This window comes from Amycolatopsis sp. TRM77291 (assembly GCF_054166285.1).
Window position 1 is genome coordinate 6,068,306 of sequence record NZ_JBSZHF010000001.1, and the last position, 109,922, is coordinate 6,178,227.

The window sequence follows — 109,922 nt, forward strand, 5'->3', positions numbered from 1 at the left end:
GCCTCCTGGCCTGCCGCGCAACTGGGCCGGAAGTCGCACCATGAGCAACGACGGCCAGGGCGCGCCGGGAACAACACGTCCTCGTCGCCACCGGCGTCCAGGGTATCCGCCGCCAGCCGCAGGTCCCCGGCGGTCTCGTCGGCGCGTTGGAGATGCCGCTTCAGGCTCTCTTCGGTGTGCTCGGCGGCCGCGATGGTTCCGGTGGGCACGTGGTGCAGCTCGACCTGGTAGCACGGCGTCCGCAGCGTCCTGGCGGCCGCGACCGCGTACAGCGCCAAGGCCTGCGACGAGCGCGCCTCGTACTCGTCCGGCGCGCGGCGGCCGGTCTTGTAGTCGATGATCACCAATTCCCGGCCGCGCTGATCGATCCGGTCCGCGCGGCCTTCGATGATGAGGCTGGGGCCGCTGCCCGGCTCGAGCGTGACCGGCGCCGAAACCCAGCGCTCCAGCCCGACGGGATCGACGCTGACGTCGTTGTGCTCGACGTACTCCGCGACCCAGGCCTTGGCCCTGGCGCGATACCGGGCGGCCTGGTCGGCGTCTTCGAACCCGGCGTCCTTCCAGTGTTCGGCGACGAGCGCCATCGCCCGCTGCGGCACGCGCTTGATCACCGGCAGGTCGAACAGCGCCCGCAAAGCGTTGTGCACCACCGCACCCAGCGTGCTGTGTGCCCACGCGCCGGTGCGTACCGGAGACGGGCGGTCGAGATACGCCATGCGGTAGCGGCGCGGGCAATCTTCGAACGTCGCGAGACGCGCGGGCGAGACCTTCGTCAGCTTGCGCGGCGCTTCGACGCCGAAGTCGAAACCAATCTGCTCCATCGGATCACCCCGCGCGCAACGCTACGCACCCCCACCGACACTTTTCGAGGGGATCCCCGGGAACGGGAGCAAGGGACCTTTGCTACCACTTCGGGCCTCAGGCTGCGCGGCGATCCGTGAAGGCCTCCTTCACTACCTTCAGGGTAGGCAAGGAGTCCTTCACGACATGCTGCGGCCGCGAAAGACAGCAAGGGACCTTTGCTACCACCTGTTCGCGGTCCGGCGAGCCCGAGAAGGGTTGATGTCCCCCAAGGTGCCCTTCGAGACGCTGAACGTCTCCAAGGGCACCTTCGGGACACCGAACGAACCGGGAGCAAGGGACCTTTGCTACCACCCGCCGCCGGTCACGTGCCCGAGATGAAGCCCTTCACCGAGTTCGCCACCAGCTCGACCGCGATGGCGGCCAGCAGCAGACCGGCGATCTTCGCCAGCAGCGTGATCCCGCTTTCCTTGATCAGCCGGATGACCACGCCCGAGTACCGCATGCACAGGTACAGCACGAAGTGCACCGTCACGATGGAAAGCGCGAGAGCCACGTACGCGCCGACGTGCCCATCGGCCTGCCGCACGAAGACGATGGTCGCGGCGATCGCGCCCGGACCGGCGAGCAGCGGTGTCCCGAGCGGCACGAGGGCGACGTTGACGTCGTCACCGGCCGCCTCGGCCTCACCGCCGGTCTTGCCGGTCAGCAGTTGCAGCGCGATGAGCAGCAGCAACAGCCCGCCCGCGCCCTGGAGCGCCGGGATCCCGATGCCGAGGTACGACAGGATCGCTTGTCCCGCAACGGCGAACAGCGAGATCACCAGCAGGGAGACCAGCACCGCCTGCCGCGCGGCCTTGGCGCGGAACGCCACCGGTTTGCGGCCGGTCAGGCTCAGGAACACCGGCACCGTGCCGGGCGGGTCCATGATGACGATCAGTGTGATCGTCGCGCTCATGAACAGGCGCGCGTCGAAGAAGTCCGTGATCGTCACCGCGTCACGACCTGGTAGCCGGTCGAGCGCGCGACGAGTTCTTCGAGCGCGAGCGGGTCGGTGGTCTCGTCGCCGAGATCGATGGTCTTGTTCGTGCCGTGGTAGTCGCTCGAACCGGTGCGCACGAGCCCGAGCTCCCCCGCCAGCCCGTGCAGCTGGACGCGGGTCTCCTCGTCGTGGTTCGGGTGGTCGACCTCGACGCCGGTGAGGCCGTGCTCGGCCAGCCCGGCGAGCACGTCGACGGTGATGGTCGCGCCGCGCGTGTAGGCGAAGGGGTGCGCGATGACGGTGACGCCGCCCGCCTCCGCGATCATGTCGATCGCGTCCTCCACGAGCGTGTCCTGCCGCGCCACGAAGTAGCCGCTGCCGTTGCCGAGATAACTCCCGAAGGCCTCGTTCACCGACGAGACGACGCCCGCCCGCACCAGTGCCTGCGCGAGATGCGGCCGCCCGGCCGAACCGTCCTCCGGCAACAGCGACATGACCTCGTCGGGATCGACCGGCAGGCCGTCGGCGGCCATCCGCTCGGCCATCACGCGCAGCCGCCATCGCCGCTCCGACCGCAGCCGGGCCTGCTCGGCCACGACCGACGGCGACGCCGGGTCGAAGAGGTACGCGAGCAGGTGGACGCTGATATGCCGCCCGGTCACCGGATCGACGGAGATCGTGGACAGCTCGGCGCCGGGGACCAGCGTGAGCCCCGGCGGAAGTGCCTCGGCGGCCGGGGCCCAACCGGCCGTGGTGTCGTGATCGGTGATCGCGACTACGTCGAGGCCCGCCTTCGCGGCGGCGGCGACCAGCCCGGCAGGGCTGTCGGTGCCGTCGGAGGCGGTGGAGTGGGCGTGCAGGTCGATGCGCATCGCCGCTCAGTATCGACGATGCTCCAGGTCACAGCGACCCCGGGACCTGCGCTAACCGACCTTCTTCTTGCCGCGCGCCGCACGCTGGGCCTTGATCATCGAAAAGCGCTCGGCCTGCTTTTGCTTGTCGCCGAAGACGAGCTCGGAAATCGTGTCGTAGAACTCTTCCGGCTTCGGCAGGTAGTCGATGCGGTTCAGCGCCTGGATCTGACCGGCGGACTCGACCACCATGGTCCCGTACCCCATCATCCGGCCCCACGCCGAACGCTCGTAGGTGAGGTCGGTGACCTTGGTGATCGGCATCATCAGCACTTTCGTGGTGAAGACACCGGTGGTCATGACGAACCGTTTGTCCGTGACCACCAGGCGCTCGACCCACCACTCCATCACCACGTACGCGAAACGCAGGATGATGAGCAACGCGGCATACCAGAGGATGTTCTGGATGACCCACGCGGCGGGCGGCAACAGGTAGGAGACCAGGACGCAGACGGCCAGCAACGCGGCCGTCTCGAAGGTTTCCCACAACAGCACAGCCCAGTGCCGGCGGATCCGGATGACCCGCCGCTCGGTGTCGAGGAGATACTCGTCTGGATCGCGTGGGGCGAACATACCGATAGAGTATCCGCTCCCCCGCTAGCTGAAGACGTTGCTGACGAAGGTGATCACCGATTCGGCCGAGTCACGCAGGAAGCCGATGATGTTTCCCACGAGGCCCGCGGCCTGACCTGGCTGCGCGATCACGAAGAACAGCACCAACGCGATTCCTGCGAAAGTGAGGAGCTTTTTCGCGTTCACAGCGATCAATCCTGTCTCTTACGGTGACTGACTGCGGATACTGACCATTCATTTTGTACCGCACCTTCCACCGGCGCGGGAGGGAAGTCCCGCGCTTGGGTCAGCCGGCGAGGGGAAGTGTACCGTATGGCTACTCTCCGTGTACAGGACAGCCATTGTCAGGAAGCCCGCGTCTACCATTCGGGAATGAACACCGTTTCGGACAGCACCGTCCGCTGCGTAGGCGGCATCGTCCACGACGAGCTGGGGCGGATTCTGCTGATCCGGCGCGCGAATGAACCCGGACGTGGACTCTGGTCGGTTCCCGGCGGGCGTGTCGAACCGGGCGAAACGGACGAAGCGGCCGTTATTCGCGAGATGCGCGAAGAGACCGGGCTGGACGTGACGCCGGGCACATTCGTCGGCAACGTCCGTCGCGGCCCGTATGACATCCATGACTACGCCTGCGCGGTCGCCGGCGGCACTCTCCGCGCCGGGGACGACGCCACCGACGCCCGGTGGATCGACGCCGAAACCTTGATCGAACTCGACGAACACGGCCACTTGGCCGAACTCCTGTTCGTCACTCTCCGCGATTGGGGAGTGCTGCCGACCGGCGAGTTCCCGCCGTCCTGACACCCGCTGTACACGATTCGGCAAAAGACGCGGGGATAAAGCAGCGAGAGAGGCGAAAATTAGCCTTCCCGACGCATTGCCGACATCTCGACGGGCCGAATGGGGTAAACCTGGCAGCCGGGACTCAAACCGGCAGCCAGGTCATCCGCTGCCCGTGCGGGGCCGTCCGGGCCAGTGCCCGCACGTCCGGGACACCCGAGTCCCAGCGCACGAGCCCGAGCACGGCCTGGTCCACCGGTTCGGCCAGATCGGTCCTGCCGGGCACCAGGGATTCCAGCGCGGCGGCGTAGAACTCCTCGCTGACCCACCACACCGGCCGGTCCGCGGCGAGTTTCCGGAGCGCCTCGATGAAGTCCGCCCGCCGGTCCCCCAGGTACGCCAGCACGTGACTGGTCAAGACCACGAGCGGAGCGTCGGCGGGCAGGGTGGCCGCCGCGGCGGCGAGATCGTCGACGGCGTCGCCCGCGATCAGCTCCGGCCGCTGCTTGCCCTGTGCCGCCGCGGCCGTGCGCAGGAGCCGGATCCGGTCCGGCTGGTCGGCCCAGACGCAGGCTTCGAGCCAGGCCAATTCATCCTCGTCGGCCAGGTCCACCGGCGCGCGGTCGAGGCCGGCGCGGGCGGTGATCGTCAGCTTCTTCGGCACCTTCGGCGTGACGGCGCCGGGCGCGAGGTCCAGCGCGCAGTGCAGCCCGACGGCGGTCTTCGCGGGCCCCGCGGTGAGCTGCTCGCCGCCGTCGCATTGGTAGCGGTAGGCGTATTTGTCCATGCCGAGGAGCAGCCCCGCGCTGCAGCCGACCTCGAGCAGCGCGATCTTGCCGCCCGCCTCCTTCGCGGCCGTCGTCATCGCGGGATAGAGCAGCGCGGCACGGCGGACCTCGTTGGTCTGCGTGTACCGCGAGGAGATGATCGCCCGCGCCTTGTCCGCCCGTTCCAGCAGGAACGAGCGGAACAGCGGCCACGTCTCCGAGTCCACGCCGTCGAAACCGCCGACGGACGGGTAGTACCGCGAGAGCGGGTGGATGGGGTCGGCCTGGATGAGCCGGTGCGCCGTCGCCATGAGCAGGGTTCCGCGCGCTTCACCGCCACGCGCGTCGGTCAGGAGGCCGGCGACGTCGTCGTCCTCGGCCGCCTTCGCCGCCAAGTGCTCGTACAGCGGCGAAACACCGGCCGCCTCGACCGTCGCGAACTTCCGCAGACGGCTTTTGATCTCATCCAGCCCGATGGGCATCGACGCGCTCCCTCTTCCCGTTCGTGGCACCTATTATTCGTGCGGGACCGGGCGGCCGGGCTGCTCACCGCCCCTGCTGTCACCGTAAGACCGCTTCGGCACCATCACCTTGCGACGGAAGACACACACGATCGTGCCGTCCTGCTTGTAGCCGCGGGTCTCGACGTAGACGACACCGCGGTCGTCCTTCGACTTCGACGGCGTCTTGTCCAGGACCTCGGTCTCGCCGTAGATCGTGTCGCCGTGGAAGGTCGGCTTCACGTGCTTCAGCGATTCGACCTCGAGGTTCGCGATCGCCTTGCCGGACACGTCCGGCACCGACATCCCCAGCAGCAGCGAGTAGATGTAGTTGCCGACCACGACGTTCTTGCCGAAGTCGGTGGTCTCCTCGGCGTAGTGCGCGTCGAGGTGCAACGGATGGTGGTTCATGGTGATGAGACAGAACAGGTGGTCGTCGTACTCGGTGACCGTTTTGCCCGGCCAGTGCTTGTAGACCGCGCCGACCTCGAACTCTTCGTAATAGCGACCGAACTGCACCCATTCCTCCTGCACGAGTAACGCGGCGTGAGCCTGGAACGACAGGCCTTCGTGTTGAGGAGTACCCTCGACCATTGGTGTCGGGTCGTCAACGCGACCCACACCACTGCGTAACCGTCCGCCGAGCCAAGGAGGTGAGGAACCCGATGTCCAGTGGCGATAGTCCGCTTCCTAGTAGTCGCAGCGTTTCCGCCTTCACATCTCGCCGGATCCCCACCTGGCAGGGCTGACGAAACCGGGAACGCTGGCCTAGCCGAGCGGCCCCCCGACCGCTTGGCCCGTCGTCTTCGCGCATCAACGCACGACGTCTGCCCAGGAGATCCCATGCCTGCCATTCCCTCGCTCGGCGGCCTTCGCGGCCGGAGCAACGGCCGCGCCAAGAGCGTCCCCGAACGCCCGCTGCCCGTCCCCCTTTCGGCGTACGTCGTCGATTGCGCGGTGTACGTGGAGGGCAAGCGCCTGCCCGGCCGCTGGACGCACGCCGAGGCCATCAAAGAGGTGCGCAAGCGGCACGCCGGGTTCGTCTGGATCGGCCTCCACGAGCCCGACGCGGTCCAGATCCAGGGCATCGCGGACACTTTCGGCCTGCACGAGCTGGCCGTCGAGGACGCGCTCGAAGCACACCAGCGGCCCAAGCTGGAGCGCTACGACGACACGCTGTTCATGGTGCTGAAGACCGTCCGATACGTCGAGCACGAGTCGCCCGCGACGGCGAACGAGATCGTCGAGACCGGCGAGCTGATGGCCTTCCTCGGCCGCGACTTCGTGATCACCGTGCGGCACGGGAACCACTCGGGGCTCGCCAGGCTGCGCCGCGAACTCGACCAGGACCCCGAGCGGCTCGATCTCGGGCCGTCCGCGGTGCTGCACGCGATCGCGGACCACGTCGTCGACCACTACCTCGACGTCACCACGGCGATCGAGTCGGACATCGACGAAATGGAGACCCACGTCTTCGCCCCGCGCTCCAAGGTGAGCGCCGAGCAGATCTACTTCATGAAGCGCGAGGTGCTGGAGCTGCGCCGCGCGGTCATGCCGCTGGGGACGCCGCTGCAGCGCCTCGCCGAGGGGTACACACGGCTGATCCCGGACGAGGTCCGCTCCTACTTCCGTGACGTCTCCGACCACTTGACCACCGTGGCGGAGCGGGTCGCGAACTTCGACGAACTGCTGACCACCCTGGTGGACGCGACACTGGCGAAGATCACGCTCCAGCAGAACACCGACATGCGCAAGATCACCGCCTGGGCGGCGATCATCGCGGTCCCCACGGCGCTGGCCGGCATCTACGGGATGAACTTCGACTACATGCCGGAGCTGCATTGGCGGTTCGGCTACCCGGTGGCGATGACGGTCATCTTCGGCGTCTGCATCCTGCTCTACCGAATATTCAGGAAGAACCGCTGGCTCTGACCTCTTCCCGCTTTCGGTAGTACCTGGAGTTCCCCATGCCAAGGATCCTGACCAACCTCAAGTTCTGGGCGCTGGCGTTCTGCGTCGTCTGGCTCGGCATCGTCGTCGCGATCATCGCCAAGGACCCCGCGTTCGCGCACGGCCCGAAGTAGCGCGTCCGGCATTACGCTGGAGCGTATGAAAGCGCTGGTCGTCGCGGACGAGGTCGAAGAGCGGTTGTGGACGTCCGCCGTCCGCAACCACCCCGCCGACCTCGTGATCGGCGCCGGTGACCTGCCGTACGACTACCTCGAGTTCCTGGCGGGCGCGCTCGACGTGCCGTGCGTCTTCGTCCCCGGCAACCACGACCCCGACCTGTCCGGCTACACGCGCTACGGCGGACTGTCCATGAAGGACGGTTTCCCCGCCGTGTGGCCCGGGCCGGCGGGCGGGGTGAACGCGGACGGCCGGATCGTCGACGTCGGCGGGCTCCGGTTCGCCGGGCTCGGCGGCTCGGTGCGGTACAACGACGGCCCGAACCAGTGGACGCAACGCCAGCAGGCACGGCGTGCCCGGCGGCTGGTGCACCGGGCCCGGCTCCGCCGCTGGCGGGACGGGCGGGACGTCGACGTCCTGCTCACGCACGCGCCGCCGCGGCACTGCGGCGACCGCGAGGATCCGCCGCACCGCGGCTTCGACTGTCTCCATCGCACGATCGAGTTGTTGCGCCCGAAGTGGTTGCTGCACGGGCATATCCACCCGCACGGTGAACCCGTGCCGGACCGGGTGGTCGGCGGGACCACGGTCCGCAACGTGGTCGGGCACCGGATCATGGAGTTCTCATGAAGGACACGGGCTTTCCCCGCGCGGACGCGGAGCACGACTTCCTCCGCGCGCGACGGCGTCAGGTGCTGTCCCGGCTGGCGAACTGGCTGCGCCGCGAACCCGACGACGTCAACATCATGCTGCCGTTCCACGAGGTGGTCGACGCGCTCGGCTATCTCGGCGAACGGAAGATCGGGGCGCGGGTGATCCGGCTCGATTCGATCGTCGGCAGCGTCGACCGCGGACGCGACTTCGACCGGCGCTTCCGTCCGACGTCCGGGCGGGTTCGCGAACGCTGGGAACGGCTGGCGCTGGCCACCCGGCGCGGCGAGTCGATTCCGCCGATCGAGGTGTACCGCGTCGGCGAACTGCATTTCATCATCGACGGGCACCACCGCGTTTCGGTGGCGCACGCGATGCGACTGTCCACAATAGAGGCGATGGTCACCGAGGTGCGGACCAAACTGGACCCGAGCGGGATCCGGTACCGCGGCGACCTGATCGTGAAGGACTACCGGCGGCTGTTCCTGGAACGCGTCCCGCTGTCGGGGCAGGCGCGGGCTTCGGTGGTGTTCACGGACCCGTGGGACTACGCGCGGCTCGGTGAGCACGTCGAGGCGTGGGGTTTCCGGCTGATGCAGGACGAAGGCGCGTACTCGGACCGCGCGACGCTGGCGCAGCGGTGGTTCGACGAGGAGTTCGTGCCGGTGGTGGCGATGCTGCGGCAGGCGGATCTGATCGGCTCGCGCACGGACGCCGAGGCGTATCTGTGGGTGGCTTGCGAGCGGTACCGGCTGATCCGGACGCACCGGTGGGACGACGAGGTCTTCGAGGCGGTGCGGTCACAGTCCCGCTGACGCCCCCTCGCGTGCTAGGAAAGGACCGTTCCTTGCAAATTTTGCAAGGAACGGTCCTTTCCTAGCAGTTGAGGGACCTACATGTGCACGGCGACCGGAGCACCCTCCGAAGCGCCCTCCGGCGCCTTCGCCGGGGCACCCGATCGCAGCAGCAGCCCGCAGATCACCGCACCGATGACGAAGATCCACCCACCCCACACGAAAGCGGTCGTGTAACTGTGCACCGCCGCCTCGGCCGCCAGCTGCGGCGTAGGCGCCTTCCCCACCAGGAACGACGTCGCGGCGTTACCGGCGAGAGTGCTCAGCAGCGCGGTCCCGATCGAGCCACCGACCTGCTGCGCGGTGTTGACCGCCGCCGACGCGACACCGGCGTCGTGCGTGTCGACGCCGAAGGTCGCGACGCTCATGGCGGGCGCCATGGCGAGGCCGATGCCGACACCCATGATCATCAGCGGGAACAGCACCCCGCCGGCGTACGTGCTGGTGGTGTCGATGGCCGAGAGCCAGAACAGTCCGGCGCCCGCGATCAGCATTCCCAGTGACACCAACGGTTTCGCACCGAACTTGGGCAGCAGCACGGCCGTGGCCGAGGTCGCGCTGGCCATCAGGGTGGCCACCATCGGCAGGAACGCGACCCCGCTCTGCACTGGCGTGAACTGGAGGTTCAGCTGGATGTAGAAGGTGAGGAACAGGAAGATCGAGAACATCCCGATGGCGAGCAGGAACATCGCGAGGTACGAGCCACCGCGGTCGCGGTCGAGCAGCACCCGCAGCGGCAGCAGCGGATGCGAAACCCGCTGCTGGATCACGACGAACGCGGCCAGCAGGACGACACCGGCGGCGAGGAAACCCCACACCGAGACCGAGGACCACGAGTCGCGCTCGGCGTTCGCGAAGCCGTAGACGAGCGCGAAGAGACCGGCCGACGCGGTGATCGTGCCCGGGATGTCGAGCTTCGGGCGCGGGCCGTCGGTCTCGGAGTTCTTCAGCAGCACGGCCGAACCGGCGAACGCGATCACCGCGAAGATGATGTTGACGTACATCGACCAGCGCCAGTCGAGGTACTCGGTCAGCACGCCGCCGAGCAGCAGGCCGATCGCCGCGCCGCCACCGCCGATCGCGCCGAAGACGCCGAACGCCTTGCCGCGTTCCTTCGGGTCGGTGAACGTCGTGGTCAGCAGCGAAAGGGCGGCCGGGGCGAGAAGCGCGCCGAAGACACCCTGCGCGGCACGGGCGACGAGCAGCATTTCGATGCTGGTGGCGGCGCCGCCGATCGCGGACACGATGGCGAAGCCCGCGAGCCCGACGAGGAAGGCGCGTTTGCGGCCGAAGAGGTCCGCGAGCCGCCCGCCCAGCAGGAGCAGGCTCCCGAACGCGAGCGCGTAGGCGGTGACGACCCACTGGCGGGCGTCGTTCGAGAAGTCGAGGTCCTGCTGCGCCGACGGGAGCGCGATGTTCACGACGGTGGCGTCGAGAACGACCATCAGCTGGGCGAGACCGATCATCACCAGGATCAGCCATCTCCTGGCGTGGTGCGGGTTGGTGTGCTGCGCGGCCGCGTCCCCCGGCGGCGTGACGACAGCGGTGGATGAATCAGGCATACGGGCGGTTTCCTCACCGATAGTGACGAAGAAGCTATGTGGAGTAGGTATCTCCCCTTTCCGCGCCCAAGGTACACAAGAAGTGGAGAAGTGTCCTCTACTTCGTTTGTTAAGCTGGACGGATGGCTCGGGAACTCGCTCCCGCCGCACCGGCGCGGCCGCTGCGGCGCGACGCTGAACTCAATCGGCAGCGCATCATCGCGGCGGCGCACACCGTCTTCGGCGAGCGCGGGCTCGAAGCGACCCTCGACGACGTCGCGCATCACGCCGGCGTCGGCGTGGGCACGGTCTATCGCCGCTTCCCGAGCAAGGAACACCTGGTCGAGGCCATGTTCGTCGACCAGTTCGAAACGATCCGCGAGTTCGCCGAAGAAGCGCTTCGCGCCGAAGATCCCTGGGAGGGATTCGCGGGCTTCACGTGGCGCGCGGCCGAACTGCACGCCGGTGACCGCGGGTTACGTGAAGTCATGCTGTCGAACGTCTTCGGTCAGGAGCGCGTCGCCGAGGCGAAATCGCGCATGGTGCCGTTGATCACAGAGCTCGTCGAGCGGGCTCAGACGGCTGGTGTCCTCCGCGCCGATTTCATGCCGACGGACATACCGCTGCTGCACCAGATGCTCGGCTCGGTCATCGAGTTCACGCACGGTATCCAGCCGGATCTGTGGCGCCGGTGCCTCGCGATGCTGCTGGACGGCCTGCGTGCCGAACCCGGCCGCGCCACCCCGCTGCCGCATCCGCCCCTCGACTTCGAGGCGCTGGACGAGGCGATGTGCTCCTTCCGCCTGCCCCGTCTGCGCTAGCCCCGCGTTTAGTCCTCTGAATGCGGCGCCTTCACGTGCCCGGAGGCGTAACTCACGTGCTTGGGGACGTAACTCGCGTGCTTGAAGGCGTAACTCGCGTGATTGGAGGCGTAACACACGTGTCCAGAGGGCGAACTCGCGTGTCCAGACGGACGACACGCGCCGAACCCTCCATCAGGCGTGTCATCGTCCGATCACGTGAGTTACGCCTTCAAGCACGTGAGTTGCGCCTTCAAGCACGTGAGTTACGCCTTCGTGCACGCGACCCGGAGCCGAGGGCCCCGCAATTAGTCCTCTGGATGCGGTAGTTGCGCGGGCAAGGACCGCATCCAGAGGACTAAATGCGTCAGGGGAGCTTCGGGAAGACCGCGGCGGCGACCTCTCGCGCCGCCGCGCAGGTGGCGTCCTCCGACGCCCCGTCGACGCCCACCACCGAGAGCATCGCCTGCTCGACCCGGTCCGGGGTGCCCGGGATCGGGCGGTGCGTGGTCACCTGGCAGAACGCGCCGGACGTGGTGACCTGGACCTGCCGCCCGCCCAGCGCCTCCGTCGCGCCCGGTGTGGTGTCCGCGCCCACCGACAGCGAGAAGCTCACCTTGCCGCGGATGCAGCTGTGCCCGGACAGCGCCGGCGCCGGTTTGGTCTCCGGTCCGGCGGCGGCGTCGAGCTCGTGCTGGTCGAGCTGCGCGCACGGCGCGACGCGGCCCCACGAACGCTGGTCCAGGTTCAGCCGCCCGGCCTTGCGCGCGCCGATCACCCCGGCCGCGCCATCCACCGTCGCGTCGGCGATCCGGCAGCGGTCGGCCTGATCGGCGGGCGCCGTGTCGTCGGAGGTCACCGCGATGGACAGCCTGATCCCGTCGGCGAAGGTGAGCAGCCGGGTGCAGGCGGTGTCCTCGTTGAACGTCGACCGCTGGACGCTGACGCCTTCCGGCAACGGCCCGGCGTATTCGTACGGCTGATTGTTCGGATCCTGCCCGGAAGTGATCGGGCCGGTGGTCACGGTGTAGCGATTGGCGCCCTCGACGAATTCGAGACGGCAGAACTCGAAAGAGGTCAACGGCGGTTTGACCGCGTTTCCGCCGCCGATCACTTTCCGCTGGTCGACGAGGCTGCAGTAATCGAGCGACGAGTATTCGCCGAGCGCCTCGGAGGCGGTCAGGGCCTCCTCACCCGCCGTGGTCGGAGGTGTCACCGCCGGTTCCGGCGTGGAACAGGCCGCGACGAGGAACAAACCGCAGATCACCGCGCTGAGTCTCTTCGAGGGCACCGGAGCAGTATCGTCAAAAGATCGCGGAACACCAGCCCCTACGGGCGAAGAACACAGGGTCCGCCACGTTTTCCCAGGTGACCGCCTTACCGCGATTTCACGCCCTTAAGGGTGCGTTTCGTTCCGCGGTGGGATGCGGCAGGGCCCTCACGAGACGACAATGGGTTTCACACATCGTGACGACCGAGAGGGAAATACCGTGACGAACCCCGTAGCCGCCCGCCTGACCCGACCGCGCCAGGGCCGCATGATCGGCGGCGTCTGCGCCGGTCTCGCCAAACGCTTCGGCACCACGCCGGGCAAGGTCCGCCTCCTCGCCGTGCTGTCCTGCCTGCTGCCCGGCCCGCAGTTCATCGTCTACCTCGTGCTGTGGCTCGCCCTCCCCGAGAGCGAGTACTGATCCGCCTCAGGCGTTGGGATCGAAGGGGATGCCCGCCGGTTTGGCCTTCCCCAGGTTGTGTTCGAAGGAGCCGTCCTTGATCGCCAGGCTCGCGCTGCCGAAATCGGCGCGGACGAGCGTGTCACGGACACCGGGCGGGAACCCGTCCCAGCTGACGAGGTCCGGGTACTGCCAGGCGTTGTAGTGGTTCTCCGGCGGTTCGGTCGCGCTCGCGATGCGGAAGCAGTGGGTGCTCGCGCCGTCCTTGTGATAGACGATCTTCGGGTGGGTCCCCTCCCAGGCGACCTTGGAGCGGTCGTAGGTGGAGTAGTTGCCGTGCGCCGACGTCGAGACGTACCGGGCTTGGCCCTCGTTGACCCAGACGACGACGTGTTCGATGTCGTGCCGGTGCCCGCAGCAGTCGATGCCCGGGACGGCCTGGTCCTTCTCGAAGTACAGGTCGTAGAGGTGGGCGCACCAGCCGTTGTTGCACTTCGACCGCGCGTAGGAGTTGGTGTTGTCGAGGTCCGACTGGTCGCGGCACTGACCGTTGAGGGCTCCGGAGTTCTTGAGTCCGGTGGCCACCGCGCCGGTCGGCGAGATCGCGGGCGTCGGGTAGCAGCCGTCGGTGTCGTAGTCGAACGCGGGCTGCCATTTGCGGTCGGCCTCGGTCGCGTTCGACGGCAAGGCCTGCGGGGGTTCGGCCCAGGCGACGGCCGGGGCGAGCGTGGTGATGAGGACCGCTCCGACGAGGCCCTGCAGGAGACGGCGTATCGGCTTCTTCGGCAAGGCAGGCGCCCTTCTCTAGGTACCGATGCGCGGCTGAGGATCCACGATCGCCCCGTGAGGCGTAAACCGCCGAAGGTGGGGAATTCACGATGTCCGAAGTGGACAAGCGGTGCGTGTGAAGGCGTAACTCGCGTGAAGGCCCCCTTCCCTTGGCTGAGCCGAGGGAAGGGGCCTTCACGCGCTTATAGGCGGGTCAGTCGGTGTAGGTCAGGTTCTTGCCGCTGGCCCCGTCGAACAACTTGATCTTGTCCGCGTCGAACCACAGCTCGACGTCCTGGTTCTCCGCCGCCGACGAGGCCGCCGAGAGGCGGGCCACGATCTGCGACTCGGCGCCGGGAACGTCCGAGGAACCGCTGTCGGCGGCGAGATCCGCGAGGTCGGACGACGACGCGGCCTCACCCTCGACCGAGAAGTGCGCGAACTTCTCGGACCCCATCGACTCGAGGACGTCGACGTGGGCGGTGAACGTCGCGCCCTGGCGGGCGGCGGCGTCCACCAGCGCGGCGTCCTCGAAGTGCTCCGGCCGGATACCGACGATGACCTCGCGCGGCGCGTCGGCGGCTTCGACCAGCCGCCGCACCCGGTCGGTGAGCGGGATGTCGCCCAGCGCGCTGCGGGCCGCCCCGTTCTCCAGCGTCGCGGGCACGAAGTTCATCGACGGGCTGCCGATGAACCCGGCCACGAACAGGTTCGCCGGGTTGTCGTAGAGGAACTGCGGCGACCCGATCTGCTGCACGTAACCAGCCCGGAGCACGACGACCCGGTCGCCGAGGGTCATCGCCTCGGTCTGGTCGTGCGTGACGTAGAGCGTCGTGGTGCCGAGCTGTTTCTGGATCTTCGACACCGACGTCCGCATCTGGCCGCGGAGTTTCGCGTCCAGATTGGACAGTGGCTCGTCCATCAGGAACGCCTTGGGGTTGCGGACGATCGCGCGTCCCATCGCGACGCGCTGCCGCTGACCACCGGAGAGGTTCGCCGGTTTGCGGTCCAGATGCCCGGTCAGATCGAGGATCTTCGCGGCTTCTTCGACCTTCGCCCGCACGGTCTTGTCGTCGACCTTGGCCAGCCGCAGCGGGAACGCCATGTTCTCCCGCACGCTCATGTGCGGGTACAGCGCGTAGGACTGGAACACCATCGCGATGTCGCGGTCCTTCGGCGCCTTCTCGTTGACGCGCTGGCCGTCGATGCGCAGTTCGCCGGAGGAGATGTCCTCCAGCCCGGCGACCATGTTCAGCGTCGTGGACTTCCCGCAGCCGGACGGGCCGACCAGGATGATGAACTCACCGTCGGCGATCGTGATGTCCACTTCGGACACCGCGAGGGCGCCGTCGGGGTACTTCTTGGACACTTTTTCGAGAACGATTTCAGCCATGGGTCAGCCCTTCACCGCACCGGACGTCAGCCCCGCCACGATGCGACGCTGGAAGAACAACACGAACAGGATGATCGGGACGGTGATCACCACGGCGGCCGCGGAGATCGTCCCGGTCGGGTCTTCGAACTGCGACGACCCGGTGAAGAACGACAGCGCCGCCGGGACCGTGCGCGAGGCCTCGGTCGAGGTCAGCGAGATCGCGAACAGGAAGTCGTTCCAGCAGAAGATGAACACCAGGATCGCGGTGGTGAACACCCCCGGTGCCGCCAGTGGCGCGATCACCTTCCGGAACGCCTGCGCCGGGGTCGCGCCGTCCATCTTCGCCGCCTTTTCCAGCTCCCACGGGATCTCCCGGAAGAACGCGGACAGCGTGTAGATCGACAGCGGCAGCGCGAACGTGATGTAGGGCAGGATCAGCCCCGGCCAGGTGTCGAACAGGCCGAGCTCACGTTCGATGTTGAACAGCGGCGTCACCAGCGACACCTGCGGGAACATCGCGATCAGCAGCGACATCCCGACCAGCACCTGCTTGCCGGGGAAGTCCAGCCGCGCGATCGCGTACGCCGCCATCGTGCCGAGGACGACCGCGATCACCGTCGCGATGATCGCGATCCCGATCGAGTTCACCAGTGCCCTGATGAACTCCGTGGTCTCGAAGATGTCCGCGTAGTTCTGCCACGTCCATTCCGACGGGATGAAGTTCCCGTCGTCCAGCGTCTCCTTGGTCTTGAACGAAAGCGAGACCACCCAGAGCACCGGGAACAGCGCGAACACCAGCACGAGGATGTCGACGAGGCCCCATTTGAACTTGCGGCCGGGAGTGACCGCTCCACCGATCGCCATCAGCGCTTACCCCCATTGTCACTGCCGGGTGCGGCCGTGCCGAACACCTTGATGAAGATGAACGCGATGATCGCCACCGTGATGAAGATCAGCACCGCCATCGTCGACCCGATCCCGAGGTTCAGCCCCTTGACCAGGTTGTTGTAGGTCTGCATCGACACCGACGACGTGTCCTGCGCGCCGTTGGTGAGCACGAAGATGTTGTCGAAGATGCGGAACGCGTCCAGCGTGCGGAACAGCAGCGCCACCAGGATCGCCGGCTTCATCACCGGCAGCATCACCTTCGTGAACCGCTGCCACGCCGTCGCGCCGTCCATCGCCGCGGCCTTCAGCAGGTCGTCCGGCACCAGCGCGAGGCCCGCCATCAGCAGCAGCGCCATGAACGGCGTCGTCTTCCACACCTCGGCCAGCACGATGATCGCCAGCGAAGGCCGGTATTGGGTCAGCGGCGCGCTGTCCGGGAAGAACAGGTTGGCCAGATAACCCGTGTCCGGCGTCCAGGCGTAGTACCAGGAGAACGCCGCGACCACCGTCACGATGCCGTACGGGATCAGGGCGACCGTCCGCACGAGGCCCCGTCCGACCAGCGTCCGGTGCATGATCAGCGCCAGCCCCATGCCGAGGACGAACTCGATCACCACCGAAACGATGGTCAGCCCCATCGTCGTCCCGAACGCCGTCCACCAGTAACCGTTGGACAGCACCGCGATGTAGTTGTCGAGGCCGACGAACTCCTGCTGCGCCGGGAACCTGAGGTCGTAGCGCTGCAGGGAGAGCCAGATCGAGTAGATGATCGGGTACCCGGTGACCGCGATCATCACGATCGCGGCCGGGGCGCACAGCCACAGCCCGAGTCTGCGCTCGGCCTTCTTTCCTTCACTGAGAACGGGTTTCGCCTTCTTGCCCGGTTCGGCCGCGGTCGCCGAGCCGGCGGTTTCCTGCACGGTCACGGGATCACCCCCTTCGACTGGAGCGCGTCGGCGAGTTCTTCTTTGAGCTTCTCCGCCGTCTTCTGGGGGTCGATGGCGGAAGGCGGGGAAAGCACCTTCGACAACACCGTCGAGGCGTTCTGGTAGGCCGGGGTCAGCGGACGCACGGCGGCGTCCTTGAGGGCCTCCAGGATCGTTTCCCGCATCGGGTACTTCGTTTCCATACTCGGGTTGTCGTCACTCTGCGGCGCCGTCGCGTCGAGTGGCAGCGTGTCCGTGTAGAGCGATTCGATCGTCGGCGGGACACCGTCCTTCAGCGCGGAGAACTTCTGGTTCTTCGCGCTGCGCAGGCACAGCGCGACCTCGTAGGCCTCGGCCTTGTGCTTCGAGGTCGAGCTGACCGCCAGGTTGTAGCCACCGATCGTGGTCTTGGCGGGTTTGCCCGCTTCGAACTCCGGATAGGTGGTCCACTTGAAGTGCCGCAGCTCGTCCTTCTTCTCCTTGGCGTAGGACGCGTAGACGAACGGCCAGTTCAGCTCGAAGGCGGCGTTCCCGCGCTGGAAGGCCTGGCGGACCTCGTCCTCCTTGGAGTTGGTCAGCGACGGGTCGGTGATCCCGGACGTGGTGACCTTCTTGAGCATCTCCAGTGCCTTGACCGCGCCCTCGTCCATCACGACCGACTTGCCGTCGTCGGACAGGATCTTGCCGCCCGCCGATTCGACGAGCGTGTTGTAGATGACGACCAGGCCTTCGTACTGCGCGCCGGTGAACACGACGTTCGCCGGCTTGCCCTGCGCCTTGAGCGCCTGTGCCTGCTGGATCATCTCGTCCCAGGTCTTCGGCGGCGTCGGGGTCAGGCGGTCGTCGTACCAGAGCAGCTGGACGTTGGTGTTCTTGGTCGCCGCGTAGAGCTTTCCGTTCCACGTGGCGGTTTCGAGCGGACCGGGCAGGACACCCGCGGTCGCCTCCGCCTTGGCTTCACCCGTCCATTCGTCGACCCAGCCCGCCTCGGCGAACTCCGAGACCCAGGTGACGTCCAGCCCGAGTACGTCGAGCGAATCGTCCCCGGCGGCCAGGCGCCGGACCATCTGTTCCCGCTGGCCGTCGGCCGGGCGCGGGAGCTTGTTGTACACGACCTCGTACCGCCCGCCCGAGGCCCTGGTGCAATCGTCCACAACGGACTGGAAATTGTCTTCGGGCGCGTAGTAGACGTTGATCTTCAGCCCGGCGTCCGAACCGCAACCCGCCAGCAAGCCGGCCGTCAGCGCCACCGCGCCGAGTAGCGAGCCGGTGCGGCCTGGCGAGCGGCCCCTCCGGCTCGCGCTCATCCTCTTCCCCATGAGGCCTCCTCACCCGCGCACGCCTGGGGAACGGCGGCACTAGGACGCGTTGAAGAAGCCCGCGCGCCAGCACCCCGACGTGCTAGTGCTCGGGCGGACACGCTGGAGTACGCGACCGCCCGACTGGTGTTGTGCAACCTATTCCGGGCGATCACCGCCCGCAAGCAGTATCGGTAACGATTCAGCGGACCGCACGACGAACAGGTGAACCAGTACCGCCGAATGTCAGTGGTCCGGCCCCCGCGTCACCCGGTGGGACGGCCGCCCAACGCCAGCTGGGCGAGGAGCTCACGCCCCTGTTCGGCCGAACGCGGCTGGCAGAGGACGTCATACCGGCCGGCGACCAGCTGGCTCGCGGAGGAGAAGTCGCGGCGGGACATGCTGTAGCTGATCGCCGCGAAGACCGTCCACGCCAGGATGCCGAGCACGAGCCCGCCGATCATGGGCTGCCAGGCGAAACCCTGGTTGTTGAACATGCCGAGCAGCAACCCGATGATCAGGCCGAACCACGCGCCGGACACCGCGCCGGTGCCCAGCACCCGGCCCCAGCTCAGCCGTCCGACGACGCGCTCGACGAGCATCAGGTCGACGCCGACGATGGTCACGTCGGAGACGCCGAACTCCTTCTCCGCGAGGAAACCGACGGCTTGCTGGGCTTCGCCGTACGTCGCGTAGGAACCGATCGGCCAGCCGGTAGGCGGTGTCGGCAGCCTGGGCAGCCCGCCCGCGGCCCGGCCGCTTCCGCCAAAGGGAGCACTCACGTAATCACCTCTCGCCCGTCCTGGTCCATCTTCTCAAGGACGGGCGAAAGGCGCGAACGTTCAGGAGCGGGACTTGTACTCGCGTAGCAGGCCGCGGCTGATGATGGTCTTCTGGATCTCGCTGGTGCCTTCGCCGATGAGCAGGAACGGCGCCTCGCGCATGAGGCGCTCGATCTCGTATTCCTTGGAGTAGCCGTAGCCGCCGTGGATGCGGAAGGAGTCCTGGGTGACTTCGGCGCAGTATTCGCTGGCGATCAGCTTGGCCATGCCGGCTTCGACGTCGTTGCGTTCGCCGGAGTCCTTGAGGCGGGCGGCGTTGACCATCATCAGGTGCGCGGCCTCGACCTTGGTGGCCATCTCGGCGAGTTTGAACGCGACCGCCTGGTGCTCGGCGATGGCCTTGCCGAAGGTCTTGCGCTGCTGGGCGTACTCGACGGCGAGCTCGAAGGCGCGGATCGCGATGCCGCAGGCGCGGGCGGCGACGTTGACGCGGCCGACCTCGACACCGTCCATCATGTACGCGAAGCCCTTGCCCGGCGCTTCCCCGAGGACCTTTTCCGCGCCGATCTTGAAGCCGTCGAACACGGCTTCGGTGGTGTCGACGCCCTTGTAGCCCATTTTGTCGATCTTGCCGGGGATGGTGAGTCCGGGCGCGACCTCGCCGAAGCCCTCGGGCTTCTCGACCAGGAACGTGGTGAGGTTCTGGTGGGCCTTCTCGGCGCCTTCGTCGGTCTTGACCAGCAGCGCGATCAGGTTGGAGCTGCCGCCGTTGGTCAGCCACATCTTCGACCCGTCGATGACGTAACCGTCGTCGGTCCTGCGGGCGCGGGTCTTGATCGCGGCGACATCGGAGCCGAGGTCGGGCTCGGACATCGAGAACGAACCGCGGACCTCACCGGTCGCCATCCGCGGCAGGAAGTGCTGCTTCTGCTCCGGCGTCCCGTGTTGCTTGATCATGTGCGCGACGATGAAGTGCGTGTTGATGACACCGGAGACGCTCATCCAGCCGCGCGCGATCTCCTCGACCACGAGCGCGTAGGTCAGCAGCGATTCGCCGAGGCCGCCGTACTCCTCCGGGATGGTGAGCCCGAACAGGCCCATCTCCTTCATCCCCTCGACGATGTCGGCGGGATAGGTGTCGGAATGCTCCAGCTCCTGCGCGCGCGGGATGACCTCCTTGTCCACGAACTGGCGGACCGTGGCCAGGATTTCGGACTGCACGTCGGTCAAGCCGGCGGTCTGGGCGAGGCGAGCCATCGCTGCTCCTAAATTCGCGCGCACCGGGCTCCCGGCGCTGGGTTACCGGTGAGTATGACGGCTGACGTGGGACCTCGCTATGAGCGCAGTCACGCGTACGCCATCCGTGAGCATGTCACTACAGTGACAGGCCGATCACAGTCCGAGGGGGACGAAACGTGGCTCAGCAGCCCTTTGGCGGATTCCCACCACAACAGCAGTACACCTTTCCGAACCAGGGCCCGGTGCGGAGCAAGGACTCCGGCCTGGCGATGGCCGCCTTGATCTTTTCACTCTTCGGGTTGATCGGGCTGGTGTCCGTGATCCCGGGATCGTCATGGGCCACGTCGCCTTCGCGAAGGCCCGGCGCGGTGAAGTGGGCGGCAAGGGCATGGCGCTCGCCGCTTTCGTCGTCGGCTACCTGATGATCGTCCTGTACGCCATCGCGATCCCCGTCGCGCTGAACATCGCCGCGAAACACGGGGCTTTCCGGTAGCGATACGGTCCTCGCCTACGAGGGGACCACCATGACGAATCCGCACGACCCGTACGGGCAGCAGCCGTCCGGGCAGTTCCAGCAGCCCTACGGACTTCAGCCCTACCAGCCGCCGCCTCAGCAGTACTACGTCCAGCAGCCGTACGTGCGGCCGCCGGACCAGGGCATGGCGGTGGCGTCGCTGGTGTGCTCGCTGATCGGGCTGATCATGTGTTTCCCGGCGATCCTGGGGATCATCTTCGGGCACATCGCGCTGTCGAAGGCCAAACGCGGCGAAGCGGGCGGCCAGGGCATGGCGCAGGCGGGGATGATCATCGGATACGTCGTCACCGCGCTCTGGCTGATCCCGGTCATCCTGTGGTTCGTTTTCGTGGTGCTCGCGATCGGAGCCGCGGGCGTCTCGTGACCCGTTCGGACGATACGGTGGTGTCCCGCACGAACCAGGGGGCAACCGGATGAGCAGTTCCGACTCGCAGGACACACCGTCGACGTCGTCCTACACCGACTCGAACACCTTCTCGGACCCGACTGTGGTGTCTTCGGCGCCCGAAACCGTGTCGGGCCCGCAGCCCTTTCAGCCGCCGGAGCCCTTCAGCCCGCCCCCGCCGTTCGAGCCGCCCGCTCCGTTCGAGCCGCCTTCGGCTTCCGCCCCGGATCCCGCTCCCGAGCCGGCTTCCGTTCCGGTTCCGGTCGAGACGTACGGGCAGGCCATCGACCCGCTGACCGCCGAGCCCGTGCCGCCGCCCTACGCGGCTCCGGAGCCGCCGGTCCCGTCGGTGTACACGCCCATGCCGTTGCCCGCGGCGTACCCGCCGCCGCAGCCGTACAACCCGTACGCGACGGTCGCTCCCCCGCGGTCGCAGGACAACGGGATGGCGATCGCCGGGCTGGTGTGCTCGCTCGTCGGGATCTGCTCCTGCGTGACGGTGATCGTCGGGCTGATCCTGGGGCACATCGGGCTGGCGCGGGCGAACCGCGGCGAGGCAGGCGGGCGCGGCATGGCGCTCGCGGCGGTGATCATCGCCTACGTCGTGATCGCGCTGTACGTCGGTTTCGGCGGGACGATGATCATTCTCGGGGTGAACGGGGAGCTCGAGTAGCGGCGCCGGCCGGGCTGCCTAGAGGTCGGCCGTCGTCACCGCGTTCTCCAAGGAGTGCAGGGAGACATATCGCTGCCGCTGCACGAAAGCCGAGCCTCGTCCGGCGCCGAGATGCGGCAGTGCCTGCCGTAGCTGCCGGTGGCCGGGATGTCCTGGAGCGGTCAGCAGGAAGACCTGATAGCGGCCATCCGTCCAGGTATCGTCCGACGTCTCGATGACCTTCGCGATCTTGCGGTCGAAGCGATCCTCCGAAGCACCGAGCCGCGCTGCCTCTTCCGGAGACCACTCGACGTTGTCCCGGCGGTGAAGCACGGCGGGTACATCGAGCTTGACCTCACGGTCCGCGTAGAACGCCACACGCTCGATCGGCCGAAACGCCCGCGCGGATTGGCACACGTAAGCCGAGCAGGTCTCATACAACGGCCAAACGTGCTTCGCCGAAACGACGACGGTGTCGTCGACCGTGACCGGCCGCTGCGCGTAGACGGTCATCAGTCCGCTGCACCGCTTCAGCCAGCGCGCGGCATCCTTGTCGATGTACGCGGCCAGGTCGAAGATCTGGCGAAGCTCGAAGGGTATGTCGACGTTGATCGTCGAGTCGTGGTGCGCGAGCCGGTTCCGGAACTTGCGGACCCGGCTCGACCGCGACGGCGACCTCCTTTCGCTTTCCCGACGAGTGCGGGAAGGCGCGATGAAGACAATCGCGCCAGAGCTCCTCGTACTTGGGTCCGAGCAGACCTGACCAGAACCCGGAGCTCAATCCGGCGATGATCTGGTGCCGGGTTTCCTTCGCTGGGGGCGCAGCCGCTCCCGCACGGTGGCCACGGCCTCCGTCACATTGACCCCGCCGGGAGTCGGCAGCAAGAACCACGGGATGCCGCACTTGTCCTCTCGGAAATGCTCGCGAAGACACCGATCCAGAGCGTTACGAAGGAGCACCTCGAGATGGCCGACGACCTCGAAAGCGGCGGAGGATGTTCGCGCGCTCCATTCGTACAGCCGCAGGGCCGCGACCTTGTCCCCCGACGCTGCCTCGAGGTAGGGAGCCATCCGGGGTTCGGACAGCAGATTCCAGACCACGGGCTCTTCGGTCTCGACGGACGGCATCCGAAGATGCTACCGTCAGTGACGAACGCCCCAGTGTCGCCTCTGATGCAAGCGCCTGGGGCTTCTTTATGCGCTCAGCTGCCTTCGCGCGGCGCCGGCGCCACCTGACCGTTGCCCTCTGAAACCTCCGGCTCCCGCTTCGGCGTGTTCGCGTCGAGGAAGCGCAAAAGCTCCACCGGGAACGGCAAGACCAGCGTCGAGTTCTTCTCCGCCGAGACCTGCACGACGGTCTCCAGCAGCCGCAGCTGCAACGCCGCCGGGGTGTCGGCCATGGTCGCGGCCGCCTGCGAAAGCTTGTGCGACGCCTGCAGTTCGCCGTCGGCCGAGATGACCCGCGCCCGCCGTTCGCGTTCGGCTTCGGCCTGGCGCGACATCGAGCGTTTCATCGACTCCGGCAGCGCGACGTCCTTGATCTCGACGCGGTCGATGTGGATGCCCCAGTCCAAGGCCGGGCTGTCGATCATCAGCTCCAGGCCCTCGTTCAGCCGTTCGCGGTTCGACAGCAGGTCGTCGAGGTCGCTCTTGCCGATGATGGACCGCAGCGAGGTCTGCGCGACCTGGCCGACGGCCGAGCGGTAGTCCTGCACGTTGACCGCGGCCAGCACCGGGTCGATCACCTTGAAGTACACGACCGCGTCCACCCGCACGGTGACGTTGTCGCGGGTGATGCCGTCCTGCGCGGGGATCGGCATCGTGACGATCTGCATGTTGACCTTCTGCAGCCTGTCCGCGATCGGCACCAGCAGCGCGAGCCCCGGCTCCCGGATGGCGGGGCGCACCCGCCCGAACCGGAACACGAGACCGCGTTCGTACTGTTTCACCACGCGAAGGCTGGTCGCGAGCCAAGCACCGCCCGCGACGGCGATCGCACTGAGAATCTCCACCACCATGGCTGCTCCCGGGGTTGTTCTCGCTGTTCACGGTACGCCCGGCGGGTCACGAGGGAAACACGGTGGACAGGCCTGCCAAGGTGGGTTCGTGACCGGTTTCAAGATCCCGCCCAAGTTCCTCGACCGCGCCGCCGGCCTCGGACCGGGAGCCGCCGAGTGGCTCGATTCCCTCCCGTTCCTCGCCGAGAAGTACACCGCCAAATGGCAGCTGGAATACGACGGTGAGGCCATGCACGGCTTCGTCGGCGTCGCACAGCCCGTGCGCCGCCCGGACGGCTCCCCCGCGATCCTCAAACTCGGCTGGCCGCACGAGGAATCCGACGACGAACCGCTCGCACTGTCCACTTGGGCCGGTCAGGGCGCGGTCCTGATGTACGACAACGTGCCCGAGGACGGCGTCCTGCTCCTGGAGCGGCTCGACGCGAGCCGGTCGCTCGAAACCGAGCCGATCCAGGAGGCCGTCGAGACCGTCGGCGCACTGGCGCGACGGCTGGCCGTCCCCGCTCCCGCCACGCTGCGGCGTTCCCTTCGCGAGGAAGCCGCGGAACTGGTCGAGGAACTGCCGGAGACCTGGAGCGAGCTGGGGGAACCGTTCGATCGCAAGTACATCGACGCCGCCGTGGAAATCTGCGCGCGGCTCGGGCCGGAGGCCGGTGAGCTGATGGTCAACGAGGACCTCCATTTCGAGAACGTCCTCGCCGGGGACCGCGAACCGTGGCTGGTGATCGACCCGAAGCCGCTTTCGGGCGACCTCGAGTTCGGCGCGATCTCGATCCTCTGGAACCGGGCAGAAGAGTCCACAATGGACGAAAAGCTCGCGTGGTTCGCCGCGGCCGCCGGGGTGGACGCCGGACGCGCGCGGGCGTGGACGCTGGTCCGCGCGGTGCAGAACTGGACCTGGCTGTACGAAGACCTCGCCGAGGGCGCCTCGCCCGAAAGTCTCGCCGAAGACCCGGCCTACGCCGCCGTTCCCGGAATCGCCGCCTGGGCATTGCGGTGATCACACGAATCGTCTCCGGCCCCGGGAGCGGATAACCTTCGGGCATGGCAGCCGTGAACAGGGTATTCGCAGCTCAGCTGGCCGGTTTGCCGGTTTTCGGCCCCGATGGTGAATCCATCGGCAAGGTGCGGGACCTGGTGGCGGGCCTGCGCCTTGACCAGCAACCGCCGCGGATCCTGGGCATCGTGGTCGAGCTGACGACGAGGCGCCGCGTGTTCGTGCCGATGTTGCGCGTGACCTCGATCGAACCCAGCGCGATCACGCTCGCCACCGGATCGGTGAACATGCGGCGGTTCCATCAGCGGCCCAACGAGGTGCTGGTGGTCGGGCAGCTGTTCGACGCGCACGCCACCCTCGCCGGCTCGGACACGCGGGTCACCGTCGTCGACGCCGGTATGGAACCGACGCGCACGCGGGACTGGGTGCTCGCGAAGCTCGCGATCCGGGAACGGTCGAGCAGGCTCGGCCTCGGCAGACGGCGTTCGGCGATGCAGGTGCTGCCGTGGGCGGAGGTGTCCGGGCTCGGGCTCACCGACCTGACCGGCCAGACCCAGGGCGCGGCGCAGCTGCTGATGCTCTTCGACACCATGCGCGCGGCCGACGTCGCCGCCACGGTCCGCGACCTGCCGCTCAAACGACGGCACGAGGTCGCCGACGCGATGGACGACGAGCACCTCGCCGACGTCATCGAGGAGCTTCCCGAAGACGACCAGAAGGAACTTCTGTCCTACCTCGCCGAGGAACGCGCCGCCGACATCCTCGAAGCGATGGACCCCGACGACGCCGCCGACCTGCTGGCCGAACTGGCGCCCGCCGAGCAGAACCGGTTCCTGGAGCTGATGGAACCCGAGGAGTCGGCACCGGTGAAGCGGCTGCTGGAGTACTCCTCCGACACCGCGGGCGGGTTGATGACCCCCGAGCCGGTGGTGCTGACGCCGGACGCCACGGTCGCCGAGGCGCTCGCGCACATCCGGAACGCGGACCTCCCGGTGGCGCTGGCGAGCATGGTGTTCGTCTGCCGTCCGCCGACCGAGACGCCGACCGGGCGCTTCGTCGGCGTCGTCCACTTCCAGCGGCTGCTGCGCGAACCACCGGCGGAGATGGTGGCGAGCGCCATCGACTCCCAGCTGCCCGCGCTGAAGCCGAACGCCACCTTGTCCGAGGTCACGCGGTACTTCGCCGCCTACAACCTCACCTGCGGGCCGGTGGTGGACGCCGAAGACCACCTGCTCGGCGCGGTCACCGTCGACGACGTCCTCGACCACCTGCTCCCGGAGGACTGGCGCGAGACCGGGCTGCACGACATCACCGGCGAGATCACCGAGGAGACCGAACGTGCCTGAACTTTTGCCCGGGCGGCGGCTGGACCAGCCCCGCGGCCAGAGCCGGTTCAGGCTGAACATCGACCCCGATTCGTTCGGCCGGTTCACCGAACGGATCGCGCGGTTCCTCGGCACCGGCAAGTACCTGTTCTGGCAGACGCTGATCGTCATCATCTGGATCGTGCTGAACCTGGTCGCGGTCTCGCTGCGATGGGACCCGTACCCGTTCATCCTGCTGAACCTGGCGTTCTCGACGCAGGCCGCGTACGCCGCGCCGCTGATCCTGCTGGCGCAGAACCGGCAGGACGACCGCGACCGCGTCTCGCTGGAGGAGGACCGGAACCGCGCCGCGCAGACCAAGGCCGACACCGAATACCTCGCGCGGGAGCTGGCGTCGCTGCGGATCGCGCTCGGCGAGGTCGCCACGCGGGACTTCCTGCGGGGCGAACTCGACCGGCTCCGGGAGGATCTCGACGCCAAGCCGCGCAAGGCCAAACCCGACCGCACGCCTACCGGTACTTGATCTTCGGTAACCAGGGCGACAAGCAGTCACTTCTTACCCTCTGGACGCCCTGCCGCCGTGATCCCGGGGCCCTCGGCCAGGCGGGTTCGACCAGCTTCGCCTACCGGTACGTAACATGGACCTGTGACCAGTACGCAGCAACTCCCCAGCGTCGACGATGTCCGCACCGCGCTGAAGGCCGTGTACGACCCGGAGATCAAGAAACCGATCACCGAACTCGGCATGGTCAAGGACGTGGAGGTCGGCTCGGACGGTGTGGTCACCGTCGGGATCTACCTGACGGTCGCCGGCTGCCCGCTGAAGGCGACCCTGACCAACGACACCACCGAAGCCGTCAAGAAGCTCCCCGGCGTCAGCGACGTCCGGGTCGAGCTCGACGTGATGAGCGACGAGCAACGCACGGAGCTGCGGAAATCGCTGCGCGGTGACGCCGCGGAGCCGGTGATCCCGTTCGCGCAGCCGGGCTCGCTGACGCGGGTCTACTGCGTCGCGTCCGGCAAGGGCGGCGTCGGCAAGTCCTCGGTGACGGTGAACCTCGCGGCCGCGATGGCCGAACGCGGGCTTTCCGTCGGCGTGGTCGACGCGGACATCTACGGGCACTCGGTGCCGCGGATGCTCGGCGCGCGGGAGAAGCCGACCAAGGTCGACACCATGATCATGCCGCCGCAGGCGCACGGCGTGAAGGTCATCTCGATCGGCATGTTCACCCCGGGCAACCAGCCCGTCGTGTGGCGCGGGCCGATGCTGCACCGCGCGCTGCAGCAGTTCCTCGCCGACGTTTTCTGGGGCGACCTCGACATCCTGCTGCTGGACCTGCCGCCGGGCACCGGCGACATCGCTATCTCGGTGGCGCAGCTCATCCCGAACGCGGAGATCCTGGTCGTCACCACCCCGCAGCAGGCGGCCGCCGAGGTGGCCGAGCGCGCGGGCGCGATCGCGCTCCAGACGCGGCAGCGGGTGGCCGGAGTCATCGAGAACATGTCGTGGCTGGAGACGCCCGACGGGCAGCGGATGGAGATCTTCGGCGCCGGTGGCGGGCAGTCCGTGGCCGACTCGCTGTCGAAGTCGGTCGGGTCGACCGTGCCGCTGCTCGGGCAGGTCCCGATGGACCCGCGGGTGGTCTCCAACGGCGACGCCGGGACGCCGATCGTGCTGGCCGAGCCGGACGCGCCGGCGTCGCTCGTGCTCAAGGAGGCGGCGAAGAAGCTGACCGTCCGGGCGCGCGGGCTGGCCGGGATGATGCTGAACGTCACCCCCGCGGGCCGCTGAGCACCCCCTTCTTACGCATTTAGTCCTCTGGATGCGGTACTTGCACACGCAAGGACCGCATCCAGAGGACTGAATGCATGAGGGTCAGGTGGCGTCCGGGTCGACCGGCGGGCGCTCTCCCGGCTTCAGCGGCTCCGGCTGCGAAGCGGTCGCCGGGTAGCCGTTGGGCTTGGCAGCGCCGTTGGTCCCGTTGGTCCCGTTGGCGCCATTGGTGCCGTTGATGTTGTTGATCCCCAGCGGATCCGGGTCACCGTCGAACAGGTGCTGGGTGACGACCCGCTTCGGGTCGAAGTTCCGCAGGCCCCTCAGGTCCTCCAGCGGCTTGCGCAGCTGATCGAACTCCGGGCCCATCTCCTCGCGCAGCTGCGTCTTGGCACCGGTCGCGAAGTCGCGGACCTTGCGGACGCTCTTCGCCACCCAGGACGCCGCTTCGGGCAGCCGTTCCGGACCGAGGATGAAAAGACCCGCGACGACGATGATGAGGATCTCTCCCCAGCCGACACTCTCGAACACCCGTGTGAACCTCCGCCTCGGCGTCTTCCCCGTTCAGGGTACCCGCCCGAACCCGCTAGTCCGAGGCCAGTTTCACGTCGACGACAAGAGAAGACCCATCGCGGACAAGGCGGACAGGGACGACTTCGCCGACCTCGCGGGCGCGGACCGCGACGAGCAGTTCCGCCGAGTCGCGCACGAGCCGTCCGCCGACCTCCGTGATGACGTCGCCTTCTTTGATCCCGGCGGCGGCCGCGGGGCCGCCAGGGGCGACGTTGCGGACCTGTGCGCCCATGGTGCTGGAGCCCGCAACGGTCGACGAAGCGTTGATGCCGATGTCGGGGTGGACGACCTTGCCGTCCTTGATCAGTGTTTTCGCGATCTTCACCGCGTAGTCACTGGGGATGGCGAACCCGATGCCGATGCTGCCGCCTTCGGCGCTGGACGAGCGGATCGCGGAGTTGATCCCGACCAGCGCGCCGGTCGCGTCGACGAGCGCGCCGCCCGAGTTGCCGTGGTTGATCGCGGCGTCGGTCTGGATGGCCTCGTAGATCACCGGCGCGCTGCCGCCGTCACCACCGGCGGTCACCGGGCGGTTGAGCGCGCTCACGATGCCCGCGGTGACCGAGTTCTGCAGCGCCAGCGGCGAACCGACGGCGATCACGGAGTCGCCGACGGCGAGGTCGGACGACTTCCCGACCTGCAGCGCGGTCAGGTTCTTGACGTCGACCTTGACCACGGCGAGGTCGGTCTTGGGGTCGGCGCCGACGACCTTCGCCTCGACGCGCTTGCCGTCGAAGAACACGGCGGTGACCTTCGTGGCCGCGTCGGCCGTCGCGGCGGAGATCACGTGTTCGTTCGTGAGCACGTAGCCCTGGGTGTCGATGACGACGCCGGAGCCCTGCTGACCGGCTTCGGCGCCGGGTTTGAACACTTCGAGCGAGACCACGGTGGGCGCCACCCGGTGGGCGATGTCCGCGATCGAGCCCGCCGGACGTTCCTTGGCCGCGTCGGCTTCGGAGATGCTGGCCTGTCCGGTCAGTTCGGTACCGGTGTCGGCGAACCACCAGCCGATCAGCCCGCCGGCGGCACCGATGACGAGCGCGACCGCGGCGAGCATCGCCAGCGCCTTCGTCTGCACACGCCGCCCGAAAAGGACCTCCGGAAGGCTCAGCAGCGCGCCTTGCGGGCGCTTGGCGTCCTTCTCCTCATCCGAGTCCTGGTGCACGGCGGGCCCGGCCAGCACCGCGCCGGACGACGGGTCGCGCCAGGGATCCGAGGTCGTGGTCCAGAGCGGGCCTTCGGCGCCGTTGGCGGACGGTTCGGAGCCGTTGGTCCCGTGCGGCCGCTCCAGCACGACACCTTCGGCGCCCGGCGGGCGGCGGAAGGCCTCGGCGAGCGATTCCGGCGTCGGGGGCGCGAGGTTCAGGCCCGGAGTGGACTGCCCGTTGGTGCCAGGCTGGTACAGCTTGTCGAAGGCACCGTCGACACCGCGCGGCCTGCCGAACGTGGCCGCCTGCGCCGGATCGACGGCGGGCCGGGCCAGCGGGCGCGGCGCCAGCCGATCCCCAGGCTGCTGCGGATTCGCGTTCGGCTGCTCGGTCATCATTCCCCGGGGCTGAGATCAGGTTGGCCGGACGCGAGAGTACGCCAAGCCTCACCCGGGATTCTGCCGTGACCACGGTGAAGTGCGCGTTGATTCCCCGAACCCGGCGAGAAATGTGACACGTGAGGCAACCATGTCTCATCACTGGCCGTCTAACGGTCATGTCGGAGTACCCGGGGGCCGGTTTCCCGCCCCAGAACGCCCCTCACCAGCAATGGCCGCAGCAGCAGTGGCCGCAGCACCAGGGCTGGCCGCAGCAGCCGCCCAAGAAGAAGGGGCTGTCCACCAAGGTGAAAGTGCTGCTGCTCGTCGCCGCGCTCGTCGTGGTCGGCGGCGGGATCGCCTTCATCTTCGTGATGAAGGCGGCCGTCGGACCGGAGAAGCAGGCCAAAGCGCTCACCGAGGGCGATTGCGTGGTGCTGACCGGCTCCGGCAAGGAGGCCGACGCCGTCAAGACACCGTGCGATTCGCCGCAAGCGCCCTACGCGGTGAGCCTCACCGGGGTCGACAAGGGCACGTGGGACTGCAAGGACGGTTTCTACAAGTACGCCGTCCCGAGGGGGGCGCGCGGGGACGGCGTCGCCCTGTGCCTGGCGATCAACGCCAAGGTCGGGCTGTGTTTCGACGATATCGAGACCAAGACACCGCCACCGCTCAAGGACTGCGGGTCGGCGAGGCTGAAGATCAGCGAGGTCTTCCCGCAGATGAGCGTGGTGACCAGTCCGTGCGCCGAAGGCACGAAGGAAGTCATCTCGTACGCCAGCTATGGGACTTCGAAGTTCAAGAGCGCGACGATCTGCTTCGTCACGCCCTGACCGAGCCGATCAGCGGGCGGACACCGGCATGGGCACGCTGGACGTGCTGGGGCTCGGCGTGGTGCTGCGCGGCGGCTCCGGCTGGGCGCCGCCCAGCTGCGCGGGCAGCAGCCCGGCGTTGACGCCTTGCGGCGGGGTCAAGCCGGTGTTCGGCTGCTCTTCGGTGCCGTCACCCGAGGTCGCGACGAGGGCGAGCGCGCTCAGCACCAGACCCGAAACGACGACTCCGGCGCCCTGCGCGTACTTCCGCCGGGCGAGGCCGAACCGCCCGCCGCCGAGCACGTTCGGCGACTGGCCCAGCGGCGCCGTTGATCCCAACGGCGCGGTACCGCCCAGAACCCCGGTGTCGCGAAGGCCGGCGACCCGGTCGGGCCGCTGGATGGCCACCAGCTGACCGTCGGCGGTCATCGCCAGGTTGTCCGGCGTGCCGGGCAGTTCGGTGTTCTGCGGGATGGAGCAAAGGCTGGCCAGGAAACCCGCCGACATCGACGGGGCTCCCGCCTGCTTCACGGCCGCGACGGCCTGGCGCTGGGCGGTCACTTCGGCGGCGCAGGACTGGCAACGGGCGATATGCGCCGAAGCCCTGTCCTGGGCGCCGAGGGACAGCTCGCCGTCCACGAAGGCGACGATGGCGTCCGGAAGCAGATGCGACTCGGGGAGTCCCCAACCTCGCGGTGCGGTCATACCCCCACCTTCGCAGACTCCTGCGCCGCGGCGCGACGACGCTCCAAGGAAGCGCGAAGCGCCTGGCGGCCGCGGTGGATCCGGCTGCGCACGGTGCCGAGCTTGACACCGAGGGTGGCGCCGATCTCCTCGTACGAGAGGCCTTCGACGTCGCACAGCACGACCGCGGCACGGAACTCGGGCGGCAACTCGTCGAGCGCGGCCTGCAGGTCCGGATCGAGGTGCGTGTCCGAGTAGACCTGCTCGGGGCTCGGGTCGTCACCGACGATGCGGTCGGTGTCCTCGGGGAGGCCTTCCATCCGCACACGCGAGCGGCGGCGGGCCATGTCGAGGAAGAGGTTCGTGGTGATGCGGTGCAGCCAGCCTTCGAACGTGCCGGGCTTGTAGGACGCGAGGGAGCGGAAGACCCGGATGAAGGTCTCCTGCGTCAGGTCCTCGGCGTCGTGGGCGTTACCGGTCAGGCGGTACGCCAGCCGGTACACGCGGTCGGCGTGTTCGCGCACGACCTCGTCCCACGAGGGCGGCGTCCATGCGGCCTCGTCCACCGTCACCGGCGTGACCTGGTCCGCGTGCTGGTCCTGCATCGTTTCCTGCATCGGGGAAGTAGGCACCTCCATCAGCGTCTTCTCCCAACTACTCCACCCAACGCGGGCGATGAGCACGGTGTTCCCGTTGTCGAGGACCAGTCTGTCCGGCCTGCTTATGTTTCTAGTGAGACTGGACTGAGAGGAGGCTGAGAAGTCGGTACCAGGGAGTCTTCGCTCTTTTGACGATAGGCAGCGCTAACCTCCGCGTGTGAATTCCGGGACGCATGCGGGCTCGCCTGCCGAGGCCGCCGACGCCGATCTCGTCGACGGCTACGTCCCCGACGACGAGGTACTGGCCGCCGCGCGGGCGCGGTCGGCCGATCTGGGATGCGGCCCGCTGAGCGCGGGCGCGGGTGCGACCCTGCGTTTTCTCGCCACGACGCTGCGGGCGAAGGCCGTCGTCGAGGTCGGGACCGGGGCCGGGGTGAGCGGGTTGTGCCTGCTCGGCGGCATGGTCGACGACGGGATCCTCACCTCGATCGACATCGAGCCGGAATACCACCGGGCGGCGCGGGCGGCGTTCCGCGAGGCCGGCTACGCGCCGGGGCGGACCCGCCTGATCATGGGGCGCGCGCTCGACGTCCTCCCCCGGCTCACCCCCGGCGGCTACGACCTGGTGTTCGTCGATTCGGCGCCGGTCGAGTACCCGAGTTGCTACGAGAAGGCCGTCTCGCTGCTGCGGCCCGGCGGGATACTGGCGTTCCACAACGTCTCGGGGAGCAGGGTGACCGATCCCTCACGGCGGGATCCGGACACCCTCGCGCTGCGGGAGGTCGCGCGGGCGTTCCGCGAGGACGAGCGGCTGGTCCCGGCGCTGCTGCCGGTGGGCGGCGGGCTGCTGGTCGCCGCGATCGCGTAGCAAGGGACCTTTGCTACCGCTTCTCAGACGCGTTCCGTGCCCTGCTTCGAGGGCCTGGTGTCCCCGATGGCGCATTAGAGACACTGAGCGTCTCGAACGCGCCATTGGGGACACCAGACCGGCTCGCGATGTGCTCGAACTACCTCGCCTTCGCGTGGGCCCTGACCTTCAGGGGAGGCAAGGAGGCCTTCACGGACTTGGGGACCACCGCGACCACGGCCACCGCGGCGACGGCGAGCCAGGCGGCGGTGAGCACGATCAGCCAGGTCCAGCCCGCGTGCCCGTAGACGGTCGCGCCGACGGCGCCGCCGACGCTGCTGCCGAGGTAGTACGAAAGCGTGTAGAGCCCGCCGACCTGGCCTCGGGCGTTCTCGGGCGCCTCCGCGGCGGCCCAGCCGTTGGCGACGGCGTGCGCGGCGAAGAACGCGCCGGTCAGCACCACGAACCCGGCGACGACCATGGGCAGCGAGTCGGACAGCGTCAGCGCGGCGCCCGCGATCGTGAGCAGCAGGGCGCCGACGAGCGCCCGGCGGCGGCCGAACCGGCCGACGAGCTTGCCCGCCGTCGCCGACGAGACCGAGCCCATCGCGTACGCGAGGAAGACGAGCGACGCGATCGCGGGCGAGAGGTTCAGCGGCTCGCCGGTCAGCCGGAATCCGGCGGCGTTGTACAGCGCGACGAACGAGCCCATCGCCAGCAGCGCGACCGCGTACTGGGCCAGCAGGACCGGCTTCCGCACCGCCGCGCCGAGCCCGGCCAGTACCGCCCTGCCCTGCTCTCGTAACCGCTCTGACCTGCGACGATCCGCGAAAGTGGTAGCAAAGGTCCCTTGCTCCCCCGGCGGCAGGGCCAGCACTGTGACCACCGTGCAGACCAGCCCGATCCCCGCGACCACGAGCAGCGCGCCGTGGTAGCCGAACGGTCCGGCGGTGAACCCGGCCGCGAGCCGTCCGATCATGCCGCCGATGGTGTTCCCGGCGATCATCGCGCCCACCGCCGCCGCGAGCCCGGCCTTGCCGAGCCGTTCCGCGAGGTAGGCGGCGGCCACTCCGGGGAACCCCGCGATCGCGACCCCTTGCAGCGCCCGGAGCACGAGCAGCGCCGGATAGCTGGGCGCCAGCGGCAGCAGGAAACCGAACACGACCGACGCGACCACCGAAGCGATGATCACCGGACGCCGTCCCACGACCTCCGACAGCGCCGCGATGGGCAGCACGGCGATCGCGAGCGCACCGGTCGCGACACTCACCGCGAGCGAAGCGCCACCGGGGTCGAGGTGGTACTGCTCGGCCAGCTGCGGCAGCACCGGCTGCGGCGCGTAGAGCAGCGCGAACGAGGAGATCCCGGCCGCGGCGACGGCGATCGTCACGCGGCGGGTGGTTCCGATGGCAGGCACGGATCCGAAGCTAAGCCTGGCTAAACGATACGTCTAATACGATCATCTGCCACAATCGATACCGTGCTGAATGAAAGGATGACCGCCCAGCTAGCCCCGCAGCTCGCTCTGCTCACCGCACTCCGCCGCACGACGAACGTCACACGCGCGGCCGAACTGCTCGGCGTCCCGCAGCCCACGGCAAGCCGCCGGATCTCGGCGCTCGGCGACGCCCTCGGCGCCCCGCTCACGGTCCCCGACGGCCGCGGCATCCGGCTCACCCGGGCCGCCGAACTGCTGGCCGATGCCGCCGAACGCGCGCTGGCCGCCGTCGACGCCGGAGTCCGCCAGGCCCGCGAAGAAGTCGACCCCGAAGCCGGGCACGTCGTCCTCGGCTTCCTGCACCTGCTCGGCAGATCTCTGGTCCCCACGCTGCTCCGCGGCTATCGCGCCGACCATCCGGGCGTCCGGTTCACCCTGGTCCAGGGGTCACGTCAGGACATGGTCGACAGGCTCACCAGCGGCGAACTCGACCTCGCGCTGCTCGCACCCGCCCCCGCCGACGACCCGCTGCTCGACACGGCCGTCCTCACCGAGCAGGAGATCTTCCTGTCCGTTCCGACGTCGCACCGCCTCGCGGACCGGCCCAGCGCCGCCATCGAGGACCTCGAGGACGAGGAGTTCGTGCTCCTCGAAACCGGCTACGGCCTCCGCACCATCACCGACGAACTGTGCGCCGCGGCCGGCTTCGAACCGAAGATCGCGTTCGAGGGCCAGGAGTCCGACACCGTCCGCGGACTGGTCGCGGCCGGGCTCGGCGTCGCGTTGCTCCCCCGTTTCGAGCCGGGCAGCCCGGCGGGAGTCGTCGAAGTCCCGCTTGTGCCGCCGGTCGGGCGGACCATCGGCTTGGCCTGGCGACGCGACGTGGTCCTGCCGCCCGCCGTGCTGCGGTTCCGGGAGCGGGTCCGCGTGCAGCCCTGGTGACGATCGCCAGGGTCGATCCCTGACGTTCGTCCACCCCGCGGGCGCGTCGTTTTCGCTAACTTCGGGTGAATGTACGACGACATCGTGGAGTTGGCGGGTGAGAGCCCGAACTGGCTTCAGGCGACCGGGATCCTGTTCACGGAAGCAGGACTGCTCGCCTTCGTGGCGCTCTTCGCCTGGATGTTGTGGCGGGCGCGCACTTCGCCCGTCCGGATCGCCGTGGCGCTGCTGCCGCCCGGCGCGACCGCGATCGCGTACGTGATCAGCGAGGGCTTGAAGAGCGTGATCCAGGAGGACCGGCCGTGCCGGAACCTCGTCACGCTCATCGACTGTCCGCAGATCGGCGACTGGTCCTTCCCGAGCAACCACTCCACGATCGCGGGGGCGGCCGCCGTCGGTTTGGCACTCGCCTGGCGGCGGCTCGCGCCGTGGGTGCTCCCGGGTGCCCTGCTGATGGGCTTCTCACGAGTCTTCGTCGGCGCGCACTACCCGCACGACGTGCTCGCCGGGCTCGTCCTCGGCTCGGTCACGGCGTGGCTCGTGTTCCGGTACCTGACCGGCCCCGCGACCGGGATCGCCCGACGGCTCACCGCCCATGCCGGGGACGCGCCGACCCAGCCCATGCCCAGGGTCGACCTGCGGAGCGGTAGCAAAGGTCCCTTGCTCCCGCCCCGCAGGTAACCGCAGGTCAGGCGTAAGAGGCGACCAGTTCGACCAGCGTCCGCGCCGCGAAACCGGTGGCCCCGGGCACCACGTCGGCGTAGGTCTTGTCGGCCCGCGCGGGACCGGCGATGTCGAGATGCGCCCACGGCACGTCGCCGACGAACTCCCGCAGGAACAGCGCCGCGACGATGCCGCCGGGGCCACCCGGCGCCTGCCGGACGTCACCGAGCGAACCCTGCACGGTCTCGGCCAGGTCTTCCAGCAGCGGCATCCGCCACCACGCCTCGCCGACCCGCTCGCCCGCCTTCGTGATCCGTTCCGCGAGCGCGTCTTCGGTGGCGAAGACACCGCCGGTGCGGACGCCGAGCGAGACCTTCATGGCTCCGGTCAGGGTCGCCGCGTCGATCACGGCGTCCGGCTTGTGCTTCTTGATGCCGTAGACGAGCGCGTCGGCCAGGACCATGCGACCCTCGGCGTCGGTGTTGCCCACCTCGGTGGTCTTGCCGCCGTAGTGCCGCACGATGTCGCCGGGCCGGTACGACGAACCGGACACGTGGTTCTCGGCGGCGGGCACCAGCCCGGTCACCTTCACCGGCAGGCGCAACGCCGCGATCGCGCGGACCGCGGCGATGATCGCCGCGCCGCCCGCCATGTCGGTGCGCATGAGGTGCATGCCGTCGGCCGGTTTGATCGAAAGACCGCCGGTGTCGAAGGTGATGCCCTTGCCGACGAGCAGCAGATGCGTCGTCGCCCCGCGCGGCCGGTATTCCAGCTCGATGAGCCGCGGCGGCGCGGCCGACCCGCCGCCGACGGCGAGCACGCCGCCGAAGCCCTGCTCGGCCAGCCACTTCTCGTCCCGCGCCGTCACGGTCAGGTTCGGGATGCCACCGGCGACCCGGGCGGCCGTGTCGGCGAGCCAGGCGGGGGTCTTGACGTTCGACGGCGTGTTCGCCAGATCGCGCGCGAACGCGGCGGCCGCGGCGAGTTCGCGAACTCGCTCCAAATCGACTTCGTGGCGTGTGATCAAGCGCACGGTCCGCAAAGTCGCCTTCGGCTCCTCGGCCGTCACCGTGAACCGGTAACCGCCGAGCAGCAGCCCGAACGCGAGTTCCTCGATGTGCTCGGCGCCCGCGTCTTCGGGCAGTTCGACGGCGAAGGCGCGGAACGCCTTCTCCCCCGCCTTGACGTCTTCTTCCAGCGCCGACGAAACGGCGCGGACCAGTGCGGCACCGGCCTTGCGGTACTGCTTCGGCTCACCGTCGCCGACACCCGCCAGCCAGCGGACGGCGCCCGCCGGCACGGTCTGCACGTCACCGGCCTTGCCGGTGGGCCGCACGCCGCCGATCTCCGCGAGTCCGGCGTCACCGTCCTCTTCGGACGGCGCGGCGATCAGTGTGGCCAGCGGCGTACCGCGCCGTAGGTCGTCCGAGACCTCGAGTTCGAGCAGCTTCCCCGGAACGGGGGGTAGCGGGTTACGCACAGTGAGCGACCTCCGGGCGCAGATGAACCGCGACCCCGGCCTCCGAAGGGAGACCGGGGTGCGGGTGGTTGAACGTTGGTGCGGTCCGGCTCAGCCGGTGACCTCCTGCAAGGCCGCGCCGAGATCCTTCGCTTCTTCCGCGGAGAGTTCGACGACGAGGCGCCCACCACCTTCGAGTGGTACGCGCATCACGAGGCCCCGCCCCTCCTTAGTCACTTCGAGGGGACCATCTCCGGTCCGGGGCTTCATGGCCGCCATAGCGTGCTCCCTCCGTCTCAACCGGCGCGCCCGGGTCGCGCTCGTCAAAGCCAGCCGGGTCTACTGTCCATTGTCCCTCATCAGCGGCCGAGCGCGAACGCGGACCGATCTTTTGCCGCCGTATCGGTGCTGGTATGCGGCTCGCGAGGCTGAAAGACTCCTCTCAGACCGCAGTTTCGCCGACTAGGAGATCCCGTGACCACATCCGACGTTCTGCTGATCGCCGACGCCGATGGCGTGCGCACCTTCACGCTGAACCGGCCGCAGGCGTACAACTCGCTGACCGTCGAACTCAAGGAACTGCTGCTGGCGGGCCTGACCGAGGCCGCGGCCGACGACAGTGTCCGCGCGGTCGTGCTGACCGGTTCGGGCAAGGCGTTCTGCGCCGGGCAGGACCTGAAGGAGCACGTCGGGCTGCTGCAGGCGGGTGACCCCGCGCCGCTACACACGGTCAAGGAGCACTACAACCCGATCGTCAAGACGATCGTCGGGATGCCGAAGCCGGTCATCGCCGCGGTGAACGGCCCGGCGGCCGGCGCGGGCGCGGCCTTCGCCTACGCGAGCGACCTCCGGATCGCCTCGACGTCGGCGAACTTCCTGATGGCGTTCGCGAACGTCGGCCTCGGCCCGGACTCGGGCGCGTCGTGGACGCTGCAGCGGCTGATCGGTCTCGGCCGCGCGGCCGAACTGATGCTGCTGGCGCGCACGGTCGACGCCGCCGAAGCGCTGACGCTGGGCCTCGTCAGCGAGGTCGTGCCGGACGAGGAACTGGCCGCCCGCGCACAGAAGGTCGCCGCGAAGCTCGCGGCCGGCCCGACGGTCGCGTACGCGAAGATCAAGAACGTCCTGTCGGTCGCCGCCGAGTCGTCCCTCGAAACCGCGCTGGCGGCCGAGGACGAGGCCCAGACCGCGCTCGGCGCGACCGCCGACCACACCGAGGCCGTCGAGGCCTTCGTGGGCAAGCGCAAGCCGAACTTCCAGGGCAAGTGACCCTCGTGAGCCGCTAGGACGGCTCTATTGAGGGGTAAGGCAAACGTGGCGCAGGGGGGCACCGCGCTCTGCCGGTCCGTGAAGGCCTCCTTGCCTACTCTGAGGGTAGGCAAGGGGCCCTTCGCGGGCGTCCGCCTGCCGAACGGCGTCGCGAAAGCCACTTTCGGGACATCAGGCGTCGCGAAAGTGGCTTTCGCGACACGGCCACCCGCTCAGTCGTCGTCCCGCTTCGAGAGGTCCCGGATCAGCGAAACGATCTCCCGGCTCACCGGCCGCAGTACCCGCAGCCGCGAAANGGTTTCCGCGACACGGGCGCCGGCGGCCACGACACCGTTGCTTTACCCCTCGACAACCGTCCCAGCCACTCACGAGCCGGCCCGGAAGCAGTCCTTCACGTGGTCGTCGACCATCCCCGTCGCCTGCATCAGCGCGTAACAGGTCGTCGGGCCGAGGAATACGAAGCCGCGCTTCTTGAGTTCCTTCGCCATCGCCTTCGACTCGTCGGTGATCGCCGGGACGTCGGCCATCCGCCGCGGCCGGGTGTGCGAGGAAGGCGCGAACGACCACAGCAGGTCGTCCAGCGAACCGTCGAGTTCCTCGATCGCCCGCGCGTTGTTGATCGCCGCCAGGATCTTCGCCCGGTTCCGCACGATCGAAGCGTCCTCCATGAGACGAGCGACGTCGTCGTCGGTGAAGGCAGCGACCTTTTTGGGCTTGAACTTCTTGAACGCCTTCCGGAACGACTCCCGTTTCCGCAGGATCGTGATCCACGAAAGCCCGGACTGGAACGACTCCAGGCACAGGCGTTCGTACAGTTCTTCGTCGCCGTGGAGCGGGAAACCCCATTCGGTGTCGTGGTACTCGGCGTAGTCCGGGGCCGAGTTGCCCCACGAACACCGCTTGATCCCGTCCGCGCCCAGCAGACCCGCCTCAGCCAACCCGGTACCCCTCCGCGTACTTCACGAATCTCTGCAGGCACAGCCGCAGTCCCAGTTCGAAGCCCGGCTTCGCGACCGGCCAGCCGAGCCGCCCGACGACGCCGAACGGCGGCCGCAGATGCTCCGCCCAGACGAACGTCGACGCGTGCGGCCCCTTCTCGATCACCTGGAACACCCCGGTGCCCCGCACGATCTTGCCGGTATGCCGCACGACGCAGCGCAGCGGCGGTTCCCAGCCGGTGATCTCCATGGTGTCGGTGAATCCGATCCCGGCGACGCCGGTGAACGCCGACAGTTTCGAGCCCACGCTGCGTCCGTTGCCCTCGACGACCTCGACCTCGGTGCCGAGCATCCATTCGCCCTGGCGTTCCCAATCGGTCAGGGCGAGCCAAGCCGTCCCGGCCGGTACCGCGACGTCGACGGAGACGACGACATCGGTCACCTGGCGCCCTCGCGTTCGGCCTCCAGCTCGGCCACCTTGGCGCGCAGTTCCTCGATCTCGACGCCGAGCCGCCGCATCACCCAGTCCACTTCGGACATCTTGTAGCCGCGCAGCACCATCTGGTAGCGGACGGCGTGGACGTCCTCGGCGGTGATGTCCTCGGCGGGCAGCCTGGTCGGCGAGCTGCCCGGCGGCAGCGGGGCCAGCTCCTCGCCGCGGCCGAACACCACGGCGGCCAGCAGGAACACCACCGCGGCCACCAGCAGCATGACTACGAGATAGATCAGGGCGGTCGTCACGCGACGATCGTGGCACACGAACGCCACGATCGTCGCGCCAGCAAGGCGAGTCGCACGCTGACCACGACCCAGAGGATCATCAACAGCCCGCACGGCACCGACAGGAACAGCCTCGACGCGTCGATGACGCCGGTGGCGATCACCAGCAGCGCCACCGAAAGCAGGTTCAGGCCGACGGCCTCGCCGATCAGCACGCCGGCGGTCTTGACCAGCCGGGCACCGTCCATCCGCCGGGAAAGCCAGCGCATGGAGACGAGGGCGATCACGCCCAGCACCGGCACGATGAAGACCGAACCGTGGGTGAACTGGGCGATGTACTTGTACCAACCCGGCGTCGGCGCGAGCTGCGACCACTCGCCGAAGGTCCATTTCCGGGCGAACTCCCAGGCGAGCTGCATCAGCGGCACGCCGAGGATCAGTTTCCAGAGGGTGCGGGTGCCGCTGTGCATCCCCAGTTCGGCCTGGTAGTCCCTCGCGATCAGGTGCACCGGCCCGAAATCGGCGACGGCGCGCCGCTGCGCCTCTTGTTCGCTCCAGCCACCGTCGCGGTACGCGTCCGCGGCGTCGTCGAGCCCGTCCCGCGCTTCACGCAGCAGATCCCGCTTCGCCGCCGCTGGACCGTCCAGCCGGGCGCGCAACTCCCCGAGATAGGCCTCGATCACCGTCATGCCGTGGTTCTCCAACTCCGCGCGGCGACCGTGAGCCGCATGCTGAACAGGATCCAGGTTCCGGACAGGACCGCGCACGGCACGCTGACGAGCATGCGCGCGGGCTCCAGCAGCCCGGTCGCGCCGCCGTAGGTCGCGACCGCGACGAGGTTCAACCCCGCGGCCGCGGCCAGCGTCCAGGAGACGGCGCGCGCGACCCGCGGACCGGCCGTCCGCCGCGAGAGCAGCCGTGCCGCAAGCAGCCCGGCGATCGCGACGGCCGGGGACGACGCCGCCAGCATGTCGGCCGCGCCGATCGCGCGGTGGTACCAGGAAGGCGCGGCGCCGAGCGCCGACCAGTCGGCGAAGCCCCGCGCCAGATCCCAGGCGAGGATCAGCAGCGGGACACCGGCGATCAGCTCCCACGGCACGCGGATGTCGCGCCGCAGCCCCAGTTCCGCCTGGTAGTCGCGGGCGATCAGATCGGCGGGGCCGAAATCGGCGACGGCACGGCGTTCGGCTTCCGACTCGTCGAGACCGCCCGCGCGGTAGGCGTCGGCCGCGTCGACCAGACCGTCCCTCGCTTCGGTGAGCAGATCGGCTTTCGCCGACCGCGGCCCGGACAGCTGGGCGTCGAGTTCGCCGATGTAGGCCTCGATCGCGTTCATGCGGCGAGCGCGGGCCGTGGCCGGAAAGCCGGTGAGAGCAGCCAGAAACTGAAGGCGACCCAGCCGAGCGCCACCAGGTTGCACACGAGGCTCACGTTCATCCTCGACGGATCGAGGACCGCGGTGCTCACGGTGAGCAGCAGCAGCGCCAGCAGGTTCGTGCCCGCCGCGGCACCCACCGTCCACCGCGTCACCTTCCCCAGGCTCACGCTGTCGAGCCTGCGCCCCAGCCGCCGGGCCCCGAACAGCGACACCGCGCCGATCACGGCCGGAACGAGGACCAGGACGCCGAAGATCTCGATGACGGCCGTGAACCACTCCGGATTCGGCTTCCCCGAACGGCTCCAGTCGCCATAGGTCCAGATCCGCGCCAGCTCCCAGGTCACCTGGATCAGCGGCACACCGACGATGACCTTCCACAACGTGCCGATGTCGCCGCGCAACGCCAGCTCGGCCTGGTACTCACGGGCGATCACCGCGGCCGGGCCGAAGTCGGCGACGGCACGGCGTTCGGCTTCCGCCTCGCCGGCACCGCCTTCGCGGTACGCCTCGGCCGCGTCGACCAGACCGTCCCTGGCCTCGGTGAGCAGATCGGTCTTCGCCCTCGCCGACCCGTTCAGCCGCCTGTCCAGGTCGCCGATGTAGGCCTCGATCGTGCTCATGCCGTGCTCCCCCCGAGGACACCACCGATCACGGTGGTGAACTCCTGCCACTCCGCCCGTTCCGCGGCCAGCGCCTTCTGCCCTGAGCGCGTGAGCTTGTACGTACGACGTTTGCGGCCGGACACGACGTCCCATTCGCTGGCGAGGAATCCGGCGCGCTCCAAGCGGCGAAGCGCCGGGTAGACGGTGCCCGTCGGCAGGTCGAGCGCACCGTCACTGCGGAGCTGGAGCGCCTCGATGATGGCGTACCCGTGCAGCTTCCGGCCGTCGAGGACGGCGAGGAGCAGCGCGTCGAGGTGCCCGCGCAGGCTGTCGGCCTTCATAGATAGACAGTCTACACATCGCCGCACACCAGGGTAGCCGGGACTTTCCCGGACCGGCCTCAGGGAATGTCCCCGAGATCACCCCGATTTCATAGATTTAGTGGCTACATGTAGCCAGCCTACGTATACAGTGCCTCGACATGGACGCACTCCCGATCGCGAGACTCCAGTTCGCGACGACGACCTCGTTCCACTTCCTGTTCGTGCTGCTCACACTGGGGCTCGTGACACTCGTCGCGGTGATGCAGACACGCTCCGCGTTCGGCGCCAAGCCGGAACTCACGCGGATGACTCGCTTCTGGGGCAAGCTTTACGTGATCAATTACGCGCTGGGAATCGTCACCGGAATCGTGATGGAATTCCAGTTCGGGCTCACCTGGACCGGCCTGTCCGCGGTCGCGGGCGACGTCTTCGGCGCGCCGCTGGCCATCGAGACGCTGGTGGCCTTCTTCGCCGAATCGACCTTCCTGGGGCTCTGGATCTTCGGCTGGGGGCGGCTGAACAAATGGCTCCACCTGACGCTGATCTGGCTGGTCACGCTGACCGCGTACGCCTCGGCGCTGTTCATCATGGTGGCCAACTCGTTCCTGCAGAACCCGGTCGGCACGCACGCCGAGAACGGCGTGCTGGAACTCGACGACTTCGGCGCGCTGTTCACCAACCCGGCGCTGACGGCCTCGCTGCCGCACGTGCTGAGCGCGGCGCTGATGACAGGTGGTTTCTTCGTGGTCGGCGTCAGCGCGTACCACTTCATCAAGCGTACGAAGGAGATCGAGTTCTTCCGGCGCTCGATGCGGATCGGCGTGCTCGCCTCGCTGGCCGGCAGCACGATGGTGATCGGCTTCGGCTTCGCCCAGTTCGGCCCGCTCGGGGAATACCACCCCGGCAAGCTGGAAGGAGCGGATCCCATCGTCGGTGTCTCACTGGGCTTCATGATCCAGATCGGGTTCATCGCCTTCCTCGCCTCGATCCTCGGCACGCTGCTGCTGTTCCGGAACTGGATCACCAAGGTCCGGCCGCTGCTGTACGTGATGGTGCTGGCCATCCCGTTGCCGTTCGTCGCGGCGATCCTCGGCTGGCTGGTGCGGGAGATCGGCCGTCAGCCGTGGCTGATCCGCGGGCAGCTGACCACCGCCGACGCCGTCGCGGCGATCCCGGCGGGGCAGATCCTGTTCTCCTTCATCGCTTTCACGCTGTTGTTCCTGGTGCTCGCGATCGCCGACTGGGTGCTGATGTCGCGGGTCGCGAAACGCGGCCCGGAGCCCGCCGAAGAGGCAGCCGCGCCCCGTACCGAACTTCCCGTCCTGAGCGGAGTCTGACCGATGGTGATCCTCTGGTGGTGCGTGCTCGGTTTCCTGACCGCGGGCTATTTCGCGCTGGCCGGTTACGACTACGGCGTCGGCATGCTGCTCGGCAGGCTGGGCCGTGACGAGGCAGGCCGGCGGCGCGTGCTCGGCGCCTTCGGCCCGTTCTTCCTGGCCAACGAGGTGTGGCTGGTGGCCGCGGTCGGTGTCCTGTTCGGCGCCTTCCCGCATCTGGAAGGAAAAGTGTTCGCCGGGGCCTACATCCCGGTGGTGACCTTGCTGCTCGGCCTGGTCACGTTCACCGCGGCGGTGCAGCTGCGCAGCAGGCGCCCGGACGCGCGCCGCGGCGCCTGGACGCTGGCGATCACCGTCGGCGCGTGGGTGACGGCGGTGTCCTGGGGCGTGTTCCTCGGCAATCTCGTCCTCGGACTCCCGCTCGACGCGGCCGGTAAGCCGACCGGCGACGTCCTCGCGGTGTTCAGCCCGTACGCGCTGCTCTGGGGCGCGGGGTTCGTCGCCCTGTTCGCTTTGCAGGGCGCGGCTTTCCTCGCCGTGCGGGCACCGGCGGAATTCACCGCCCGCACGAACCGGATCGCCAAGGCGCTGCTCGCGCCGGCGCTCGCGTTCCTGGTCGTGGCGGTCGTCTGGGGTGCCGTCGAGACCACCGCGTCGTGGTCCGTGCTGCCCGCGATCGTGCTGGCGTTCGGCGCGTTGGGTGTCGCGGCCGCGGCTCTGCGCACCGGGCGGCACAAGACGGCGCTGGTCGCCACGATGACTCTGTCGGCGTCGCCGGTGCTCGCCGTCGGGACCGCGCGCCTGCCCGACGCACTGGTGTCCTCTGTGGACGGAGGCTTCTCGTTGAGCCTGACGGAAGCGGCCACCAGTACCGAGATGCTCGGCCTGCTCACCTTCGTCCTGCCCCCGGCGCTCGTGGCGATCGCCGCCGTGCAGTGGGTGACGTGGCGCAGGCACGACACCCGCGTCGACCAGCGCTCGCTGCTGCACTTCTAGGAGCCCGGCATGCCTCCCCTTCCCGGACTGCGCCGTCATTTCGGCGTGCTGGCCGTCCTCGGAACGCTGACCGCGGCGGCGATCCTCGTCCAGGCCGACGGCCTCGCGACGCTGCTCACCGGCGGCGGCGTCACCTGGACGCTCGTGGCCGCCATCGCGGTACGGGCCTTGCTCGCGGGTGTCCAGGGTTCCGTCGGCGGCCGGTTCGCGGCGAAGGTCAAGGCCGGGCTGCGCAAACGGCTTCTCGGCGCGGAGGCGGAGAACCCCGGCGCGGTCGCGACCCTGGTGACCAAGGGGATCGACGCGAGCGACGCCTACCTGACCGGTTATCTGCCGACGGTGGCGCTGTCGGCGATCGTGCCGGTCGCGGTGCTCGTCCGGCTGTTCGCCGCGGATCTGTCGTCGGCGCTGATCATCCTCGCGACACTGCCGCTGATCCCGGTGTTCGCGATCCTGGTCGGACAGCACACGAAGGCGAAGACCGCCAAGCAGTGGTCACTGCTTTCCAAGCTGGGCGGGCATTTCCTCGACGTCGTGCGCGGGCTCGGCACGCTCAAGGTGTTCGGCCGCGCCGAAGCGCAGGCGAAGACCGTGCGGGCGATGGCGGACGCGCACACCGACGCGACGATGCGCACGCTGAGGGTCGCGTTCCTGTCCGCGCTGGTACTGGAACTGGTGGCGACGCTTTCGGTGGCGCTGGTCGCGGTGCCGATCGGCTTCCGGCTGCTGGAAGGCGGCATGGTCGTGCACACGGCGGTGCTGGTGCTGCTGCTCGCTCCCGAGGCGTACCTGCCGCTGCGGGCGGCCGGGGCGAAGTTCCACGCCAGCGCCGAAGGGCTCGCCACGCTGCGCGAGGCGCTGGCCGTGCGCTCGGAGGACGTCGTCCGGGGTTCGCGGGTGGCCCGCCGCGGTGCGCCGCGGATCGTGCTGGAGAAGGTGAGCGTCGCGTACGGCGGCGAGACCGTACTGTCCGAAGTGGACATGACCATCGAGGCGGGCGAACACGTCGCGCTGGTCGGCCCCAGCGGCTCCGGGAAGAGCACGCTGCTGGCGGTCCTGCTGGGCTTCGTGACGCCGACGTCCGGCCGGGTCCTCGTCGACGGTGTCGATCTGGGCGAGCTGGATCCGGCCGCGTGGCGGGCGGGGACGGCGTGGGTGCCGCAACGGCCGACGTTGTTCACCGGGACCGTCGAGGAGAACATCGCCATGTGCCAGGTGCCGGACGTCCAGGCGGCGGCACGCGCGGCGGCGTTCGACGAGGTCGTGCGCGGACTGCCCGACGGCTACCGCACCAGGATCGGCGAACTGGGCGCGCCACTTTCGGCCGGTCAGCGGCAACGGCTCGGCCTCGCCAGGGCGCTGGCCCGTACCGAGGCGGGTCTCGCGCTGCTCGACGAGCCGACCGCCAGGCTCGACGCGGGCACCGAAGCGGCCGTGCTCGGCGCGACCCGTGAACTGCTCACCGGCCGGACCGCGGTGCTCGTGGCACACCGGCCCGCGATGGCCGCGCTGGCCACCCGCGTCCTCGAAGTCCACGAGGGCGCCGTAAGAGCAGTAGGCGGAGCTGAAGATGCACCTCGGGCGGTGACCCCGCTATCGCGGTGGCGGGACGCCACCGCCGCATCGGCGAGGTGAATGGCCGACCAGCGTCCTGCCGACGTCGATCGCGGACGCGGGTTCCCCGACGAACACTGAGAGAACGGGAACTGGTGTGAACGTCTGGGGCGTGTCCACAAAGGACGCCGTGCGGCTGATCCGGGCCGGGTTGATCGGGGCCGGGGCTGAGATCGCCGGGCTGGCGTTGATGGCCACCGCCGCGTGGCTGCTGCTGAAGGCGGCCGAACAGCCGCCACTGGCGTCGCTCACGGTGGCGATCGTCGCCGTCCGGACGCTGGCGTTGCTGCGCGGCGGCTTGCGTTACGCGGAACGGCTCGCCGGGCACGAGGTCGTCCTGCGGTATCTCGGTGCCTTGCGGACCCGCGTGTACACGTCGCTGCTGCCGCATCGGGTCTCCCGGCATTCCGGCGGCGACCTCGTCACGCGGCTGGTGTCCGATGTGGACGCCGTGCAGGACGCGATCCTGCGCTGCCTGCTGCCCGCCGGTGTCGCGGCCTTCGTCGGCACGGTGTCGACGACGGTCGCGCTGATCGCCAGCCCGGCCGCCGGGCTCGTGCTGGCGCTCGGACTCGCCATCGCGGGGATCGGGCTGCCGTGGCTGTGCGTGCGGATCACCCGCGCGGCGGCGGAGAAGAGCGCTCCGGCCCGCGCCGACCTCGCCGAACGGTCGGTCGAGCTGATCACCGGGCGGCGCGAGCTGATCGCCTACGGCGTCCACAAGTCCACTGTGGACGCCGCACACAACGCTGTCGACGCACTCGCTTCGCGGGATCGGGCGACGGCGAACCGCACCAGCCTGCTGACCGCGGCAGGCATCCTCGTCCAGCTGCTGACCTGCGTCGCGATCGCCCTGACCGCCGGGGTTTCGCCGCCACTGACGGCGGCACTGGCTTTGGGCGCGCTGGCCGTGTTCGAGCTGGTCCTCCCGCTGACCGCGGCCGCCCAGCGCTGGGTCGAGGTCCGCGCGTCGGCCGAGCGGGTGCGCGCGCTGCTGACGGAACCGCCGCCCGCGCGCGGCACCGTGGCGCCCGAGCCCGGGCATCTGCTACTCGAAGGGGTCGGCGTTCGGTTCGAGGGCAGGGCCCCGGCGCTGGACGGCGTCGACCTCGACCTTCCGCCGGGCAAACGCGTCGGGATCGTGGGGCCGAGCGGGGCCGGGAAGACGACGTTGCTGAACGTGCTCCTGGGTTCCGTGGTGCCGACGTCCGGGCGCGCTCTGCTGAATGGGAAACCGCTGGAGACCTACGATCCGACGCTGCTTCCTTCGGTGATTTCGGGCGTGCTCGCGGACGCGCACGTCTTCCACACGACGGTCCGGGAGAACCTGCTGCTCGCGAAGCCCGGCTCTTCGGATGAGGAGCTGCTCGCCGCCTGTGAGACGGCCGGTTTCGACCTGCCGCTGGATCGCGAAGTCGGCTCCGACGGCGACACGCTGTCCGGCGGGCAACGCCAGCGGCTCATCCTGGCGAGAGCAGTGCTCTCGGCACCGCCGATCCTCGTGCTGGACGAGCCGGTCGAGGGTCTGGATCCGGAGCACGGCGACGCCGTCCTGGCCGAGGTGCTCGCCGCCGCGCGCGGCACCGTCGTCCTCGTGACGCATCGCGAGTCGCAGGTGGCCGGGTTCGACGAGGCCCTACGGCTGTAGGCCGCGCACTTCGCGCATCGGCGGCCGGTCGCTCACCGACACCTCGGCCACCTCCGGCTGCCATTCGTCACCTACTTGCGCGAATTGGGTGAGCTGGGCGGGGTCGTCGGATTTGATGCCGCAACGCGCGAGCGCCGTCCCGAGGATCTGGCGCGCCATCACCCCCAGCTGGAGCAGCGAGCGGTTGCGATGCTTGCGTACGCCGAGGTTGACCTGGGCGAGCCCTTCGAGGCCGTAGCGCGCTTCGGCGTCGAGGATGAGCCCGATCTCGACGCCGTACCCGGCCGCGAAGGGCACTGACTCCAGGAACTCGCGCGTCGCGGCGTACTCGCCGCCCAGGGGCTGGATGAGCCCGGAGAGCGACGGGCGCAGCGCCGAGAGGACCGGTCGCGCCAGCAACTCGGTGACCCGGCCGCCGCCGCTGCTCTCCAGCCGGAGCGGCCGCCGGTAGAACCCCTTGACCAGGTGGACGCCGCTCTCGCAGAGCAGGGGACCGAGCAGGGTCGGCACGAACGCCGGATCCGGGTCGACGAGGTCGGAGTCGAGGAACACGACGACGTCACCGGTCGTCGCGGCCAGCGACCGCCACAGCACCTCGCCCTTGCCCGGCACCGGCGGCAGGTCGGAGAGCACGTCCTCGCGGTGCACCACGCGCGCGCCGGCGCGGGCCGCGAGCTCGGCGGTGGCGTCGGTGGACCCGGAGTCCATCACGACCAGCTCGTCGACGACCGTGCCCAGCAGCGGCCGGACCGTCCCGACGACCTCGGCGACGGTGTCCTCTTCGTCGAGCGCCGGTAGCACGACCGAAACCGTCCGGTCACCCTTCGCAGCGACGATGTCTTCGACCGTCCAGCCGGGGTTCTGCCACGTACGACGCTCGAACCAACTCATGAGTAGTGATCGTGCCATGCTGGAGTCCGACACCCTGTCGATGGAGGAACCTTGCTACCGCTACTCGTCCGATTCGTGCTCGGACCGCTGGTCAGAGCGCTGTACCGCCCCGAGATCCGCGGCGTGGAGAACATCCCCGCCACCGGGCCGGTCCTGCTGGCACCCAATCATCGGGCGGCGCTGGACACCGGCGTGATCACTTTCACGGCGATGCGGCAGGTCAAGTTCCTCGGCAAGGCGGAGTACTTCACCGGCCGCGGGCTCAAGGGCAAACTGATGGCCGGTTTCCTGGGCGGCCTCGGCTACGTCCCGGTCGAACGCGGCAACGCGCAGGCCGGTCTCGCCGCGCTGGAAGCGGCGCGGAAGGTGCTCGACGCGGGCGGCGCTTTCGCGATCTACCCCGAAGGCACCCGCTCGCTGGACGGGCGGCTGCACCGCGGCCACACCGGCGTCGCGGCACTGGCGCTGGCGACCGGCGCGAAGGTCGTGCCCGTCGCGCTGTCCGGGACCGAGAACCTGCAGCCCGCCGGGAAGCGGATCCCGCGGCGGGCGAAGATCACCGTCACCTACGGTGCGCCGCTGGACTTCTCGCGGTACGAGGGGCAGGACTCGTCGCCGGCGATCCGGCGCTCGGTGACCGACGAGATCATGTACGCGATCCTGGAGCTTTCGGGGCAGGAGTACGTCGACTCGTACCACAAACGGCCTGATCAGAGCGCTGCCTGACGGTTCTCGCGGGGCCGGGTGGTAGCAAAGGTCCCTTGCTCCCGGAGGAAGTGCCGTGAAGGCCTCCTTCCCTACCCTCAAGGTAGTGAAGGAGGCCTTCACGGACCCTGGGCCTCGAGGGGTTCCTCAAGGGGTCCTTCACGGACTTCGACAGTCACCTCACGGAGCCCAGGTGCCCCAATGCCCCCACTCGTCACGAGCAGCGCGCGCGAAGGCCCCCTTCCCTCGGCTCAGCCGAGGGAAGGGGGCCTTCACGCGCTACCCAAGCCCTACTTAGCCCACTTAGGCCGAGGCGGCGGAGCGTAGTCCGCGAAGCCGTCCAGAAGCACCGAAGCGTCCGAGTCGATCGAGAGCATGTCCCGGTACCCCGCCGACAGGAAGCCCTCCGACACCATGTGGTCGGCGAACTTCAGCAGCGGCGCGTAGTACCCGCCGACGTCGACCAGCCCGATCGGCTTCTCGTGCAGCCCGAGCTGCGCCCACGTCCACACCTCGAACAGCTCCTCCAGCGTCCCCGCGCCGCCGGGCAGCGCGAGGAAGCCGTCGGACAACGCGGCCATCTTCGCCTTCCGCTGGTGCATGTCGGCGACGACGTGCAGTTCGGTCAGTCCGGCGTGCGCGATCTCGACCGTGCCCAGTGCCTCGGGGATCACGCCGATCACCTCGCCGCCCGCGGCCAGCGCCGCGTCCGCGACGACGCCCATGGTCCCGACCGAAGCCCCGCCGTAGACCAGCCCGATGCCCCGCGACGCCAGCAACGTGCCCAGGGCACGAGCCTCCTCGGCATACCGCGGGTCGAAGCCCATCGAGGAACCGCAGAAGACGCAGATCCGGCGCGGCGCCGCCATCAGTGGGTGTCCTCCCATGCCTGGTACGACTCCTGGACGACGCGCACGGCGTCGTCGATGTCGTCGGTGACGTGCAGCAGGTCGAGGTCCTTCTCCCCGATCTTGCCCTCGGCGAGCAGCGTCTTGGCGATCCAGTCGTACAGCCCGCCCCAGTAGTCGCTGCCGAACAGCACGACCGGGAACTTCGTGACCTTCTTCGTCTGCACCAGGGTGAGCGCCTCGAACAGCTCGTCGAGCGTGCCGAAGCCGCCGGGCAGGCAGATGAACGCCTGCGAGTACTTGATGAACATGGTCTTGCGCGCGAAGAAGTACCGGAAGTTGACGCCGAGGTCGACCCACGGGTTCAGGCCCTGCTCGAACGGCAGCTCGATGCCGAGGCCGACCGAGAACCCGCCCGCCTCGTTGGCGCCGCGGTTCACCGCTTCCATCGCCCCGGGGCCGCCGCCGGTCATCACCGCGAAGCCCGCGTTCGCGAGCGCGCCGCCGATCTTGCGGCCGAGTTCGTACTCCGGGTGGTCCCGCTTGGTCCGCGCCGAACCGAACACCGTCACCGCGCGCGGCACCTCGGCGAGCGCGCCGAAGCCCTCGACGAACTCCGCCTGGATCCGCAGCACGCGCCACGGGTCGGTGTGCACCCAGTCGCTCGGGCCCCGCGAGTCCAGCAGGCGCTGGTCGGTGGTGCTGCCCTGGTCACGGCGATCCCGCCGCAGCACGACCGGGCCCTTGTGGCGCTCGATCGGACGTTCCGGGTACTGGCCGTCGGGGAACTCGCTTGTCTCACTCACCCCGCCAAGCCTACGACGTCGTCACCGTCCGGAGCGGCGGCATCGCCGCGAACAGGAGTTGTCGGATACGCGAACGCGGGGCCCGCCGTCGAGCGGGCCCCGCGATCACGCCTCAGGAACGGCCGGTCAGCGCGAACGCGAGCATGGCCGTCGAGGTGAAGTCGATGGCGGGCTCGTTGCTCGGCCACGACGCGAGGTCGTCGGCGTAGCGGGACTCGGGGGTGTCGAAGGCTTCGAAGGGCTTCCTGCAGTCCTTCGATCCGGGCGGGAGCTCCATGTGCTCGAAGTTCTCCGCCCCGTTGGGGCCGTTCACGACGGCGCCGTAGAGCAGCTTCTCCTCGCCGGCGAGGTTCGCCGCCTGGTGGTGCGGGCACCGCGGGTACGTGGTGCCGACACCGACGACCAGCGAGATTCCCCAGGCGTTCGCGCCGAGGGTGAAGTTCCGCTGCTGCGAACCGAACGCCGCGTACCGCCGGTCACCGGTCAGGTCCGCGTACAGCCGCTCGGTCGCGGCGAACCCGAAGCTCTTGCTGGCCGCGTCGAATTCCTTCACCGAGACAGCGGTCCGGAAAGGACTCTGAGCCGCGCTCGCGACACCTTCGTCCAGCTGACGCCGCAGATCGCCGATCAGTTCCTTCGGGCCGAGCGCCGCGCCCGGGACACCGTGCCGCAGGAGCTTCGCCAATTCGGCGTGCGCCAGCGCGCTGGTGTCATACAGGTTGAGCGTGCTCTTCTCTTCGACGTCGATGTAGGCCTTCGCCCAGTGCGCCGCCTGCCGCGTCCACTCGGCGGACCGCGGGTCACGCAGGGCCTTGGCCGCCAGGGCCAGCTGCGTCGCGCCGAGTTCCATGTCGTCCCGCCAGGACGATTCCGGGTAGTACGCGTGCGGGAACGCGGTGACCAGTTCGCCGACGTTCTCGGTCTTGGCCTGCGCGAAGACCGACGAGGCCTCGGCGAGGTATTCCCTTGCCAGCGCGGGGTTCCGCTTCGCCTCGACCTGGGCGCCGAGCGCGAAGGCGGCGGCGACCCGGCCGGCGAGGTTCGGGCTGAGCCCCGATCCGCCGGGGTTCGCGGGGAAGACCGGCCGGTGCTTCACGAAGTACTTGGGGTCACCGGGTTTCACGTCGAGCGGGTCGTCGTCGTGCGGGTTCCGCCAGACGTCGTGATCGCCGAGGAAGCCGAACTTGTCGCTGCCCGTGCCGATCCCGACCTGGGCGTAGAGCGTCTTGCTCTTCTCGTCCCACATCTTGTCGAGCCAGTCGAGGCCGAGCTTGACCTCCGCGGCCAGCGCCCGGTCGTAGTCCTCGCGGAGCACGTAACCCAGCTCGGCCAGCGAGTACGCCGTGTTCGACGTGAACTTGACGAAGTCGCCCGCGTCGACCCAGCCGCCCTCGACGTCGATCGGCCCGCCCGCCGGCTTCAGCGGTTCGGTGATCTCGTCGCCGAATTCGCCGCCGAACGCGGGCCATTCGTAGACCGTGGCCTGTTTGTCGGCCAGGTGCGAGGGTTTGCGGTCGAGACGGCCCGGGATGATGTCGTCGCCGTCGCGCTGCGCCTGGAAGAACTCGTTGGTGGCCCGGACGAGCGGCGTGAAGAGCCGGTCCTTGGTGTCCACCCGGAACGTCGGCGACGTCGCCTTGGTCTCGCCGGTGACCTCGATCCGGTACTTGCCCGGCAGCCAGACCCTCGACAGGTCGAGCTGGTACACCGCCGGGTACTTCGCGTTCCACGCGCCGAGCGACTGCCCGGTCCGTCCACGATGGACGGTCCGGCCGCGTTCGTCGACCACCGAGAACGAACCCGGCGCGCTGGAGAGGAGATAGGCGTGCTTGGTCTCGGTGATGCCGTAGCCGACCTGGTCGACCCGGACCTCACCCTGCACCGCCGCCGCGGCCGAAACCGCCGGAACCGTCAAACCCCCGAGGACCAGTGCCGAAACCGCGGCCACCGTCCGGGACCAGGAACTCACCATCATCGGCGCCCCGCTCACATTTAGTTAAGAAAGTTTCCTTTTTATTGCGCACGACGCTAGCTCCCCGAGCGCCACCAGTCAATATGTCCGTTTCGCCGGTCGGAAGTCACCGGATCCGGCCGTTGTTGGCGGATATCCGTCCGGCTCGGCCCGATGCCCGGCGGGAAATCGTCTACCGTGGATCGGTGCCGTCCATGGCTGAACCACTCGGCGCGCGGATCCGGCGCTTGCGCCGGGCACGCGGGCTGACTCAGCGTGAGCTCGCCGAGCCGCGCTACGACCGCGGTTTCCTCGCCAAGGTCGAGTCCGGCCGCCGCCTGCCCTCGGACGACGTGCTCTCCCACCTCGCGCGACGGCTCGGCCTCACCGCGGACGAACTCCGCTTCGACCGGCCACCCGGCGCCGCCCAAGAACTCGGCGACGCGCTCGAGGCCGCGTATCGCGAGTTACAGAAGGGCGGACTCGAAGCCGCCGAGCGCGAGTTCGCCCGGGTGGAACGCCGAGCGGCGGAGTACCGGCTGCCGGACATCCAGTGTCACGCGCGTTTCCATCTCGGCGAAGTCCACTGGCAGCGCTATGACATCCCGTTGGCGGACAAGGGATTCGCGCACGCCATGGAACTCGCCGATGCCGCGTCGCCCCGGCTGCGCGCGATGATCGTCAACCGCGTCGCCGCCTGCCGCGCGCTTTCGGGTGACCTGGGCGCGTCGGTCGCGCTCGTGGAGAACGCGCTCGCCGATCTCCGCACCACCGGCGCGAGCGATCCCGACGCCGAACTGGCGCTGGTGACCGCGTTGATCCACCCGCTGATCGAAATGGGCGCGCTCCGCCGAGCCCGCCGGGCCGCCGAGGAAGGCCGTCGCGTCCTCCCTTCCGCCCGTCACGCGGACATCGCCGCGCGTTATCACCGGCAGGCCGCGCAACTGTGGCAGGAGATCGGCCTGGCCGACCACGCGGAGAAGGACCTTTCGCGGGCGCTGCGCCTGTTCACCTCACTCGGTTACGACCGCGACGCCGCCCGATGCCGCTGGGCGCGCGGCTTCCTGTGGCGACGGCTGGGCAAACTCGACGAGGCGCACGCCGAACTGCGGCTCGCCCGCGACCTCCTGGCCAAGGCCGGTTCACGCGAGGGCGTACTCGGCGCGACCATCGAACTCGCCGATGTCCGTCGCCGCCAAGGGAAACTCGACGAGGCGGCCGAACTCGCCGAAGGGATCCGCCCGCTTCTGGATCGATCCCCCGACATCGAGGCGAGGACCGAGGTTCTCCGGTTACTGGGACTCATCGCCCGCGCGCGCGGCGACCTGCCCGAGGCCACCGCGCTCCTCGAAGAAGCCGCCACCGCCCAGGAAAAGTCCGAACTGCGCGGCGCGCTGGTCGCCACCTCACTGCATTTGGGCGACACGTTGCGCGCCCGCGGATTAATCGAAAAAGCCGCGGAGGCCTATCGCCGCGGCGTGCGCGCGGCCGCTATGTCCGATTTCGGGCCGACCGGCTGAAAACCATACGAAAGTCGCCATATATCGCACATGGCGCGAAAAACTCTTACTACACAGGCATTTCATTCCCCGCATGTGGATCTTCGCCCGCGCCGCTAGGCCATCCGGCCCATTGACGCACCTCGTGACCGGCTCCTTTACTCGGACGTGTCCATCGGGATAACTCCAGTTATCCGAATGGGCACGCTCCCCGTCCCCGCCGTGCGCCCGCCAGGTCGAATTCCCCGCCGCGCCTGAAGGCCGGACGGGTACACGGTCCTGCCCATGGAAGGTTCACATGACCGTTCAGCGAGGGCTCAGAACAGGGTTGGCGGCCGTCGCCGGCCTTGCCCTGAGCATGACGTTCCCGGTGACCCCGGCGAACGCGACCACCGCCACCGTCCAGCCCGCGAGCCCCGACGCCGTGGCCGCGAGCGCGGCCGACCGGGCCGCCGCGACTGGTGTAGACCAGCTGCGGAAGGGGGCGCAGGAAGACTTCCGCCGAGTCGGGCTGACCCCCGGTGGCGGAGGACTCTTCTACGCCGCCTACGAACGAACCTATCGTGGCCTGCCCGTCGTGGGCGGGGACGCGGTGGTGGTCGCCGACGGCGCCGGACGCGTCCGCGGCACCAGCGCCGCGGAGACCGCGGCGATCTCGGTCGACACCAAGGCCAGGATCTCCGCGGCGAAGGCGACCGAGGTCGCGCGCGGCCAGCTGTCCAAAGTAGACAGTGTGGTCGCGCCGAAGCTCGTCGTGCTGGCGGGGAACTCCCCCAAGCTCGCCTACGAGGTCGTCGTCGCCGGCACCAAGGCGGCGAACCCGAGCAACCTGCACGTGTTCGTGGACGGCGCGACCGGCGCGGTCCTCGAAACCCGTGACGACGTCAAGATGTCCAACTTCCCTGCCGCCGCACCGAAGGCGGCGGCGAACGAAGTCGGCACGCTGGGCGCCGGGAACAGCTACTACGCCGGCAACGTCACCATCGACACGACGAACTCCGGCGGCACGTACACGATGCGCGACCCGCAGCGCACCAACATCAGCTGCGCCCGCCAGAACAGCTCGCCCTTCAGCGGCCCGGACGACAACTGGGGCAACGGCTCCGGCACCGACCTGGAAACCGCCTGCGTCGACGCGCTCTTCGGCGTGCAGACCGAGTGGAAGATGCTGGGCGAATGGCTCGGCCGCAACGGCATCAACGGCAACGGCGGCGGCTTCCCCGCCTACGTCGGCCTCAACCAGGCCAACGCCTACTGGAACGGTTCCTCGACCACCTACGGCCGCTCGTCGGACAGCCAGCGCCAGGCCACCCCGATGGACGTCGTCGCGCACGAGTACGGCCACGCCATCTTCCAGACCACGCCGGGCGGCGCGGGCAGCGGCAACGAGAACGGCGGCCTCAACGAGTCCACCGGTGACATCTTCGGCGCCATCACCGAGCACTACGCCAACAACGCCAAGGACACCCCCGACTACGACGTCGGCGAGGGCGTGAACCTGGTCGGCCGCGGGCCGATCCGCTACATGAACCAGCCGAGCCGGATCTCCGGCAACCCCGACTGCTACTCGTCGTCCATCCCGAACACCGAGGTGCACGCCGCCGCCGGACCGCAGAACCACTGGTTCTACCTGCTGGCCGAGGGCACCGCGCCGGTCGGCAAGCCGGCCAGCCCGACCTGCAACAACACCTCGATCACCGGGATCGGCATCCAGAAGGCCGGGAAGATCTTCTACAACGGCCTGCTGAAGAAGACCTCCAGCTGGAACCACAAGGCGGCCCGCAAGGCCACCCTGGAAGCGGCGCTCGCGCTGTACCCGGGCTCCTGCACCGAGTTCAACACCACCAAGGCGGCGTGGGACGCCATCAGCGTCACCGCGGCGACCGGTGAGCCGACCTCGTGCACCCCGCAGGGCAACGACTTCTCCGTCGGCGTCACCCCGACGTCGGGCTCGGTCAAGCCGGGCGAGTCGGCCACGGTCACGGTGAACACCGCGACCACCAACGGCACGGCGCAGTCGGTTTCGCTGAGCGCGAGCGGCCTCCCCGCCGGGGCGACCGCGACGTTCAACCCGGCTTCGGTGCAGTCCGGCGCCTCCTCGACGCTCACCATCGCGACGTCGGCGAGCACCCCTGACGGCACCAGCACCATCACGGTGACCGGCACCGGGGCCAGCGGCGCGCGCACCGCGCAGTACAAGCTGACCGTCGGCACCGGCGGTGACGTGCGCACCTACACCAACGACACCGACTACGCGCTGAACGACTACGGCACGGTGAACAGCCCGATCACCTCGACCGCCACCGGCAACGCGGTTTCGCCGGTGAAGGTGTCGGTCACCGGGACGCACACCTGCTCCGAGGACCTCCGCATCAGCCTGAAGGCCCCCGACGGCAGCACGTACTCGGTCAAGCCCACCGGTTCCCTGCCCTGCACCGATCTGGGCACCCGGAACTACTCGGTGAACGTGACCAACGAGGTCGCGGCGGGCACGTGGACCCTCGTGGTCTACGACGCCTACGCGCAGGACACCGGCACGCTCTCCAGCTGGTCCATCACCGTCTGATCCCCGTTCCGTGAAGGCCTCCTTCCCTACTTTCAGCGTAGGGAAGGAGGCCTTCACGGACCATCACCTCAGAAAGGAAGACCCCGGCATGAAGTGGGGAAAGCGAATAGGAGCGGCCATCGTCGGCATGGCCGCCGTACTGGGTGTCGTCACGGCGCCCGCGCAGGCGGTCACGGCCGCCGCCGCACCGGACATCTCGCTCGCCAACGTCAAGGCGCATTTGAGCGCGTTGCAGACCATCGCCAACCAGAACGGCGGCAACCGCGCCGCCGGGCGGCCGGGCTACCCGGCGTCGGTGTCCTATGTGGCGCAGAAGCTGCGCGACGCGGGCTACAACGTCACTCTGCAGTCCTGCACGAGCTGCGCGGGCTCGAACCAGAACATCATCGCGGAATGGCCGCAGGGTGACGCCAGCCAGGTCATCATGCTCGGCGCGCACCTCGACAGCGTCAGCGCCGGCCCCGGTATCAACGACAACGGCTCGGGCTCGGCCTCGATCCTCGAAGTCGCGCTGACCCTCGCCCGCGAGAATCCCACGATGGCCAAGCGGGTCCGCTTCGGCTGGTGGGCCGACGAGGAGTCCGGCCTGCGCGGGTCCAGGTTCTACGTCAACAGCCTGCCACAGGCCGAGCGCACGAAGATCAAGACCTACCTGAACTTCGACATGATCGGCTCGGACAACTGGGGCTACTTCGTCTACGACGACGTCGCTTCGGTCAAGGCCGTGTTCGACGAGTACTTCCGCACGATCGGCATCCAGACCGAGGGCGACACCGAGGGCGACGGCCGTTCGGACCACGCTTCGTTCAAGAGCGCGGGCATCCCGGTCGGTGGTCTCGCGACCGGCGCCGGATACACGAAGAGCGCTGCGCAGCAACAGAAATGGGGCGGCACCGCCGGAAGGGCGTTCGACAGCTGCTACCACCGCGCCTGCGACACGCTGTCCAACATCCCGGACACCCCGCTGGAGAAGAACAGCGACGCGATCGCGTACGCGCTCTGGAAGCTCGCCGTCGGCACGTCGACGGGGCCGGACTTCTCGCTCGGTCTCTCGCCGTCCTCCGGCACCGTCCAAGCGGGACAGTCGACCACCGTCACGGTCAACACGGCGACGACTTCCGGTGCGGCGCAAGCGGTTTCGCTGAGTGCCAGCGGCCTCCCCGCCGGGGCGACCGCGACGTTCAACCCCGCTTCAGTGCAGTCCGGCGGATCCTCGACGCTCACCATCGCGACGTCGGCGAGCACCCCCAACGGCACCAGCACGATCACGGTGACCGGTGACGGGACCTCGGTGGACCGCACCGCGCAGTACACGCTCACCGTCGGCGACGTCAGCGTGCGCACGTTCACCAACGGCACCGACTTCGCGCTGAACGACTACGCGACGGTCAACAGCCCGATCACGTCCAGCGCGACGGGTGCGGCGACCTCGCCGGTGAAGGTGTCGGTCACCGGGACGCACACCTGCTCCGAGGACCTCCGCATCAGCCTGAAGGCTCCGGACGGCAGCACCTACTCGGTCAAGCCGACCGGTTCCCTGCCCTGCACGGATCTCGGCACCAGGACGTACTCGGTGCCGGTGACCAACGAGGTCGCGGCCGGCACTTGGACGCTCGTGCTCTACGACGCCTACGCGCAGGACACCGGCACGCTCGACAGCTGGACCATCACCGTCTGACCATCCGAATGGCGAAGGCCATCCCACGAGGACCCCCGGCCTCGCGGGATGGCCTTCGTGCAACTCTTCGATATCTGGTCTAGACCACCCGATCGTCGGTAGCGCCACTCATGCACGGCGACCTATGTTGAGCCGAACGGCCGCTTCCTGTTCGTTCAAACCGCTTTCGAGATGGGAGCTGGGTATGTTCGGTCGCGTCTCACGGCTGCTCGCAATCACCGGCGCGGCGGTACTCGCCGTCACCACCCTCGTCGCACTGGGCTCGGCGCAGGCGTCACCCGACGCCGAGGTCTGCGCGGTCAAATCGAAGCCCGCGGGCAAGGTCCTGCAGGGCTACTGGGAGAACTGGGACGGCGCGTCGAACGGCGTCCATCCGCCGATGGGCTGGATCCCGATCACCGACGCCCGGATCAAGGCCAACGGGTACAACGTGATCAACGCGGCCTTTCCGGTCATCCTGTCCGACGGAACGGCCAAATGGGAGGACGGGATGGACGCGACTGTGAAGGTCGCGACCCCGTCCGAAATGTGCGCCGCGAAGGACGCCGGTGCGACCATCCTGATGTCCATCGGCGGCGCCACCGCGGGGATCGACCTGAATTCGGCCACCGTGGCGGACAAATTCGTCGCGACCATCGTGCCGATCCTGAAGAAGTACAACTTCGACGGGATCGACATCGACATCGAAACCGGCCTCACCGGCAGCGGGAACATCAACACGCTTTCGGCTTCGCAGAAGAACCTCATCCGCATCATCGACGGCGTCCTCGCCGCGATGCCGCCGAACTTCGGGCTCACCATGGCGCCCGAGACCGCGTACGTCACCGGCGGCAGCGTCGTCTACGGCTCGATCTGGGGCGCGTACCTGCCGATCATCAAGAAGTACGCGGACAACGGCAGGCTGTGGTGGCTGAACATGCAGTACTACAACGGAAGCATGTACGGCTGCTCCGGCGATTCGTACCAGGCCGGGACGGTGCAGGGCTTCGTCGCACAGACCAACTGCCTCGACAAGGGCCTGGTGATCCAGGGCCAGACGATCCGCGTCCCCTACGACAAGCAGGCCCCCGGCCTGCCCGCGCAGGCAGGCGCCGGCGGCGGCTACATGTCGCCGAGCCTGGTTTCCCAGGCGTACCGCAGCATTCCGGCCCTGAAGGGCCTGATGACCTGGTCGATCAACTGGGACGGCTCGCGGAACTGGACCTTCGGCCAGAACGTGAAATCTCTACAAGGCCGCTGATCGTTCGTGCCGTCCGTCCGATCACGTGAGTTACGCCTTCAATCACGTGAGTTACGCCTTCAATCACGCGAGTCACGAGTTCGGTCACGCGGGCTCGCCGTGCGGAACCGGCGAACTCGCGTGATCAGAGGCGTAACTCGCGTGATCGGGGGCGTAACTCGCGTGATCGGGGGCGTAACTCGCGTGATCAGGGGCGTAACTCGCGTGATCGGGGGCGTAACTCACGATCCGCCGGTCGGGATCGGGTCGTCGTACTCCCCCGAAGGACCCGAGTGCTGCTTCCCGTCGGGGTAGGGCCAAGGGTTCGGGACGCAACCGTGCAGGCCGAGCGTCTGCTGCTGCATCACCGGCGCGAGCGCGCCCGGCACGGGGCATTTCTCGTGACCGCGCCCGAGCCGGTGCCCGACCTCGTGCGTGACCATGTACTGCCGATAGACCGTCAGCGGCGCGCCGTAACCGGGCACGCCGTTCGCCCAGCGCGCGACGTTGAGCACGACGTCGTCCCCGTTGCGGCACGAGGTGTAGCCGTCGGGCCTGCCGCACAGCACGTCCCGGGTCCCCGGCGTGGCGAGGTGGATCGTGAAATCGGCCGGACCGTCCGGGCCGACCCGCTGTAGCCGCCATCGCCCGCCGGCGGTCCAGCCGCGCGGATCCGCCAAAGTGAGCTCGACCGTCTTGGTGAAGCCGTCGACGCTCACGCCCGCGATATCGGCTTCGACGGCGAGGCGATACCGCAGCAGCCTTCCGGACTGCCCGGCGACCGAGCCTTCGCCGAGCGGGAACAGCCACCGTCCGGATCCCGCCCGCGGGTAGGTGATTTCGGCGGACGGCGGCGCCAGCACCGGCTTCGGCGCGGAGGACGACGTCGTCGTCGAGGGAACGACGACCGGTGTCACGACGGGAGGGGCGACCGCATGGGTTTCGCAGCCGGCCGCCACCAAGGCGCACACGGCGAGAGCCACTGCCCGGCGCGCGGTCATCGGTCCTCCCGGAGATCTGCGGTCACATCCAGGAGTACGAGCAGGCGTCTGGGGAGGTTGTGGGACCGCGCGCGCAACCTTTCGGCGCGCCCACCCGTATCGTTCTCGGTCATGGGCGAGGAGGTCGGCGGACGACTACGGCGACTCCGCGCCGAACGCGGCCTCACCCAGCGCGAACTCGCCGAACCGCACTACACCGCCGCGTACGTGTCGTCCGTCGAGACGGGCGCGCGGACACCCTCCGGTGACGCGGTACGCCACTTCGCCGCGCGGCTCGGCGTGGACACCGGCGAACTGCTCGGCGTGACGTCGCCCCGCGACGACGTCCGGCTCGATCTGGACATCGCGGCCGCCGCGGCGGACTTCCTGGCGGGGAACGGTTCGGCACCGAAGATGCGGCGGCTGGCCCGGCGGGCCGAGAAGATCGGCCGCGGCCGCCAGGCCGGACTCGCCTGGCTGTGGCTCGCGCGGTTCACCGACGGCGACTCCAGGGCGCGATCGGTGACCGCCGCCGAGGCCGCGCTCGCCGACGACATCCCGCCGTACCGCGAGCTGGCCGCCGCATTGCGGGCGAACGTCCTGATCGACCGGGGCGAGCCGCATCACGCGATGCACCTGCTCCGGACGGCGCTCGACGCGAGCCTCGACCGTCATCCGCATCCGGTGCTGCTCCTGACCCTGCACGCGTACCTCGCCGACGGGCAGCTCCGCCTCGGCGAGAACGCCCTGGCCGCGCATCACGCGGGAGAGGCACTTCGGCTCGCTCGCGGCGGCGAGGAGATCCTGGCCGAGCTCGCCGAGAACCAGCGACGGCTGGCCGAGTCCTATCTCGGCGACGGACGGCTGGCCGACGCCGTCGCCGCCGTGTCGGCACTGCACGACCTGCTCCACGAACGCGCACTGCGGCCCGTGCTGGCGCGGTGTCTGTTCGCGCGGGCGCTGCACCGGCGCGCCGACGACCTCGAAGGGGCTCTCGCCGACCTTCGCGCGTCACGCGCGGCCGCGCCCGATCACGCGGTCACGCTGGAGCTCGCCGACGTCTGCCGCGAACTCGGTCGCCTCGACGACGCCGCCGCGCTACTGTCCGAAGCGACCGAAGCCATCCCCGAGGACTCGCCGCTGTCCGCTTCACTCACGTTCCAGCAGGGCTCGCTGGCCCTGGCCCGTGGAGACCTCGAAGCAGCCGAAGCAGGCTTCGCGCATGCCATCGACGTAGCCGCCCTCCACGACACTCGCGGCGTCCTGGCCGCTTCGATCGACAAAGCGGGAGAGCTCCTTCGCGATCAGGGGCGCTTCGAAGAGGCCGCGGACCTGCTGCGGCATGGACTGCTCCTCCTCGGAGCCGAGGAGGACGTTTCCCAGTGACCGAAGTGGACTTGGAAGACATCAGTGCGCGTTTGGTGAACCGGTTCGGTGCCGACGCCGACGGATGGCTCGCCGGGGTCCCCGCCCTCGCCGCGCGGCTGGCCGCCCGATGGGACTTCGAGCTCGGCGAACTGTTCGAAAGCGGGGCTTCGTCCGTCGTCCTGCGCTGCCGATGGTCCGACGGGACACCGGCGGTGCTCAAACTCAGCCCGGACGGCGCGCTGCTGACCAGACAGCTCGAAATGCTGCGGGTGTTCGCGCCCTCGGGCCGGTTGCCCGCCGTCCTCGCCGCCGACCCGGACGCCGGCGCGATGGTGCTGGAAGAGATCCGGCCGGGCACCCCGGCCGAGGACCTGCCGTCGTCGGCCCTGCCGGGACAGTGGGGAGAACTGCTCACCGCGCTGCATTCCGTCGCCCCGCCCGCGGACTGGCCGTGGAGCCTGCGCGGCCGGTTCGAGGAGTCGTTCGACCGGATCGGCAAGCGGATCGCCGAACCGGCCATCGCCGCCAGGATCGGCCCGGGCACTTGGCAGCGGGCGATCGAGCGCTGCGACAAGCTGCTGGACACGCAGACTGGAGTCGTGTTGCTCCACGGCGATCTGCATCTCGGCAACGCCTTGGACGGCGGATCGCGCGGGCTGATCGCGATCGATCCGAAGGCGTGCGTGGGTGATCCGTGCTTCGACGCCGTCGACTACGTGGTGAGCGGCGCCGGGCACGAAGGCGTCGAGGCCCGTTGCCGTTCGGTGGCGGACGCGTGCGGGCTCGACGAGGAAAGGTTGTACGCCTGGAGCCGCGTGGTCGCGCCCATGTTCGCCATCTCGCATTTGACTTACGGCGGCCCGGAGCAGGCTCTCGTCGAATGGCTCGCCCTGGCTAGCTGAGGAATTCGCGCAGCACCGCGGCGACCTGCCGGATCTCGCCCGCGCGCACGTTTTCCTGCCGGGTGTGCGCCAGTGTCGGGTCGCCAGGCCCGAAGTTCACCGCCGGAATCCCGAGAGCCGCGAAGCGCGCGACGTCGGTCCAGCCCAGCTTCGCGACCGCCTTGCCCCCGGCCGCGGCGACCAGTTCGGCCGCGGCGGGAGCGCTCAACCCGGGCAGCGCGCCAGGCGACAAGTCGACAATCTTGACGTCGTAACCCTCGAAGACCTCGCGAAGGTGCGCCTCGGCTTGTTCGGCGCTCCTGTCGGGCGCGAACCGGTGGTTGATCGTGAGCACGGCTTCGTCCGGGACGACGTTGCCCGCGACACCGCCGCCGATCTTCGTGGCCTGCAAGCCTTCGCGGTAGGTCAGACCGTCGATTTCGACCACGCGCGGCGTGTACTCGGCCAGCCTGCGCAGCGGCTCGGCGAGACCGTGGATCGCGTTGACGCCCATCCAGCCGCGCGCGGTGTGCGCCCGGACGCCGTCGACGCGGATCTCGATCCGCATCGTGCCCTGGCAACCGCCCTCGATCCCGCCGTTCGACGGCTCACCAAGGATGGCGAGGTCGGCCCGCAGCCACTCGGGCAGCTCGCGCTCGATGCGGCCGAGACCGTTCTTCGTCGCTTCGATCTCTTCGCAGTCGTAGAACACGAAGGTGATGTCGTGCCTCGGCTCCCGGAGCGCGGCGGCGAGGTGCAGGAAGACGGCGTCGCCGCTCTTCATGTCGACGGTGCCGAGACCGTGCAGGATCTCGTCGTCACCGGTCCCCTCGCGGCGCACGGGCAGGTTCTCGTTGACCGGAACGGTGTCGAGATGCCCGGCCAGCAGAACCCGCGACGGACGACCGAGGTTCGTGCGCGCGAGGACCGCGTCACCGTTGCGGATCACCTCGAGATGCGGCGCCTGCGCCTGGAGCGCGGCCTGCACGGTGTCCGCGATCACCTTCTCCTCCTCCGAGACGCTGAAGATGTCCACCAGCGCGGCGGTGAGGTCGACGGGATCGGCGTGCAAGTCGAGCGAAGGCATGCCCGCACCGTACCGCCGGGAGCCCGGGACTACCGTGAAGGAGTGCGCATGCGAACGATCTTGGTCGCCCTCCTCCTGGTGCTCAGCGGGTGCGGATCGAGCGAAGTCCCGGTGAAGGTCCGGCCGACCCAGAGCACCGGGCCGGACGTGTTGCCGATCAAGCTCAAGGCGCTGACCACCGATCAGTGCTATGTCGGGCCGGGGACCGAATCGCCCAAGGGCTGCCAGAAGTACGTGACCGAACTCTTCAGCGCCGCGGGCACCATCCGCAAACGCCGCCCGGACCTGGCGTCGCACGCCGACGCGCTGGAGCGCCCGATCGCCGCCTTCCGCGCCGCGAACTGCCAGGACCAGGTGGCCCCCGGCGGCCCGTGCGGCCAAGCGCTCGGCGACATGGCGACGGCGCTGACCAGTGTGAAGAGCCTCGTCGACGGCTGAGGCCGGTCACTGGGTTACCGTTCAGGTCGTGAGCGAGCAGACCCCTGACCCCGAAACGACCGGCGCCACCGGCGTCGGATTGGCCACCGTCACGACCGACGGCACGGTACTGGACACCTGGTTCCCGCTGCCCAAGCTGACCGACGGCACCGACAGCGAGGCCGGCACGGTGCGGCTGACCGCCGAGGAGGCCTCCGAAGCCCTCGGCGAGGCCGCGGCAGCCCAGCTCGGCCCGGACACCGATCGCGGTGTCGAGGTCGTCGCGGTCCGCACCACCATCGCCCGGCTCGCCGACGCCCCCGGCGACACGCACGACGTCTACCTGCGGCTTCACCTGCTGTCGCACCGGCTGATCCGGCCGCACGGCGCGAGCCTCGACGGCATCTTCGGCCTGCTGGCGAACGTCGTGTGGACCAACCACGGGCCGTGCCCCGTCGAGGGCTTCGAGGCGACCCGGCTCCGGCTGCGGGCGCGCGGCAACGTCACCGTCTACGGCGTGGACAAGTTCCCGCGGATGGTGGACTACGTAGTGCCCGCCGGCGTCCGCATCGCCGACGCCGACCGCGCCCGGCTCGGAGCGCACCTGGCCACCGGCACCACGGTCATGCACGAGGGCTTCATCAACTTCAACGCCGGCACGCTCGGCGCCTCCATGGTCGAAGGCCGGATCTCGGCGGGCGTCGTGGTCGGCGACGGCTCCGACGTCGGCGGTGGCGCGTCGATCATGGGCACGCTGTCCGGTGGCGGCAAGGAGACCATCTCGATCGGCGAGCGCTGCCTGATCGGCGCGAACGGCGGCGTCGGCATCTCGCTCGGCGACGACTCGGTCGTCGAAGCGGGCCTGTACGTCACGGCCGGTACGAAGGTGACCTTCGAGGGCAAGGTCGTGAAGGCGCTGGAGCTGTCCGGCATCTCGGGCGCGGTGTTCCGGCGGAACTCCGCGACCGGCGCCGTGGAGGTCGTCGCGCGCACCGGCGTCGGCATCGAGCTGAACGCGGCCCTGCACGCCAACTGACCTGCGGAAAGAGAGCAAGGGACCTTTGCTACCGCGCGGGCAGGGGTGTGTGGAGATAGAGACGTTGACTGTCCCTATTTCCACATACCCCTCACCCTGCGTAGCGACGCTGACTGACAGTGTGGACTTGGGACGCTAGACGTCCCGGTCCGCTTCGCGCGCGGGAGCAAGGGACCTTTGCTACCGCCTGGGTCCCTCGGGTGTCGCGAAAGCCACTTTCGCGACGCCTGATGTCCCGAAAGTGGCTTTCGCGACATCCTCGGCGGCACCAAAAGTGAGCAAGGGACCTTTGCTACCACTCTCCCCCGGAGGGCGGTAGCAAAGGTCCCTTGCTTCTCTCACGGCCTGGACCACCTTGCCGGTTCACCTAGAATTCATCTTGTGACAGCCGAGACCCTGCCGCGCAAGAACGCCCCTTCGACCACTCCGGCCGCGCTCGGGCTCGGCGACCGTCCCGCGAAAGCCGGGCCGGGCGATCCGGCGGCCACCCACGTCCGGGTCAAACTCGACGTCGAGATCCGCGCGCTCCTCACGCACGAACCGGGCACCAAATCCGGCGCCGACCCCGAGGATCTGCATCAGATGCGGGTCGCGCTGCGCCGTATGCGGAGCGTCCTCAAGCTCTCGGGCCGCCTCGTCGGCCCCGACGCCGAGGCGGTGCGCGCCGAGCTCGGCTGGCTCGGCCAAAGCCTTGGCGACGTCCGCGACTACGACGTCCTGATCGGGCATCTCCGCGAGGTCGTCGCCGATTTCGAGGTGCGCGACCAGCCTGCCGCGCGCCGTCTGGTGTCGAAGTTCGTCACTGAGCGCGGCGTCGCGAAGCGGCGGCTCACCCGCGCGCTCGCCAGCCCCCGGTATGCCTCGCTGCTGCAGGACATCGGCCGCCTCGCCCGGCAGCCCGCCACCGAAGAAGACGTCGAAAGTCACCACACCTCTGCCGACCTCGTCGCCGGGCTGGCGAAGCCGCATCGAAAGCTCGCGAAGGCCGTGAAGGCCCTTCCCGCCGATCCCCCGGACGACGACCTTCACGCGCTTCGTATCTACGGCAAGAAACTCCGCTACGCCGCCGAGATGGCCAAGCCCGCCGCGAAGAAGAAGCAGGCGGAGCGGATCCAGCGGCTGATCAAGGCCACGAAGAACTTCCAGACCGTCCTCGGGGACCACCAGGACGCCTGTGTCGCCGCCGACCGGATGCGCGGCGTCGTGTCCTCCGTCGACGCGGAGGTCGCCTTCATCGCCGGCCGGATCGCGGAGAAGGAACTGCTGCGCCGCGCCGAAGCCCGTGCCGCGTGGCGCGACGTCTGGGCCGAAGTCGACCAGGCCGCTCAGGCGGTGAGCGCGCGGATGTAGCCGTCCGGGCGGATCAGCACCTGCCGCCCGTTTCCGGCTTCATACGCGGCGAAGGCGTGCCCGCCGACGTCCTCGAAATCCGCGTCGGACAGCGCGCTGCCCGCGGGCAGGATCCGCCGCGCGCCTTCGGGCGCCGGACCGTCACCGAACACCAGCACCGTCGCCTGCGGGCCGCGCAGCAGCTCGAACAGCCGGACGGACTTGCCGTTCGCGTCCTTCAGCGGCGCGTCCGGCGCCCGATCGCCGGGCCGGATCCGGCCGGTCGCCGCGGGTGCGAGCGGGCCGCCGCGATACCCGATGTCGAGCTGACGCGTGTTCTCCCCACGGTCGTGCGCGTCGTCCGCGCCTTCCTTGTACTTCTCGAGGATCTCGGTGCTGATCTTCAACACCCGGGCGGCGACCCCGCGCCGTTCGGGCTCGTAGCTGTCGAGCAGCTCCGGTGAACCGTCGGCGAGCTTCCAGCCCAGGTTGTACGCGTCCTGGACGCCGGTGTTGAGCCCCTGCCCTCCGGTCGGCGGATGGACGTGCGCGGCGTCGCCCGCGAGGAACACCCGGCCCTCCCGGAACCGCTCGGCGAGCCGGATGTTGGGCCGCCACACCGTCGACCAGGCGAGATCGTGCAGCCGGACCCCGCCGCCGGACAGCTCGTCGAGCCGGGCCTGCAACGTGCCGAGCGACGCCTCGACCTCCTCTTCGCCCAGCGGCGCGGCGAACTGGAAGTGCGGTACGCCGGGCAGCGGCGTGAGCCCGATCCCCGACATCGGGTCTTCGGGCTTCGCGAACCAATGCCCGTACGCGCGATCGAGCCCCTCGGCCTGGACATCGCCGAGCAGCATGCGGATCGATTCGTCGGTGGTGCCCTCGAACGCGATCCCCAGCGCCTTGCGCACGAAACTCTTCCCGCCGTCGGCGCCGACGAGGTAGCCGACCCGCAAGCGCTCGCCCGGCAGTTCGACCGTCACGCCGCCTGCGTCCTGCTCAAAGCCGAGCAACGGCGTGCCGAGCTCGACCTGGACGCCGAATTCGGCGAGCCGGTCGCGCAGGATTCCTTCGGTCCGCGACTGGCCGAGGAAGAACCCGTTCGGATACGGCACGTCCGGAGTCGGCTCGACGAGTTCAGCCATCATCCGTTCTCCGACGACCTCGCCGCCGAGGTGGATCCGTATCGGCACGGGTAACTGGCCGACGGCCAGCACCGCGTCCAGCACGCCGAGATCCTCGAAGACCTCCAGCGTGCGCGGTTGGAGCCCGTCGCCGCGCGAGCCCTCGAAGAACGTCTCGGCCCTCTCCACGATCCGCACGCCGACGCCGCGGCGCGCGAGATCGATGGCAAGCGTGAGCCCGGTCGGACCGGCTCCCGCGATCAGTACCTCGGCCATCCCGCCTCCAGTGAATTGGAATTCAGTGAATCTCGATTCAGTTTGACCGTTGCTAGCCTTCCGTGTCAAGGAGGTGCCGATGACGGCGACGAGCCGCAAGGAGAAGGCGGCGGAAACCGAAGCCGCGCTCAAGGAGGCGGCGAAGCGCGTTTTCGCGGCGAAGGGGTACCTGAACACCAAGATCACCGACATCACGGCGGAGGCCGGACGCGCGGCGGGTTCGTTCTACAACCACTTCTCGAGCAAGGAAGAACTGCTCGAAGCGCTCCTCGAAGACCTAGCGGCGGAGAGCGACGTCAACGCGGCTTCACCGGAGCACATGCCCGACTTCAGCGACCCGCAAGCCGTGCACTGGCACGTCTGCGAGTACTGGAACTTCCACCGCGACAACGCCGCGACGATGCTCGCGCTGCGCCAGGCCGCGATGGTCAGCGACGAGTTCGCACGCACCTACGCGCGCTTCGGCGCCGCTCAGGCGGCGGACCTTCTCGACCACCTCCGGTACATCACCGCGGCAGGCATGGAACTCCCGGCGTCGGAGCGGGTCACGCTCGCGATGATGGCCGAACTGGTCAACGGATTCGCGCACACGTGGCTGCTGGACCCGTCGTCGGTGTCCGAGGAGGAAGCCATCGAGGCGCTGACGCGATTCATCTATCGGGGCTTCACGGGCCGCGACGTGTCCTGATCAGGAGGCGAGCCGCTCCACGGCCGCGTCGATCCGCTCGTCCGTCGCGGTCAAGGCGATCCGGACGTGCTGCCCACCGGTCGGCCCGTAGAACGTGCCCGGCGCGGCGAGGATGCCGCGATCGGCCAGCCAGTCCACAGTGTCGAGCGCGGATTCCCCGCGCGTGGACCAGAGATACAGCCCGGCCTCGGAATGCGAGATCTCGAAACCGCTGTCCAGCAACGCCTTCCGCAGCACCAGCCGGCGGCGCGCGTAGCGTTCCCGTTGCACGGCAAGCGCTTCGTCGTCCTTCAGCGCGGCGACCATGGCCTGCTGCACCGGCCGCGGCACGATCAGCCCGGAATGTTTGCGGATCTCCAGCAGCCCGGCGACGAGCTTCGGGTCACCGGTGACGAATCCGGCGCGGTAGCTGGCGAGGTTCGCGGATTTCGACAGCGAGTGGACGGCCAGCAGACCGTCGAGGGAGCCGCCGTGCACGGACGGGTGCAGGATCGACACGGGCTCGCTTTCCCAGCCCAGCGCCAGATAACACTCGTCGGAGACCACGACGACATCGCGTTCGCGCGCCCATTCGACGACCTTGCGCAGGTGGTCGGCACCGAGCACGCGCCCGGTCGGGTTGGACGGCGAGTTGATCCACAGCATCGCGGGCCGCTGCGGGCCGAGCGCGAAGGTGCTGTCCGCGCGCAGCAGGGAAGCTCCCGCCAGCAGCACGCCGACCTCGTAGGTCGGGTACGCCACCTCGGGGATCACGATGAGATCGCCGGGGCCGAACCCCAGCTGCCGCGGCAGCGAAGCGACCAGTTCCTTGGAACCGATCGTCGGCAGCACGGCCGCCTCGGGAATCCCCTCGATGCCGTGCCGCCGCGAAAGCGCCTCGATCGCGGCGGCCCGGAGCTCGGGAATCCCGTGCGTGGTCGGGTACCCCGGGATCTCCGACACGGACGCGAGCGCCGCGCGGATGCTCTCGGGGACCGGGTCCACCGGCGTGCCGATCGACAGGTCGACGAGGCCGCCGGGATGTGCCTGTGCCTTCGCCTTCGCCTCGGCGAGGGAGTCCCAGGGGAAATCGGGAAGAGCGACCCGGCTCATTCGCCCTGCGGGGGAAGAGCCTTGATGAAGGCGGGGTCGTGACTGGTCTTGCCGACCTTGGAGGCGCCACCGGGCGAGCCGAGTTCGTCGAAGAAGTCGACGTTGGCCTTGGTGTAGTCGTTCCACTCGTCGGGGACGTCGTCCTCGTAGTAGATCGCCTCGACGGGGCAGACCGGCTCGCAGGCACCGCAGTCGACGCATTCGTCCGGGTGGATGTACAGCATGCGGTCACCCTCGTAGATGCAATCCACGGGGCACTCGTCGATACACGCCTTGTCGAGCACGTCGACGCAGGGCTCGGCGATCACGTAGGTCACTGCGCACTCCTGCTTTATCTCTGCTTCACCAGTCTGCAACGGACATTACGCGCCCACGGGCGCGACCGGCCCGCTTAGGCCACCCTTAGCCGTACCCCGGGTATGGGCTTTCAGCGGTCTTTCCGGCGCGGCGGCGGAGTGGCCCTGCTGTCCCCGGTGATGACGAACTTCGGCGCGGCGGGCTTCGCCGCTTCTGTGTCCGTCTCGACGGCCTTTTCCGCGCCCAATGCCCGGTTGAAGCCGTCCGAGATCTCGCGGACGAGGTCTTCGTTGTGCCTGTCGTCCTTGCGCGCGATGCTCATCGGGGTCCCTCCACTGCCTTCCTTGGCACAATCTAACCGTGAACAGTGCGGAAATGCTCGAGCTCACCTGTAGCCGGGCTTGGACTCCCCTGCTGGAGAGCCGGATCGGTGACTGGAGGCTCCGCTGGGCGGACGGGTTCACCGCCCGGGCCAACAGTGCCCTGGCGATCGGTGACCCGGGAAAACCGCTGCCAGACGCCTTGCGGGCGGTCTGTGACTTCGCCCACGATCATGCCATCCCGCCCGTCGTTCAGGTGATCCAGAACACGTCCCTGGAGGACGCCATCGCCGCCTGCGGCTGGGTCCATTATGTGGAACACCGGCCCGCACACGAGGTCCGCGTCCTGACCGGGCCGCTCTCGCGGGAGACCTCGGCGGGAGCGGTGATTCTCGACGAGCCGACGTCCGGATGGTGGGAGCTGACGGCGGGCGGCGCGGATCCGGCGGAGGCGCCACGGCATGTCCTCGGCACCGGCAAGGTCGGCTTCGGGGTCGTGGAGCTGGACGGCGTCACGGCCGGCGCGGTGCGCGGAGCGGTCGTCGGCGAGTGGCTGCACATCGCCCGGCTGGAGGTACGGCCGGAGTTCCGGCGGCGAGGGCTGGCACGCGGGCTGATGAACGCCGTGGGCGCCTGGGGTGCCGCTCAGGGCGCGACCGGGATGGTGCTGCAGGTCGCGGTGGCGAACTCCGGCGCGCTGAAGCTGTACGAAAGCCTGGGCTGTACGGAGCACCACAGGTACCGCTACTGGGCCCCGGCTCCGGGGGCGTGCGAGGATCGCCCGTCGTGAAGGTCGTCATTTTGGTCGGCGGAGTGGGCGGGGCCCGCTTCCTGCTGGGGGTCAAACAAGCACTGGGTCTGCCCGCGACCGGTTCCGCGCCGGAATCGCCGCACGAGGTGACCGCGCTGGTGAACACCGGGGACGACGTGTGGATGCACGGTCTGCGCATCTGCCCGGATCTGGACACCTGCATGTACACCCTCGGCGGGGGGATCGACGAAGAGCGCGGCTGGGGCCACTCCGGGGAGACCTGGACGGTCAAGGAGGAGCTCGCCGCCTATGGCGCCGAGCCGACCTGGTTCGGCCTGGGTGACAAGGACATCGCGACGCATCTGATCCGTTCGCGGATGCTGCGCGCGGGCTATCCGCTCTCGCAGGTCACCGAGGCGCTGTGCGATCGCTGGCAGCCGGGTGTGCGCCTGCTGCCGATGTCGGACGACCGCGTCGAAACGCATGTCGTGATCGACGACCCGGAGGATCCGGACCAGCGCAAGGCGATCCACTTCCAGGAGTGGTGGGTGCGCTACCGCGCCGAGCCGAAGGCGCATTCGATCATCGCCGTCGGCGCCGACGAGGCCAAACCGGCGCCAGGCGTGCTCGACGCGATCGCGGCGGCCGACATCGTGCTGTTCGCGCCGTCCAATCCGGTGGTCTCGGTGGGTACGACGCTCGGCGTGCCGGGAATCCGCGACGCGCTGCGGAAGACGCGCGCCAAGGTCGTCGGGGTCTCGCCGATCATCGGCGGGAAGCCGTTGCGCGGGATGGCCGACGCGTGCCTGAGCGCGATCGGCGTGGAGACCTCGGCCGAGGCCGTCGGGCGGCATTACGGCTCCCGCAAGGAATCCGACGGCGTCCTCGACGGGTGGCTGGTCTCCGAGGGTGAGACCGTCGACGTGCCGGGGGTCGCCGTCCGCGACGTGCCCCTGCTGATGTCCGATGTGGACGCGACGGCGGCCATGGTGCGCGCCGCTTTCGATCTGGCTGGAGTTTCCGTTGAGTGACCACGCTTCGGCGAAGATCGAGATCCTGCCGGTCGAAGGCCTGCCGGAGTTCCGTCCCGGCGACGACCTGACCGGCGCGATCGTCGAGGCGGCTCCCTGGCTGCGCTCGGGCGACGTCCTGGTCGTCACCAGCAAGATCGTCTCCAAGGTCGAGGGCATGCTGATCCGCGTCCCCGCCGATCCGGAGGAGCGCGACGCCGCCCGGCGCAAGCTCGTCGAGGAGGAGTCCGTCCGGGTGATCGCGCGGATCAACCGGACGGTGATCACCGAGAACAAGCTCGGCATCGTGCAGGCCGCGTCCGGCGTGGACGCGTCGAACGTGGCCTCCGGCGAGGTCGCGCTGCTGCCGTCCGATCCGGATGCTTCCGCGCTCGCGCTCCGGAACGGGTTGCGTGAACGGCTCGGCGTCGAGGTCGCCGTCGTCGTCACCGACACGATGGGCCGCGCGTGGCGGGTCGGGCAGACCGACGCCGCGATCGGCGCTTCCGGCCTTCGGGTGCTGCATTCATACGCGGGCGAGGTCGACAGCCAGGGCAACGAACTCGCGGTCACCGAGGTGGCGATCGCCGACGAACTCGCCGCCGCGGCGGATCTGGTCAAGGGCAAGCTCGGCGGGACACCGGTCGCCGTCGTGCGCGGCCTCCAGCCGACCGACGACGGTTCGACCGCCCGCAAGCTGCTGCGCCCGGTCGAGGAGGACCTGTTCCGCCTCGGCACCAACGAATCCATCGCACAGGGCCGCCGCGAAGCCGTGCTCGCGCGGCGTTCGATCCGGTCGTTCACCGGCGAACCGGTCGATCCCGAGGTGCTCCGCCGTGCGGTCGGGACCGCGCTGACGGCGCCCGCACCGCACCACACGAAGCCGGTCCGGTTCGTGTGGCTGCGCGAGGAAGGCTTGCGCCGCAAGCTTCTCGACGCGATGAAGGCGTCGTGGCGGGCAGATCTCGAAGGCGACGACTTCACCGCCGAGCAGGTCGCGAAGCGGCTCAGCCGCGGCGACATCCTGTACAACGCGCCCGAAGTCGTGGTGCCGTTCCTCGTCGCCGAGGGTGCCCACACCTATCGCGACGAGCGCCGGAACGCTTGTGAGCACACGATGTTCACCGTCGCCGGTGGCGCGGCCGTGCAGGGTCTGCTGGTCGCGCTCGCCGCCGAAGACCTCGGCTCGTGCTGGATCGGCTCGACCATCTTCGCGGCGGACATCGTGCGCGACGTCCTCGGCTTGGACGAGCGCTGGGAACCGCTCGGTGCCGTCGCGATCGGCCATCCCGCCGCCCTTCCGCCCGCGCGCGGTTCCGTCGAACCCGGTGAAGGACTTCTCGAACTGTGACCCTGCACGACGACGTTGTGTCCACTTTGTCCGGTTGGCGACCGGCGGACGCGGCCCAGGAATCCTTACGCCAGGCCTATCTCGGCTTCCTCGCCGCCCGCGACGACGTCTGCCGCCGCGAATGCGCGGCCGGGCACATCACCGCGTCGGCCGTCCTGCTCGACGCCGACGCGGAAAACGTGCTCCTCACCCTGCATCCGCGGGTCGGCCGCTGGCTGCAGCTCGGCGGACATTGCGAACCCGGCGACGCGACGCTCGCGGACGCCGCTCTTCGTGAGGCACGCGAGGAATCCGGTATCGAGGACCTCGTGATCGACCCGGCCCCGGTGCACCTCGACGTCCACCCGATCACGTGCTCGCTCGGCGTGCCGACCCGGCATTTCGACGTGCGTTTCGTGGTGCGCGCACCACGCGGAGCGCAACCGGTCCAAAGCGACGAATCGGACGATCTTCGGTGGTGGCCGGTGGATTCCCTGCCGGAAGGGTCGGAAGATCTCGCCGAACTGATGGAAGCCGCCGTGCCCGTGGCGTCCGGCCGTTAGGGTGTCGGCTGACGTCCTGAAGGGGGAATGATGCTGACGGCGCTGACGCCATATCTCGACCGGGTCCGGGTCCACAGCAGCGGCGACGGTGACGGCTTCGGCTGGTTTCTGCTGATCCTGGCGATCATCGTCATCATCATCGTGGTCGTGGTGATCATCGTGAAGGTCAATCAGGCGAAGAAACCGCCGATGACCTTCCCGCAGAACCCGAACTTCGGCGGTGGCGGCCCGGCCCCCGGCTTCCCGCCGCCTCCCCCGCNGGTGGCCCCGCCCCGCAGGGCAACTGGCAGCAGCCCGGTTTCCCGCCGCCTCAGCCCGGTTACGGCCAGGCGCCCGGGTTCCCGCCCCCGCCGGCCCCGGCTCCCACCGGTTTCGCCCCCGCTCCGGCGGGTTTCGCGCCGCCGGCGCCCAACCCGTTCGCCGCGGCTCAGCCGCCCATGCCCGGTTTCCCGCAGGCCGGGCCGCCGATCGACGGCAGCGCGGACCGCACGCAGGTGGTGTCCCCGCAGCAGCAGGCGGCCGCGGGTGCCGACCGCACCCAGGTGGTCTCCCCCGCCGTCGCCGACCACACGCAGGTCGTCTCGCCGGTCGCGGACCGCACCCAGGTCGTGTCGCCCGCGGGCGGCGACCGGACGCAGGTCGTGCCCGGTGGCGGCGGTGACGCCACCCAGGTCGTCCCCGGTGGCGGCGGAGACCGGACCCAGGTCGTCCCGCCCCGTCAGTAGTCCGACCGTCCGCGAAGGGAGAAACCGCATGGTCAGGGTCGACCCGAACTCCTCGGTCCCGCCCTTCGAGCAGGTCCGCACCGCCTACGCGGAGCGGATCAACGACGGCACCTTGCCCGTCGGAGCCAAACTCCCGACCGTGCGGAAGCTCGCCGAAGACCTCGGCATCGCCCCGAACACGGTCGCCAAGGCCTACCGCGAGCTGGAAGAGGCAGGGCTGATCGAGACCCGCGGCCGGGCCGGTACGTTCGTCAGCGCCGTCGGCGACGAAAGCCGCGAACGCGCGAGGCAGGCGGCAGCCGACTACGCCGCGCTGACGAAAAAGCTGGGTCTCGGCCGCGACGAGGCCAAGGCGATCGTCGACGCCGCGCTGGGCTGACCGCCCTCCGCGGAAACGAGCTGCTTGTTCCTGAAGCCCGACCGGCCGCCACAGGGCTGTTGCCCGGATCGCCGGTTAGGCTCACGGCATGGTCTTCCTCTTGGTACTTGTGGTCGGCGCCCTGATCCTGGCCGGGGTCGGCGTCGGGATCTACTTCCTCGTGAAGTCGAACAGCAAGCCGCAGCCGCCCGCTCTTCCGTATCACCAGTACCCGCAGCAGCAGCCGCAGTACCCGAGCCAGCAGCAGCCTTACCCGCCGCAAGGCTGGGGCAACTGACGGCCGCGTTCAGAGGACTGAATGCGGCGGTGGCGCGATCACATCGCGCGGTAGTCGCGAAGTTCGATCTTCGGCCCGAACCTCGGGCGGCGGAACCCGGCCGTCGAGAGGTAGCGCACCGCGCGCTGCCGCTGCGGTGAATACGGCGCCAGCACCTCGGACATCCCGGCGTCGTCGAGTTTCGTGCCGACCAGCGCGTGCCCGACCATCGACGGGATGTTGTAGTCGCCGAAGCTCACCGCGTCCGGGTCTCCCCAGGCGCGCTGCGCGATCTCCGCCGCGGTCCACACGCCGATGCCGGGCACCTTCCGCAGCCAGGCCCGGCCTTCGACACCCTTCAGTTCCACGGCCTTCTCCAGCCGCGACGCGACACGGGCCGCGGCGATCAGCGTCGTCCGCCGTTTCAGGTCCACCCCGGCGCGATGCCATTTCCAGTCCACAATGGATCGGATGGCGACGGGTGTCGGCGGCACACGCAGCCGCGCCGGGCCCGGCCCCGGCGCCTGCTCCCCGAACCAGCGGCACAGCTCACCCCACGACCGCAGCGCCTCCGTGCTGGTCACCTTCTGTTCCAGCACGGCGAGCACCAGCGCGTCCCACACCCGGCCCGTCGAGCCGAGGCGCAGCCCCGGATTGCGGCGGCGCGCCGTCGCGATGACGTCGTGGTGCGCGACGAATTCGGAGTCGTCGTCGTGCGCGCCCAGCATCGCCGGAACGCCTTCGAGCAGCCTGTCCGCGCCGGGTCCCCAAGCCTCCGCCTCGATCTCACCGTCCGCGCGCCGCAGCAGCGCGAGCGTGCCCGCGCCGTCCGCTGTGTTGGCGGCCACCCAGGTGACCCCGCTCTCGGCGCGGACGACGTTGGGCGACCTCGAGCCACGGCTCAGCGGGCCCAGAACCGTGTCCAGGTCCAGCTCGAAGGCAGGACGGAATCGCACACACCGAACCTACCCGGCACTCGGCTAGGGTGAGCGGGCCACCTGAACCCGTAAGCCTATGGAGGACACCGACGATGACCGAGCGACCGGCGAAGGCCTCGATCGTCAGCGGGTACTTCAACCCGCTCCACCAGGGCCATCTCGACCTGTTCGAGGCCGCGCAGGCGCGGTCCGGCTACCTGATCGTCATCGTGAACAACGATCACCAGCAGGTCCTCAAGAAGGGCAGGGTGATCCAGACCGAGGACGTCCGCGCCCGGATCGTCCGCGCGCTGCGCATCGTCGACGACGTCTACATCGCCGTCGAGCAGGGGCCGGGCATCAACGAGTCGTTCGACCAGATCCGCGCGGCGTACCCCGACACGGAACTCGAGTTCTGCAACGGCGGCGACCGTCGCAACGTCGACGAGCTCCCGGCGGACGAGGTCGAGGCGGGGGCCCGCAACAACATCTCGATGATCTACGGCATCGGCGGCACGGACAAGGCCGACTCCAGCACCCGGATCCTTTCGGACATGGAAGCCTGAGGCCTGGCGGCCCGCCAACTTTTGTCGGAAGACGTTTGCGGGTCTGCTGACGGCAGCCGCACCTAGGGCCTACCCTAGACAACACACAGTCGGCCCTGATCCCAGAGGGCCCCAGGTCAGTCGGGAGGCCTAGGGGAATGGACCCCCGTGCTCGGGCGGACGCCTTGCTCGCACGCGCAAGCGCGCGTGGAGCCTTCGTCGTGACACCGGACAACGCGACGTCTCCGATGGACTCCGCGAACACCCAGCAGATCCCCCGATCGGTGGTCGCCGAGATCGACCGTTCCTCGGACCCGGATACGACCACTCAGCTGCCGGCTTCGTTGATCGCCGAGAACGATCACCCGCTCGCGGGGCCCGAACCGACGACGCGGCTGGACCTGCCGCCGGCTCGGGGCGAAGGCTCGACTCAGCCGCAGCCGTACCCGCGCCGCCCCGGCGCTCCGCAGCAGACCAGGCCTTTGCCACAGGCGACGACCCCGCTCACGCGGCGGCCGCCCGCCGCGCCGGTGCAGAGTCCCCTGATCGAGCAGCCGGAGCCGGAGACCGTCGAGAACGAGGTCGGCGGCCTGGTGCCGACGGTGAAGCAGAACCCTTCGGGACGGTCGAACCTGTCGCGCCGCCTGGACGGTATCTAGCTTCTTCACGTGCCTCTCAGTAAGCGCGGATCACCCGGTCGATCTCCTTGATCGCCGCTCCCCCGCCGTACGTGGCGTTGGACAGCATCGCGACGTCCAGCCCCTCGGCGGGGTAGTGCCGCATCAGCGAGCAGACGCCGACGTTCCCGCCGTCCTTGTAGTAGTGCCGCACCGACCCGTCCGATGTCAGGACGAATTCGAGGCCGAAGCCGTACCAGACGCCGCTGCGGTGAAGCACCTGCGGCGTCAGGAACTCCTTCGTGCGCGCAGGGCTCAGGAGCCGTTCACCGCGGATCGCCCGCAGCAGCCGGACGAGGTCGCCGACGGTGCAGTACAGGCCACCATCGGGTGAACCGATCGGCGGGTAACTGAAGATGTTCTGCTTCCAGCCCGTCACCTGCTCATCGTCGAGGATGGGATCCCAGCCCTCGGCGACCCTCGGCTCCGGATCACGCCTGTCGAAGAACCCCGAATCGGTCATCCCCGCGCGGTCGAGCACGGCCTCGCGGACGTGGTCGCGATAAGGCCTTCCGGTGATCTCCTCGATCACCAGCCCGGCGAGGACGTATCCCGAATTGCAGTACCGGCAATCCTCACCTGGCGCGAAATTCGGTGCCCGGTAAGCGAAATTGGGCAGATGATCCCGCGTTTCGATCACCGAGTACACCGGCTTGTCGACCCACAACGCCTCGTAACTCTCGCCGGCTTCCTCGTCGGCGTCGTCGGCGATCCCGGACGTGTGCGTGAGCAGGTGCCGCGTCGTCGCGCCGGTCGCGATCGCCGTGCCGGCGAGGTCGACGAGCTCGCCGATCGGGCGGTCGAGGTCCAGCCGTCCCTCGTCGGCCAGCCGCAGTGCGGCGATCGCGGTGACGACCTTGGTGATCGACGCGGTGTCGTACCGGACGTCCGGCGCGTTCGGCACCGACCAGCGGCGGCTGGCCAGGCCGTATCCGTGTTCGAACAGCGTCTCGTCTCCGCGCCGGATCAGCACGACCCCGGAGAAGCGGTCCTCTCCGGCGCGTTCCGTCAGCCAGGTGTCCAGTGCGGCGAAGTCCATGCACCGACGGTAACGACGGCAAGGAGCCGAGTCGCGCGAATTCCGGTGGCCGGAACGGCTACTTCCGGCGAGTTTCGAGCTTGAGGCGCAGCGCGAGGCCTGCCTTGACCGCGAGCATGACCGGCTTCCACAGGAGACCGCGGTGACGGTCCGCGAGGTAGCGGTACGCGCTGTCGTGGTGCGCGCGCAGCATCTTCGCCGAAGCCTTGGAAGTCGAGTGCCCGCCGATGTGCATGACGCTGGACGAAGGCGCGTACACGTTCAGCCAGCCCGCGCGGGTCAGCCGATCACCGAGGTCGACGTCCTCGAAGTACATGAAGTAGCGCGTGTCGAACCCGTCGACCGAGTCGAAGGCCTCGCGGCGGAACAGCTGGCAGGACCCGGAAAGCCAGCCCGCCGTGCGCTCGACCGGCGTGCCGGTCTCCTGCCGGTACTGCCGCGTCCACGGGTTGCCCCGCCAGATCTTGCCGAACGCCGCGTGCCCGATCCCCCGGCCGAAGGACGGCAGGAGCCGGGCCGACGGGTAGACGGTGCCGTCGAGATCGTGGATGAGCGGCCCGAACGCGCCACCGCGCGGCCAGCGCTCGGCCACGTCGAACAACGCGTCGAGCGAACCGGGTTCCCATTCGACGTCCGGGTTCACCACGGCGACCCAGCCGTAGCTGTCGTCGAGTTCCGCGACACCCCGGTTGGCGGCCGTGCCGTAACCGACGTTCTCGCCGAGCCTGAGCACCTTGACGTTGTCCCGGCGGGCGGCCTTGTCCAGCGCGTCATCGCCCGTGGAGTCGTTGTCGGCGACGACGACCTGGACGTCCCGGTCCGTCGCCTTCTCGAGCGTGTCGAGGAACTTCTCCAGGGTTTCGCCGGGAAAGTACGTCACGGTCACGACGGCGAGCCCGTCGCCGTAGCTGGGGTGCTCAGTCACGCGGCCATTGTCCACCCGTCACCGAACGCGATCGCGCCGCACCCACTCACGAGCCGGAAGCGATGGTCAGCCCGTCCGCCGCTGCGCATGCCGGTGCCAGGCCTTCGCGTAAGCCTCCCGATGCCGCTCCGCGGTCGTCGCCCACGAGAACTCCTTCGCCCGCCGAAGCGCGGCTTCGGCCAGCTCCGCCCGTCGAGCCGGGTCGTCGAGGAGCTCCGAGATGGCCGCCGCGACGTCTCCCGCGCCGACCCCGCAGTAGGCGACCGCGTCCCCGCCGACCTCCGGCAGCGAAAGCCGCCGGGTCGTGAGCACGGCCGCGCCACACGCCATCGCCTCAAGCACCGGGAGCCCGAATCCCTCGCCGAGGCTCGGGTACGCGACCAGTTCGGAGCCGCCGAGGAAGCCGGCGAGCGTGTCGAACGGCAGGTATCCGGCCCGGATCACGCGCAGCCGGTGCGGGACGGCGTCGAGGGCCCGTTCGACCTGCGAATCCCAGCCCGGTTGCCCGGCCAGCACCAGCGCAGGCGGGTTCGGCCTGCTGGTCACGGCGTGCGCGAAGCCGCGGATCAGCGCGGGCACGTTCTTGCGCGGTTCCAGCGCGCCGAGGAAGGCGACGTACGGGGTCTTCCCGAGCCCGACGGCCTGGCGCGCGGCCTCGATCTCGGCGGGCGAGGGCGGATGGAACCGGTCCGGTTCGACGCCGTGATGGATGATCTCCAGTTCGGCGTTGCGGACCTGGCCGACGCGCTCCAGCTCGGCCGCCGTCGCGATGCTCGGCACGATGCACAGCGTCGCGCGGCGAAGCGCCGTCGCGGTCCAGGCGCGGAAGAAACGCGCTTTCACCGAAGAGTGCAGCACCGCGTCGGTGAAGAAGGTCGCGTCGTGCAGCGTCACCACCGAAGCGGCCGGGCTGGCCAGCGGCATCGTGTAATGCGGTGAATGGACGACGTCGGCGGCGAGCCGCCGGACCAGCCGGGGCAGGGTCGCCTGCTCCCAGGTCAGCCTGGCCGTCCTGGTCGACGTCGACGGTGAGGTGGGCACGATCCGCGCACCGGGCGCCAGCCTGTCGTACAACACCGCGTCCCGCGGCTGGCAGACGACGGTGATCCGCGCGCCGTCCCCATCCAGCGCCGCGACCAGCGAATCCACGTAACGTCCGACGCCACCCCGGTCCGCGGGGACGGCGGTCGCGTCGATCAGCACGCGAGGGTCATCGGTCACCCTAGGAGGGTACGGCGGTGTCCTGGGTCCGCGGTGGGGAACCGACAGATTCACGCCACGTGAGGAAAACTCCGGCTGAATCTGGTCAAGCAACCCGCTGGCGCAGGTGGAGACCCCATACGGCGGAAGCGGCACGCCGCCAGGTGAACTCACTCGAACGGCTCAGACCGCTGTCACGCAGCGTCGCCGCACGCTCCGGATGGTCGAGTACGTCGCGAAGGGCATCCGCAAGCGCTTGCGCATCGCCGACAGGGACCGTCACGCCCGCTCCCCCGGCCACCTCGGCCAGGGCCGGGACGTCGGAGTGCACCACCGGCACCCCGGCCGCCATCGCCTCGATCAGCGGCAGCCCGAATCCCTCCGCCCGGCTCGGCATCGCCAGCACCGACGCGCCCCTCAGCGCGAACGCCAGTTCCGCGTCGCTCACCTTCCCCAGCACCCGGACGTCGGCGCCGTGCTCACGCGCCAGCGCCACCGGGTCGATACCGCCCCAGCCCGGCTGGCCCGCCAGCACCAGCGGCACCCCGATCCGGCCGGCGGCGTCGATCAGCACGTCGATGCCCTTGCGCGGCTCGATGGTCCCGATCGCGAGCACGTACCGCTCCGGCAGCGCGACCTCGGCGAACGCGGCGGGCGGCCGGACACCGTGCGGGATCACGCGGAGCGGCACCGAGACCGGCACCAGCGCGGTGAGCTCGTCCGCAATCGCTTGCGTCGGCACGGTCAGCGCGGTCGCCCGCGACGCGGCCCGCGCGATCACCGCCTTGTGCCACGAGACACCGCGCGGGGTCAGCGTCTCGGGATGCGTCCAGGGCACGGTGTCATGCACCGCGACCGACAGCGTCCGTCCCTTCGGCACGCGTGCGGGCGCCAGCGGCGTCGGCGCGTGGACAGCGTCGCCGCCCGGCCACCACGGCAGGCCCAGCTGCCACGCGGCGATCAACGCCCGGGGCGGGACCGGCAGCACGCGTGGACCCTCGACGCCTTCGACGACCGCGGCGTCGATGCCGGCGTGCCGCGCGACCACGCTCGACACCGTCCAGCCCGGCGGCGCCGTTTCGCCGAGGGCGCGCAGCAGCTCGCCGGTGTAGCGGCCGGTCCCGCCGGGGACGGGCGCCAGCAGCTGCTCGGCGAGCACGACCAGTTCGGGCATGGTCTCTATTCTCTCTGGCATGACCAGCACCACCGTCGTCGTGGTCACCTGGCGCGGCGCCGCGCACATCACCGCCTGCCTCGACGCGCTCGCCGCGCAGACCCGCCCGCATCGGACGCTGGTCGTCGACAACGCCTCCGACGACGGAACTGCCGCCCTGCTCGCCGCCCATCCGTCGAAGCCCGAGGTGCTCCGGTTGCGGCACAACACCGGTTACGCGGGCGCCATGGCCGCCGCGCTGGACGAAGTCGGCACCCCGCTGATGGCCTGGCTGAACGACGACGCCGCCCCGGCCCCGGATTGGCTCGCGACCTGCGAAGACACCCTCGCCAAGGCTCCGCTCGCCGCCGCCGTGAGCGCCCGGCTGACGCTCGCCGACGGAACCGTCCAGTCCACCGGCGTCCGCCTGACCGCCGACGGCCACGGCGCCGACCTGCCCGAGCCCGCCGGCGAGGTCTTCGGTTTCTGCGGGGGCGCGGCCGTTCTGAACGTCGAGGCGCTCAGGTCGGTCGGCGGCGTCCCGGCCTCCTATTTCTGCTACTACGAGGACACCGACACCGCGTGGCGGCTGCGGCTGGCGGGCTGGGACGTCGTCGGCGCCGAAGCCGAGGTCACCCACCGGCATGGCGCGAGCACCCGGCCGGGTTCGGTCCAGTTCCATCTGTGGAATGAACGCAACCGCCTGCTGACCCTCCTGCGGTGTGCTCCGCGCGCGGTGGCGATCCGCCAGCTGGTGAAGTTCGCCGTGCTCACCCTGGTACTGCCCCTCCGAGGGAAACCAGCGGCACCGAACTTCCGTCCGAGCCTCCGGTGCCGGGTCCTCGGCGCCGTCGCCGCCCGCCTGCCGCGCACGCTGCTCGAGCGGCGGGCCATCGGGCGCCGGGCGACACTGGGCCGAGGCGCGGTCTGGGACGCGTGGGCGGGCAATTAAGCTTGCCCCAATCGAGAGCAGGGAGTACGGCTTTGGCGCAGGGGGAAACGCAACCGGTCGTCTCGGTGATCGTGGTGAACTACCGGGGAGCGGCCGACACCGTCACCTGCCTGCGCGCGCTCGCCGAACACGATTACCCGAACCTCGAGGTCATCTGCGTCGACAACGCCTCCGGCGGCACCGACGTGGCCGAGATCAAGGCCGCGGCCCCGGGCGTCAAACTCGTCGAGTCCCCGGTGAACTCCGGCTTCGCGGGCGGCTGCAACCTCGGCGCGCGGCACGCGACGGGCACCGTCCTCGCCTTCCTCAACAACGACGCCCGCCCGGCTCCCGGCTGGGTCGGCACGGCCGTGGCCGAACTGCGCGCGCAGCCGACCGTCGCCGCGGTGGCCAGCAAGGTCCTCGACTGGGACGGCACCGGCACCGATTTCGTCGACGCCGGCCTCACCTGGTTCGGCATGGGCTACAAGCGCCACGCCGGCAGTCCGCTGTCCGACGTCCCCGCCGCCGAACACGAGATCGCCAAGGACGTCCTGTTCGCGACCGGTTCGGCGATGTTCGTCCGCGCCGGGGTGTTCGCCGAACTCGGCGGCTTCGACGAGCGGTTCTTCATGTTCTACGAGGACGTCGACCTCGGCTGGCGGCTGAACCTGCGCGGCTGGCGGGTGCGCTACGTGCCGGAGTCGCTGACCTATCACCGGCACCACGCCACGATGTCCACTGTGGACGCTCCGGACTCCGGGCGTGAGACGTTCCTGCTGGAGCGCAACGCCTTGGCGGCGCTATACAAGAACCTCTCCGACGAGACGCTGACGCGCGCGCTGCCCGCCGCACTGGCACTGGCCGTCCGCCGGGCGACCGCACGCGGCGACCTCGAGGCCACCCAGTTCGATCTCGCCCAGGGTGTCGGCCCCGCCGAGACCAGCCCGGTCGAGGTGCCGAGGACGACGCTGGCCGGCGTGCTGGCGATCGACCAGTTCGTCGAACTGCTGCCCTCGCTCGCCGAGTCGCGCGCCGCCGAACAGGCCGCCCGCGTTCGCACGGATGCCGATCTGCTTCCCTTGCTGCGCAAGGCTTTGGAGCCCGCGTATCCGCTGCCACGCTATCTCGCCGCACACGAGATCCTAGTCGAGACGTTCGGTATCGACGCGCTCTTCGGGCAGCGTCGCAAGGTACTGGTGATCACCGGCGACGCGATCACCGAACGGATGGCGGGCCCGGCGATCCGCGCGTGGAACATGGCCGCGACGCTGGCCACCGAACACGACGTCCACCTGGTGACGGTCAACCCGCTCGCCGATCCGCCGCCCGCGGCGTTCCGGGTCAGCGCGGCCGCCCGGCGCGACCTGGAGGCGCCGATCGCCTGGGCCGACATCATCGTCCTGCAGGGTCACGTGCTGGAATTCGCGCCGTCGCTGAAGAAGCAGTACGCGCACAAGATCGTGGTCGCGGATCTGTACGACCCGATGCACCTCGAACTGCTCGAACAGGGCAAGGGCGTTCCCGACGACAAGCGGGCATTGGACCTCATCGGGGTCACCAAGGTCCTCGACGCGCAGCTGGAACGCGGCGACTTCTTCCTCTGCGCCTCGGACCGTCAGCGGCATTTCTGGCTTGGCCACCTGGCCGCGATGGGCAGGCTGTCGCCTCGGCTGTACGACGCCGACCCGACCACCCAATCTCTGCTTTCGATCGTCCCGTTCGGCCTGCCGTCGCAGGCTCCGGCACGCACCGGCCCCGGCCTTCGGTCCACTTTGGACGGAATCGGCGAGACCGACCACGTCGTGCTGTGGGCGGGCGGCGTCTACAGCTGGTTCGACCCGCTGACCCTGGTCCGGGCGATCGAACTGCTGCGGCAGCGCCGCGGCGACGTCCGCCTAGTGTTCCTCGGGATGAAGCATCCCAACCCCGAGGTCACCGAGATGGACATCGGCGCGCGGACGATGCTCCTGTCCGACACGCTCGGACTCACCGGCAAGCACGTGTTCTTCAACCAGCAGTGGGTGCCGTACGAGGAGCGCCAGAACTGGCTGCTCGACGCGAACTGCGGTGTCACCACGCACTACGAGCACGTCGAGACGACCTTCGCGTTCCGGACGCGGGTGCTGGACTACCTGTGGGCGGGGCTGCCGATCGTGACCACCGACGGTGACTCGTTCGCCGATCTGGTCCGCGAGGAACGGCTCGGTGTCGTCGTCCCGGCCGAGGACGTCGACGCGCTCGCCGACGCGCTCGAAAAGGCGCTGTACGACGAGGAGTTCGCCGCGGGCTGCGTCGAGCGGATGGCCGCGGTCGCCCGGCGTTACACGTGGCCGGAGGCGCTGAAACCGCTGGTGGAGTTCTGCCGGAATCCGCGGCCCGCCGCCGACCGGCTGCCCGGCTCCAGCGATCTCGTGGTCGCCGAACCGGTGCGGGGCAAGGAAATGCTGCGCCGCGACGTCGATCTTGTCCGCGAGTACCTCGCCGCCGGCGGTCCGAAGGAGCTCGCGCGGCGCGTCGGCGGCCGCGTGGTCAAGGTCGCCAAGCAGAGGCTCGGCCGTGGCTGACCGCCCCTTGCGCGTCCTGCTCGACGGGACCCCGCTGCTCGGTGCCAGGACGGGTATCGGCCGGTACACCGTCGCGCTGTCCGAAGAGCTCGCCTCGATGTCCGAAGTGGACACTCGCGCGGTCGCGTTCACGTTGCGCGGCTGGCGAAGGCTGCGGCACGTGCTGCCGCACGGTGTCCGGGCACGCGGTATGCCGGTGGCGGCGCGGCTGCTGCGCAAGGCCTGGCTGCGTTCGCAGCTGCCGCCGGTGGAGCTGTTCGCCGGGCCGACTGATGTCGTGCACGGCACCAATTTCGTACTGCCCGGCCGGTTCCGCGCCGCGGGCGTGGTGACCATCCACGATTTGGCCTTCCTGGACGCTCCCGAGGAGCTCGCGCCGAGCGATCACGAGCTGCCGCGGCTGGTGCGGCGCGGCGCCCGGCTCGCCGACGCGATCTGCACGCCCACCAACGCCGTCGCCGATCAGGTCGCCGAACGGCTCGACGTGGATCGCGGCAAGATCATCGTGACCCCGCTCGGCGTGAACCCGGCCTGGTTCACCGCGCGCCCGCCGGACCCGGAACGCCGCAAGGAACTCGGGCTCCCGGACAAGTACCTGCTCTTCGCCGGGGCCCCCGGCCCCCGCAAGGGCCTGCACTGGCTCCAGCAGGCGCACGAGGCGGCACCGGATCTGCCGGATCTGGTGTTCGTCGGTCCTGGTTCGTTCGCGGTGGGCCCTCGTTCGCGCCACGTCGGGTACCTGTCGGACGTCAACCTCCGGCGCGTCGTCGCCGGAGCCAGTGCCCTGGTGCTGCCGTCGCGCGACGAGGGCTTCGGGCTCCCGGTGCTGGAGGCGCTGGCGTCGGACGTCCCCGTGGTGTGCACGGACATCCCGGCGCTGCGCGAGGTCGCGGGGAACTGCGCGAGCCTGGTGCCCTACGAGGACGTCGACGGGCTCGTGGAGGCGCTGCGGATCGCCGTCAGCGACCCGCACGCCGTCGCCACTTCGGCCGCGCGCCGCGCGCACGTCGCGAACTTCACCTGGCGGGCGTGCGCCGAACTCACCGTCGCCGCTTACCGCCAGGCGAGCACTAAGCACTGACCTCCCGCATTTCGTCCTCTGAATGCGATCCTTGCGCCTGCAACGACCGCATTCAGAGGACGAAATGCGAGAGATCAGGAAGCGAAGTAGGCCTTCAGCGCCTCGGGCCAGCCCCGGAGCGGAGTGAGGCCCGCCTCGCGCCACGACGCGTTCGACAGCACCCCGTACGCCGGACGCGCCGCCGGACGGGGGAACTCCGCCGTCGTGCAAGGCTTCACACGCGCCGGATCCGCGCCCAGCTCCGCGAAGATCGCCTTCGCGAACCCGCACCACGTCGTCGACCCGCCACCCGTGCAGTGCAGCACCCGCTGCGACGGCCCGTCCCCGGCGGCGACGCGGCCCGCCAGCTCCAGCAGACCCGCGGCGAGGTCGCGGGACCAGGTCGGCGAACCGGTTTGATCGTCCACTACGGACAGTTCGTCGCGCTCCTTTTCCAGCCGCGCCATGGTCTCCACGAAATTCGACCCGGTTTTGCCGTACACCCAGGACGTCCGGACGATCCACGAACGGGCACCCGAACCGAGCAGCGCGTCCTCCCCTGCGGCCTTCGTGCGGCCGTAGGCGTTGAGCGGGCCCAGCAGGTCACCGGTCTCGTACGGCGAAGTCGCGTCGCCCGCGAACACGTAGTCCGTGGACACGTGGATGAGCGGCACCCCGCGCGACGAGCACGCCGCGGCGAGCACCCGGGGGCCGTCAGCGTTCACCGCGAACGCCCGCTCCTCGTCGGTTTCCGCCGCGTCGACCGCGGTGTAGGCCGCCGCGTTGATCACCACCGGCGACCTCCCCGCCGCCCGCGCCCGGCCGGCCAGCTCGGTCACCGCGGCGACGACCTGGCCGGTGTCGCGCACGTCCAGCTCGGAGGACGACGGGGCCGTGACGGCGATGTCGTCCGCGGCCAGCGCCGCGAGATCACGCCCCAGCTGCCCGGATCCGCCCGGTACGAGAATGCTCAGCACGTCTTCACTCCCCCGCACGCTTCTTCAGCGGCTCCCACCACGATCGGTTCCCGCTGTACCAGGCCACCGTTTCGGCCAGACCGTCCTCAAAGGACTTCCGCGGCGCGTAGCCGAGCTCCCGCGAGATCTTGGTGATGTCGACGGAGTACCGGCGGTCGTGCCCCTTGCGGTCCACGACCGGCTCGACGCTGTCCCAGCCGGCGCCGACGGCGTCCAGGAGTCGCTCGGTCAGCTCGCGGTTGGTCAGTTCCGTTCCGCCGCCGATGTTGTAGACCTCGCCCGGCCTGCCACCGTCGGCGACCAGCTGGATGCCGTTGCAGTGATCGTCCACGTGCAGCCAGTCACGCACGTTGAGCCCGTCGCCGTAGAGCGGGACCTTCTTGCCGTCGAGCAGGTTGGTCACGAAGAGGGGGATGACCTTCTCCGGGAATTGGTACGGACCGTAGTTGTTCGAGCACCTCGTGACACAGACGGGCAATCCGTGCGTGCGGAAGAACGAACGGGCCAGCAGATCCGAGGACGCCTTCGACGCCGAGTACGGCGAATTCGGCTCCAGCGCGTGGTCCTCGTCCCAGGACCCCTTGTCGATCGAGCCGTAGACCTCGTCGGTGGACACGTGGACGAACTTCCCGACCTCCGCCTCCAGTGCGGCCTGCAACAGGGTCTGCGTGCCGAGCACGTTCGTCAGCACGAAGTCGGCCGCGCCGGCGATCGAACGGTCCACATGGGACTCGGCGGCGAAGTGCACGACCAGGTCGATCCCCCGCATCAGCTCACCGACCAGTGCGGCGTCACAGATGTCGCCCTTTTCGAACCGGTAGCGCGGGTTCTCGCGCACGAGCTCCAGGTTCGCCTCGTTGCCCGCGTAGGTCAGCTTGTCGAGCACGATCAGCTCGGCGTCGGCCAAGCTCGGGTACGCACCCGTCAGCACCTGCCGGACGTAATGCGATCCGATGAACCCGGCACCACCGGTGACCAGCACTCGCATGCCGCGACCCTCCCTCTGCTCCTTCATGACCGGCCGAGTGTGTCACGACCGGGGCAACCTTTCACCAGCCTACGGACGTCTAACACAAGACTCAGTAGAGTCATGGACGAGGCACACGTGTGCCCTGGGGAGATTCGTGGAGGACCGCACGTGACCGAGTGGCCCGGGCCACCCATTCCGGCACGCCGTGGTGGCGGTGTCGTGGTGTTCGCCCGCCGTGGCGTGAAGGTCGTGTTCAGCCTGGTCTCGATCACGATCCTGGCGCTGACCTGGTGGGGCTGGCAGTTCATCGGTGACCCGTCCCAGGGCTTCGCGACCACGAACATCTTCGAGGACAACGGCCATCCCCCGGCGAAACCGCTGGACGGCGCGATCGACATCCTGCTCGTCGGCCAGGACAGCCGCACCGACGCGCAGGGCAACCCGCTGCCGCGCGAGGTCCTCGACATGCTGCACGCCGGCGTTTCGGACGGCGAGCGCCAGACCGACACGATGATCCTGGTGCACATCCCCCAGAACGGCAAGAAGGCCGTCGCGATCTCCTTCCCCCGTGACTCGTGGGTCGAGATCGCCGGGGGCTTCGGCAAGCACAGGCTCAACAGCGCGTACGTGTACGCCTACAACGACACGTCGAAGACGCTGCAGCAGCAGGGCAACACCGACCTCAAGGACGTCGACGCCAAGGCCAAGGACGCCGGCCGCAAGAACCTGATCGCGACGCTGGAGAAGTTCATCGGCAAGCCGAAGATGATCGACCGGTACGCCGAGGTGAACCTGTCGAGCTTCTACGAGATCACCAAGGCGATCGGCGGCGTCGAGGTGTGCCTCAACAACGCGGTCAAGGAGAAGAAGTCCGGCGTGGATCTGCCCGCCGGGAAGTCGACCGTCGAGGGCGTCCAGGCGCTCGCGTTCGTCCGCCAGCGCTACGACCTGCAGAACGGCGACCTCGACCGGATCGCCCGTCAGCAGGCCTTCCTGTCCGGGCTGGCGAACAAGGTGCTCTCGTCGGACGTCCTGATCAACCCGGCGAAGATCGCGGACCTGATCGAGGCCGTGAAGAAGTCGGTCGTGCTGTCGGCAGGCTGGGATCTGCCGGAGTTCGCCGCCCAGATGCGCGGGCTGACCAGCGGAAACGTCGAGTTCCACACGATCCCCACGCAGGGTGACGCGATCATCGGCGGCGCCTCGGTGCTCCGCGTCGACCCGGCGCAGGTGCAGGCCGAGGTCGCCCGTCTGACCGCCGACGGGGAGACGGCACCGTCCGAGACCCCGGCCACCCTGCCGGGCGCGGAAGCCGTTACCGTCGAACTCTTCGACGGGACCGGTTCGCCCACGGTGGCCACCGAGACCCGGAACCTGTTGCAGGGCAAGGGTTTCAAACTGGCGGCCGACACCAAGCTCAGCACCCGGAACTCGACGGTCATCCGGCACGCGCCGGGCGACGAAGACGCGCTGGCCCTGATCAAGCAGGTCTTCGGCCCGGCGGTGCTGGCCGAGGCGGACCGTGACGTCGCGCCCGGCAAGGTGCGGGTCCTGCTCGGCAAGGACTTCAAGGGCGCGTCCGCCGGAGCGGCCACGCCCCCGGCGAAGACGTCGGAGCCCTCGAAGCCGGCTCAGCCGCCCGCCAGCGCTCCGGCGCCCACCACGAAGCCGATCGTCGCGGGCAATGTGCCCTGCGTCAATTAATCCCGGGCACTCAGCGTGGCCGCCCTCACGGTGGCTTAGCCTTCTCCTACTATCGAACAGCTACCGCGCCAGGGGAGGTGATCAGGGATGAGCGACGAGGACAAGAGCGTCAACGAACGTTCTGAGCACTTGGACGCCGAAGAACCGAAGTCCGAAGAGGACGTCGATTCGGACACCGAGAGTGACGAAAAGCTCGTCCCGACGCCGTACCCGCGGAATCCGCCGCTCCCCCAGCCGTCGGCCCCCGCCGAGGACGAAGACGAGCCGGTCTCGGGTGTGCTCGACGTTCCCGAGCGCCCACTGCGCCGCGCCGGCCGGTACACCCGGCGGATCGCGGTCGGCCTCGTGTCCCTGCTCGCCCTCGGCACGACGGGCTACGCGTACGTCACCAAGGACCAGCTGCAGAACAACGTCCCCACGACGAACGCCCTGAGCAAGCCCGACGACCCCGCCGCGCCGCCCGCCGACGACGGCGCGACCGACATCCTCCTGGTCGGCAGCGACGCGCGGACCGACGCGCAGGGCAACCCGCTGCCACTCCGCGTGCTCAAGCAGCTGCGCACCGAGGAGAAGGCGGGCGTCAACACCGACACCATCATCATCCTGCGCATCCCGAAGAACGGCGGGAAACCGTCCGGCGTCTCGATCCCGCGCGACACCTGGACCGACATCCCCGGCCGCGGCCCGAACAAGATCAATTCGGCGTACGGCTTCGCGAAGACCAACTACGCGAACGCCCATCGGGGTGAAACCGATCAGGCGAAACTCGAACGTGATTCCGATCAGGAAGGCCGCAAGGCACTGGTCCAGACCGTTCAGGAACTGACGCAGATCCGCATCGACCACTACGCCGAGGTCAACCTGCTCGGGTTCTACCTGCTGACCGAGGCGCTGGGCGGCGTCAAGGTCTGCCTGAATCACGCGACCGAGGACAAGGACTCGGGCGCGAACTTCCGGCGCGGCGAACAGACCGTGTCGGGCGGCGAGGCGCTTTCCTTCGTGCGGCAGCGGAAGAACCTGCCGCGCGGCGACCTCGACCGCATCGTGCGGCAGCAGACGTTCCTGTCCTCGGCGCTGAACCAGGTGCTTTCGGCGGGGACGCTGACCAGCCCGTCGACCATGTCGGGCCTGATGGACGTCGTGCGCCGGTCGATCGTCCTCGACGAGGGGCTGGACCTGCTGGAGTTCGCGCAGCAGGCGAAGGGGATCGCGTCGGGCGATCTGACGTTCACGACCATCCCGGTGGTGAACATCAACGGCCGCAGCGCGGACGGCCAGAGCGTCGTCGAGATCGACCTCGCCGCCGTGCGGACCTTCATCTCCGGTCTGGCGGGCCGGGGCGGCGGTGGCGGCGCTCCCGGGGCGGCTGGAGTGCTCGCCGCGTCGAGCGTTCCCTGCGTGAACTAACGTCGTGGTGTGAGCCTCACCGAACTGCTGCTGCGGCCCGTGCTCGGGTCGCCCGCGAAACCGCTGATCACGCATTACGACGACAAACAGGGCAGCCGGGTCGAACTGTCCGTGGCGACCACGGTGAACTGGGCGGCCAAGACGGCGAACTGGCTGGTCGACGAGTTCGACGTCGAACCGGGTGACGAGGTCGCCGTGGTGCTGCCGTCACATTGGCAGACCGCCGGCGTCCTGCTGGGCGCGTGGTGGTGCGGCGCCAGGGTGGTGACGGAGACCGCGGGCGCGCGAGTGGCGTTCGTCGCGCCGGGCGGCACGTCCGACGCGTCCGCCACGGCCATCGTCTCGCTGCACCCGATGGGCCTCGGGCTGCCCGCCGGCTCCGTGCCGGACGGGGCGCTGGACTACCTGACCGAAGCCCGGCTTTCGGGTGACCAGTTCAGCCCGCTGTTCCCCGTTCCCGGCGACACTCCGGCACTGGGTTCGTCCACTGTGGACGAAGTGCTCACTGAAGCCCGAGCGCGCGCTTCTTCCGCGGGCCTGTCCGCCGAGGATCGCGTTCTGTCCACTGTGGAATGGGAGGGCGAAGAAGGGATTCTCGCGGGGTTCCTGACGCCGTTGGCGGCGGGTGCGCATCTGGTCCAGGTCACCGACGCGGATCCGGCCAAACTCGCTTCCCGGCGCGAAGCCGAGCGGACGACGGCGGATCTCCAGTCCTGACGTGAGATGAAGGGGCCTTTCGCAAGGCCCCTTCATCTGAGGGTCACGCGTCCTGGAGCTGCTTCGCCTCACGCTTGCGCCCGAAGAGCGCGTGGTCGAGCGACAGCTTGCCGGCGTTGAAGCCGAGCGCGAGCCCGGCGACCGCCAGGACGAGGACGAGTTCGTAACCGCCCTGGCCGGTGAGGCCGTTGTCGAGGTGCACCGAGAGCAGGGCACCGACGGAGACCACGACGAAGCCGAGGCCCACCAGCGGCGTCAGGAAACCGACGATGAACAAGATCGCGCCCACGATCTCCACCGCGATCGCGAAGATCGCGGCGAGCGTCGGCAGCGGGATTCCGGCCTGCTCGAAGAACTTCGCGGTGCCGTCGATCCCGTTTTCCCATTTCTGCAGGCCGTGTGCGAGGAAGACCACACCGACACCGATCCGGCCGAGCAGGAGGGCGACATCCTTGAAACGAGCGAACATCGGGTATCAGCTTTCTGGTCGGTGAATATTCAACTTACCCGGATCACGGTAGGGCACCGGACGCCTCCGACGGCACCTCCGGAGCGTGATCGACAGGTACCCGACAGGAAGCCTGTACGGCAGACTCGCGTCCGTGACGGACGAACGGCTGACCGGCCTGTGGTCGGATGAAATCCTGCATCCGGGCAGCACCGAGTCCGTCGACCTGGTGTTCCGCCGCGACGGCTCCGGCTGGCTCTACTGGGCGAGCTGGAGCACCGAGTTCGCGGTGTCCCGCTTCACCTGGGCGACCCCGGGCAAGCTGGTCTTGAAGTTCCACCGCGCCTTGAGCGGCACGTGGTCGATCGACAACGGTGTCACCCGTCACGACGTCGAGTCCGACGAGAAGGAAGAGTCCGTCATCGAGCTCGGGTACGGAATCGCGCCCGCCGAGGACCCGTTCGGCACGCCGGTGACGCTGCTTTCGCTGGACCGTCCGCTGGACGAACATCTGGCGGGTTCGCGGTTCGCCTGGGCCGAAAACCCCGAATCGCTCAGCGACCCGTCCGCCGGTGCTCCGCAGCCAGACCCGTCCAGCCTCCGCTGACGGCCAGCACCTCCAGCACCCGCTCGGCCTGCTCCGCGAATCCGGCCAGATCGGCGTGCAGCAACGCTATCCGCTCGGCGTCGAGCGGGACCTCGTCGTCGGCCCACAGTTCGATCACCGTGCTGACGGTCCACACGAGGAACTGGATGATCCGGATGAACCCCTCCGACGGCTCGTCGACGGCCTCGCGGTAGCCCGTCTCGATCTCGTCGCAGGCCGCGACCAGCTCACGCAACGGCCGGACGACGTCGGCCGCCGTCCCGTCCCACGCGGCCGACGGCCACGTGCGATCGCCGAGTTCGAGCCACAACCGCCAGCCGGCGATCAGCTCGGCCTCGTCGTGCGGTGTCCACGACACCGGTGCGAACCAGAACATCTTTCGAGAGTGACACCGGCGGTCCATGATCGCCGTACTTCCGTGAAGCATCTCACCGAGGGGCGATCTCACCTGCGCATTTCGTCACCTGAATGCGAGCTCGCGAAACGCGTGAAGGCCCCCTTCCCTCGGCTGAGCCGAGGGAAGGGGGCCTTCACGCGGAAACGAATCAGCCCTTGAGCAGGGCGCGCGCCATCACCATGCGCTGGATCTGGTTGGTGCCTTCGTAGATCTGGGTGATCTCTCGGCCGGTTTCGGCCCATCTGCTGATCTTGCCTGAAAACGGCCTCTGAACTGCTGAAACGCCTCTCGACAGTTCTCAGTGGATCTTGGCCCTACCCGCCGTCTGACGGCCTGTAGACGGCCTGGCGAACCCTGCCCACACCCTCCCCTCCATCCCGATACGAAGCCAGCACGCGGCCGGTGGCATCGGGTCAAGGCACGCTTTCCAGCCTTGACGCGGTGTTACCGGCCGTTGTCACGATCAGGCGTCGGGATGGAGGGGATCGACGACTGGGCGTAACAGGTGGCGATACACGGACGACCGGTATGTCACGACGCTCGTTGAGGAGGGCCGACGTTGGCTATGGGGACATGTGCGCCGCCGCTGGGTGGCGCTGCGCAAGGTGACCCGCTGGCGGCCGCGCCGCCCGGCCGGTGGGCGGAGCGGAGCGGCAGCCCGCCGTGTCGGGAACTGGCGCGGCCGCCCAGGCGAGGGGCTACCCACGCGCCTGGCGCGCCGCCCGGCGGCGGCGCGCCCTTGATCCCATAGAGCCAATTTCGGCAGAAGCATTATAGATCCCCAGCTAATAGGACCAGTCCATGACATCGATCCGATTCATTTACAGCCACGCTCCCGGAAAACTCGAAGAGTTCATTCAGAAGCTTCAGTCAGTCGGCACACCGGAAAAGATAACATCCGAGTACCCGAAGTCCATCGGATTTGGCGCTTCCCATGCACGCGGCTTTCCTGGAATTTTGAAGTACGCCGGACTACTTGACTCTTCTGGTCAGCCAACCGAAATATACAAGAAGGGTATTCGCGGCGGACAGCAGGGGCGAGCGCTGGTTGGCGATGCTATACAACAGGCCTACAAGCCTCTATTTGAGATCTATCCCAATGCCGACAGGCATTCAGATTCAGATCTTGTGACATTTGTCAAAAGCAACTCGAACCTGGACGAGGAAAAGTCCAAGCTGGTCGTACGGACATTCAAGGCACTATGTAAGTTTGGCGACTTTTCCACAACCAGCGAGCCCAGCAACGATGAAGCTGGCGAGGATAGTGATCGCGTCGACGAAATTAATTCCAAATGGAATGATTCTCGACGACGACACAGTAACAACTCTGGCGTCGTCATCAACGTAAATATTTCACTGTCCGTCGATGCCACTAGCGACTCCGAAGTCTACGACGCTTTCTTCGCTGCGATGGCGAGACACCTAAAGGGCTTGATGGATGGCGACTCCTAGGACTCCGCGCGAAGTCGCCGACTGGGCGGCAAGCGCACAGGCCGCTCTAAGTAAACTTCTCGCTAAACGCGAGACTTCAACACATCGCGTGATGACATTGACTGAATCGTACGAGAAGTTGACGAAGCTCAATATCAAGCAAGACAAGTTGTTTCGCGAAGCGCTTCAATGTGTCGAACACGGGCTCTATCGATCTGCACACGTCACCTCGTTTGCCGCATTCATGGACTTCATCCATGAATGGATCGCAAACGATTCGGCACGCCTCACAACAATCCAGGGGAACTATCCAGCATGGAACATCCATCAAGCTTCCGACTTTCGAGACCAGAAAGACCATACACTTTTTGAAGTACTAAAGAAGCAGGGGTTAATCAGCAACACGATGACAAAGGCACTACAGGGACTCTTAGCTAAGCGTAACGAGTGCGCACATCCAGCGGACTACGAGCCGGGAATAAACGACACCCTCGGATACCTCGACGAGATGATGAAGCGGATCGTCGCGCTCACTTCTTAACCCAGGAGATCCAGCAGCGAGTAACGTCGCCGTGGCCTGCGATACACTCCACGATCACACCCGACTCAGCCTCGATGGGCTATAAACCTTGCCCGCCTTATTCGCGCAACCAATCGAGGGGACACCCACCGCATAAGCCATAGTAGGCGAGTCGAATGCAGCGCAAGACCTTGTCCCTTGCAAATTGAACGACAAGAAGGCGACCATGACAGATCCCATGTCGGAGAGAATGAGTATCATTCAAGCCGTCATTGCAAGATGCCAGAAAGTTCAGAAAATTATCGGGTCGATACCTCCCGAGGCATGGGAAAGATATTCGAATACTTCAACCTTCAATACACCAGGAGCAATCAAACGGCTTGATTCCACCCTGACCTCCGTTGTCGACCTACTGGACGACCTTCTTCAAATAAACGAAATGATAGTCGATCATCGATCAAGTCAAGAGATCGAAGAGACCCTGCGCCTCGAAATTTCAGAACTTGAGGCATTGCTCACCTTTCCTCAGCTGATACTTGACTCCCTTGCCCATCAAAAGAACTCTATTTCGGACCTAAAGAGAGACACCGGACTAATTGATTCTGGGGCTTCGAAAATACGAGAACAACAGAAGCTAATCGTTTCAACATTAGGCAATCTTCTTGACACGCAAAGAAGTGTAGGATTCGAAACAACCACACTAGACGCAAGATTCAAGACGTGGTCAAAAGTACTAGAGATAGAAGATCTTCGATCATCGGCGGAAAATGCCAGCGAACAGGTTGAACGCGTCCTAGAGGTTTCTCGTCAGGCTGCCGGTCAAGTTGCTGACCATAAACTATCCACCCACTTTAAAAGGATCGGCGATAGAGAGCGGAGATCTTCGACCATCTTGCGAACAACGGCGGTATCCTGCCTACTGGTAGCCGCATTGATCGGCTACTTTCTTTCCAAAGAAAGCACTACGACCGCCATGCTTTTCGAACGCCTATCTGTCGGCATTCCCTTGCTCCTTCTCGCAGGATACTTCGCCAGGGAAGCAGCCCACCATGGAAAAGTTTCTCGTTGGGCAGAAGAAATCGAAGTTAAGCTTCTGACATTAGACGCCTACATTGAACCGCTAGATAAGACACAACAGAACGAACTTCGTGCGGAGTTCGGTAAGCAAATATATCAAATACCCGAAGGTTCGACCCAAGCAGGAGACGTCGGCATAGGGGTTCTTGGAGAAGTGAATGGGCTAATCGACCGAATATCTAAGCAAAAGGGCCCGGCCAATTGAGGAAGACATTTAGATATCCATTCGCCGAACCGTAGTACCCGCCGCGAAACGTCCACCATTCGCCGATACCGGAGAAGAGTTTAACCTTCGCAATCTGACCTCCAGGGTCGTTTACCCTGGCGACGACGACGGCGAAGCGGACGCAATCCAACCCACACCGAAGAAGTCAGGGGCCCGGGCGCAAGGTTTATATTCGCGTATGTAAATATACTTTCATCTGAGGACGAAAGCAGAACTGAAGCGATTCTTTTCGCTAATCATAGCCGCGCAGGACGGGACAAGGCAGGATCGCCTGTTAACCTGGTCCTATGCGTGGTGCGGGTGATCAGCTCAGCATCGGGGAGCGTATTGCGTTCTACCGGCGGCGTGGTCTGTCGCAGGCGGTTCTTGCTGATCTGGTGGGCCGCACTGAGGACTGGCTGAGCAAGATCGAACGCGGTGAACGCGAGATCCGCCGCCTAGATGTGCTGGCCGACGTCGCGCGGGGCCTGCGGGTGACGCTGGGAGACCTCCTCGGCGAACCCGTGCTCATGGAGGACGAGGACAAGAACGACGACGTCCCAGCCATCCGAGACGCGCTCATGGCTCCCCGGCGGCTGTCCCGCACCCTGTTCTCCTCGGCCATGTCGCCGGAGTACATCGACCCGGCACCGGTGGCTCACCTCGTGGAAGGTGCCTGGTCCAGCTATCAGAAGGGCGACCTCGGCCGCGTCGTCGCCGCGCTGCCGGGCCTGATCAAGACCAGTCAGGGCATGGAGTCCGCCTCGGCCGATGACGCCGCCTACCGGCGAGCCTGTGCGGCGGTGTCGGCNGCGGGTGACCTCGAAGACGCATGTCGGGATGGTCCTCGGCGACGGCGCGTACGAACGGGGCGCGTGGGCGAACCGCATCGGCGATTCCGAAGCCGGGGTCGGCTACGTCTGGGGCGAAGGCGTCCGCGAACCCCTACGCGTCCGGGCCGGATGGGTCGCCGACGAGGAGATCAAGGCGCTGGAGAACTACGTGACCAACTGTGGCTCTCACGTAGTTGGACTCTCCGAGGGGAGGGCGGCATGAACCGGCTGATGGTCTTCCTCGACGCGATCCGCGACCACCTCGACTCATTCGCCCTGCCTCCGGCCGCTTCGGTCCGGGTCGGGGTGGGACCTGATCCGATCACGGTGCAACTCGACTCTCGTCGGCTTGAGGACGTCGCGCGTGGCCTGCTCGCCTGGGCTGACTCCCTGGAGGACGTGACGGCGTCGCTGTGGCGTCCTGAAAGCGGCGGGTCGGTGCACCTGGAACTCAGCGGCCGTACCCCGTGCGGCATCCCGGTTGTGGTCTACGGCGGTGTCTGGTTCGACGAGGCCACGTTCCCGGATCTGCCTGCGGGGATGCGGCAGGAGATGCCGGTGTTCGTGCTGCGGCAGTGGAACAGCCCTGGGGAGGTGGCCGCCTGATGAGCACCCAGGAATCCGCGGTGACCATGCCGGCCAAAACCCGGGCCGTCCGGATGCGCGAACCTCTCGCCTCGGACGTGGTGAAGGCGACCGCTGAGAAGCACGGGGTCTGTGTCCGGCCGTTCACGATGGAGGTGGGCGACACCGACACCGGAGAACTCCGGTACGTCCCCGTCCCGTGTGGCTCGACCGTGGAATCGGTGTGCCTGCCGTGTGCTCGCAAGGCGAAGGCGCTGCGACAGGTTCAGTGCCGCGAGGGCTGGCACATGGAGACCGAACCGGACTTCGCCCCGGAGCCACCTTCCGAGGTCCAGACGGAACTGTTGGCGTTCCGGGCTGATCTCGTCGCCGCTTACCGGCAAGAGACCAACCAGGCCGAAGCCGAGGAGCTGCGGGAGGAGATCCAGGGAGTCGACGAGGAACTTCGGCAACTCGGGATGCGCGGCCGTCTCCCCTCGGTCGACCTGCCCACGAAGAAGGCGGTGAAGCGCTCGACCAAGCGGCGGCAGGACGCGCCGAACCTGCCTCGACGCAAGGTCGCCAAGACCACCGTGGGCCGGGAGTACGCGGGCAGGTTCCGGCCGTCGATGTTCGTCACGCTCACCTGCGACACCTACGGCCCAGTCCGCTCCGATGGTGCCCCGGTCGATCCGTCGACTTACGACTACCGGCGGGCGGCACGGGACGCGGTCCACTTCTCCGCCCTGGTGGACAGGTGGTGGCAGAACCTCCGGCGGGTCGTGGGCTGGGACGCGCAGTACTTCGCCACCGTCGAACCCCAACGACGGGCAGCCCCGCACCTGCACGCGGCTATCCGGGGATCGGTGCCGCATGACGTGATCCGCCAAGTCACCGAGGCGACCTATCACCAGGTCTGGTGGCCCAACCATGACCAGGTCGTCTATGTCGACCGGATGCCGCTCTGGGACGGCGACCGCAGGGTGTTCGTCGACCCCGACACGCGAGAGCCGCTGACCGACTGGGACGACGTGGTAGAGGCCGTGGAAGACCCGGCGCACGTGGTCACCTTCGGCCGACAGGTCCACTCCAAGGGCATCCTCGGCGGGACGGAAGAAGCCGGGCGGCATATCGGCTACCTCACGAAGTACCTCACCAAGTCGACAGGTGAAGTGGTCGAAGCCGACAACGCGCGGCAGAAGGACCACCACGACCGCTTGCACGCGGAACTGTCGGTGACGCCCTGCTCACCTCGGTGTGCCGTGTGGCTGCTCTACGGGATCAATCCCAAGGGCGCCAACGGAAAGACCACGCCGGGGCACTGCAAGGGACGGGCGCATCGACGGACCACGCTCGGCCTGCCGGGGCGCCGGGTGCTGGTGTCGCGCAAGTGGTCGGGGAAGACGCTCGTCGACCACAAGGCGGACCGGAAGGCCTTCGTTCTGGAGGCCCTGGCGGCGGTCGGAATCGAGAAACCGGCACCGGACCCGGCACGGCTGGTGTGGCGCAAGGTCGACTCGGGTGACCCGTCTGTGCCACCTCGGGACCACCTGGTGATGCACGCCATCTCCGAACGGATCACCTGGAAAGCCGAATACGACAGAGCGCTACTAGCCGCACAGGATCTTTCGGCAACTCCACTAGCAGCCTGAGGGGGACGACATGGACAACGTGAGCAATGTGGACCGGTTGTGGTCGGTCGAAGACGTCTCGGCCTACCTCGGGGTACCGGTCAAGACGCTCTACCAGTGGAAGTGGCTCGGGGAGGGGCCGCCGGTACGGAAGATCGGCCGTCACCTCCGTTACGACCCGACCAAGGTCCGCGCCTGGAGTACAGACGAGGCGGCGGCCTGATGGGACACATCCAAGACCGCTGGTATCGCCCCGCCCGTGACAAGGAGACCGGAAAGGTCATCCTCAACGGGCGGGGCAAGCCCGTGCTCGAAAAGACCGAGCTGTACGGCATCGGCATGCGGTACAAGGTCCGCTACCTCGACCCCGACAACGAAGAGCGCTCGAAGTCGTTCCCGGACAAGCAAAAGAAGCGCGCCGAGAACTTCCTCATCGGCGTGGAGGCCGACAAGCGCGAAGACAAGTACATCGATCCGCGGGCGTCATCGAAGGTCTTCCGCAAGCAGGGTGAGAACTGGCTCAAGGCCACCTCACCCGACCCGGCCACCCGCGAGATTCTGCGTAGCCGTCTGGAAAGCCAGATCTACCCGACGTTCGGGCACCTGAAGTTCAGCCAGATCAAGCCGTCCACCATCCGCGACTGGGTGGGTGACATGGACGAACGGGGGCTCTCCTCGAACTATCAGGTCGTCCTGTTCACCATCGTGGCCGGCGTGCTGGACTCAGCGGTCGACGACAGGCTGATTCGAGAGAACCCCTGTCATGCCAAGACGGTTCGACGACCTGTTGGCGAAAGCCCGCCGGTAGTCGTGTGGCCGGAAGAGCGAGTGCACAAGGTGCGAAAAGGGCTCGCCGAGCGGTTCCGAATCGCCGTGCCGCTGGGCTCCGGGCTGGGCCTGCGGCAAGGAGAGATCCTTGGGTTCTCTCCGGACGACATCGACCGGGACGCGATGACCGTCCACGTTCAGCGGCAGATCAAGACCGTCAAGGGCGTGATGATGTTCGCGCCACCCAAGGGCGGGAAGACGCGGACCGTACCGCTCTCCCCCGCCATGCTCGCCGAGATCGACGACCACGAGGACCGGTTCCCGTCGGTCGCGGTCACGCTCCCCTGGCGGAAGCCGGACGGCGAACCTGTGACGGTCCGACTCTTGATGACGGGGGAAGAGGGGCGGCTCTACACCGGAGACCTGTTCACCAAGGTCATGTGGCAAGGCGCGTTCAGGGCGGCTGAGATCGCCTACCGTGGCCGGGCGGACGGCATGCACGCGCTACGGCACTTTTTCGCCTCGACGCTGCTGTCTCGCGCCGTGTCGATCAAGGAACTCGCCGAATACCTCGGCCACTCCGATGCCGGGTTCACCCTGCGGACGTACACGCACCTCGTCCCGTCGAGCCACGAGCGGGCTCGACAGGCGATCGACGCGGTGTTCGGGCGGCCTGGTGCCCATGACGGCCTGGAGGCGGCCTGATCATGAGCAGCCAGCGCCGCCCGAACTACCGGATCAAGATCAAATCAGCCCTTGAGCAGGGCACGCGCCATGACCATGCGCTGGATCTGGTTGGTGCCTTCGTAGATCTGGGTGATCTTCGCGTCGCGCATCATGCGCTCCACCGGGAAGTCGCGCGTGTAGCCCGCGCCACCGAAGAGCTGCACGGCGTCCGTCGTCACCGACATCGCGATGTCCGACGCGTACGCCTTCGCGGCCGCGGCCATGTAGCCGCCGCGCTTGTCGCCACGCTCGGTCGCCGCGGCGGAGGCGTAGACGAGGTTCCGGGCGGCCTCGATCTTGATACCCATGTCGGCCAGCATGAACTGGACGCCCTGGAACTCCGAGATCGACTTGCCGAACTGCTTGCGCTCCTTGACGTACGCGATCGACGCGTCGAGCGCGCCCTGCGCGATGCCCAGCGCCTGCGCGCCGATGGTCGGGCGGGTGTGGTCGAGGGTGCGCAGCGCGGTCTTCAGGCCGGTGCCGGGCTCGCCGATGATGCGGTCGGCCGGGATGGTGCAGTTCTCGAAGTGGATCTCGCGGGTCGGCGAGCCCTTGATGCCGAGCTTGCGCTCCTTCGAGCCGACGGTGAAGCCGGGGTCGTCCTTGTGCACGACGAACGCCGAGATGCCGTTGGCCTTCTTCTCGGCGTTGGGGTCGGTCACCGCCATCACGGTGTACCAGGACGATTCACCCGCGTTGGTGATCCAGCACTTGGTGCCGTTGAGCACCCAGTGGTCACCGTCGAGCTTCGCGCGGGTGCGCATCGACGCGGTGTCCGAGCCGGCTTCGCGCTCCGAGAGCGCGTACGACGCCGAAGTCTCACCAGAGGCGATCGACGGCAGGACGAGCTTCTTGAGGTCTTCCGACGCCGAAAGGATGATCGGCTGGGTGCCCAGCTTGTTGACCGCCGGGATGAGCGAAGCCGACGCGTCGACGCGCGCGACCTCTTCGATGACGATGCAGGCGCCGATGGCGTCCGCGCCCTGGCCGTCGTAGGCCTCACCGATGTGGACGGCGTTGAAACCCGACTTGACCAGCGCGTTGTACGCCTCGATCGGGTAACGCTCGTCCTCGTCGACCTCGGCCGCGTAGGGCTCGATCTCCTTCTCCGCGAGGGCACGCACCGCGGCCCGCAGCTCCTCGTGCTCTTCGGCAAGCTGGTACAGACCCGGGCCGTCAGACACCTTCGTCACCTCTTCTAACCGCGTTTGGGAGTTTGACCGATGTTAGCGCTCGTTCACATCGTGCGACATCGCGAGCGCTTGTGTCTTTGACCGCAAAGTCCGTACGTTCGAGTGATGGAGCTCACCCCGTTCCCCCGGTCGCTCGACTATCCCGAGGTCCCGGTCGGCTCGGTGCTGGCAGGCGCCGCCGCTCGCTGGGGCGCCCGCACGGCCTTCGCCCACGGAGACAAGAGCCTCACCTTCGCCGAGACGTACAGCGCGGCCTGCCGCTTCGCGAACGCCCTGCGTGCCGAGGGCATCGGCAGCGGCGACGTCGTCGCGCTCCATTTGCCGAACTGCCTGGCGTACCCGGTCGCGTACTACGGGACGCTGCTCGCCGGGGCCACCTTCAGCCCGGCGAATCCGCTGCTCCCGCCCGACGACCTCGCCTTCCAGCTGGCCGACGCCGGGGCGGTCGCCGCCGTCACCGTCGGCCCCGTCGCCCGCGTGCTCGCTTCGGTCCGTGACCGGACGTCGGTCCGGCTGAGCATCGTCGTTCACCCGCCCGAGGCCTTGGCACCGGGAGAGGTCGAGTTCACGGAGTTCTACTCCGCTCACTCGGACGAGCGACCGGACGTCGAGATCGACATCTACCGCGATCTCGCCCATCTGGCGTACACCGGCGGCACCACCGGACGCTCGAAGGGCGTGTGCCTGCCGCACCGGAATGTCGTGGTCAACAGCCTCCAGAGTTCCTGCTGGCGGCTGGGCGCGGTGCCCGCCGTAGACGCTTCAGGCGAGGTGATCGTCGAGCAGCTCGGCGGCCCGGAGGAATGGCCGTCCCGGATCGGCACCGGCGTCGCCCTCAACCTGACGCCGTGGTTCCACGCGATGGGCACCATCGCCGCGCTCAACGTCCCGCTGCTCGACGGCGGCACCGTCGTCCTGCACGACCGCTTCGACCCGGCCGCGTACGTGGCCGACGCCGAACTGCTGCGGGTCACCACGATCGGCGGGGCGCCGGCGTTGTTCGCCGCATTGCTCGCCTGCCCCGAGTTTCACACAGCCGACCTGTCTTCGGTACTGACCATCGGTTCCGGCGCGGCGCCGATGAACCACGAGATGATCCGCGCCCTGCAGAAACGCTTCCCCGGAGTGATCATCACCGAGGGCTACGGCCTCACCGAGGTCACCATGGGCGCCGTCATCGCGCCGTCGTATCGCTCCGCCACCCGGAAGGTGGGTTCGGTCGGCCTTCCGCTGCCCGACACCGAGATCAAGATCGTCCCGGCCGAAGGCGGCGAAGATCCTTTGCCCGCCGGGGAAAGCGGCGAGGTATGCCTGCGCGGCCCGCAGGTGATGACCGGCTACCGCAACCGCCCCGAGGAGAACGCGGCCGCGCTCGTCGACGGCTGGCTGCACACCGGCGACATCGGCATCCTCGACGAGGACGGCTATTTGTCCATTGTGGATCGCAAGAAGGACATGCTGCTGTACAAGGGATACAACGTCTTCCCGCGCAAGCTCGAAGAGCTGCTGATCACCCTGCCCGGCGTCTCCGCGGCGGCCGTCGTCGGCAAACCGGACACCGAGGTCGGTGAGCTGCCGGTCGCGTTCGTGGTGCGCAGCGACGAGAACGTCACCGCCGAGCAACTCCTGGAGGCCGTCGGCGCCCGCGTCCTGCCGTACAAACGGCTGCGGGCGATCCATTTCGTCGACCAGATCCCGGTCTCTGCCGCCGGGAAGGTGCTCAAACGAGAGCTGCGGAAGCAACTCGCCGACTGATCCTCCCGCATTTCGTCCTCTGGATGCGGTGGTTCGATGGCGAACTACCGCATCCAGAGGACGAAATGCGTATCAGCGGCCGCGAAGGTTGCCGATCACCAGTTCCGCGGCCTTCAGCACACCCGCACACCGATCGGTGCCCCAATACTGCGAATCAACCCCATCGGGATACATGTAGTCGAACTCGAGAGCCGTATCGTCCGTCACACCGACCACCATCGCGCACGACTTTATGTCGCCGAGCAAATGGTACTGCGCCGCGGGCAAACCTTCGATCGACAATTCCCTCCACCCGGAGTATGTGCCCTGATTGCCGGCACTGAGCGCAGTCAGTCCGGCAAGGCTTTTTTCGTTCACTGCCGGGATCTGCACACGCAACTGCGGCGCGTCCCGGATGACCCACGCACACCCCGTCAAAGGTGAATCCGCCCGGCTGGGCTTGACTCGATCCGGCGGATCTATGATCAGCGCGGCGATATCCTCACGTTTCAACGAACTACAAGGGTCTGCTCGAAAAGACGCAAGATCAACGGGCTGCTCGACCGGCGTAACCGGGATCGCGCCTCCCGCCCTGGCCGGCGTCGGCCGTTCCTTGAGCAACGGTTCGGGCTTGCCAGGACCGCACCCGCCCACGAGCACGGCCGCCGCGAGTACGGCGACGGCCATGAACCTGAAGTTATTCCGGGACAGCATCCGGCTCGACCTTCCATTGCTTGTGCTCATCCATTCCGGAACCTTCGCGGAGGTCGGGAACCTCGACGAAATTCGTCTGAATCTGCATAAGGCTGATAGCTCCAGCCTTGAAAGCACCGATGGTCTTGAGTGCCTCGTCGAACAATGAGCTGATCTTTTTAACAAGCTCACCGAGCGCCTCGATAATCGAGTCTATGACGTCAGCAAAGGTAAGCAGGTTCACCCCAGGAATAGCAGAGGTCAGAGCTGCCACCAAAGCCTTCAAATCAATCTTGGCAAGCTCTCCGGCGCATTCACCGAGGAAGGTGATCGCCGTTCCATAGGTTTTGATCACCTCGTTCGCGATGCCCGCCATCACTCCGGAAATGCTTGCTACCGCCTCCTGTTCCGACTTGAGCGCATTGGTCACGTTCGCAGCATGCGCGACGAACTGGTCGGCCGCCCGGCCGGTCCAGGTGCCCGCCAATGCCTGCACCGCACCGCCGATGTCATCGTGTGCGCCTTGTATCGCAGAATTGCTCGCGAACCGGAACGCGATCTCTTGAATCCCGACGGCGTTACCGAGGAGACGCGTCCGGATATCATCGAGCATGCGGAACACGTCAGGACGACCGATAAACGGAAGTCCGGCGAAATCACGAATTTTCTGATCTGCGGCGAGCGGGTACGCCGGCAACTGACTCACGGTCATCCCTCGTCTTTCTCGAGGTCGCGGAGGCGCTTGTAGTACTCCTCGTCCTGCGCGTCGTAGAAGTCGGCGGCCTTGTCCATGGCGTCCCCCAGCTTGAGCAAGCGATCGAAGCCACGGGTGCTCTTTGCCTGCAACTCGGCGATCATCCCGTTGAAGGCTTCGATGATTCCGGCCTCTTCCCCCAGCATGCCGACATCATGAACATTGAGGCGAAGTCCTTCTATGTCGACATTCGCGAAATCACGGATACTCCCGGCGGCATGAAAGACGTCCTCGGTCGCCCTTCGAAGGGCTTCCGGATACACCTCGTAGCCGGAGCCATTGGAGCCGAGTGGCTCGAACGGGCCGCTCACCAAAGGCCTCCCTTCTCTGCTTCCTTGACCATCGCGTCACTCCTCGCGCGCGCTGCGCGTTCCGCCTCATTGATCGCACGAAGGATGTGCCGGGCGAGACTCGCCTCCGTCTGCGTTTCCACGGCATCGGGGTTCAGGTCGACCGATCTCAACGAGCCCATTCCGTCCACTGTGACCGTGCCGAGTCCAGCGGGAATGCTCCAAGTCAAGATCGCCGCACGACCACTGCTCGCGGCATGCTCGATCGCGGTGACTCTCGTATCGATTTCCTTGGCCAGGTGGTACAGCCTGTCGTGGGTGTTCACCGGTGACCACCCCGGTCGTCGAAGTCCTCGTCGGAGAGGAAGTCGACTTGGTCGTAGCTCTCTTCGTCGGGCACTTCGTCCCGTGGCGCGCGCTCTCTCCGACCGCGAGTGGCGGTCTCCACCGGTGATGGCCTAGCCGAACTCCCTGCTCCCCGATCGGACGTAGGCGGCATAGCCGGTTCTTTCCCGATCACCGTCGCCAACTCTGGGACCGCGGCCGAGTGCGCGATGCCACGTGCGACCTGGACGGCCTGCACGATGCTGGCTCCCAGCAACTGAGGGTGTGCACGGTCCAGTGCGTTTTCCGAGATCCGCAGATCGACGAGTACGCCGCGTCCGGTCACCGTCGCGGCAACCGCCTGATCCGTGGACCGTCCGATGTGCACGGTTCCAGAGAGCCGCGCTTCCATGGCCCGCACCTGATCGCGAAACACTCGCGGATCCTGCGGCGCCGTCATGACGGCATCACAAAGCAAAGCATCGTGCTCCCTCCTCCACCACCGGACGGTTCTGACCGGTAGTGCCCGCCTGACACCTTACTGTGACGGCCTACGCCTGCAAGCAGGTTCCAAGGAATCGGAGGAAACGGAGGAAATTCAGCCTTCGACGCGTTTGCGCAAAGCGGCGTCCTTGTCGAGCACCAGCTGCTCCAGATCCGCCTGGAATCGCGCCATCTTCGCCTGCAGACCCTCATCGGAAGCGGCGAGAATGCGCACCGCGAGCAGGCCGGCGTTGCGCGCTCCGCCGACCGAAACCGTCGCGACCGGGACGCCCGCGGGCATTTGCACGATCGAGAGCAGCGAGTCCATACCGTCGAGATACTTCAGCGGCACCGGCACACCGATCACCGGCAGCACCGTCGCCGACGCGACCATGCCCGGCAGGTGCGCGGCACCGCCGGCGCCCGCGATGATCACGCGCACACCGCGCGAAGCGGCCGAAGTCGCGTAGTCGAGCATCCGCTGCGGAGTGCGGTGCGCCGAGTAGACCCCGACCTCGTATTCGACACCGAACTCGGCCAGCGCCTGCCCGGCCGCTTCCATCGTCGGCCAGTCCGAATCGCTGCCCATGATCAGGCCAACCTGCGGCGACATACTCAGTAACTCCCTAGTGGATCTCGTAGCCGTCGAGCCAGACGGCGTGGGAAAGCCAGTGCGCGGCGAGCAGCGCGCGGTCGCGCAGCTCTTCCATGCGGTCGCCGACGAGGTTGACGTGGCCGAGTTTGCGGCCGGGACGCTCGCCTTTGCCGTACAGGTGGACGCGGACGTCCGGGTACCGCGCGAACAGGTGGTGCAGCCGCTCGTCCGGGCCCATCGCCGGGGCCTCGGGCGCGCCGAGGACGTTCGCCATCACACAGGCGGGGGCGATCAGGTCGGTCACGCCGAGCGGGTAGTCGAGCACGGCACGCAGGTGCTGCTCGAACTGCGAGGTCTTCGAGCCGTCCTGGGTCCAGTGGCCCGAGTTGTGCGGGCGCATGGCGAGTTCGTTGACCAGCAGGCCTTCGTCGGTCTCGAACAGCTCGACGGCGAGCAGGCCGGTCACGTTCAGCGTCGCGGCGATCCGCAGCGCCAGGTCCTGCGCCTCCTGCGTGCGCTCGCGGCTCAGCCCCGGCGCCGGGGCGAGCACCTCGGTGTTGATCCCGCCGGACTGCACGGTCTCCACCACCGGCCACGCCGCGCCCTGCCCGAACGGCGACCGGGCCACGAGCGCGGACAGTTCGCGCCGCATGACGACCTTTTCCTCGACCAGCAAGGGGGTTCCGGCGTCGAGCAGTTCGGGGACGGTTTCGCGGGCGTGCTGCGCGGTGTCGAGCATCCAGACACCGCGGCCGTCGTAGCCGCCCTGCGCCGCCTTGAGCACCACCGGCCAGGAGTGCTTGTCGCCGAAGGTGATCACGTCGTCCACAGAGGACACTTCGGCGAAGGCGGGGCCGGGGATCTCGAGCCCGGCCATCATCTCGCGCATGACGAGCTTGTTCTGCGCCATCGACAACGCGGCCGGGTCGGGCCGGATGGTGACGCCTTCCATCGCGAGCGTCAGCAGATGCTCGCCGGGAACGTGTTCGTGGTCGAACGTCAGCACGTCGACCCCGGCGGCGAACGAACGCAGCGCTTCGAGGTCGGTGTGGTGCCCGTGCACGACCTCGCCCGCGACGAGGCCGGCGGATTCGTTCTCCCCGGCGGCCAGCACGCGCAGGGACTGGCCGAGGGAGATCGCCGCCTGGTGGGTCATCCTGGCCAGCTGTCCGCCGCCCACCATGCCCACGATCGGAAGACCGGTTCGTTTGTCCATAACAGGGTGCAGATTACTTGGCCGCCACCGCCACGACCTGGGCGGACCCGCGTCGCAGCTCCCGCACCGCCAGGCCTGTGATGGCGGTCGCAGCCGTGAGGACGTAGACGTTCCCGAGCAGCGACCAGCCCAGCCCCCAGCCGAACTCGGTCTCCCCGCCGTTGGGCACGAACATGATCAAGCCGCTCGCGAACAGCACCGCGACACCCGCGGCGGGCACCCACGATCGGCGGATGACGAGCAGGACGAGCAGCGGCACCGCCCACACCCAGTGGTGTGACCA

At 68.4% G+C, this 109,922-nt stretch carries 118 protein-coding genes and 2 pseudogenes (2 of these 120 running past the window's edge); 59 read left to right on the top strand and 61 right to left on the bottom strand.

Going from position 1 to position 109,922, the window contains the following annotated elements:
* The 5 genes from ACXIZN_RS27800 to ACXIZN_RS27820 form a co-directional block, all read right to left on the bottom strand.
* Positions 1-821, bottom strand: partial view of a RecB family exonuclease gene (locus ACXIZN_RS27800; RefSeq protein ID WP_126736335.1) — the 5' portion only. It extends 40 nt beyond the left edge of the window; 821 of the gene's 861 nt are visible here — the first part of the coding sequence; the start codon lies at positions 819-821; the stop codon falls past the left edge of the window.
* Positions 822-1,165: 344 nt separating this feature from the next.
* Complete coding sequence (locus ACXIZN_RS27805) at positions 1,166-1,795, bottom strand: MarC family protein (protein ID WP_360092225.1); 630 nt, start codon at positions 1,793-1,795, stop codon at positions 1,166-1,168.
* Positions 1,792-2,655 carry a PHP domain-containing protein gene (locus ACXIZN_RS27810; RefSeq protein WP_457957903.1) on the bottom strand — a complete coding sequence of 288 codons (864 nt, stop codon included), beginning with the start codon at positions 2,653-2,655 and terminating at the stop codon, positions 1,792-1,794. The genes ACXIZN_RS27805 and ACXIZN_RS27810 overlap by 4 nt, the downstream gene beginning before the upstream one ends.
* A 51-nt stretch (positions 2,656-2,706) precedes the next feature.
* On the bottom strand, positions 2,707-3,267 hold the full coding sequence (locus tag ACXIZN_RS27815; RefSeq protein WP_034313292.1) for a PH domain-containing protein: 561 nt from the start codon (positions 3,265-3,267) through the stop codon (positions 2,707-2,709).
* 24 nt (positions 3,268-3,291) lie between these two features.
* On the bottom strand, positions 3,292-3,453 hold the full coding sequence (locus ACXIZN_RS27820) for a hypothetical protein (protein ID WP_005167589.1): 162 nt from the start codon (positions 3,451-3,453) through the stop codon (positions 3,292-3,294).
* A gap of 186 nt (positions 3,454-3,639) precedes the next feature.
* Here ACXIZN_RS27820 and ACXIZN_RS27825 point away from each other — a divergent pair, with 186 nt between their 5' ends.
* Positions 3,640-4,068 carry an NUDIX hydrolase gene (locus tag ACXIZN_RS27825; protein WP_457957905.1) on the top strand — a complete coding sequence of 143 codons (429 nt, stop codon included), beginning with the start codon at positions 3,640-3,642 and terminating at the stop codon, positions 4,066-4,068.
* Positions 4,069-4,192: 124 nt separating this feature from the next.
* Here the strand turns inward: ACXIZN_RS27825 and ACXIZN_RS27830 are convergent, their stop codons facing one another.
* Together ACXIZN_RS27830 and ACXIZN_RS27835 are read right to left on the bottom strand one after the other, a co-directional pair.
* On the bottom strand, positions 4,193-5,296 hold the full coding sequence (locus ACXIZN_RS27830) for a DUF2332 domain-containing protein (protein WP_457957907.1): 1,104 nt from the start codon (positions 5,294-5,296) through the stop codon (positions 4,193-4,195).
* 33 nt (positions 5,297-5,329) lie between these two features.
* Entirely contained in the window at positions 5,330-5,908 is a 579-nt protein-coding gene (locus tag ACXIZN_RS27835) for a MaoC family dehydratase (RefSeq protein WP_225949972.1), read from the bottom strand.
* Positions 5,909-6,157: 249 nt separating this feature from the next.
* Here ACXIZN_RS27835 and corA point away from each other — a divergent pair, with 249 nt between their 5' ends.
* The 3 genes from corA (at position 6,158) to ACXIZN_RS27850 (ending at position 8,907) form a co-directional block, all read left to right on the top strand.
* Positions 6,158-7,246 carry a magnesium/cobalt transporter CorA gene (corA, locus tag ACXIZN_RS27840; protein WP_034313298.1) on the top strand — a complete coding sequence of 363 codons (1,089 nt, stop codon included), beginning with the start codon at positions 6,158-6,160 and terminating at the stop codon, positions 7,244-7,246.
* 177 nt (positions 7,247-7,423) lie between these two features.
* Positions 7,424-8,071, top strand: coding sequence for a metallophosphoesterase family protein (locus tag ACXIZN_RS27845; RefSeq protein ID WP_457957909.1), 648 nt, complete (start codon positions 7,424-7,426; stop codon positions 8,069-8,071).
* Positions 8,068-8,907, top strand: a complete 840-nt coding sequence (locus tag ACXIZN_RS27850; RefSeq protein WP_457957911.1) for a chromosome partitioning protein ParB — start codon at positions 8,068-8,070, stop codon at positions 8,905-8,907. Before ACXIZN_RS27845 ends, ACXIZN_RS27850 begins: the two co-directional genes overlap by 4 nt.
* Positions 8,908-8,984: 77 nt before the next feature.
* Here the strand turns inward: ACXIZN_RS27850 and ACXIZN_RS27855 are convergent, their stop codons facing one another.
* Positions 8,985-10,508 (bottom strand): MFS transporter, encoded by a 1,524-nt coding sequence (locus ACXIZN_RS27855; RefSeq protein WP_457957912.1) that lies wholly within the window; start codon positions 10,506-10,508, stop codon positions 8,985-8,987.
* A gap of 122 nt (positions 10,509-10,630) precedes the next feature.
* Here ACXIZN_RS27855 and ACXIZN_RS27860 point away from each other — a divergent pair, with 122 nt between their 5' ends.
* Entirely contained in the window at positions 10,631-11,308 is a 678-nt protein-coding gene (locus ACXIZN_RS27860; protein WP_457957914.1) for a TetR/AcrR family transcriptional regulator, read from the top strand.
* Between the two features lie 346 nt (positions 11,309-11,654).
* On the opposite strand, the gene ACXIZN_RS27865 is transcribed toward ACXIZN_RS27860, so the two are convergent.
* Entirely contained in the window at positions 11,655-12,578 is a 924-nt protein-coding gene (locus ACXIZN_RS27865) for a hypothetical protein (protein WP_457957916.1), read from the bottom strand.
* Between the two features lie 199 nt (positions 12,579-12,777).
* Between ACXIZN_RS27865 and ACXIZN_RS27870 the strand changes: the two genes are divergently transcribed.
* Positions 12,778-12,978 carry a PspC domain-containing protein gene (locus ACXIZN_RS27870; protein ID WP_034313416.1) on the top strand — a complete coding sequence of 67 codons (201 nt, stop codon included), beginning with the start codon at positions 12,778-12,780 and terminating at the stop codon, positions 12,976-12,978.
* Positions 12,979-12,984: 6 nt separating this feature from the next.
* Here the strand turns inward: ACXIZN_RS27870 and ACXIZN_RS27875 are convergent, their stop codons facing one another.
* From ACXIZN_RS27875 to ACXIZN_RS27905, 7 genes are all read right to left on the bottom strand, one after another.
* Positions 12,985-13,746, bottom strand: coding sequence for an NPP1 family protein (locus tag ACXIZN_RS27875; protein ID WP_457957918.1), 762 nt, complete (start codon positions 13,744-13,746; stop codon positions 12,985-12,987).
* 193 nt (positions 13,747-13,939) lie between these two features.
* On the bottom strand, positions 13,940-15,118 hold the full coding sequence (locus tag ACXIZN_RS27880; RefSeq protein ID WP_192746581.1) for an ABC transporter ATP-binding protein: 1,179 nt from the start codon (positions 15,116-15,118) through the stop codon (positions 13,940-13,942).
* A 3-nt stretch (positions 15,119-15,121) separates the two neighbouring features.
* Positions 15,122-15,964, bottom strand: coding sequence for a carbohydrate ABC transporter permease (locus ACXIZN_RS27885; protein ID WP_034313318.1), 843 nt, complete (start codon positions 15,962-15,964; stop codon positions 15,122-15,124).
* Entirely contained in the window at positions 15,964-16,914 is a 951-nt protein-coding gene (locus tag ACXIZN_RS27890; RefSeq protein WP_457957920.1) for a carbohydrate ABC transporter permease, read from the bottom strand. Before ACXIZN_RS27890 ends, ACXIZN_RS27885 begins: the two co-directional genes overlap by 1 nt.
* Positions 16,911-18,233, bottom strand: a complete 1,323-nt coding sequence (locus ACXIZN_RS27895) for an ABC transporter substrate-binding protein (protein ID WP_457957921.1) — start codon at positions 18,231-18,233, stop codon at positions 16,911-16,913. The genes ACXIZN_RS27890 and ACXIZN_RS27895 overlap by 4 nt, the downstream gene beginning before the upstream one ends.
* 245 nt (positions 18,234-18,478) lie before the next feature.
* Complete coding sequence (locus tag ACXIZN_RS27900; protein WP_016331463.1) at positions 18,479-18,994, bottom strand: general stress protein; 516 nt, start codon at positions 18,992-18,994, stop codon at positions 18,479-18,481.
* 60 nt (positions 18,995-19,054) lie between these two features.
* Complete coding sequence (locus ACXIZN_RS27905) at positions 19,055-20,251, bottom strand: acyl-CoA dehydrogenase family protein (protein WP_457957923.1); 1,197 nt, start codon at positions 20,249-20,251, stop codon at positions 19,055-19,057.
* Positions 20,252-20,567: 316 nt separating this feature from the next.
* Here ACXIZN_RS27905 and ACXIZN_RS27910 point away from each other — a divergent pair, with 316 nt between their 5' ends.
* The 3 genes from ACXIZN_RS27910 to ACXIZN_RS27920 are packed head-to-tail and all read left to right on the top strand — an operon-like array spanning position 20,568 to position 21,826.
* Positions 20,568-20,726, top strand: coding sequence for a hypothetical protein (locus ACXIZN_RS27910; protein ID WP_457957924.1), 159 nt, complete (start codon positions 20,568-20,570; stop codon positions 20,724-20,726).
* Between the two features lie 31 nt (positions 20,727-20,757).
* Positions 20,758-21,132 carry a DUF4190 domain-containing protein gene (locus ACXIZN_RS27915; RefSeq protein ID WP_126736351.1) on the top strand — a complete coding sequence of 125 codons (375 nt, stop codon included), beginning with the start codon at positions 20,758-20,760 and terminating at the stop codon, positions 21,130-21,132.
* Between the two features lie 49 nt (positions 21,133-21,181).
* Complete coding sequence (locus ACXIZN_RS27920) at positions 21,182-21,826, top strand: DUF4190 domain-containing protein (protein ID WP_457957926.1); 645 nt, start codon at positions 21,182-21,184, stop codon at positions 21,824-21,826.
* A gap of 18 nt (positions 21,827-21,844) precedes the next feature.
* Here ACXIZN_RS27920 and ACXIZN_RS27925 read toward each other — a convergent pair whose 3' ends face one another.
* From ACXIZN_RS27925 to ACXIZN_RS27935, 3 genes are all read right to left on the bottom strand, one after another.
* The gene (locus ACXIZN_RS27925; RefSeq protein WP_457957928.1) at positions 21,845-22,318 is read right to left on the bottom strand and encodes a hypothetical protein; all 474 of its coding nucleotides are present in this window, start codon (positions 22,316-22,318) and stop codon (positions 21,845-21,847) included.
* Between the two features lie 264 nt (positions 22,319-22,582).
* Complete coding sequence (locus tag ACXIZN_RS27930; RefSeq protein WP_457957930.1) at positions 22,583-22,933, bottom strand: hypothetical protein; 351 nt, start codon at positions 22,931-22,933, stop codon at positions 22,583-22,585.
* 74 nt (positions 22,934-23,007) lie between these two features.
* Complete coding sequence (locus tag ACXIZN_RS27935) at positions 23,008-23,823, bottom strand: slipin family protein (RefSeq protein ID WP_457957932.1); 816 nt, start codon at positions 23,821-23,823, stop codon at positions 23,008-23,010.
* Positions 23,824-23,911: 88 nt separating this feature from the next.
* On the opposite strand from ACXIZN_RS27935, the gene ACXIZN_RS27940 reads away from it, so the two are divergent.
* The 4 genes from ACXIZN_RS27940 (at position 23,912) to ACXIZN_RS27955 (ending at position 27,937) form a co-directional block, all read left to right on the top strand.
* Positions 23,912-24,823 (top strand): aminoglycoside phosphotransferase family protein, encoded by a 912-nt coding sequence (locus tag ACXIZN_RS27940; protein WP_457957934.1) that lies wholly within the window; start codon positions 23,912-23,914, stop codon positions 24,821-24,823.
* A 44-nt stretch (positions 24,824-24,867) separates the two neighbouring features.
* Positions 24,868-26,166, top strand: coding sequence for a magnesium transporter MgtE N-terminal domain-containing protein (locus tag ACXIZN_RS27945; protein ID WP_457957935.1), 1,299 nt, complete (start codon positions 24,868-24,870; stop codon positions 26,164-26,166).
* Positions 26,159-26,668: a DUF1003 domain-containing protein gene (locus ACXIZN_RS27950; RefSeq protein WP_457957937.1), complete on the top strand. Its 510-nt coding sequence runs from the start codon at positions 26,159-26,161 to the stop codon at positions 26,666-26,668. Before ACXIZN_RS27945 ends, ACXIZN_RS27950 begins: the two co-directional genes overlap by 8 nt.
* A 123-nt stretch (positions 26,669-26,791) precedes the next feature.
* On the top strand, positions 26,792-27,937 hold the full coding sequence (locus ACXIZN_RS27955) for an Mrp/NBP35 family ATP-binding protein (protein WP_457957938.1): 1,146 nt from the start codon (positions 26,792-26,794) through the stop codon (positions 27,935-27,937).
* Between the two features lie 84 nt (positions 27,938-28,021).
* Here the strand turns inward: ACXIZN_RS27955 and tatB are convergent, their stop codons facing one another.
* On the bottom strand, positions 28,022-28,450 hold the full coding sequence (gene tatB, locus ACXIZN_RS27960) for a Sec-independent protein translocase protein TatB (protein WP_457957939.1): 429 nt from the start codon (positions 28,448-28,450) through the stop codon (positions 28,022-28,024).
* A gap of 55 nt (positions 28,451-28,505) precedes the next feature.
* Complete coding sequence (locus ACXIZN_RS27965; protein WP_457957941.1) at positions 28,506-30,035, bottom strand: S1C family serine protease; 1,530 nt, start codon at positions 30,033-30,035, stop codon at positions 28,506-28,508.
* Between the two features lie 161 nt (positions 30,036-30,196).
* Here ACXIZN_RS27965 and ACXIZN_RS27970 point away from each other — a divergent pair, with 161 nt between their 5' ends.
* Positions 30,197-30,850, top strand: a complete 654-nt coding sequence (locus ACXIZN_RS27970) for an LppU/SCO3897 family protein (protein WP_457957943.1) — start codon at positions 30,197-30,199, stop codon at positions 30,848-30,850.
* 9 nt (positions 30,851-30,859) lie between these two features.
* Here the strand turns inward: ACXIZN_RS27970 and ACXIZN_RS27975 are convergent, their stop codons facing one another.
* Together ACXIZN_RS27975 and sigE are read right to left on the bottom strand one after the other, a co-directional pair.
* A complete protein-coding gene (locus ACXIZN_RS27975; protein WP_126736361.1) occupies positions 30,860-31,534 on the bottom strand; it encodes an anti-sigma factor family protein in 675 nt (224 codons plus the stop codon).
* Complete coding sequence (sigE, locus tag ACXIZN_RS27980) at positions 31,531-32,130, bottom strand: RNA polymerase sigma factor SigE (RefSeq protein ID WP_016331450.1); 600 nt, start codon at positions 32,128-32,130, stop codon at positions 31,531-31,533. Before sigE ends, ACXIZN_RS27975 begins: the two co-directional genes overlap by 4 nt.
* Positions 32,131-32,329: 199 nt before the next feature.
* On the opposite strand from sigE, the gene ACXIZN_RS27985 reads away from it, so the two are divergent.
* Entirely contained in the window at positions 32,330-32,980 is a 651-nt protein-coding gene (locus ACXIZN_RS27985; protein WP_457957945.1) for an O-methyltransferase, read from the top strand.
* 139 nt (positions 32,981-33,119) lie between these two features.
* Here the strand turns inward: ACXIZN_RS27985 and ACXIZN_RS27990 are convergent, their stop codons facing one another.
* Positions 33,120-34,349, bottom strand: coding sequence for an MFS transporter (locus ACXIZN_RS27990; RefSeq protein WP_457960613.1), 1,230 nt, complete (start codon positions 34,347-34,349; stop codon positions 33,120-33,122).
* Between the two features lie 105 nt (positions 34,350-34,454).
* On the opposite strand from ACXIZN_RS27990, the gene ACXIZN_RS27995 reads away from it, so the two are divergent.
* A complete protein-coding gene (locus tag ACXIZN_RS27995; protein ID WP_457957947.1) occupies positions 34,455-35,339 on the top strand; it encodes a LysR family transcriptional regulator in 885 nt (294 codons plus the stop codon).
* Between the two features lie 69 nt (positions 35,340-35,408).
* Positions 35,409-36,020, top strand: coding sequence for a phosphatase PAP2 family protein (locus tag ACXIZN_RS28000; protein ID WP_457957949.1), 612 nt, complete (start codon positions 35,409-35,411; stop codon positions 36,018-36,020).
* A 7-nt stretch (positions 36,021-36,027) separates the two neighbouring features.
* Here ACXIZN_RS28000 and ACXIZN_RS28005 read toward each other — a convergent pair whose 3' ends face one another.
* Together ACXIZN_RS28005 and ACXIZN_RS28010 are read right to left on the bottom strand one after the other, a co-directional pair.
* Positions 36,028-37,482, bottom strand: coding sequence for a leucyl aminopeptidase family protein (locus ACXIZN_RS28005; RefSeq protein ID WP_457957951.1), 1,455 nt, complete (start codon positions 37,480-37,482; stop codon positions 36,028-36,030).
* Between the two features lie 90 nt (positions 37,483-37,572).
* Positions 37,573-37,740: a DUF3117 domain-containing protein gene (locus tag ACXIZN_RS28010; protein WP_005155393.1), complete on the bottom strand. Its 168-nt coding sequence runs from the start codon at positions 37,738-37,740 to the stop codon at positions 37,573-37,575.
* 195 nt (positions 37,741-37,935) lie between these two features.
* Here ACXIZN_RS28010 and ACXIZN_RS28015 point away from each other — a divergent pair, with 195 nt between their 5' ends.
* Positions 37,936-38,730 (top strand): enoyl-CoA hydratase/isomerase family protein, encoded by a 795-nt coding sequence (locus ACXIZN_RS28015; RefSeq protein WP_457957953.1) that lies wholly within the window; start codon positions 37,936-37,938, stop codon positions 38,728-38,730.
* A gap of 365 nt (positions 38,731-39,095) precedes the next feature.
* Here ACXIZN_RS28015 and ACXIZN_RS28020 read toward each other — a convergent pair whose 3' ends face one another.
* Genes ACXIZN_RS28020 through ACXIZN_RS28050 form a run of 7 tightly spaced genes read right to left on the bottom strand, consistent with a single transcriptional unit; the run spans position 39,096 to position 42,709 of the window.
* Positions 39,096-39,668 (bottom strand): DNA-3-methyladenine glycosylase I, encoded by a 573-nt coding sequence (locus ACXIZN_RS28020; RefSeq protein ID WP_457957955.1) that lies wholly within the window; start codon positions 39,666-39,668, stop codon positions 39,096-39,098.
* Positions 39,661-40,110, bottom strand: a complete 450-nt coding sequence (locus ACXIZN_RS28025) for an SRPBCC family protein (protein ID WP_457957957.1) — start codon at positions 40,108-40,110, stop codon at positions 39,661-39,663. The genes ACXIZN_RS28020 and ACXIZN_RS28025 overlap by 8 nt, the downstream gene beginning before the upstream one ends.
* Positions 40,107-40,409: a DivIVA domain-containing protein gene (locus ACXIZN_RS28030; protein ID WP_039917099.1), complete on the bottom strand. Its 303-nt coding sequence runs from the start codon at positions 40,407-40,409 to the stop codon at positions 40,107-40,109. The genes ACXIZN_RS28025 and ACXIZN_RS28030 overlap by 4 nt, the downstream gene beginning before the upstream one ends.
* Positions 40,406-41,077, bottom strand: a complete 672-nt coding sequence (locus ACXIZN_RS28035; RefSeq protein ID WP_457957959.1) for a permease prefix domain 1-containing protein — start codon at positions 41,075-41,077, stop codon at positions 40,406-40,408. Before ACXIZN_RS28035 ends, ACXIZN_RS28030 begins: the two co-directional genes overlap by 4 nt.
* Positions 41,074-41,724 (bottom strand): permease prefix domain 1-containing protein, encoded by a 651-nt coding sequence (locus tag ACXIZN_RS28040; RefSeq protein ID WP_457957961.1) that lies wholly within the window; start codon positions 41,722-41,724, stop codon positions 41,074-41,076. Before ACXIZN_RS28040 ends, ACXIZN_RS28035 begins: the two co-directional genes overlap by 4 nt.
* Positions 41,721-42,386 (bottom strand): permease prefix domain 1-containing protein, encoded by a 666-nt coding sequence (locus tag ACXIZN_RS28045; RefSeq protein ID WP_457957962.1) that lies wholly within the window; start codon positions 42,384-42,386, stop codon positions 41,721-41,723. The genes ACXIZN_RS28040 and ACXIZN_RS28045 overlap by 4 nt, the downstream gene beginning before the upstream one ends.
* A complete protein-coding gene (locus tag ACXIZN_RS28050) occupies positions 42,383-42,709 on the bottom strand; it encodes a helix-turn-helix transcriptional regulator (RefSeq protein WP_005155407.1) in 327 nt (108 codons plus the stop codon). Before ACXIZN_RS28050 ends, ACXIZN_RS28045 begins: the two co-directional genes overlap by 4 nt.
* Before the next feature lie 140 nt (positions 42,710-42,849).
* Between ACXIZN_RS28050 and ACXIZN_RS28055 the strand changes: the two genes are divergently transcribed.
* The 4 genes from ACXIZN_RS28055 (at position 42,850) to cydC (ending at position 48,286) form a co-directional block, all read left to right on the top strand.
* The gene (locus ACXIZN_RS28055) at positions 42,850-44,028 is read left to right on the top strand and encodes a cytochrome ubiquinol oxidase subunit I (protein WP_457957964.1); all 1,179 of its coding nucleotides are present in this window, start codon (positions 42,850-42,852) and stop codon (positions 44,026-44,028) included.
* Between the two features lie 3 nt (positions 44,029-44,031).
* A complete protein-coding gene (locus ACXIZN_RS28060; RefSeq protein WP_457957966.1) occupies positions 44,032-45,024 on the top strand; it encodes a cytochrome d ubiquinol oxidase subunit II in 993 nt (330 codons plus the stop codon).
* Positions 45,025-45,033: 9 nt separating this feature from the next.
* Entirely contained in the window at positions 45,034-46,659 is a 1,626-nt protein-coding gene (gene cydD, locus ACXIZN_RS28065; protein WP_457957967.1) for a thiol reductant ABC exporter subunit CydD, read from the top strand.
* A 76-nt stretch (positions 46,660-46,735) separates the two neighbouring features.
* A complete protein-coding gene (gene cydC / locus ACXIZN_RS28070; protein ID WP_457957968.1) occupies positions 46,736-48,286 on the top strand; it encodes a thiol reductant ABC exporter subunit CydC in 1,551 nt (516 codons plus the stop codon).
* Here cydC and ACXIZN_RS28075 read toward each other — a convergent pair.
* Positions 48,275-49,177, bottom strand: coding sequence for a glucosyl-3-phosphoglycerate synthase (locus tag ACXIZN_RS28075; protein WP_457957970.1), 903 nt, complete (start codon positions 49,175-49,177; stop codon positions 48,275-48,277). The genes cydC and ACXIZN_RS28075 overlap by 12 nt on opposite strands.
* A gap of 51 nt (positions 49,178-49,228) precedes the next feature.
* Between ACXIZN_RS28075 and ACXIZN_RS28080 the strand changes: the two genes are divergently transcribed.
* A complete protein-coding gene (locus ACXIZN_RS28080) occupies positions 49,229-49,903 on the top strand; it encodes a lysophospholipid acyltransferase family protein (protein WP_126736376.1) in 675 nt (224 codons plus the stop codon).
* A 269-nt stretch (positions 49,904-50,172) separates the two neighbouring features.
* Here ACXIZN_RS28080 and ACXIZN_RS28085 read toward each other — a convergent pair whose 3' ends face one another.
* The 3 genes from ACXIZN_RS28085 to ACXIZN_RS28095 form a co-directional block, all read right to left on the bottom strand.
* Complete coding sequence (locus tag ACXIZN_RS28085) at positions 50,173-50,751, bottom strand: LOG family protein (RefSeq protein ID WP_457960614.1); 579 nt, start codon at positions 50,749-50,751, stop codon at positions 50,173-50,175.
* Positions 50,751-51,536 carry an LOG family protein gene (locus ACXIZN_RS28090; protein ID WP_126736377.1) on the bottom strand — a complete coding sequence of 262 codons (786 nt, stop codon included), beginning with the start codon at positions 51,534-51,536 and terminating at the stop codon, positions 50,751-50,753. The genes ACXIZN_RS28085 and ACXIZN_RS28090 overlap by 1 nt, the downstream gene beginning before the upstream one ends.
* Before the next feature lie 112 nt (positions 51,537-51,648).
* On the bottom strand, positions 51,649-53,511 hold the full coding sequence (locus tag ACXIZN_RS28095) for a glycoside hydrolase family 9 protein (RefSeq protein ID WP_457957972.1): 1,863 nt from the start codon (positions 53,509-53,511) through the stop codon (positions 51,649-51,651).
* Between the two features lie 191 nt (positions 53,512-53,702).
* Here ACXIZN_RS28095 and ACXIZN_RS28100 point away from each other — a divergent pair, with 191 nt between their 5' ends.
* From ACXIZN_RS28100 to ACXIZN_RS28115, 4 genes are all read left to right on the top strand, one after another.
* Positions 53,703-55,007, top strand: coding sequence for a helix-turn-helix domain-containing protein (locus ACXIZN_RS28100; protein ID WP_457957974.1), 1,305 nt, complete (start codon positions 53,703-53,705; stop codon positions 55,005-55,007).
* A 277-nt stretch (positions 55,008-55,284) separates the two neighbouring features.
* The gene (locus ACXIZN_RS28105) at positions 55,285-57,552 is read left to right on the top strand and encodes a M4 family metallopeptidase (RefSeq protein ID WP_457957975.1); all 2,268 of its coding nucleotides are present in this window, start codon (positions 55,285-55,287) and stop codon (positions 57,550-57,552) included.
* Between the two features lie 88 nt (positions 57,553-57,640).
* Positions 57,641-59,230 (top strand): M28 family peptidase, encoded by a 1,590-nt coding sequence (locus tag ACXIZN_RS28110; protein WP_457957977.1) that lies wholly within the window; start codon positions 57,641-57,643, stop codon positions 59,228-59,230.
* A gap of 184 nt (positions 59,231-59,414) precedes the next feature.
* Positions 59,415-60,470 carry a chitinase gene (locus tag ACXIZN_RS28115; protein ID WP_192746609.1) on the top strand — a complete coding sequence of 352 codons (1,056 nt, stop codon included), beginning with the start codon at positions 59,415-59,417 and terminating at the stop codon, positions 60,468-60,470.
* Positions 60,471-60,691: 221 nt separating this feature from the next.
* Here the strand turns inward: ACXIZN_RS28115 and ACXIZN_RS28120 are convergent, their stop codons facing one another.
* Complete coding sequence (locus ACXIZN_RS28120) at positions 60,692-61,450, bottom strand: DUF3152 domain-containing protein (RefSeq protein ID WP_457957979.1); 759 nt, start codon at positions 61,448-61,450, stop codon at positions 60,692-60,694.
* Between the two features lie 111 nt (positions 61,451-61,561).
* On the opposite strand from ACXIZN_RS28120, the gene ACXIZN_RS28125 reads away from it, so the two are divergent.
* Both ACXIZN_RS28125 and ACXIZN_RS28130 read left to right on the top strand, forming a co-directional pair.
* Complete coding sequence (locus ACXIZN_RS28125; RefSeq protein WP_457957980.1) at positions 61,562-62,815, top strand: helix-turn-helix domain-containing protein; 1,254 nt, start codon at positions 61,562-61,564, stop codon at positions 62,813-62,815.
* On the top strand, positions 62,812-63,699 hold the full coding sequence (locus ACXIZN_RS28130) for an aminoglycoside phosphotransferase family protein (protein ID WP_457957982.1): 888 nt from the start codon (positions 62,812-62,814) through the stop codon (positions 63,697-63,699). The genes ACXIZN_RS28125 and ACXIZN_RS28130 overlap by 4 nt, the downstream gene beginning before the upstream one ends.
* Here ACXIZN_RS28130 and dapE read toward each other — a convergent pair.
* Positions 63,692-64,765, bottom strand: coding sequence for a succinyl-diaminopimelate desuccinylase (gene dapE / locus ACXIZN_RS28135; protein ID WP_457957984.1), 1,074 nt, complete (start codon positions 64,763-64,765; stop codon positions 63,692-63,694). The genes ACXIZN_RS28130 and dapE overlap by 8 nt on opposite strands.
* Before the next feature lie 48 nt (positions 64,766-64,813).
* Here dapE and ACXIZN_RS28140 point away from each other — a divergent pair, with 48 nt between their 5' ends.
* The 3 genes from ACXIZN_RS28140 (at position 64,814) to ACXIZN_RS28150 (ending at position 67,568) form a co-directional block, all read left to right on the top strand.
* Positions 64,814-65,203, top strand: coding sequence for a hypothetical protein (locus ACXIZN_RS28140; protein ID WP_457957986.1), 390 nt, complete (start codon positions 64,814-64,816; stop codon positions 65,201-65,203).
* Between the two features lie 28 nt (positions 65,204-65,231).
* Entirely contained in the window at positions 65,232-66,218 is a 987-nt protein-coding gene (dapD, locus tag ACXIZN_RS28145; protein ID WP_457957988.1) for a 2,3,4,5-tetrahydropyridine-2,6-dicarboxylate N-succinyltransferase, read from the top strand.
* Positions 66,219-66,599: 381 nt separating this feature from the next.
* A complete protein-coding gene (locus ACXIZN_RS28150) occupies positions 66,600-67,568 on the top strand; it encodes a CHAD domain-containing protein (RefSeq protein ID WP_457957989.1) in 969 nt (322 codons plus the stop codon).
* On the opposite strand, the gene ACXIZN_RS28155 is transcribed toward ACXIZN_RS28150, so the two are convergent.
* A complete protein-coding gene (locus ACXIZN_RS28155) occupies positions 67,544-68,947 on the bottom strand; it encodes an FAD-dependent monooxygenase (RefSeq protein WP_457957991.1) in 1,404 nt (467 codons plus the stop codon). The genes ACXIZN_RS28150 and ACXIZN_RS28155 overlap by 25 nt on opposite strands.
* Before the next feature lie 79 nt (positions 68,948-69,026).
* Between ACXIZN_RS28155 and ACXIZN_RS28160 the strand changes: the two genes are divergently transcribed.
* Positions 69,027-69,635 carry a TetR/AcrR family transcriptional regulator gene (locus tag ACXIZN_RS28160; protein ID WP_457957993.1) on the top strand — a complete coding sequence of 203 codons (609 nt, stop codon included), beginning with the start codon at positions 69,027-69,029 and terminating at the stop codon, positions 69,633-69,635.
* Here the strand turns inward: ACXIZN_RS28160 and dapC are convergent, their stop codons facing one another.
* From dapC to ACXIZN_RS28175, 3 genes are all read right to left on the bottom strand, one after another.
* Positions 69,636-70,727 carry a succinyldiaminopimelate transaminase gene (gene dapC, locus ACXIZN_RS28165; protein ID WP_457957994.1) on the bottom strand — a complete coding sequence of 364 codons (1,092 nt, stop codon included), beginning with the start codon at positions 70,725-70,727 and terminating at the stop codon, positions 69,636-69,638. It lies immediately after the preceding gene.
* On the bottom strand, positions 70,724-71,044 hold the full coding sequence (gene fdxA, locus ACXIZN_RS28170) for a ferredoxin (RefSeq protein WP_016331413.1): 321 nt from the start codon (positions 71,042-71,044) through the stop codon (positions 70,724-70,726). Before fdxA ends, dapC begins: the two co-directional genes overlap by 4 nt.
* 110 nt (positions 71,045-71,154) lie before the next feature.
* Complete coding sequence (locus tag ACXIZN_RS28175; RefSeq protein WP_192746619.1) at positions 71,155-71,346, bottom strand: hypothetical protein; 192 nt, start codon at positions 71,344-71,346, stop codon at positions 71,155-71,157.
* 53 nt (positions 71,347-71,399) lie between these two features.
* On the opposite strand from ACXIZN_RS28175, the gene ACXIZN_RS28180 reads away from it, so the two are divergent.
* The 7 genes from ACXIZN_RS28180 to ACXIZN_RS28210 all read left to right on the top strand — a co-directional run bounded on the left by ACXIZN_RS28180 (position 71,400) and on the right by ACXIZN_RS28210 (position 76,379).
* The gene (locus ACXIZN_RS28180; RefSeq protein WP_457960615.1) at positions 71,400-72,134 is read left to right on the top strand and encodes a GNAT family N-acetyltransferase; all 735 of its coding nucleotides are present in this window, start codon (positions 71,400-71,402) and stop codon (positions 72,132-72,134) included.
* Positions 72,131-73,126 (top strand): 2-phospho-L-lactate transferase, encoded by a 996-nt coding sequence (cofD, locus tag ACXIZN_RS28185; protein ID WP_457957995.1) that lies wholly within the window; start codon positions 72,131-72,133, stop codon positions 73,124-73,126. Before ACXIZN_RS28180 ends, cofD begins: the two co-directional genes overlap by 4 nt.
* A complete protein-coding gene (locus ACXIZN_RS28190; RefSeq protein ID WP_457957996.1) occupies positions 73,062-74,456 on the top strand; it encodes a coenzyme F420-0:L-glutamate ligase in 1,395 nt (464 codons plus the stop codon). Before cofD ends, ACXIZN_RS28190 begins: the two co-directional genes overlap by 65 nt.
* Complete coding sequence (locus ACXIZN_RS28195) at positions 74,453-74,998, top strand: NUDIX hydrolase (RefSeq protein WP_457957998.1); 546 nt, start codon at positions 74,453-74,455, stop codon at positions 74,996-74,998. The genes ACXIZN_RS28190 and ACXIZN_RS28195 overlap by 4 nt, the downstream gene beginning before the upstream one ends.
* Positions 74,999-75,435: 437 nt before the next feature.
* A complete protein-coding gene (locus ACXIZN_RS28200; RefSeq protein ID WP_457958000.1) occupies positions 75,436-75,723 on the top strand; it encodes a hypothetical protein in 288 nt (95 codons plus the stop codon).
* A 28-nt stretch (positions 75,724-75,751) separates the two neighbouring features.
* Positions 75,752-76,102, top strand: a complete 351-nt coding sequence (locus ACXIZN_RS28205; protein ID WP_192746624.1) for a GntR family transcriptional regulator — start codon at positions 75,752-75,754, stop codon at positions 76,100-76,102.
* Between the two features lie 88 nt (positions 76,103-76,190).
* On the top strand, positions 76,191-76,379 hold the full coding sequence (locus ACXIZN_RS28210) for a hypothetical protein (RefSeq protein ID WP_126735153.1): 189 nt from the start codon (positions 76,191-76,193) through the stop codon (positions 76,377-76,379).
* A 38-nt stretch (positions 76,380-76,417) separates the two neighbouring features.
* Here the strand turns inward: ACXIZN_RS28210 and ACXIZN_RS28215 are convergent, their stop codons facing one another.
* Positions 76,418-77,314 carry a DNA-3-methyladenine glycosylase family protein gene (locus ACXIZN_RS28215; RefSeq protein ID WP_457958002.1) on the bottom strand — a complete coding sequence of 299 codons (897 nt, stop codon included), beginning with the start codon at positions 77,312-77,314 and terminating at the stop codon, positions 76,418-76,420.
* Positions 77,315-77,388: 74 nt separating this feature from the next.
* Here ACXIZN_RS28215 and ACXIZN_RS28220 point away from each other — a divergent pair, with 74 nt between their 5' ends.
* Positions 77,389-77,841, top strand: a complete 453-nt coding sequence (locus tag ACXIZN_RS28220; RefSeq protein ID WP_126735155.1) for an adenylyltransferase/cytidyltransferase family protein — start codon at positions 77,389-77,391, stop codon at positions 77,839-77,841.
* 137 nt (positions 77,842-77,978) lie between these two features.
* Positions 77,979-78,479 carry a hypothetical protein gene (locus tag ACXIZN_RS28225; RefSeq protein ID WP_185927248.1) on the top strand — a complete coding sequence of 167 codons (501 nt, stop codon included), beginning with the start codon at positions 77,979-77,981 and terminating at the stop codon, positions 78,477-78,479.
* A 16-nt stretch (positions 78,480-78,495) separates the two neighbouring features.
* Here the strand turns inward: ACXIZN_RS28225 and ACXIZN_RS28230 are convergent, their stop codons facing one another.
* The 4 genes from ACXIZN_RS28230 to ACXIZN_RS28245 all read right to left on the bottom strand — a co-directional run bounded on the left by ACXIZN_RS28230 (position 78,496) and on the right by ACXIZN_RS28245 (position 82,835).
* Positions 78,496-79,536 carry a serine hydrolase domain-containing protein gene (locus tag ACXIZN_RS28230; protein ID WP_457958004.1) on the bottom strand — a complete coding sequence of 347 codons (1,041 nt, stop codon included), beginning with the start codon at positions 79,534-79,536 and terminating at the stop codon, positions 78,496-78,498.
* A gap of 58 nt (positions 79,537-79,594) precedes the next feature.
* Positions 79,595-80,461, bottom strand: a complete 867-nt coding sequence (locus ACXIZN_RS28235) for a glycosyltransferase family 2 protein (RefSeq protein WP_457958006.1) — start codon at positions 80,459-80,461, stop codon at positions 79,595-79,597.
* Positions 80,462-80,527: 66 nt separating this feature from the next.
* Complete coding sequence (locus ACXIZN_RS28240) at positions 80,528-81,664, bottom strand: glycosyltransferase family 4 protein (RefSeq protein ID WP_457960616.1); 1,137 nt, start codon at positions 81,662-81,664, stop codon at positions 80,528-80,530.
* 103 nt (positions 81,665-81,767) lie between these two features.
* A complete protein-coding gene (locus ACXIZN_RS28245; protein ID WP_457960617.1) occupies positions 81,768-82,835 on the bottom strand; it encodes a glycosyltransferase family 4 protein in 1,068 nt (355 codons plus the stop codon).
* A gap of 19 nt (positions 82,836-82,854) precedes the next feature.
* On the opposite strand from ACXIZN_RS28245, the gene ACXIZN_RS28250 reads away from it, so the two are divergent.
* The 3 genes from ACXIZN_RS28250 to ACXIZN_RS28260 are packed head-to-tail and all read left to right on the top strand — an operon-like array spanning position 82,855 to position 87,393.
* Complete coding sequence (locus tag ACXIZN_RS28250; RefSeq protein ID WP_457958008.1) at positions 82,855-83,766, top strand: glycosyltransferase family 2 protein; 912 nt, start codon at positions 82,855-82,857, stop codon at positions 83,764-83,766.
* 32 nt (positions 83,767-83,798) lie between these two features.
* Entirely contained in the window at positions 83,799-86,312 is a 2,514-nt protein-coding gene (locus ACXIZN_RS28255; RefSeq protein ID WP_457958010.1) for a glycosyltransferase, read from the top strand.
* Complete coding sequence (locus ACXIZN_RS28260) at positions 86,305-87,393, top strand: glycosyltransferase family 4 protein (RefSeq protein ID WP_126735159.1); 1,089 nt, start codon at positions 86,305-86,307, stop codon at positions 87,391-87,393. Before ACXIZN_RS28255 ends, ACXIZN_RS28260 begins: the two co-directional genes overlap by 8 nt.
* A 74-nt stretch (positions 87,394-87,467) precedes the next feature.
* On the opposite strand, the gene rfbD is transcribed toward ACXIZN_RS28260, so the two are convergent.
* Together rfbD and rfbB are read right to left on the bottom strand one after the other, a co-directional pair.
* Complete coding sequence (gene rfbD / locus ACXIZN_RS28265; RefSeq protein WP_457958011.1) at positions 87,468-88,349, bottom strand: dTDP-4-dehydrorhamnose reductase; 882 nt, start codon at positions 88,347-88,349, stop codon at positions 87,468-87,470.
* 4 nt (positions 88,350-88,353) lie between these two features.
* Positions 88,354-89,337 carry a dTDP-glucose 4,6-dehydratase gene (gene rfbB / locus ACXIZN_RS28270; RefSeq protein ID WP_457958013.1) on the bottom strand — a complete coding sequence of 328 codons (984 nt, stop codon included), beginning with the start codon at positions 89,335-89,337 and terminating at the stop codon, positions 88,354-88,356.
* Between the two features lie 150 nt (positions 89,338-89,487).
* On the opposite strand from rfbB, the gene ACXIZN_RS28275 reads away from it, so the two are divergent.
* From ACXIZN_RS28275 to ACXIZN_RS28285, 3 genes are all read left to right on the top strand, one after another.
* Positions 89,488-91,023, top strand: a complete 1,536-nt coding sequence (locus tag ACXIZN_RS28275; RefSeq protein WP_457958015.1) for an LCP family protein — start codon at positions 89,488-89,490, stop codon at positions 91,021-91,023.
* A gap of 87 nt (positions 91,024-91,110) precedes the next feature.
* A complete protein-coding gene (locus ACXIZN_RS28280; RefSeq protein ID WP_457958017.1) occupies positions 91,111-92,430 on the top strand; it encodes an LCP family protein in 1,320 nt (439 codons plus the stop codon).
* A gap of 9 nt (positions 92,431-92,439) precedes the next feature.
* The gene (locus tag ACXIZN_RS28285) at positions 92,440-93,147 is read left to right on the top strand and encodes a TIGR03089 family protein (protein WP_457958019.1); all 708 of its coding nucleotides are present in this window, start codon (positions 92,440-92,442) and stop codon (positions 93,145-93,147) included.
* Between the two features lie 43 nt (positions 93,148-93,190).
* On the opposite strand, the gene ACXIZN_RS28290 is transcribed toward ACXIZN_RS28285, so the two are convergent.
* Positions 93,191-93,616 carry a DoxX family protein gene (locus ACXIZN_RS28290; RefSeq protein WP_034304869.1) on the bottom strand — a complete coding sequence of 142 codons (426 nt, stop codon included), beginning with the start codon at positions 93,614-93,616 and terminating at the stop codon, positions 93,191-93,193.
* A gap of 133 nt (positions 93,617-93,749) precedes the next feature.
* On the opposite strand from ACXIZN_RS28290, the gene ACXIZN_RS28295 reads away from it, so the two are divergent.
* The gene (locus ACXIZN_RS28295) at positions 93,750-94,202 is read left to right on the top strand and encodes a hypothetical protein (protein WP_457958021.1); all 453 of its coding nucleotides are present in this window, start codon (positions 93,750-93,752) and stop codon (positions 94,200-94,202) included.
* On the opposite strand, the gene ACXIZN_RS28300 is transcribed toward ACXIZN_RS28295, so the two are convergent.
* Positions 94,150-94,578: a hypothetical protein gene (locus ACXIZN_RS28300; RefSeq protein WP_457958023.1), complete on the bottom strand. Its 429-nt coding sequence runs from the start codon at positions 94,576-94,578 to the stop codon at positions 94,150-94,152. The genes ACXIZN_RS28295 and ACXIZN_RS28300 overlap by 53 nt on opposite strands.
* An 822-nt stretch (positions 94,579-95,400) precedes the next feature.
* Between ACXIZN_RS28300 and ACXIZN_RS28305 the strand changes: the two genes are divergently transcribed.
* From ACXIZN_RS28305 to ACXIZN_RS28345, 9 genes and pseudogenes are all read left to right on the top strand, one after another.
* Positions 95,401-96,051, top strand: coding sequence for a DUF5343 domain-containing protein (locus ACXIZN_RS28305; RefSeq protein WP_457958025.1), 651 nt, complete (start codon positions 95,401-95,403; stop codon positions 96,049-96,051).
* Positions 96,038-96,571, top strand: a complete 534-nt coding sequence (locus ACXIZN_RS28310) for a hypothetical protein (RefSeq protein ID WP_457958027.1) — start codon at positions 96,038-96,040, stop codon at positions 96,569-96,571. The genes ACXIZN_RS28305 and ACXIZN_RS28310 overlap by 14 nt, the downstream gene beginning before the upstream one ends.
* A 205-nt stretch (positions 96,572-96,776) precedes the next feature.
* The gene (locus ACXIZN_RS28315) at positions 96,777-97,832 is read left to right on the top strand and encodes a hypothetical protein (RefSeq protein ID WP_457958028.1); all 1,056 of its coding nucleotides are present in this window, start codon (positions 96,777-96,779) and stop codon (positions 97,830-97,832) included.
* A 308-nt stretch (positions 97,833-98,140) separates the two neighbouring features.
* Positions 98,141-98,641, top strand: a pseudogene (locus ACXIZN_RS28320) (helix-turn-helix domain-containing protein); the annotation flags it as partial.
* Positions 98,631-98,888, top strand: a pseudogene (locus ACXIZN_RS28325) (cell division protein FtsK); the annotation flags it as partial. The pseudogenes ACXIZN_RS28320 and ACXIZN_RS28325, both read left to right, overlap by 11 nt.
* The gene (locus tag ACXIZN_RS28330; RefSeq protein WP_457960618.1) at positions 98,885-99,271 is read left to right on the top strand and encodes a hypothetical protein; all 387 of its coding nucleotides are present in this window, start codon (positions 98,885-98,887) and stop codon (positions 99,269-99,271) included. The pseudogene ACXIZN_RS28325 and the gene ACXIZN_RS28330, both read left to right, overlap by 4 nt.
* Complete coding sequence (locus ACXIZN_RS28335) at positions 99,271-100,881, top strand: replication initiator (RefSeq protein WP_457958029.1); 1,611 nt, start codon at positions 99,271-99,273, stop codon at positions 100,879-100,881. The genes ACXIZN_RS28330 and ACXIZN_RS28335 overlap by 1 nt, the downstream gene beginning before the upstream one ends.
* Before the next feature lie 10 nt (positions 100,882-100,891).
* Positions 100,892-101,083, top strand: a complete 192-nt coding sequence (locus ACXIZN_RS28340; protein ID WP_125789909.1) for a helix-turn-helix transcriptional regulator — start codon at positions 100,892-100,894, stop codon at positions 101,081-101,083.
* Complete coding sequence (locus tag ACXIZN_RS28345) at positions 101,083-102,333, top strand: tyrosine-type recombinase/integrase (RefSeq protein ID WP_457958031.1); 1,251 nt, start codon at positions 101,083-101,085, stop codon at positions 102,331-102,333. Before ACXIZN_RS28340 ends, ACXIZN_RS28345 begins: the two co-directional genes overlap by 1 nt.
* Positions 102,334-102,377: 44 nt before the next feature.
* On the opposite strand, the gene ACXIZN_RS28350 is transcribed toward ACXIZN_RS28345, so the two are convergent.
* Complete coding sequence (locus ACXIZN_RS28350) at positions 102,378-103,550, bottom strand: acyl-CoA dehydrogenase family protein (protein WP_457958033.1); 1,173 nt, start codon at positions 103,548-103,550, stop codon at positions 102,378-102,380.
* Positions 103,551-103,655: 105 nt separating this feature from the next.
* Between ACXIZN_RS28350 and ACXIZN_RS28355 the strand changes: the two genes are divergently transcribed.
* On the top strand, positions 103,656-105,305 hold the full coding sequence (locus tag ACXIZN_RS28355) for a class I adenylate-forming enzyme family protein (RefSeq protein ID WP_457958035.1): 1,650 nt from the start codon (positions 103,656-103,658) through the stop codon (positions 105,303-105,305).
* 72 nt (positions 105,306-105,377) lie between these two features.
* Here ACXIZN_RS28355 and ACXIZN_RS28360 read toward each other — a convergent pair whose 3' ends face one another.
* The 8 genes from ACXIZN_RS28360 to ACXIZN_RS28395 form a co-directional block, all read right to left on the bottom strand.
* Positions 105,378-105,971: a DUF3558 domain-containing protein gene (locus tag ACXIZN_RS28360; protein WP_457958037.1), complete on the bottom strand. Its 594-nt coding sequence runs from the start codon at positions 105,969-105,971 to the stop codon at positions 105,378-105,380.
* A gap of 10 nt (positions 105,972-105,981) precedes the next feature.
* Complete coding sequence (locus tag ACXIZN_RS28365; protein ID WP_457958039.1) at positions 105,982-106,689, bottom strand: WXG100 family type VII secretion target; 708 nt, start codon at positions 106,687-106,689, stop codon at positions 105,982-105,984.
* Complete coding sequence (locus ACXIZN_RS28370) at positions 106,686-107,042, bottom strand: hypothetical protein (protein WP_457958041.1); 357 nt, start codon at positions 107,040-107,042, stop codon at positions 106,686-106,688. The genes ACXIZN_RS28365 and ACXIZN_RS28370 overlap by 4 nt, the downstream gene beginning before the upstream one ends.
* On the bottom strand, positions 107,039-107,347 hold the full coding sequence (locus ACXIZN_RS28375) for a YbaB/EbfC family nucleoid-associated protein (protein WP_457958043.1): 309 nt from the start codon (positions 107,345-107,347) through the stop codon (positions 107,039-107,041). The genes ACXIZN_RS28370 and ACXIZN_RS28375 overlap by 4 nt, the downstream gene beginning before the upstream one ends.
* On the bottom strand, positions 107,344-107,805 hold the full coding sequence (locus ACXIZN_RS28380) for a YbaB/EbfC family nucleoid-associated protein (protein ID WP_457958045.1): 462 nt from the start codon (positions 107,803-107,805) through the stop codon (positions 107,344-107,346). The genes ACXIZN_RS28375 and ACXIZN_RS28380 overlap by 4 nt, the downstream gene beginning before the upstream one ends.
* Positions 107,806-107,943: 138 nt before the next feature.
* A complete protein-coding gene (gene purE / locus ACXIZN_RS28385; protein WP_410656335.1) occupies positions 107,944-108,441 on the bottom strand; it encodes a 5-(carboxyamino)imidazole ribonucleotide mutase in 498 nt (165 codons plus the stop codon).
* A 13-nt stretch (positions 108,442-108,454) separates the two neighbouring features.
* The gene (locus ACXIZN_RS28390) at positions 108,455-109,639 is read right to left on the bottom strand and encodes a 5-(carboxyamino)imidazole ribonucleotide synthase (RefSeq protein ID WP_457958046.1); all 1,185 of its coding nucleotides are present in this window, start codon (positions 109,637-109,639) and stop codon (positions 108,455-108,457) included.
* Between the two features lie 13 nt (positions 109,640-109,652).
* A protein-coding gene (locus ACXIZN_RS28395) for a glycosyltransferase 87 family protein (RefSeq protein WP_457958048.1) crosses the window boundary here: on the bottom strand, positions 109,653-109,922 show its 3' portion. Its footprint extends 936 nt past the window's final position; 270 of the gene's 1,206 nt are visible here — the last part of the coding sequence; its start codon lies beyond the right edge, outside the window; the stop codon is at positions 109,653-109,655.

Excerpts from the sequence above, each read along its gene's own strand:
- ACXIZN_RS27810 (WP_457957903.1), bottom strand. The coding sequence starts at position 2,655 with ATGCGCATCGACCTGCACGCCCACTCCACCGCCTCCGACGGCACCGAC.
- ACXIZN_RS27815 (WP_034313292.1), bottom strand. The coding sequence starts at position 3,267 with ATGTTCGCCCCACGCGATCCAGACGAGTATCTCCTCGACACCGAGCGG.
- ACXIZN_RS27825 (WP_457957905.1), top strand. The coding sequence starts at position 3,640 with ATGAACACCGTTTCGGACAGCACCGTCCGCTGCGTAGGCGGCATCGTC.
- ACXIZN_RS27830 (WP_457957907.1), bottom strand. The coding sequence starts at position 5,296 with ATGCCCATCGGGCTGGATGAGATCAAAAGCCGTCTGCGGAAGTTCGCG.
- ACXIZN_RS27835 (WP_225949972.1), bottom strand. The coding sequence starts at position 5,908 with ATGGTCGAGGGTACTCCTCAACACGAAGGCCTGTCGTTCCAGGCTCAC.
- corA (WP_034313298.1), top strand. The coding sequence starts at position 6,158 with ATGCCTGCCATTCCCTCGCTCGGCGGCCTTCGCGGCCGGAGCAACGGC.
- ACXIZN_RS27845 (WP_457957909.1), top strand. The coding sequence starts at position 7,424 with ATGAAAGCGCTGGTCGTCGCGGACGAGGTCGAAGAGCGGTTGTGGACG.
- ACXIZN_RS27850 (WP_457957911.1), top strand. The coding sequence starts at position 8,068 with ATGAAGGACACGGGCTTTCCCCGCGCGGACGCGGAGCACGACTTCCTC.
- ACXIZN_RS27855 (WP_457957912.1), bottom strand. The coding sequence starts at position 10,508 with ATGCCTGATTCATCCACCGCTGTCGTCACGCCGCCGGGGGACGCGGCC.
- ACXIZN_RS27860 (WP_457957914.1), top strand. The coding sequence starts at position 10,631 with ATGGCTCGGGAACTCGCTCCCGCCGCACCGGCGCGGCCGCTGCGGCGC.
- ACXIZN_RS27880 (WP_192746581.1), bottom strand. The coding sequence starts at position 15,118 with ATGGCTGAAATCGTTCTCGAAAAAGTGTCCAAGAAGTACCCCGACGGC.
- ACXIZN_RS27885 (WP_034313318.1), bottom strand. The coding sequence starts at position 15,964 with ATGGCGATCGGTGGAGCGGTCACTCCCGGCCGCAAGTTCAAATGGGGC.
- ACXIZN_RS27895 (WP_457957921.1), bottom strand. The coding sequence starts at position 18,233 with ATGGGGAAGAGGATGAGCGCGAGCCGGAGGGGCCGCTCGCCAGGCCGC.
- ACXIZN_RS27905 (WP_457957923.1), bottom strand. The coding sequence starts at position 20,251 with ATGGCTCGCCTCGCCCAGACCGCCGGCTTGACCGACGTGCAGTCCGAA.
- ACXIZN_RS27910 (WP_457957924.1), top strand. The coding sequence starts at position 20,568 with ATGGGCCACGTCGCCTTCGCGAAGGCCCGGCGCGGTGAAGTGGGCGGC.
- ACXIZN_RS27915 (WP_126736351.1), top strand. The coding sequence starts at position 20,758 with ATGACGAATCCGCACGACCCGTACGGGCAGCAGCCGTCCGGGCAGTTC.
- ACXIZN_RS27920 (WP_457957926.1), top strand. The coding sequence starts at position 21,182 with ATGAGCAGTTCCGACTCGCAGGACACACCGTCGACGTCGTCCTACACC.
- ACXIZN_RS27925 (WP_457957928.1), bottom strand. The coding sequence starts at position 22,318 with ATGACCGTCTACGCGCAGCGGCCGGTCACGGTCGACGACACCGTCGTC.
- ACXIZN_RS27930 (WP_457957930.1), bottom strand. The coding sequence starts at position 22,933 with ATGCCGTCCGTCGAGACCGAAGAGCCCGTGGTCTGGAATCTGCTGTCC.
- ACXIZN_RS27935 (WP_457957932.1), bottom strand. The coding sequence starts at position 23,823 with ATGGTGGTGGAGATTCTCAGTGCGATCGCCGTCGCGGGCGGTGCTTGG.
- ACXIZN_RS27945 (WP_457957935.1), top strand. The coding sequence starts at position 24,868 with ATGGCAGCCGTGAACAGGGTATTCGCAGCTCAGCTGGCCGGTTTGCCG.
- ACXIZN_RS27965 (WP_457957941.1), bottom strand. The coding sequence starts at position 30,035 with ATGACCGAGCAGCCGAACGCGAATCCGCAGCAGCCTGGGGATCGGCTG.
- ACXIZN_RS27970 (WP_457957943.1), top strand. The coding sequence starts at position 30,197 with ATGTCGGAGTACCCGGGGGCCGGTTTCCCGCCCCAGAACGCCCCTCAC.
- ACXIZN_RS27975 (WP_126736361.1), bottom strand. The coding sequence starts at position 31,534 with ATGACCGCACCGCGAGGTTGGGGACTCCCCGAGTCGCATCTGCTTCCG.
- sigE (WP_016331450.1), bottom strand. The coding sequence starts at position 32,130 with ATGCAGGAAACGATGCAGGACCAGCACGCGGACCAGGTCACGCCGGTG.
- ACXIZN_RS27995 (WP_457957947.1), top strand. The coding sequence starts at position 34,455 with ATGACCGCCCAGCTAGCCCCGCAGCTCGCTCTGCTCACCGCACTCCGC.
- ACXIZN_RS28000 (WP_457957949.1), top strand. The coding sequence starts at position 35,409 with ATGTACGACGACATCGTGGAGTTGGCGGGTGAGAGCCCGAACTGGCTT.
- ACXIZN_RS28010 (WP_005155393.1), bottom strand. The coding sequence starts at position 37,740 with ATGGCGGCCATGAAGCCCCGGACCGGAGATGGTCCCCTCGAAGTGACT.
- ACXIZN_RS28035 (WP_457957959.1), bottom strand. The coding sequence starts at position 41,077 with ATGACGGTGATCGAGGCCTATCTCGGGGAGTTGCGCGCCCGGCTGGAC.
- ACXIZN_RS28040 (WP_457957961.1), bottom strand. The coding sequence starts at position 41,724 with ATGAACGCGATCGAGGCCTACATCGGCGAACTCGACGCCCAGCTGTCC.
- ACXIZN_RS28045 (WP_457957962.1), bottom strand. The coding sequence starts at position 42,386 with ATGAGCACGATCGAGGCCTACATCGGCGACCTGGACAGGCGGCTGAAC.
- ACXIZN_RS28050 (WP_005155407.1), bottom strand. The coding sequence starts at position 42,709 with ATGAAGGCCGACAGCCTGCGCGGGCACCTCGACGCGCTGCTCCTCGCC.
- ACXIZN_RS28055 (WP_457957964.1), top strand. The coding sequence starts at position 42,850 with ATGGACGCACTCCCGATCGCGAGACTCCAGTTCGCGACGACGACCTCG.
- ACXIZN_RS28060 (WP_457957966.1), top strand. The coding sequence starts at position 44,032 with ATGGTGATCCTCTGGTGGTGCGTGCTCGGTTTCCTGACCGCGGGCTAT.
- cydD (WP_457957967.1), top strand. The coding sequence starts at position 45,034 with ATGCCTCCCCTTCCCGGACTGCGCCGTCATTTCGGCGTGCTGGCCGTC.
- ACXIZN_RS28075 (WP_457957970.1), bottom strand. The coding sequence starts at position 49,177 with ATGAGTTGGTTCGAGCGTCGTACGTGGCAGAACCCCGGCTGGACGGTC.
- ACXIZN_RS28085 (WP_457960614.1), bottom strand. The coding sequence starts at position 50,751 with ATGGCGGCGCCGCGCCGGATCTGCGTCTTCTGCGGTTCCTCGATGGGC.
- ACXIZN_RS28095 (WP_457957972.1), bottom strand. The coding sequence starts at position 53,511 with ATGATGGTGAGTTCCTGGTCCCGGACGGTGGCCGCGGTTTCGGCACTG.
- ACXIZN_RS28100 (WP_457957974.1), top strand. The coding sequence starts at position 53,703 with ATGGCTGAACCACTCGGCGCGCGGATCCGGCGCTTGCGCCGGGCACGC.
- ACXIZN_RS28105 (WP_457957975.1), top strand. The coding sequence starts at position 55,285 with ATGACCGTTCAGCGAGGGCTCAGAACAGGGTTGGCGGCCGTCGCCGGC.
- ACXIZN_RS28110 (WP_457957977.1), top strand. The coding sequence starts at position 57,641 with ATGAAGTGGGGAAAGCGAATAGGAGCGGCCATCGTCGGCATGGCCGCC.
- ACXIZN_RS28115 (WP_192746609.1), top strand. The coding sequence starts at position 59,415 with ATGTTCGGTCGCGTCTCACGGCTGCTCGCAATCACCGGCGCGGCGGTA.
- ACXIZN_RS28120 (WP_457957979.1), bottom strand. The coding sequence starts at position 61,450 with ATGACCGCGCGCCGGGCAGTGGCTCTCGCCGTGTGCGCCTTGGTGGCG.
- ACXIZN_RS28125 (WP_457957980.1), top strand. The coding sequence starts at position 61,562 with ATGGGCGAGGAGGTCGGCGGACGACTACGGCGACTCCGCGCCGAACGC.
- dapE (WP_457957984.1), bottom strand. The coding sequence starts at position 64,765 with ATGCCTTCGCTCGACTTGCACGCCGATCCCGTCGACCTCACCGCCGCG.
- ACXIZN_RS28140 (WP_457957986.1), top strand. The coding sequence starts at position 64,814 with ATGCGAACGATCTTGGTCGCCCTCCTCCTGGTGCTCAGCGGGTGCGGA.
- ACXIZN_RS28155 (WP_457957991.1), bottom strand. The coding sequence starts at position 68,947 with ATGGCCGAGGTACTGATCGCGGGAGCCGGTCCGACCGGGCTCACGCTT.
- ACXIZN_RS28160 (WP_457957993.1), top strand. The coding sequence starts at position 69,027 with ATGACGGCGACGAGCCGCAAGGAGAAGGCGGCGGAAACCGAAGCCGCG.
- dapC (WP_457957994.1), bottom strand. The coding sequence starts at position 70,727 with ATGAGCCGGGTCGCTCTTCCCGATTTCCCCTGGGACTCCCTCGCCGAG.
- ACXIZN_RS28175 (WP_192746619.1), bottom strand. The coding sequence starts at position 71,346 with ATGAGCATCGCGCGCAAGGACGACAGGCACAACGAAGACCTCGTCCGC.
- ACXIZN_RS28180 (WP_457960615.1), top strand. The coding sequence starts at position 71,400 with ATGCTCGAGCTCACCTGTAGCCGGGCTTGGACTCCCCTGCTGGAGAGC.
- ACXIZN_RS28190 (WP_457957996.1), top strand. The coding sequence starts at position 73,062 with ATGTGGACGCGACGGCGGCCATGGTGCGCGCCGCTTTCGATCTGGCTG.
- ACXIZN_RS28200 (WP_457958000.1), top strand. The coding sequence starts at position 75,436 with ATGCCCGGTTTCCCGCAGGCCGGGCCGCCGATCGACGGCAGCGCGGAC.
- ACXIZN_RS28205 (WP_192746624.1), top strand. The coding sequence starts at position 75,752 with ATGGTCAGGGTCGACCCGAACTCCTCGGTCCCGCCCTTCGAGCAGGTC.
- ACXIZN_RS28210 (WP_126735153.1), top strand. The coding sequence starts at position 76,191 with ATGGTCTTCCTCTTGGTACTTGTGGTCGGCGCCCTGATCCTGGCCGGG.
- ACXIZN_RS28220 (WP_126735155.1), top strand. The coding sequence starts at position 77,389 with ATGACCGAGCGACCGGCGAAGGCCTCGATCGTCAGCGGGTACTTCAAC.
- ACXIZN_RS28225 (WP_185927248.1), top strand. The coding sequence starts at position 77,979 with ATGGACCCCCGTGCTCGGGCGGACGCCTTGCTCGCACGCGCAAGCGCG.
- ACXIZN_RS28230 (WP_457958004.1), bottom strand. The coding sequence starts at position 79,536 with ATGGACTTCGCCGCACTGGACACCTGGCTGACGGAACGCGCCGGAGAG.
- ACXIZN_RS28245 (WP_457960617.1), bottom strand. The coding sequence starts at position 82,835 with ATGCCCGAACTGGTCGTGCTCGCCGAGCAGCTGCTGGCGCCCGTCCCC.
- ACXIZN_RS28250 (WP_457958008.1), top strand. The coding sequence starts at position 82,855 with ATGACCAGCACCACCGTCGTCGTGGTCACCTGGCGCGGCGCCGCGCAC.
- rfbB (WP_457958013.1), bottom strand. The coding sequence starts at position 89,337 with ATGCGAGTGCTGGTCACCGGTGGTGCCGGGTTCATCGGATCGCATTAC.
- ACXIZN_RS28280 (WP_457958017.1), top strand. The coding sequence starts at position 91,111 with ATGAGCGACGAGGACAAGAGCGTCAACGAACGTTCTGAGCACTTGGAC.
- ACXIZN_RS28290 (WP_034304869.1), bottom strand. The coding sequence starts at position 93,616 with ATGTTCGCTCGTTTCAAGGATGTCGCCCTCCTGCTCGGCCGGATCGGT.
- ACXIZN_RS28300 (WP_457958023.1), bottom strand. The coding sequence starts at position 94,578 with ATGTTCTGGTTCGCACCGGTGTCGTGGACACCGCACGACGAGGCCGAG.
- ACXIZN_RS28305 (WP_457958025.1), top strand. The coding sequence starts at position 95,401 with ATGACATCGATCCGATTCATTTACAGCCACGCTCCCGGAAAACTCGAA.
- ACXIZN_RS28310 (WP_457958027.1), top strand. The coding sequence starts at position 96,038 with ATGGCGACTCCTAGGACTCCGCGCGAAGTCGCCGACTGGGCGGCAAGC.
- ACXIZN_RS28315 (WP_457958028.1), top strand. The coding sequence starts at position 96,777 with ATGACAGATCCCATGTCGGAGAGAATGAGTATCATTCAAGCCGTCATT.
- ACXIZN_RS28330 (WP_457960618.1), top strand. The coding sequence starts at position 98,885 with ATGAACCGGCTGATGGTCTTCCTCGACGCGATCCGCGACCACCTCGAC.
- ACXIZN_RS28335 (WP_457958029.1), top strand. The coding sequence starts at position 99,271 with ATGAGCACCCAGGAATCCGCGGTGACCATGCCGGCCAAAACCCGGGCC.
- ACXIZN_RS28340 (WP_125789909.1), top strand. The coding sequence starts at position 100,892 with ATGGACAACGTGAGCAATGTGGACCGGTTGTGGTCGGTCGAAGACGTC.
- ACXIZN_RS28345 (WP_457958031.1), top strand. The coding sequence starts at position 101,083 with ATGGGACACATCCAAGACCGCTGGTATCGCCCCGCCCGTGACAAGGAG.
- ACXIZN_RS28355 (WP_457958035.1), top strand. The coding sequence starts at position 103,656 with ATGGAGCTCACCCCGTTCCCCCGGTCGCTCGACTATCCCGAGGTCCCG.
- ACXIZN_RS28360 (WP_457958037.1), bottom strand. The coding sequence starts at position 105,971 with ATGGCCGTCGCCGTACTCGCGGCGGCCGTGCTCGTGGGCGGGTGCGGT.
- ACXIZN_RS28365 (WP_457958039.1), bottom strand. The coding sequence starts at position 106,689 with ATGACCGTGAGTCAGTTGCCGGCGTACCCGCTCGCCGCAGATCAGAAA.
- ACXIZN_RS28380 (WP_457958045.1), bottom strand. The coding sequence starts at position 107,805 with ATGACGGCGCCGCAGGATCCGCGAGTGTTTCGCGATCAGGTGCGGGCC.
- purE (WP_410656335.1), bottom strand. The coding sequence starts at position 108,441 with ATGTCGCCGCAGGTTGGCCTGATCATGGGCAGCGATTCGGACTGGCCG.
- ACXIZN_RS28390 (WP_457958046.1), bottom strand. The coding sequence starts at position 109,639 with ATGGACAAACGAACCGGTCTTCCGATCGTGGGCATGGTGGGCGGCGGA.